At 69.3% G+C, this 109641-nt stretch carries 107 protein-coding genes, 2 tRNA genes and 2 pseudogenes (1 of these 111 only partly in view); 56 read left to right on the plus strand and 55 right to left on the minus strand.

Annotated features, from left to right (window positions below; translation table 11 throughout):
• Together BLP73_RS19430 and BLP73_RS12280 are read right to left on the minus strand one after the other, a co-directional pair.
• A pseudogene (locus BLP73_RS19430) lies at positions 1-1028 on the minus strand (hypothetical protein); the annotation flags it as partial.
• 228 nt (positions 1029-1256) lie between these two features.
• Positions 1257-1619, minus strand: coding sequence for a VanZ family protein (locus BLP73_RS12280; protein WP_090744857.1), 363 nt, complete (start codon positions 1617-1619; stop codon positions 1257-1259).
• A gap of 197 nt (positions 1620-1816) precedes the next feature.
• On the opposite strand from BLP73_RS12280, the gene BLP73_RS12285 reads away from it, so the two are divergent.
• Both BLP73_RS12285 and BLP73_RS12290 read left to right on the plus strand, forming a co-directional pair.
• Positions 1817-4492, plus strand: coding sequence for a coiled-coil domain-containing protein (locus BLP73_RS12285; protein ID WP_175453350.1), 2676 nt, complete (start codon positions 1817-1819; stop codon positions 4490-4492).
• A 26-nt stretch (positions 4493-4518) separates the two neighbouring features.
• Complete coding sequence (locus tag BLP73_RS12290) at positions 4519-5613, plus strand: TAXI family TRAP transporter solute-binding subunit (protein WP_175453351.1); 1095 nt, start codon at positions 4519-4521, stop codon at positions 5611-5613.
• On the opposite strand, the gene BLP73_RS12295 is transcribed toward BLP73_RS12290, so the two are convergent.
• Entirely contained in the window at positions 5614-7263 is a 1650-nt protein-coding gene (locus BLP73_RS12295) for an ATP-binding protein (RefSeq protein WP_090744869.1), read from the minus strand.
• A gap of 456 nt (positions 7264-7719) precedes the next feature.
• On the minus strand, positions 7720-8238 hold the full coding sequence (locus BLP73_RS12300) for a MarR family winged helix-turn-helix transcriptional regulator (RefSeq protein ID WP_090744872.1): 519 nt from the start codon (positions 8236-8238) through the stop codon (positions 7720-7722).
• A gap of 237 nt (positions 8239-8475) precedes the next feature.
• On the opposite strand from BLP73_RS12300, the gene ectA reads away from it, so the two are divergent.
• The 4 genes from ectA to BLP73_RS12320 are packed head-to-tail and all read left to right on the plus strand — an operon-like array spanning position 8476 to position 12181.
• Positions 8476-9027 carry a diaminobutyrate acetyltransferase gene (gene ectA, locus BLP73_RS12305; RefSeq protein WP_090744875.1) on the plus strand — a complete coding sequence of 184 codons (552 nt, stop codon included), beginning with the start codon at positions 8476-8478 and terminating at the stop codon, positions 9025-9027.
• A gap of 39 nt (positions 9028-9066) precedes the next feature.
• Positions 9067-10362, plus strand: a complete 1296-nt coding sequence (gene ectB / locus BLP73_RS12310; RefSeq protein WP_090744878.1) for a diaminobutyrate--2-oxoglutarate transaminase — start codon at positions 9067-9069, stop codon at positions 10360-10362.
• 5 nt (positions 10363-10367) lie between these two features.
• Complete coding sequence (locus BLP73_RS12315; RefSeq protein WP_090744881.1) at positions 10368-10760, plus strand: ectoine synthase; 393 nt, start codon at positions 10368-10370, stop codon at positions 10758-10760.
• Complete coding sequence (locus BLP73_RS12320; RefSeq protein WP_090744883.1) at positions 10757-12181, plus strand: aspartate kinase; 1425 nt, start codon at positions 10757-10759, stop codon at positions 12179-12181. Before BLP73_RS12315 ends, BLP73_RS12320 begins: the two co-directional genes overlap by 4 nt.
• Positions 12182-12236: 55 nt before the next feature.
• On the opposite strand, the gene BLP73_RS12325 is transcribed toward BLP73_RS12320, so the two are convergent.
• Genes BLP73_RS12325 through BLP73_RS12335 form a run of 3 tightly spaced genes read right to left on the minus strand, consistent with a single transcriptional unit; the run spans position 12237 to position 15285 of the window.
• Complete coding sequence (locus tag BLP73_RS12325; protein ID WP_090744886.1) at positions 12237-13262, minus strand: ABC transporter substrate-binding protein; 1026 nt, start codon at positions 13260-13262, stop codon at positions 12237-12239.
• Positions 13232-14623 (minus strand): sensor histidine kinase, encoded by a 1392-nt coding sequence (locus BLP73_RS12330; protein ID WP_090744889.1) that lies wholly within the window; start codon positions 14621-14623, stop codon positions 13232-13234. Before BLP73_RS12330 ends, BLP73_RS12325 begins: the two co-directional genes overlap by 31 nt.
• On the minus strand, positions 14620-15285 hold the full coding sequence (locus BLP73_RS12335; protein ID WP_090744892.1) for a response regulator transcription factor: 666 nt from the start codon (positions 15283-15285) through the stop codon (positions 14620-14622). Before BLP73_RS12335 ends, BLP73_RS12330 begins: the two co-directional genes overlap by 4 nt.
• A 142-nt stretch (positions 15286-15427) precedes the next feature.
• Between BLP73_RS12335 and BLP73_RS12340 the strand changes: the two genes are divergently transcribed.
• From BLP73_RS12340 to BLP73_RS12365, 7 genes and pseudogenes are all read left to right on the plus strand, one after another.
• Positions 15428-16351: a Bug family tripartite tricarboxylate transporter substrate binding protein gene (locus BLP73_RS12340; protein WP_245686656.1), complete on the plus strand. Its 924-nt coding sequence runs from the start codon at positions 15428-15430 to the stop codon at positions 16349-16351.
• On the plus strand, positions 16348-16791 hold the full coding sequence (locus tag BLP73_RS12345) for a tripartite tricarboxylate transporter TctB family protein (RefSeq protein ID WP_217630685.1): 444 nt from the start codon (positions 16348-16350) through the stop codon (positions 16789-16791). Before BLP73_RS12340 ends, BLP73_RS12345 begins: the two co-directional genes overlap by 4 nt.
• A 4-nt stretch (positions 16792-16795) precedes the next feature.
• Positions 16796-18328: a tripartite tricarboxylate transporter permease gene (locus BLP73_RS12350; RefSeq protein WP_090744898.1), complete on the plus strand. Its 1533-nt coding sequence runs from the start codon at positions 16796-16798 to the stop codon at positions 18326-18328.
• Position 18329: 1 nt separating this feature from the next.
• Entirely contained in the window at positions 18330-19691 is a 1362-nt protein-coding gene (locus BLP73_RS12355) for an acyclic terpene utilization AtuA family protein (protein WP_090744901.1), read from the plus strand.
• On the plus strand, positions 19688-19984 hold the full coding sequence (locus BLP73_RS12360) for a DUF4387 family protein (protein WP_090744904.1): 297 nt from the start codon (positions 19688-19690) through the stop codon (positions 19982-19984). Before BLP73_RS12355 ends, BLP73_RS12360 begins: the two co-directional genes overlap by 4 nt.
• Positions 19985-20038: 54 nt before the next feature.
• A pseudogene (locus BLP73_RS20000) lies at positions 20039-20152 on the plus strand (IS3 family transposase); the annotation flags it as partial.
• A 27-nt stretch (positions 20153-20179) separates the two neighbouring features.
• On the plus strand, positions 20180-20755 hold the full coding sequence (locus tag BLP73_RS12365) for a DedA family protein (RefSeq protein ID WP_090744907.1): 576 nt from the start codon (positions 20180-20182) through the stop codon (positions 20753-20755).
• Here BLP73_RS12365 and BLP73_RS12370 read toward each other — a convergent pair.
• Together BLP73_RS12370 and hmuQ are read right to left on the minus strand one after the other, a co-directional pair.
• Positions 20752-20970 (minus strand): DUF3072 domain-containing protein, encoded by a 219-nt coding sequence (locus BLP73_RS12370; RefSeq protein WP_090744910.1) that lies wholly within the window; start codon positions 20968-20970, stop codon positions 20752-20754. The two genes, BLP73_RS12365 and BLP73_RS12370, sit on opposite strands and share 4 nt — an antisense overlap.
• 60 nt (positions 20971-21030) lie before the next feature.
• A complete protein-coding gene (gene hmuQ, locus BLP73_RS12375) occupies positions 21031-21351 on the minus strand; it encodes a heme-degrading protein HmuQ (protein WP_090744913.1) in 321 nt (106 codons plus the stop codon).
• A gap of 101 nt (positions 21352-21452) precedes the next feature.
• On the opposite strand from hmuQ, the gene BLP73_RS12380 reads away from it, so the two are divergent.
• Entirely contained in the window at positions 21453-21731 is a 279-nt protein-coding gene (locus BLP73_RS12380) for an Rdx family protein (RefSeq protein ID WP_090744917.1), read from the plus strand.
• 242 nt (positions 21732-21973) lie between these two features.
• Here the strand turns inward: BLP73_RS12380 and BLP73_RS12385 are convergent.
• Positions 21974-22063: transfer RNA gene (locus tag BLP73_RS12385), tRNA-Ser, on the minus strand.
• Between the two features lie 41 nt (positions 22064-22104).
• Complete coding sequence (locus tag BLP73_RS12390) at positions 22105-22599, minus strand: hypothetical protein (protein WP_090744920.1); 495 nt, start codon at positions 22597-22599, stop codon at positions 22105-22107.
• A gap of 115 nt (positions 22600-22714) precedes the next feature.
• Here BLP73_RS12390 and BLP73_RS12395 point away from each other — a divergent pair, with 115 nt between their 5' ends.
• Entirely contained in the window at positions 22715-23125 is a 411-nt protein-coding gene (locus tag BLP73_RS12395; protein ID WP_090744923.1) for a SufE family protein, read from the plus strand.
• Here the strand turns inward: BLP73_RS12395 and mnmA are convergent.
• On the minus strand, positions 23097-24266 hold the full coding sequence (gene mnmA / locus BLP73_RS12400; RefSeq protein WP_090744926.1) for a tRNA 2-thiouridine(34) synthase MnmA: 1170 nt from the start codon (positions 24264-24266) through the stop codon (positions 23097-23099). The genes BLP73_RS12395 and mnmA overlap by 29 nt on opposite strands.
• A gap of 157 nt (positions 24267-24423) precedes the next feature.
• Between mnmA and sciP the strand changes: the two genes are divergently transcribed.
• Entirely contained in the window at positions 24424-24711 is a 288-nt protein-coding gene (sciP, locus tag BLP73_RS12405; RefSeq protein WP_090744929.1) for a CtrA inhibitor SciP, read from the plus strand.
• An 85-nt stretch (positions 24712-24796) separates the two neighbouring features.
• Positions 24797-25498 (plus strand): response regulator transcription factor CtrA, encoded by a 702-nt coding sequence (gene ctrA / locus BLP73_RS12410; RefSeq protein ID WP_090744932.1) that lies wholly within the window; start codon positions 24797-24799, stop codon positions 25496-25498.
• A 4-nt stretch (positions 25499-25502) separates the two neighbouring features.
• Here the strand turns inward: ctrA and pth are convergent, their stop codons facing one another.
• Positions 25503-26231, minus strand: a complete 729-nt coding sequence (gene pth / locus BLP73_RS12415; protein WP_090744936.1) for an aminoacyl-tRNA hydrolase — start codon at positions 26229-26231, stop codon at positions 25503-25505.
• A 201-nt stretch (positions 26232-26432) separates the two neighbouring features.
• On the opposite strand from pth, the gene BLP73_RS12420 reads away from it, so the two are divergent.
• The 5 genes from BLP73_RS12420 (at position 26433) to BLP73_RS12445 (ending at position 30135) form a co-directional block, all read left to right on the plus strand.
• The gene (locus BLP73_RS12420; RefSeq protein ID WP_090744939.1) at positions 26433-27065 is read left to right on the plus strand and encodes an ATP-dependent Clp protease proteolytic subunit; all 633 of its coding nucleotides are present in this window, start codon (positions 26433-26435) and stop codon (positions 27063-27065) included.
• A 165-nt stretch (positions 27066-27230) separates the two neighbouring features.
• Entirely contained in the window at positions 27231-28496 is a 1266-nt protein-coding gene (clpX, locus tag BLP73_RS12425; RefSeq protein WP_090744943.1) for an ATP-dependent Clp protease ATP-binding subunit ClpX, read from the plus strand.
• A gap of 414 nt (positions 28497-28910) precedes the next feature.
• Complete coding sequence (locus BLP73_RS12435; protein ID WP_090744949.1) at positions 28911-29285, plus strand: NADH:ubiquinone oxidoreductase subunit NDUFA12; 375 nt, start codon at positions 28911-28913, stop codon at positions 29283-29285.
• Positions 29285-29764, plus strand: coding sequence for an outer membrane lipid asymmetry maintenance protein MlaD (gene mlaD, locus BLP73_RS12440; protein ID WP_245686657.1), 480 nt, complete (start codon positions 29285-29287; stop codon positions 29762-29764). The genes BLP73_RS12435 and mlaD overlap by 1 nt, the downstream gene beginning before the upstream one ends.
• The gene (locus BLP73_RS12445) at positions 29761-30135 is read left to right on the plus strand and encodes a DUF2155 domain-containing protein (protein WP_245686658.1); all 375 of its coding nucleotides are present in this window, start codon (positions 29761-29763) and stop codon (positions 30133-30135) included. Before mlaD ends, BLP73_RS12445 begins: the two co-directional genes overlap by 4 nt.
• Here BLP73_RS12445 and aat read toward each other — a convergent pair.
• From aat to hisA, 6 genes are all read right to left on the minus strand, one after another.
• On the minus strand, positions 30102-30731 hold the full coding sequence (aat, locus tag BLP73_RS12450) for a leucyl/phenylalanyl-tRNA--protein transferase (protein ID WP_090744953.1): 630 nt from the start codon (positions 30729-30731) through the stop codon (positions 30102-30104). The genes BLP73_RS12445 and aat overlap by 34 nt on opposite strands.
• Before the next feature lie 4 nt (positions 30732-30735).
• The gene (gene accC, locus BLP73_RS12455; RefSeq protein ID WP_090744957.1) at positions 30736-32082 is read right to left on the minus strand and encodes an acetyl-CoA carboxylase biotin carboxylase subunit; all 1347 of its coding nucleotides are present in this window, start codon (positions 32080-32082) and stop codon (positions 30736-30738) included.
• Positions 32083-32087: 5 nt separating this feature from the next.
• On the minus strand, positions 32088-32603 hold the full coding sequence (accB, locus tag BLP73_RS12460) for an acetyl-CoA carboxylase biotin carboxyl carrier protein (protein WP_090744960.1): 516 nt from the start codon (positions 32601-32603) through the stop codon (positions 32088-32090).
• 104 nt (positions 32604-32707) lie between these two features.
• Entirely contained in the window at positions 32708-33025 is a 318-nt protein-coding gene (locus BLP73_RS12465; RefSeq protein WP_090744964.1) for a phosphoribosyl-ATP diphosphatase, read from the minus strand.
• Positions 33022-33783, minus strand: a complete 762-nt coding sequence (hisF, locus tag BLP73_RS12470; RefSeq protein ID WP_090744967.1) for an imidazole glycerol phosphate synthase subunit HisF — start codon at positions 33781-33783, stop codon at positions 33022-33024. Before hisF ends, BLP73_RS12465 begins: the two co-directional genes overlap by 4 nt.
• Positions 33784-33901: 118 nt before the next feature.
• A complete protein-coding gene (gene hisA / locus BLP73_RS12475) occupies positions 33902-34618 on the minus strand; it encodes a 1-(5-phosphoribosyl)-5-[(5-phosphoribosylamino)methylideneamino]imidazole-4-carboxamide isomerase (RefSeq protein WP_090744970.1) in 717 nt (238 codons plus the stop codon).
• A gap of 136 nt (positions 34619-34754) precedes the next feature.
• On the opposite strand from hisA, the gene BLP73_RS12480 reads away from it, so the two are divergent.
• Complete coding sequence (locus tag BLP73_RS12480) at positions 34755-35138, plus strand: DUF2147 domain-containing protein (protein WP_090744975.1); 384 nt, start codon at positions 34755-34757, stop codon at positions 35136-35138.
• A gap of 30 nt (positions 35139-35168) precedes the next feature.
• On the opposite strand, the gene BLP73_RS12485 is transcribed toward BLP73_RS12480, so the two are convergent.
• Positions 35169-35837, minus strand: coding sequence for an ABC transporter ATP-binding protein (locus BLP73_RS12485; protein WP_090744978.1), 669 nt, complete (start codon positions 35835-35837; stop codon positions 35169-35171).
• Complete coding sequence (locus BLP73_RS12490) at positions 35834-37177, minus strand: KpsE/RkpR family capsule polysaccharide export protein (protein ID WP_245686659.1); 1344 nt, start codon at positions 37175-37177, stop codon at positions 35834-35836. Before BLP73_RS12490 ends, BLP73_RS12485 begins: the two co-directional genes overlap by 4 nt.
• Before the next feature lie 117 nt (positions 37178-37294).
• On the opposite strand from BLP73_RS12490, the gene BLP73_RS12495 reads away from it, so the two are divergent.
• Positions 37295-38185 carry an ABC transporter permease gene (locus BLP73_RS12495; protein WP_245686660.1) on the plus strand — a complete coding sequence of 297 codons (891 nt, stop codon included), beginning with the start codon at positions 37295-37297 and terminating at the stop codon, positions 38183-38185.
• Here the strand turns inward: BLP73_RS12495 and choV are convergent.
• Genes choV through choX form a run of 3 tightly spaced genes read right to left on the minus strand, consistent with a single transcriptional unit; the run spans position 38182 to position 41016 of the window.
• The gene (gene choV / locus BLP73_RS12500; protein WP_090744981.1) at positions 38182-39201 is read right to left on the minus strand and encodes a choline ABC transporter ATP-binding protein; all 1020 of its coding nucleotides are present in this window, start codon (positions 39199-39201) and stop codon (positions 38182-38184) included. The two genes, BLP73_RS12495 and choV, sit on opposite strands and share 4 nt — an antisense overlap.
• The gene (gene choW / locus BLP73_RS12505; RefSeq protein WP_090744984.1) at positions 39198-40046 is read right to left on the minus strand and encodes a choline ABC transporter permease subunit; all 849 of its coding nucleotides are present in this window, start codon (positions 40044-40046) and stop codon (positions 39198-39200) included. The genes choV and choW overlap by 4 nt, the downstream gene beginning before the upstream one ends.
• Positions 40047-40077: 31 nt before the next feature.
• On the minus strand, positions 40078-41016 hold the full coding sequence (gene choX, locus BLP73_RS12510) for a choline ABC transporter substrate-binding protein (protein WP_090744986.1): 939 nt from the start codon (positions 41014-41016) through the stop codon (positions 40078-40080).
• Positions 41017-41119: 103 nt separating this feature from the next.
• Between choX and betI the strand changes: the two genes are divergently transcribed.
• The 3 genes from betI to betA are packed head-to-tail and all read left to right on the plus strand — an operon-like array spanning position 41120 to position 44779.
• On the plus strand, positions 41120-41686 hold the full coding sequence (gene betI, locus BLP73_RS12515) for a choline-binding transcriptional repressor BetI (protein ID WP_090745275.1): 567 nt from the start codon (positions 41120-41122) through the stop codon (positions 41684-41686).
• A gap of 2 nt (positions 41687-41688) precedes the next feature.
• Complete coding sequence (gene betB / locus BLP73_RS12520) at positions 41689-43128, plus strand: betaine-aldehyde dehydrogenase (protein ID WP_175453355.1); 1440 nt, start codon at positions 41689-41691, stop codon at positions 43126-43128.
• Positions 43115-44779, plus strand: a complete 1665-nt coding sequence (gene betA / locus BLP73_RS12525) for a choline dehydrogenase (protein WP_090744992.1) — start codon at positions 43115-43117, stop codon at positions 44777-44779. Before betB ends, betA begins: the two co-directional genes overlap by 14 nt.
• A 13-nt stretch (positions 44780-44792) precedes the next feature.
• Here the strand turns inward: betA and BLP73_RS12530 are convergent, their stop codons facing one another.
• From BLP73_RS12530 to BLP73_RS12550, 5 genes are all read right to left on the minus strand, one after another.
• Positions 44793-45428, minus strand: coding sequence for a TetR-like C-terminal domain-containing protein (locus tag BLP73_RS12530; protein WP_090744994.1), 636 nt, complete (start codon positions 45426-45428; stop codon positions 44793-44795).
• 145 nt (positions 45429-45573) lie between these two features.
• Positions 45574-47394, minus strand: a complete 1821-nt coding sequence (gene typA / locus BLP73_RS12535) for a translational GTPase TypA (RefSeq protein ID WP_090744997.1) — start codon at positions 47392-47394, stop codon at positions 45574-45576.
• A 126-nt stretch (positions 47395-47520) separates the two neighbouring features.
• A complete protein-coding gene (locus BLP73_RS12540; protein WP_245686661.1) occupies positions 47521-48630 on the minus strand; it encodes a hypothetical protein in 1110 nt (369 codons plus the stop codon).
• 193 nt (positions 48631-48823) lie between these two features.
• Positions 48824-49585: a hydroxypyruvate isomerase family protein gene (locus BLP73_RS12545; RefSeq protein WP_090745000.1), complete on the minus strand. Its 762-nt coding sequence runs from the start codon at positions 49583-49585 to the stop codon at positions 48824-48826.
• A gap of 3 nt (positions 49586-49588) precedes the next feature.
• Positions 49589-50137 carry a DUF1285 domain-containing protein gene (locus BLP73_RS12550; RefSeq protein ID WP_090745003.1) on the minus strand — a complete coding sequence of 183 codons (549 nt, stop codon included), beginning with the start codon at positions 50135-50137 and terminating at the stop codon, positions 49589-49591.
• 63 nt (positions 50138-50200) lie between these two features.
• Here BLP73_RS12550 and BLP73_RS12555 point away from each other — a divergent pair, with 63 nt between their 5' ends.
• From BLP73_RS12555 to lpxB, 8 genes are all read left to right on the plus strand, one after another.
• Positions 50201-51208 (plus strand): AAA family ATPase, encoded by a 1008-nt coding sequence (locus BLP73_RS12555; protein ID WP_090745006.1) that lies wholly within the window; start codon positions 50201-50203, stop codon positions 51206-51208.
• Positions 51205-52074: a DUF58 domain-containing protein gene (locus BLP73_RS12560; RefSeq protein WP_090745009.1), complete on the plus strand. Its 870-nt coding sequence runs from the start codon at positions 51205-51207 to the stop codon at positions 52072-52074. The genes BLP73_RS12555 and BLP73_RS12560 overlap by 4 nt, the downstream gene beginning before the upstream one ends.
• Entirely contained in the window at positions 52074-54827 is a 2754-nt protein-coding gene (locus BLP73_RS12565) for a DUF4159 domain-containing protein (protein ID WP_090745012.1), read from the plus strand. The genes BLP73_RS12560 and BLP73_RS12565 overlap by 1 nt, the downstream gene beginning before the upstream one ends.
• Positions 54824-56926, plus strand: coding sequence for a hypothetical protein (locus BLP73_RS12570; protein ID WP_090745015.1), 2103 nt, complete (start codon positions 54824-54826; stop codon positions 56924-56926). The genes BLP73_RS12565 and BLP73_RS12570 overlap by 4 nt, the downstream gene beginning before the upstream one ends.
• A gap of 73 nt (positions 56927-56999) precedes the next feature.
• Positions 57000-57479, plus strand: coding sequence for a 3-hydroxyacyl-ACP dehydratase FabZ (fabZ, locus tag BLP73_RS12575; protein WP_090745018.1), 480 nt, complete (start codon positions 57000-57002; stop codon positions 57477-57479).
• On the plus strand, positions 57472-58269 hold the full coding sequence (gene lpxA, locus BLP73_RS12580) for an acyl-ACP--UDP-N-acetylglucosamine O-acyltransferase (RefSeq protein ID WP_090745021.1): 798 nt from the start codon (positions 57472-57474) through the stop codon (positions 58267-58269). Before fabZ ends, lpxA begins: the two co-directional genes overlap by 8 nt.
• Entirely contained in the window at positions 58266-59072 is an 807-nt protein-coding gene (locus BLP73_RS12585) for an LpxI family protein (RefSeq protein WP_090745025.1), read from the plus strand. The genes lpxA and BLP73_RS12585 overlap by 4 nt, the downstream gene beginning before the upstream one ends.
• 73 nt (positions 59073-59145) lie before the next feature.
• Positions 59146-60306, plus strand: a complete 1161-nt coding sequence (gene lpxB, locus BLP73_RS12590) for a lipid-A-disaccharide synthase (RefSeq protein WP_090745280.1) — start codon at positions 59146-59148, stop codon at positions 60304-60306.
• On the opposite strand, the gene BLP73_RS12595 is transcribed toward lpxB, so the two are convergent.
• Together BLP73_RS12595 and BLP73_RS12600 are read right to left on the minus strand one after the other, a co-directional pair.
• Positions 60284-60631 carry a RidA family protein gene (locus BLP73_RS12595; RefSeq protein ID WP_090745028.1) on the minus strand — a complete coding sequence of 116 codons (348 nt, stop codon included), beginning with the start codon at positions 60629-60631 and terminating at the stop codon, positions 60284-60286. The genes lpxB and BLP73_RS12595 overlap by 23 nt on opposite strands.
• A gap of 2 nt (positions 60632-60633) precedes the next feature.
• Positions 60634-61389, minus strand: a complete 756-nt coding sequence (locus tag BLP73_RS12600; protein ID WP_090745031.1) for a sulfite exporter TauE/SafE family protein — start codon at positions 61387-61389, stop codon at positions 60634-60636.
• Between the two features lie 106 nt (positions 61390-61495).
• Here BLP73_RS12600 and BLP73_RS12605 point away from each other — a divergent pair, with 106 nt between their 5' ends.
• On the plus strand, positions 61496-61957 hold the full coding sequence (locus tag BLP73_RS12605; RefSeq protein WP_090745034.1) for an MmcB family DNA repair protein: 462 nt from the start codon (positions 61496-61498) through the stop codon (positions 61955-61957).
• Here the strand turns inward: BLP73_RS12605 and BLP73_RS12610 are convergent.
• Complete coding sequence (locus tag BLP73_RS12610; protein WP_090745038.1) at positions 61941-62159, minus strand: DUF6324 family protein; 219 nt, start codon at positions 62157-62159, stop codon at positions 61941-61943. The two genes, BLP73_RS12605 and BLP73_RS12610, sit on opposite strands and share 17 nt — an antisense overlap.
• Positions 62160-62260: 101 nt before the next feature.
• Here BLP73_RS12610 and BLP73_RS12615 point away from each other — a divergent pair.
• Positions 62261-62337 (plus strand) — tRNA-His (locus BLP73_RS12615).
• Positions 62338-62372: 35 nt separating this feature from the next.
• Here BLP73_RS12615 and BLP73_RS12620 read toward each other — a convergent pair.
• Together BLP73_RS12620 and BLP73_RS12625 are read right to left on the minus strand one after the other, a co-directional pair.
• The gene (locus BLP73_RS12620; RefSeq protein ID WP_090745041.1) at positions 62373-64436 is read right to left on the minus strand and encodes a hypothetical protein; all 2064 of its coding nucleotides are present in this window, start codon (positions 64434-64436) and stop codon (positions 62373-62375) included.
• Between the two features lie 67 nt (positions 64437-64503).
• Positions 64504-65916: a peroxidase family protein gene (locus BLP73_RS12625; protein ID WP_217630686.1), complete on the minus strand. Its 1413-nt coding sequence runs from the start codon at positions 65914-65916 to the stop codon at positions 64504-64506.
• 567 nt (positions 65917-66483) lie between these two features.
• Between BLP73_RS12625 and BLP73_RS12630 the strand changes: the two genes are divergently transcribed.
• Positions 66484-67866 (plus strand): GntP family permease, encoded by a 1383-nt coding sequence (locus tag BLP73_RS12630; RefSeq protein WP_090745047.1) that lies wholly within the window; start codon positions 66484-66486, stop codon positions 67864-67866.
• Here the strand turns inward: BLP73_RS12630 and BLP73_RS12635 are convergent.
• The 6 genes from BLP73_RS12635 to BLP73_RS12660 form a co-directional block, all read right to left on the minus strand.
• Entirely contained in the window at positions 67863-69716 is a 1854-nt protein-coding gene (locus BLP73_RS12635; protein ID WP_090745050.1) for an ABC transporter ATP-binding protein, read from the minus strand. The two genes, BLP73_RS12630 and BLP73_RS12635, sit on opposite strands and share 4 nt — an antisense overlap.
• A gap of 1 nt (position 69717) precedes the next feature.
• Positions 69718-70740 carry an oligopeptide/dipeptide ABC transporter ATP-binding protein gene (locus tag BLP73_RS12640; protein WP_090745053.1) on the minus strand — a complete coding sequence of 341 codons (1023 nt, stop codon included), beginning with the start codon at positions 70738-70740 and terminating at the stop codon, positions 69718-69720.
• A complete protein-coding gene (locus BLP73_RS12645; protein WP_090745056.1) occupies positions 70737-71846 on the minus strand; it encodes an oligopeptide/dipeptide ABC transporter ATP-binding protein in 1110 nt (369 codons plus the stop codon). Before BLP73_RS12645 ends, BLP73_RS12640 begins: the two co-directional genes overlap by 4 nt.
• Position 71847: 1 nt before the next feature.
• Entirely contained in the window at positions 71848-72774 is a 927-nt protein-coding gene (locus BLP73_RS12650; protein ID WP_175453352.1) for an ABC transporter permease subunit, read from the minus strand.
• A 3-nt stretch (positions 72775-72777) separates the two neighbouring features.
• Positions 72778-73701 carry an oligopeptide ABC transporter permease OppB gene (gene oppB / locus BLP73_RS12655; protein WP_090745059.1) on the minus strand — a complete coding sequence of 308 codons (924 nt, stop codon included), beginning with the start codon at positions 73699-73701 and terminating at the stop codon, positions 72778-72780.
• Positions 73702-73787: 86 nt separating this feature from the next.
• Positions 73788-75389 (minus strand): peptide ABC transporter substrate-binding protein, encoded by a 1602-nt coding sequence (locus tag BLP73_RS12660; protein WP_090745062.1) that lies wholly within the window; start codon positions 75387-75389, stop codon positions 73788-73790.
• Between the two features lie 131 nt (positions 75390-75520).
• Here BLP73_RS12660 and cobU point away from each other — a divergent pair, with 131 nt between their 5' ends.
• The 5 genes from cobU (at position 75521) to BLP73_RS12685 (ending at position 80283) form a co-directional block, all read left to right on the plus strand.
• Positions 75521-76051, plus strand: a complete 531-nt coding sequence (gene cobU / locus BLP73_RS12665) for a bifunctional adenosylcobinamide kinase/adenosylcobinamide-phosphate guanylyltransferase (RefSeq protein ID WP_090745065.1) — start codon at positions 75521-75523, stop codon at positions 76049-76051.
• Positions 76038-76991 carry a nicotinate-nucleotide--dimethylbenzimidazole phosphoribosyltransferase gene (gene cobT / locus BLP73_RS12670; RefSeq protein WP_090745068.1) on the plus strand — a complete coding sequence of 318 codons (954 nt, stop codon included), beginning with the start codon at positions 76038-76040 and terminating at the stop codon, positions 76989-76991. The genes cobU and cobT overlap by 14 nt, the downstream gene beginning before the upstream one ends.
• Positions 76984-77694, plus strand: a complete 711-nt coding sequence (locus BLP73_RS12675; RefSeq protein WP_090745071.1) for an adenosylcobinamide-GDP ribazoletransferase — start codon at positions 76984-76986, stop codon at positions 77692-77694. The genes cobT and BLP73_RS12675 overlap by 8 nt, the downstream gene beginning before the upstream one ends.
• 121 nt (positions 77695-77815) lie before the next feature.
• On the plus strand, positions 77816-78424 hold the full coding sequence (locus BLP73_RS12680) for a TRAP transporter small permease subunit (RefSeq protein WP_090745074.1): 609 nt from the start codon (positions 77816-77818) through the stop codon (positions 78422-78424).
• Positions 78421-80283 (plus strand): TRAP transporter large permease, encoded by a 1863-nt coding sequence (locus BLP73_RS12685; protein WP_090745077.1) that lies wholly within the window; start codon positions 78421-78423, stop codon positions 80281-80283. Before BLP73_RS12680 ends, BLP73_RS12685 begins: the two co-directional genes overlap by 4 nt.
• A gap of 101 nt (positions 80284-80384) precedes the next feature.
• On the opposite strand, the gene BLP73_RS12690 is transcribed toward BLP73_RS12685, so the two are convergent.
• Positions 80385-81500, minus strand: coding sequence for a TRAP transporter substrate-binding protein (locus BLP73_RS12690; RefSeq protein WP_090745286.1), 1116 nt, complete (start codon positions 81498-81500; stop codon positions 80385-80387).
• Between the two features lie 214 nt (positions 81501-81714).
• Between BLP73_RS12690 and BLP73_RS19060 the strand changes: the two genes are divergently transcribed.
• On the plus strand, positions 81715-83154 hold the full coding sequence (locus tag BLP73_RS19060) for an aminotransferase-like domain-containing protein (RefSeq protein ID WP_175453353.1): 1440 nt from the start codon (positions 81715-81717) through the stop codon (positions 83152-83154).
• A gap of 81 nt (positions 83155-83235) precedes the next feature.
• On the opposite strand, the gene eno is transcribed toward BLP73_RS19060, so the two are convergent.
• The 3 genes from eno to BLP73_RS12720 form a co-directional block, all read right to left on the minus strand.
• The gene (gene eno, locus BLP73_RS12710) at positions 83236-84510 is read right to left on the minus strand and encodes a phosphopyruvate hydratase (RefSeq protein ID WP_090745086.1); all 1275 of its coding nucleotides are present in this window, start codon (positions 84508-84510) and stop codon (positions 83236-83238) included.
• Between the two features lie 61 nt (positions 84511-84571).
• On the minus strand, positions 84572-85252 hold the full coding sequence (locus BLP73_RS12715) for an endonuclease/exonuclease/phosphatase family protein (protein ID WP_090745090.1): 681 nt from the start codon (positions 85250-85252) through the stop codon (positions 84572-84574).
• 67 nt (positions 85253-85319) lie between these two features.
• Positions 85320-86714, minus strand: a complete 1395-nt coding sequence (locus BLP73_RS12720) for a protein adenylyltransferase SelO (protein ID WP_090745093.1) — start codon at positions 86712-86714, stop codon at positions 85320-85322.
• Between the two features lie 119 nt (positions 86715-86833).
• On the opposite strand from BLP73_RS12720, the gene obgE reads away from it, so the two are divergent.
• The 3 genes from obgE to BLP73_RS12735 all read left to right on the plus strand — a co-directional run bounded on the left by obgE (position 86834) and on the right by BLP73_RS12735 (position 90035).
• Positions 86834-87865 carry a GTPase ObgE gene (obgE, locus tag BLP73_RS12725; RefSeq protein ID WP_090745096.1) on the plus strand — a complete coding sequence of 344 codons (1032 nt, stop codon included), beginning with the start codon at positions 86834-86836 and terminating at the stop codon, positions 87863-87865.
• The gene (gene proB / locus BLP73_RS12730) at positions 87853-88968 is read left to right on the plus strand and encodes a glutamate 5-kinase (protein ID WP_090745099.1); all 1116 of its coding nucleotides are present in this window, start codon (positions 87853-87855) and stop codon (positions 88966-88968) included. Before obgE ends, proB begins: the two co-directional genes overlap by 13 nt.
• 134 nt (positions 88969-89102) lie before the next feature.
• Positions 89103-90035, plus strand: a complete 933-nt coding sequence (locus BLP73_RS12735) for a glycosyltransferase family 2 protein (protein WP_090745102.1) — start codon at positions 89103-89105, stop codon at positions 90033-90035.
• 37 nt (positions 90036-90072) lie between these two features.
• On the opposite strand, the gene BLP73_RS12740 is transcribed toward BLP73_RS12735, so the two are convergent.
• Positions 90073-90963 (minus strand): 1-acyl-sn-glycerol-3-phosphate acyltransferase, encoded by an 891-nt coding sequence (locus BLP73_RS12740; protein ID WP_090745106.1) that lies wholly within the window; start codon positions 90961-90963, stop codon positions 90073-90075.
• 64 nt (positions 90964-91027) lie between these two features.
• Positions 91028-93610, minus strand: a complete 2583-nt coding sequence (pepN, locus tag BLP73_RS12745; RefSeq protein ID WP_090745109.1) for an aminopeptidase N — start codon at positions 93608-93610, stop codon at positions 91028-91030.
• 194 nt (positions 93611-93804) lie between these two features.
• Between pepN and BLP73_RS12750 the strand changes: the two genes are divergently transcribed.
• The 5 genes from BLP73_RS12750 to BLP73_RS12770 all read left to right on the plus strand — a co-directional run bounded on the left by BLP73_RS12750 (position 93805) and on the right by BLP73_RS12770 (position 99338).
• Entirely contained in the window at positions 93805-94296 is a 492-nt protein-coding gene (locus tag BLP73_RS12750; RefSeq protein ID WP_090745111.1) for a hypothetical protein, read from the plus strand.
• A gap of 160 nt (positions 94297-94456) precedes the next feature.
• Positions 94457-96031 (plus strand): Re/Si-specific NAD(P)(+) transhydrogenase subunit alpha, encoded by a 1575-nt coding sequence (locus tag BLP73_RS12755; RefSeq protein WP_090745115.1) that lies wholly within the window; start codon positions 94457-94459, stop codon positions 96029-96031.
• A 10-nt stretch (positions 96032-96041) separates the two neighbouring features.
• Positions 96042-97484: an NAD(P)(+) transhydrogenase (Re/Si-specific) subunit beta gene (locus BLP73_RS12760; RefSeq protein ID WP_090745118.1), complete on the plus strand. Its 1443-nt coding sequence runs from the start codon at positions 96042-96044 to the stop codon at positions 97482-97484.
• Between the two features lie 60 nt (positions 97485-97544).
• Positions 97545-98849: a DUF3422 family protein gene (locus tag BLP73_RS12765; RefSeq protein ID WP_090745121.1), complete on the plus strand. Its 1305-nt coding sequence runs from the start codon at positions 97545-97547 to the stop codon at positions 98847-98849.
• A gap of 144 nt (positions 98850-98993) precedes the next feature.
• Positions 98994-99338, plus strand: coding sequence for an arsenate reductase family protein (locus BLP73_RS12770; RefSeq protein ID WP_245686662.1), 345 nt, complete (start codon positions 98994-98996; stop codon positions 99336-99338).
• A 10-nt stretch (positions 99339-99348) separates the two neighbouring features.
• On the opposite strand, the gene BLP73_RS12775 is transcribed toward BLP73_RS12770, so the two are convergent.
• The 5 genes from BLP73_RS12775 to BLP73_RS12795 all read right to left on the minus strand — a co-directional run bounded on the left by BLP73_RS12775 (position 99349) and on the right by BLP73_RS12795 (position 103179).
• Positions 99349-99777, minus strand: a complete 429-nt coding sequence (locus BLP73_RS12775; RefSeq protein WP_090745124.1) for a protein tyrosine phosphatase family protein — start codon at positions 99775-99777, stop codon at positions 99349-99351.
• Positions 99778-99847: 70 nt separating this feature from the next.
• On the minus strand, positions 99848-100531 hold the full coding sequence (gene gph / locus BLP73_RS12780; protein WP_175453354.1) for a phosphoglycolate phosphatase: 684 nt from the start codon (positions 100529-100531) through the stop codon (positions 99848-99850).
• A 213-nt stretch (positions 100532-100744) separates the two neighbouring features.
• The gene (locus BLP73_RS12785) at positions 100745-101152 is read right to left on the minus strand and encodes a cytochrome c (RefSeq protein ID WP_245686663.1); all 408 of its coding nucleotides are present in this window, start codon (positions 101150-101152) and stop codon (positions 100745-100747) included.
• Between the two features lie 64 nt (positions 101153-101216).
• Entirely contained in the window at positions 101217-101885 is a 669-nt protein-coding gene (locus BLP73_RS12790) for an ABC transporter ATP-binding protein (RefSeq protein WP_090745129.1), read from the minus strand.
• Positions 101878-103179, minus strand: a complete 1302-nt coding sequence (locus tag BLP73_RS12795; RefSeq protein ID WP_090745132.1) for a lipoprotein-releasing ABC transporter permease subunit — start codon at positions 103177-103179, stop codon at positions 101878-101880. Before BLP73_RS12795 ends, BLP73_RS12790 begins: the two co-directional genes overlap by 8 nt.
• A gap of 136 nt (positions 103180-103315) precedes the next feature.
• Here BLP73_RS12795 and radA point away from each other — a divergent pair, with 136 nt between their 5' ends.
• From radA to purF, 3 genes are all read left to right on the plus strand, one after another.
• A complete protein-coding gene (gene radA / locus BLP73_RS12800; RefSeq protein WP_090745136.1) occupies positions 103316-104680 on the plus strand; it encodes a DNA repair protein RadA in 1365 nt (454 codons plus the stop codon).
• Positions 104681-104724: 44 nt separating this feature from the next.
• The gene (locus tag BLP73_RS12805) at positions 104725-105342 is read left to right on the plus strand and encodes a CvpA family protein (RefSeq protein WP_090745138.1); all 618 of its coding nucleotides are present in this window, start codon (positions 104725-104727) and stop codon (positions 105340-105342) included.
• A 134-nt stretch (positions 105343-105476) separates the two neighbouring features.
• On the plus strand, positions 105477-106967 hold the full coding sequence (gene purF, locus BLP73_RS12810) for an amidophosphoribosyltransferase (RefSeq protein WP_090745141.1): 1491 nt from the start codon (positions 105477-105479) through the stop codon (positions 106965-106967).
• An 82-nt stretch (positions 106968-107049) separates the two neighbouring features.
• On the opposite strand, the gene BLP73_RS12815 is transcribed toward purF, so the two are convergent.
• The 4 genes from BLP73_RS12815 to BLP73_RS12830 are packed head-to-tail and all read right to left on the minus strand — an operon-like array spanning position 107050 to position 109268.
• Positions 107050-107481 (minus strand): NUDIX domain-containing protein, encoded by a 432-nt coding sequence (locus tag BLP73_RS12815; RefSeq protein ID WP_090745144.1) that lies wholly within the window; start codon positions 107479-107481, stop codon positions 107050-107052.
• Positions 107478-108512 carry a 5-(carboxyamino)imidazole ribonucleotide synthase gene (locus BLP73_RS12820; protein WP_090745146.1) on the minus strand — a complete coding sequence of 345 codons (1035 nt, stop codon included), beginning with the start codon at positions 108510-108512 and terminating at the stop codon, positions 107478-107480. Before BLP73_RS12820 ends, BLP73_RS12815 begins: the two co-directional genes overlap by 4 nt.
• Positions 108505-108990 carry a 5-(carboxyamino)imidazole ribonucleotide mutase gene (gene purE, locus BLP73_RS12825; protein WP_090745149.1) on the minus strand — a complete coding sequence of 162 codons (486 nt, stop codon included), beginning with the start codon at positions 108988-108990 and terminating at the stop codon, positions 108505-108507. The genes BLP73_RS12820 and purE overlap by 8 nt, the downstream gene beginning before the upstream one ends.
• Before the next feature lie 59 nt (positions 108991-109049).
• Entirely contained in the window at positions 109050-109268 is a 219-nt protein-coding gene (locus BLP73_RS12830) for a YdcH family protein (RefSeq protein ID WP_090745152.1), read from the minus strand.
• A gap of 216 nt (positions 109269-109484) precedes the next feature.
• Here BLP73_RS12830 and BLP73_RS12835 point away from each other — a divergent pair, with 216 nt between their 5' ends.
• Positions 109485-109641 carry the start of an Hsp20 family protein gene (locus tag BLP73_RS12835; protein WP_090745155.1) on the plus strand. 254 nt of this gene lie beyond the right edge of the window, so the window shows 157 of its 411 coding nt (coding positions 1-157); its start codon is at positions 109485-109487; its stop codon lies beyond the right edge, outside the window.

Raw genomic sequence — 109641 nt, forward strand, 5'->3', positions numbered from 1 at the left:
GTGCTGCCGCCGCCGGTGCTGCCGCCGCCGGTGCTGCCACCACCCGTGCTGCCGCCGCCCGCGCTGCCGCCGCCGGTGCTGCCGCCGCCTGTGCTGCCGCCGCCCGTGCTGCCGCCGGCATTGCCGACTGTCCCGCCGTTGAAGCCGCCTCCGCCGCCTCCGCCGTTGCCCCCGCCGCCATTGCCTCCGCCGGAGTTCTCGCCGCGGTTGTCACTGGCGCTTCCGCTGCCGAAGATCGCGTTCATCACGCTGCGGGCCCGCGAGGGCTGCGGCCAGCGGTTGTCGCCGCCGCCGGTCGTGACTGGGGGAACCTGAACGGTCGTCTGCGGCGGAACCGTGACGGGCGCGGCCTGAGGGGCAGGGGCCGGAGCTGGGGTGGCCGCGGGAGCCGTGGCCGTCCGGACCTGCGGCGCCGCGCCTCGCCCGCCGAGCCACAGCTCCAGGTAGCCCTGGGGCGGCGGAGGCGTGAAGCTGACGAAGTCGCGCAGCCCGACATCGAGCAGGCTCGCCAGTTCCTGGGCGGCCGCCCGATCCCGGGCGTGGAAGTAGCGGACATGGGTCTCGCCGATCGTCAGCGGCGTCACGATCTCGCGCGGCTCCCAGCCCGCTGCGGACAGCTGCGCCATCGCCCGGTCCCGCCCCTCGGCCGGGACGCGCTCGGGGATGTGCAGAACGAGGCGCATGTCGGCCGGGGCATCCGTCGCCGGCCGCTCCGCCTCGACGGGTGCCGCTGCCGGCTGTGCCTCGGGCGCGGGTTGCGGCGGCGCGGCCGTCGCGACAGGTGCCGTCTCGGCCGGCGCCGCGTCCGTCGCCTCGGCCCTGTCCACCACGGCGGGCGCAGGCGCGGGATCGGCCGGCCGCTCCGGCTCGGGTTGAAGCCCGGCGAGCGGCGGCAGGTGGCGCCAGATCTCCTTCGCCGTCGGCAGGTTCGCGTCGGTCTGCGCGCCGGCCTGCGTCACCACCGCGATGCAGGCGACAAGGGGAAGCGCGCCCAGGCAGAGTTTCGTGGTTCTGCGGCGTTGCGTCATGACAAGAGCCTCTGCTGTTCTTTCGCGGCACCCGCTCTCGGCCGGCGACCTCATGATAAATGCGGCTACAACTTTAACTTTTGGACGCACAAAGTCACGTCAAGTTAACTTGACACAACCCAAGGATGATGATCCGGCGCCCAAAACAGCTGCAGGGTTATCTGCGAATCAAGCCGCCTTTCGAGGCGTCACTGCGTCCGCAAGCTCGGCCTTTAGGTCACCTCGGCGTCAGCGCAGGCGCCAGGCCACCGGCATGGATGCGGCCGCGGCCCGCCCGGCGACGACGCCGAGCGCGACGCCGATCAGGTCCGCCAGCCAGTCCGTCAGGCTGCATTCCCGGCCCACGAAGGGCTGCACGATCTCGATGATCCCGCCGAATGCGGCGAAGAATGGAACGGCCACGACAAGCCAGCGGGGCTGCAGCAGGGCGATGGGGAAGGCCAGCGCCGCGAAGGCGATCGCATGGTAGATCTTGTCGGACTGCTCGATCTCGCCGATCTGCGGTGACGAGATTGGCGTCAGCGTCAGGGCGGCGATCGCCAGCGCGACCAGCAGCGTCAGGCCGGCTGCCAGCTTCTCTTGTCTCGACATCGCGCCCTCCGTTCTGCCGCCTGCGCTCGCCGCGCCCACGGGCGCCGACGAATGAGCGCCCCGTCCTTACCGCAGCATGGCCGGATGTCCAACACCGTGCCGATCCGGGCGTGGGGCAGCACAGGGCGCGCATGCCTAGGCACCAATCCCGCCAGCTTGACATTGGTTCTTGCGCGTCCATAAGTCGCCTGTGGAGGATGTCCATAGTGCGCCTGTTGTTGTGTTATCCGTTCGTCACGCTGGCAACCGTCAGCTTCTTGGGCATGAACGCCCCTGCCGGGGCGCAGTCCGCACAGGATGTTCCCGCGGCGCAGGCCCAGGCCCAGACCCTTCGCCAGATCATCGCCGAGATGGAGATCGAGGCGGCCGAGCTTGAGCCGCAGGTCGAGGCGGCCCGCGCGGCGCTGAGCGATCTCACGGTGCAGATCGAGACGGCGACCGCCCAGCTCCAGCAGGAACAGGAGAGGCTCGCCAGCCTCAACTCGGAAGCCGGCCAGCTGAGCCAGGTGATCGTCGGCCTGCGGGAGCTGGAGCAAGAGCAGGTCGACCGCCTCGCGGAACTGGAGGCGGAACTGTCGCAGGCGAGTGCCGCGCGGGATGAGCAGCTTGCGGCGCAAGAGGACATGCAGGCGCAGCTCGAGGCGCTGCGGCGCGACGTGGCGGCGCTGCAGGATCAGCGCGCGGCCGCGCAGGCGGGACTGGCGCAGGACGGCCAGGCGCAGGACGGCCAGGCGCAGGACGGCCAAGCGCAGGCGGGCGAGGGTGCCGGGCAGCTCGAGGCGCAGGAGACGCGTGCCGCGGCCCTCTCGGCGCAGATCGAGACCTTGACGGCCGAGCTGGAGACACGTGGCGCGGAGGCCGGTGAGCTGACCCGACGCGTGGAGACACTGCGCGCCGAGGAAGAGGCGCAGCTGGAGCGTCTCGCCGCGCTGGAGGCGCAGATCGCGCAGGCGACGGACGGGCAGGCGCAGCAACAGGCAGCGCAGGCGCAGCTGGAAGCGCTGCGCGGCGAGGTGGCCGCGCTGGAGGAGCAGCGCGACGCCGTGCAGGCGGAACTGGCGCAGGCCGCGGCCCGCCAGGCCGAGCAGCTGTCTTCGCAGCAGGACGCGCAGGCGCAGCTGGAATCGCTGCGCGGCGAGGTAGCCGCGCTAGAGGAGCAGCGCGACGCGGTGCAGGCGGAGCTCGCGCAGGCCGCCGCCGGCCGGGACGAGCAGCAGTCCGCGCAGCAGGACGCGCAGGCGCAGCTGGAGTCGCTGCGCGGTGAACTGGCGTCGCTGGAGGAGCAGCGCGACGCGGTGCAGGCGGAGGTCGCGCAGGCCGCCGCCAGCCGGGACGAGCAGCAGTCCGCGCAGCAGGACGCGCAGGCCCGGCTCGAGGCGGTGCGGGGTGAGCTGGCAGAGCTGCAAGATCAACGCAATGCCGTGCAGGTGGAACTGGAGCAAGCCCGGGAAGGGGCCGGCGAGATCGAGGAGCAGGCGGCGCGTGCCGCGGCTCTCTCCGAGCAGGTCGAGGGCCTGACGGCGGAGCTGGAGGCACGCGGCGCGGAGGCCGGCGAGCTGACCCAACGCCTCGAAGACCTGCGCGCCGCGGAGCAGCAGCAGGTGGAGCGGCTCGCCGCGCTGGAGGCGCAGGTCGCCGAGGCGACCGAGGGGCAGGCGCAGCAGCAGGAGGCGCAGGCCCAGCTCGAGGCGCTGCGCGCCGAGGTGGCGGCGCTGGAGCAGCAGCGCGATGCCGGGCAGGCCGAGCTGGCGCAGGCTGGGGAAGGTGCCGGGCAGATAGCCGCACAAGAGGCGCGTGCCGCCGCCCTGGCCGAGCAGATTGAGGCGCTGACGGCGCAGCTGGACGCGCGCGGCGCGGAGTCGGACCAGCTGGCCCAACGCATCGAGAGCCTGCGCGCCGAGGAGCAGCAGCAGGCAGCGCGCCTGGCGGCGCTGGAGACGGAGATCGCCGAAGCGGCAAGCGGGCAGGCAGAGCAGCAGGAGGCGCAGGCGCAGCTCGAGGGGCTTCGCGCGGACGTGGCTGCGCTCGAGGCGCAGCGGGACGCTGTGCAGGCCGAACTGGCGCAGGCCCGAGAGGGGGCCGACGAGGTCGCGGCGCAGGAGGCGCGTGCCGCCGCCCTTGCCGAGCAGATCGCGGCGCAGACGGCGGATCTGGAGGCGCGTGGCGCGGAATCCGATCAGCTGACGCAACGCGTCGACGACCTGCGCAGTGCCGAGCAGGAACAGGTGCAGCGACTTGCCGCGCTGGAGGCGCAGATTGCCGCGGCGACGAACGGGCAGGCCCAGCAGCTGTCCGCGCAGCAGGAGGCGGAGGCGCAGCTCGAGGCGCTGCGGCGCGACGTGGCGGCGCTGGAGGAGCAGCGCGGCGCGGTGCAGGCTGAGCTGGAAGCGGCGCGGGAGGGGGCCGGACAACTCGAGACGCTGCGCAGCGAAGTGGCGGAGCTTTCGCGCCAGCGCGACGACATGCAGGCGCAGCTGACACGCTCCGAGGAGCTGTCGACCCAGATCGCCGCGCAGGAAGCGCGCACGTCCGTGTTGGCCGAGGAGATCCGGACGCTGACCGCCGAAGCGGCCGCCCGCGCGCAGCAGCGCGACGTCGCGGCTGCGGCACCGGCGCCGCAGCCCGCTCCGGCGCCAGTGCCGGAACCGGAACCCGCGGTACCGGCCGAGGCGCCGCGGCAGCAGCGCGACGAGGCGCAGGTCAGCGCCGTCCTGGCCACCACGCCCGGGCTTCCGCAGTCACCCGAAGCCCGCGACCGCCTGCGCAGCCTGCTGGTCGAGGGTCAATGCGCGACCGACGCGCTGCGCGAGGTCCAGGATCCGATCAACAGGCAGGCGCTGCTCGTCCTCCTGGCCGGGCTCGACGGGTGCTGAGCCCATCTGACGAAAAGGGGACGACGATGCGCGTGACCATGCTTCTGCAACGCCTTGCCCTCGGGCTCTGCGCGGCGTCCGCCCTCGGCTTTGCCGCCCATGCCCAGGACGCCGATCTCAGCATCATGACCGGCCCGCCGACCGGCACCTATCACCAGGTCGGCCAGGACCTGAACGGGCTGATGCAGCAATGCGGCCGGGATCTCGAGGTCGTTGAAAGTAAAGGCTCGCTCGAGAACCTGCTCGCCATCCGGCAGCGCCGGAACACGCAGTTCGGCATCGTGCAGAGCGACGTGCTGGAATACATGCAGACCTTCGCGGGCAACGACCGCGACGTGGCGCGCGCCATCGCGGGCGTGCGCGTGGCATTCCCGCTATATGACGAGGAGGTGCATGTCCTGGCTCGGCGGGACATCGCCGCGTTCGACGATCTCGGCGGCAAGCGGGTCGCGATCGGGACCGAGAACAGCGGCACCTACCTGACCGCCTCGCTGATGCTGTCGCTGGCCGGAATCGAACCGGCCGAGGTCAGGCCCATCTCGCCCGACGACGCCCTGCCGCTGCTCGAGGCGGGCGAGATCGACGCGTTCTTCCACGTCGCCGGAGCGCCGGCCGAGCTATATGCCGAGGGCGCGATCGACGGCGACGCGTTCCACCTGCTGCCGATCCGCAACCAGACGCTGCGGGCGGCCTATACGCCCGCGACGCTGGCTGGCGGGACCTACCCGTTTCAGCCCGAGCCCGTGGAGGTCGTCGCCGTGAAGGCCGTGCTGATGACCTACGAGTTCGACGCGCGCGGGAACCTCTACCAGCAGGGCGCCTGCCGCGGCGTGTCGGACCTGTCGTCCTTGATCCTGTCCAATCTCGGCACGCTGCGCAGCGAGGGTCATCCGAAGTGGCAGTCGGTCGATTTCACCGACGTCCCGCCAGGCTGGGAGATCGCGGCCTGCGTCAACCGCGGCATCGATCCGGGCTACCAATCGAGCTGCGCGGCCGCCACGCCCGAGGCCGGGCCTGCGCCCGAGGCTGCAGCGCAGCCGGAGGCCGAGGCCGAGGTCTTGTCCGGCAGCCCCGCCACCGACGCCTTCCGCCGCAGCATTTGCGCCAGGATCGGCTGCTGATCAGGGCGCGGCCCGGTTGATCCCGACCCAGTCCGACGCCGGGCCGGACGTTCCATTCTCGCGCAGCGTGACCACCCGCCAGCGCGCGACCGGCTGGTCGATCACGATCGCCGGAAGCGCCGTCTCTGCCTGCTGCGCGCGCTGGCCGCTGACGCTGAAGAACTCCACGCGGTAACGCGGGGCCGAGCCGGACCAATGCAACTCGGTTCGGTCCGAACCGATGACGATCTGTCGCTTCTGAGCCGGGGCCGCAAGCTCTTGCCCCTGATGCGCGGCGCCCAGTTCGCGCAGCCGCGCCGCGGCGCCGGCGATTTCGGGCGCCGCCTGGTACCAGGCCCGCGCCGCGAAGGGATCGGGCGCAACGCCAAGGCCCGTCTCGTAGAACTGGCCCAGGTAATAGGCCGCGCGGTCGCTGCCCCAGAGCGCCGCGCGGGTGTAGACCGGGATTGCCGCTTCCGGGTTCTCGGCACCGATGTCGAGCGCCTCGATCAGCAACTCGCGCGGATCAGGCGGACCGGCTTCGACGAGCGTTTCGACTTGGCCCGAGGGTCTCGCTTCAAGCGGCTGGTCCAACGCAGCCTCTGTCGAAGCGGGGGCCGCGGATTGGAAGCTGTCGCTCGAGATAATGGCATATGTGGTCAGCGCAGCCAGTCCGATGACCGACGCCGCAAGCAAGGCCGGCTTCGGCCAGACCTGCGCCGGAGGCTCCTCCTCGGGCGGCAGCGTACGGTCCTCGAGTGCGGGTCTCAGGCTCTCGCTTTTTCTGGCCGGTGTGGGTGTCGCCGTCGCGGCGGCAGGCGGCGGCACGTCGGCGGCGTCTTCCACTGGCAGGGCCGGCAGCGGATAGGGCAGGCGGCCTGCCTTCGCCAGCTCGGCAAGGCAGGCATGGACGAAACCCGCCTCGAGCCGCCCCGGATCGGCCGGGCCGGGCCGCGCAAGGCAGTGCTGCACCAGAAGGTCGATCTTGCCCGGATAGCCGCCGGAGGCCGCGTGGATCAGCCGCAGGCCCGCCGTGTCGAAGGGCTGCCGGCCAATGTGGCAGGCGCAGTTCGAGCTTCGAAAGCGGTGCGCGATGTATTGTCCCGTCTCCGCAGGCGTGTGGGGCTGCAGGCGCACCTGCCCGCCCAGCCTGCTCCGCAGCGTCTCGGACAGAAGCGCGTCGGCCAGCGGGACCGGAGCGTCGCGCCAGACGAGCAGGACATGCATCGTCTGCGGCGTCCCCGGCGCGTCCGTCAGCTCCTCCAGGAACTTCACCCCGTCCTGAAGGATCAGATGAGCGTTGTCGACGATCAGCAGGCACGGCTTCTGCGCCCTGCGACAGGCCGCCAGGAAGCGCGCGAACTCCTCTGCCGGCTCGCCCGAGTCGATCCCGAAGGCCTTCGGCACCTCGGCCACCAGCCTTGTGCCCGGCCGGCCCAGATCGACCCAGGCCAGCTCGGTGCTGCGCGGCGCCAGCGCCGCGACCTCGGAGGCGAGGACCGTCTTGCCGACCTGCGCCGGTCCCGACAGGATCAGCAGCGCGCGGTCGGACCGGCTCCACGCCCGGATCGTGGCGAGATTGTCGTGATTGACTTCCGTCAGGAACAGCCGATGCGGTGCCGGCGCCGTCGCGAATGTTGTGCACGGCAAGGTGTCAGCGGCCTCGTTCATTGCTCTCTCCACACGCGCCGAAGCACGGCGCGCTGCTTTAAGCGCCCTTCGTTCCGGCGGTCAAAGTAGACGCAACCGGCCAGAGGGTAAATCGGCCCGCCGCTCTTCGCCGCACAACGTTATCGCCAGGCAAGAGTTCGTGCATCGGCCCCTTATGGCGCGAACGATCACCAGCGCCACGCGCCCGGCATCTCGCGGACTGCCGCACGCGTCGCCTCGACGATGCGGCGATTGAGGCAGGCGCCAACCGTGCCCGCATTCTCGACCACCCCCAGCTCGTCGATCAGCTTGAGGTTCGCGATCCTTTCGGCCGCGCCGATGCGAGGGGCGCTGTATGTCCAGCCGTGGCCCCATCACGCCGTTCTCGCCCAATCCGCGCGCCAGCGCCTCCCACATCCGCTGGACGAGGATGCCGGCCGAGAGCGGCGCATCTCGGGTCGGTGTTGCCCGTAGGCCTCAGGTCTTCGGGCGGCCGATCTCGCCCAGGGTCAGCACGGGCGAGGCGTCGATGCCGGCGGCGTTCAGCATCGCGGCCACGCGCTCGAGCCCGGCGACCAGCATGGCCTGTTCCCAATCCTGAAGCGCCGTGAAGCCTTGGACGAAATGCTGCTGCAGCGCGTCCGGCGCTTCGGACAGCGCCTGCGCCCCGGCCTCGGTCAGCAGGACCAGAAGCTGCCGGCGGTCCGTGTCCGAGCGTTCGCGCTGCGTCAGCCCGCGCTTTTCCAGCTGATCGACCAGCGCGGTCACCGTCGCCTGGCTGACGCCCATCTGCCCGGCCAGGCGCGTCGGCGTCGCGCGCCGGCCCTCGTTGCCCGCCAGGATCTGCAGCACGCGCAGCTTGGCCGGCGTCAGGCCGGCGGCCTGGGCAAGCTCGCGCTCGTGCTGCTCGGTCGCGCGCAGGATGCGGCGGAGCGCGATCAGCGCGGCGTCGGTGCGGGCCACGGGAATGGCAGAGGGCAGGGGCTCTTCGCTCATCGAAGCATCATGGCATGAGCGGCCGGGCGGCTCAAGAAGCGGCGAGATGCTGCTGGCGACTGATCTGTCGATTTTCTTTGCTTGACTAAGCGGGAGTGCTGAATCCCAGCAAGAGTAGAGAAGAATATCTTATAGGAAAACAGTGATATAAAAGAAGATTCAGATGCACCTGCCATCGGGTTGCAACCTCCAAGCAGTCTTACTAGTTTGGTGGGCGAAGCAAAACAGGATCATGCCATGCCCCGCGACTTGCCGCTCGAGGCCACGAACGACCAGCGCGAAACCCGCCAGCTGCTGCTGCGCAAGCCGCGGCCGGATGACGGGCCGGCGATCTGGGAGTTGGTGCGCGCCTGCAAGCCGCTGGACGAGAACTCGCTCTACTGCAACCTTGTGCAGGCCGAGCATTTCGCCGATACCTGCGTCCTCGCCGAGCGCGGCGACGAGGTGGTCGGCTGGATTTCGGGCCACATGATCCCGAACGAGGACGCGCTCTTCGTCTGGCAGGTCGCGGTCGGGCCGAAGGCGCGCGGGCTCGGCCTTGGACGGCGGATGCTGCAGCACCTGCTGCGGCGCGAGGAATGCGCGGGCGCGGCGCGCCTGCACACCACCATCACCCGCGACAACGAGGCGTCCTGGGCGCTGTTCCGCAGCCTTGCGCGCCATCTCGGCGGGCATCTGCGCTCGCGGCCCCACTACACGCGCGACACCCATTTCGGCGGCCGGCACGCGACCGAGCACATGGTCACGATCCCGCTGCCCCGCGCTTATGCCCGCCCCAAGGCGGCCTGAGCGACACCCCATCACGCAGACACTGCGAAAGGAAACCGCATGCCGAAAGACATGACGATGACGACCGAGCCGACCGACATCTTCACCCGCCGCGAGAGCGAGGCGCGCAGCTATTGCCGGGGCATCCCGGCGCTGTTCACCTCGGCCTCGGGCTCGATCATGCGCGACGCCGAGGGGCGCGAGCATATCGACTTTCTCGCCGGCTGCTCGTCCCTGAACTACGGGCATAACGACCCGGACATGAAGGCCGCGCTGGTCCAGCACCTGATGGATGACGGGATCGCGCATGGCCTTGACCTGCACACGGATGCAAAGGCGCGGTTCCTCGAGGCCTTCGAGCGTCACATCCTGGCGCCGCGCGGCATGGATCACCGCGTGATGTTCACCGGCCCCACGGGCGCGAACGCGGTCGAGGCCGCGATGAAGATGGCGCGGAAGGCCACTGGCCGGACCAACATCATCGCCTTCACCAACGGCTTTCATGGCGTGACGCTCGGGGCGCTGGCGGCGACCGGGAACGGCTATCATCGCGGTGGCGCGGGGATGGACGTGCAGGGCGTCACGCGCCTGCCCTATGACGGCTATGCGACGGGTGTCGACAGCGCCGCTCTGCTGGAGCAGATGCTGGGCGACGCCTCGGGCGGGATCGACGCGCCGGCGGCGATCATGCTGGAGACGGTGCAGGGCGAGGGCGGGCTGAACGCGGCCTCGGCCGAGTTCGTGCAGCGCGTGGCGGCGATCGCCAAGGTTCACGGCGCGCTGCTGATCATCGACGACATCCAGGCGGGCTGCGGCCGCACCGGGCGCTTCTTCTCGTTCGAGGAGATGGGCGTGATGCCGGATCTCGTGCCGCTGGCCAAGTCGATCTCGGGCTTCGGATTGCCGATGGCGGCGGTGCTGGTGCGCCCGAAGCACGACGTCTTCGGCCCGGCCGAGCACAACGGCACCTTCCGCGGCAACACCCACGCCTTCGTCACCGCCCACGTCGCGGTCGAGAAGTTCTGGGCCGACGATGCGTTCCAGACCGAGCTGGCCGAGAAGGCCGCGCTGATCGAGCGGCGGCTCACGGAGCTGGCCGCGCTGGTGCCCGGCGCCTACCTCAAGGGCCGCGGCCTCATGCGCGGCGTCGATGTCGGCTCGGGCGGACTGGCCGGTGCGATCTGCGCCCGCGCCTTCGAGAACGGGCTGATCATCGAGACCTCGGGGAACGAGGATCATGTGGTCAAGGTTCTTGCGCCGCTGACGACGCCGGTCGCACTCTTCGAGCAGGGCTTCGACATCCTGCTGGATGCCGCCCGTGACGTTCTTGCCACCACCAAAATCGCTGCGGAGTAAGCATCATGATCGTTCGCGACTTCCATGACCTGAAGACCACCGACCGTTCCGTGTCCGACCAGAACTGGAACTCGGTCCGCATGCTGCTGGCCGATGACGGGATGGGCTTTTCCTTCCACATCACCACCATCGGCGGCGGGACCGAGCACACCTTCCACTACAAGCACCATTTCGAAAGCGTCTACTGCATCTCGGGCAAGGGCTCGATCGAGGATCTGGCGACGGGCGAGGTGCACCAGATCACGCCTGGCGTCATGTACGCGCTGGACAAGCACGACAAGCACACCGTTCGCTGCGAGGAGACGCTGGTGCTGGCCTGCTGCTTCAACCCGCCCGTGACCGGCACCGAGGTGCATCGCGAGGACGGCAGCTACGCCCCGGCCGAGGAGAGCGCATGACGAAGCCAAGCCACACCGTCGAGAAGATCGGCGGCACCACGATGTCCCGCATCCGCGAGCTGAAAGGCAGCCTGCTGATCCGCAATGGCGATCCCTATGGCCGTGTCTTCGTCGTCTCGGCCTTCGGCGGGATCACGGACCTGCTGCTGGAGCACAAGAAGACCGGCGAGCCCGGCGCCTATGCCGCCTTCGCGGCAGCGGCCGGGGACCATGAATGGCTGGCCGCGCTGGACCGGGCGGGCGCCGCGATGGCCGCCGCCCATGCCGCCGTGCTGGACCATCCGGGCGATCAGGAGCGCGCCGACGCCTTCCTGCGCGAGCGCATCCAGGGGACGAGGAGCTGCCTGATCGACCTGCATCGCCTCTGCTCCTACGGGCATTTCCGCCTGTCCGAGCACATGCTGCAAACGCGCGAGCTGCTCTCGGGCCTCGGAGAGTCGCACTCGGCCTTCGTGACGACCCTGATGCTGCAACGCGCCGGGATCGCCGCGCGCTACGTGGACCTGTCGGGCTGGCGCGACGAGAACGAGCTGACGCTGGATCAGCGCATCGGCGGCGCAATGGCGGGCGTCGATGCCAGTGCCGAGATGCCCATCGTCACCGGCTATGCCCAGTGCACCGAGGGCCTGATGCGCGAGTTCGACCGCGGCTATTCCGAGGTGACCTTCTCGCGCCTTGCCGCCCTCACCGGCGCCCGCGAGGCGATCATCCACAAGGAGTTCCACCTGTCGTCGGCCGATCCGAAGCTGGTCGGGGCGGGCGCTGTCCGCAAGCTGGGGCGCACGAATTACGACGTGGCCGACCAGCTGTCGAACCTGGGGATGGAGGCGATCCACCCAAAGGCCGCCAAGACGCTGCGCCAGTCGGGCGTGCCGCTGCGCGTGACCAACGCTTTCGAGCCGCAGGACCCCGGCACGCTGATCGACGACCAGCCGGCAGGCGGGCCTTCGGTCGAGATCGTGACCGGCCTCGACCTGCACGCGCTGGAGCTGTTCGAGCAGGACATGGTCGGCGTGAAGGGCTATGATGCCGCGATCATCGAGGTGCTGACACGGCACAACGTCCGCATCGTCTCGAAGGTGTCGAACGCCAACACGATCACCCATTACGTCGACACCAGCCTCAAGGCCCTGCGCCGGGTCGAGCGGGACCTGGCGGCGCGCTATCCTGCCGCCGTGGTGACATCGTGTGCGGTGTCGATGGTCGCAGCCGTCGGCCGCGACCTCGACGGGCTGGCCGTCCTCAGCCGCGGGTTGAACGCGCTGGCGGATGCCGGCCTCGCCGCCATCGGGGCAAGCCAGGGGCCGCGGCAGGTGGATGTCCAGTTCATCGTCGAGCGGGAGGCCATGGCAGCCACGATCAAGGCGCTTCACGCCGAACTCATCGAGGCTGACGCCGAGCCGGCGCGCGTCGCGGCCTGACCGGGACGCGGCGAGGGGCCGCTTGCGACCCCTCGTGCGTGCGGATGAGGCGCGGCTAGCGCTGGTTCAGCGCCGCCTGCCATTCGGCCAGCAGACCGGCCCGGCGCAGGCGGTCGCCATAGACGAGCAGGCCGGCATCGAGGCGGATCGGCCGCAGTTGCGGTGCCGGCGCAGGGCCGGTGCCGGGCACAAGCGCGACGCCGCTGGTTTCCGCGATCAGTCGCTGCGCCGGACCCGACAGCAGGAACAGCAGCAGCTCGCGCCCGCCCTCGGGGTCGGGCGCCCCTGCCGGCAAGAAGGCCGAGCGGACGATGGCGAAGGTGTAGTCCTCGGCCGCGATGCGCACGAGGTCCGGATCGTCCGGGCGAAAGCGCGCGGCGTAGCTTGCGACGACATTGTAGACCACGGCGAGATCGCCGCTGCGCAGGTCGTCGATCATGTCGGACGAGCAGCAGTAAAGTCGCGCGTCCAGCCGGCCCATCACCTCGGCCAGCCGCCAGAACCCGTCGGAGACCTGGTCGTCCTGCGCGGTGAGGAAATAGCCGACGCCCGAGACCTGCGGATCATAGGTGGCGATCCTGCCCTGGAAGCGGTCCGCGTTCTCGCGCAGCGTCGCGATCAGCTCGCGCCGGTTGACCGGCAGCGGCAGGTCGGCGAAGGCGCTGCGCGAGGCCAGCGTCACCACCGGCTCGAGCGCGATGCCCCAGAGCTGGTCCCGCCAGCGCGCCCACGCGGGCAGCCCGGGCGCCGCCAGCTCGACCGAGGCGGCGAAGCCGTCGTTGACCAGCTTCATCTGCATGTCCATCGCCGAGGAGATCACCAGGTCGAACTGCGCCCCTTCCTCGGCCACGGCGCGCTGGATCTCGCTCGAAGAGGCCTGCACGTAGCGGATCGCGCGGCCCGGGTGACGGGCCACGAAGGCGGTCAGAACCGGGGCGAAGGCGGCGGTGTCGGTGGTCGAGAGGACCTCGATCCGCGGCGCGCTCTCGTCCCCGAAGATGCTCTCGGATTCGATCTCGAAGCCCGCGGCGGGGGCCAGGTGCAGAAGCGTCAGGGCAGCGGCAATGACAGCGTGGCGCATGTTCCCCCCTCCGGGCGCGGCGTGAGCGAGAAGCGGCCGCGATGGGCGGCGGCGACCTCGGTGACAATCGTGAGGCCGAGGCCCGATCCGGCGACATCCTCGACATTGCTGCCGCGCCGGAAGCGCCCGGTCAGCGCGTCGCCCGCAATGCCGCGCCCGTCGTCGCATACCGCCAGGACCGCTTGGCGGTCCGCCTCGTGCAGCGCAAGATGGACGGTGCCCTCGGACCTGGCGTATTTCACCGCGTTGTCGAGGATGTTACGCAGCGCGATCTCCAGCATACGCTGATCGCCCCGCAGGTGGCACGGCCGGCCGAGGCCGGCCGAGGTCACCCGCAGATCCCGCAGATCGGCCAACGGCTCGACCGCGCGCAGGACCGAGGCGGCCAGCGCTGCAAGGTCCAGCATCTCGGCCTCGAACTGGTCGCTGCGATACATCACCATTGCATGGTCCAGGATCTGGCTGGCCGAGCGGCTGCTGTCGTCGATAGCGCGGACCATCCGGCGCAGCCGGGTGCGGGCGGCGGGATCGCTCGTCTCTGCAAGGGCCAGCTCGGCCTCGGTGCGGACCAGCGACAGGGGGGTGCGGATGCGGTGCGCCGCCTCGAAGATGAAGGTTTCGGCCAGATCCAGCGCGCCGCGCAGCCGCGCGATCAAGCCGTTCAGCGCCCGCAGCAGGGGCGTCAGCTCGCGCGGGGTGGGGTAGCGCACCGGCGACAGGTCGCGCGGGCCGCGCCGGGCCACCACCTCGGCCAGCCGCCGGACGGGCGACAGCACCGCCTCGGCCGCCAGCAGCGCGACGGGCAGGACCAGCGCCAGGAAGGCGAGCGCCACCCAGGCTGCGCCCATCGCCGTCTCGCGCGCGATGGCGGCCTGGCCCCGCCGGGTCTGCCCGAGCGTCACCATGACGGGAACCGCGCGCGCGTCCACCAGCATCGGCCGGGCCACCGCCGCCAAGCGAAGCTGTGCGCCCTGATGCGTGGCGGCCCAGAAGACCGGCGCAAGGTCCGTCGGCGGCGCGGGCGGGGGCGGCAGCCCCTCGTAGCCGGTCACCACGTCGGCGCCGACGCGCAGGCTGTAGAAGATCCGCTCGTCCCCCATCGCGCCCAGCATCGAGAAGGTGGCGTAGGGCAGGTCCAGCTCCAGCCCGTCGTCGACGCTGCGCACGCCCTCGGCGATCGCGGTGACGGCGGCGCCCAGCACCGCGTCCTGCGACGCCCGCGAGGCGCTTTCCGCCACCCACCGCACCGTCACGAAGAGGCCAGCGACCAGCAGCGCCGACAGGACCACGAACTGCCAGACGAGACGGCGGCGCAGGGACTTGATCTGCCCGGCTCCAACCAGCGCCCGCAGCGCCCTCATTCCGCGATCAGCCGGTAGCCGACGCCGCGCAGCGTCTCGATCCGGGCGCCCGAACCCTCTAGCTTGCGGCGGAGGCGGCCGACATAGACCTCGATCGCGTTGTCGCTGACCTCCTCGTCGAAGGAGAACAGGCGGTCGATCAGATGCGCCTTGGAATAGGTCTGGCCGGGACGGGACAGCAGGATCTCCAGCAGCCGCAGCTCGCGGGCGCGCAGCTCGCGCGTCTCCTCGCCGATGGTGACATTGGCGCCGAGCGCGTCGAAGGTGAAGCCGGCGAAGTGGCGCCGGCTGTCGGCGGCGCCCGCCCGGCGGCGCAGGACGGCGCGGCACCGGGCCTGCAACTCGGCAAAATCGAAGGGCTTGGTGATGTAATCGTCCGCGCCCAGATCCAGCGTGCTGACCCGGTCCCCGACCGAGGCGCTGGCCGTCATCATGATCACCGGCACCTCGCGCCGCGCCGCCCGCTCGGCCGCCAGGAAGTCGCGGCCGTCGCCGTCGGGCAGGGAAATGTCCAGCAGGATCAGGTCGTAGGGCGCGCTGTCCAGAAACAGCCGAGCATCGGCCAGGGTCGGCGCATGATCGACGCCATGCCCCTCGAGCGCCAGGCGCGAGGCCACGGCGCGGGCCAGCTCTTCGCCGTCCTCGACCAACAGGATTCTCATGTGCTGAACTATTCGGCGGTGCGTGACAGGTTCGTGTCAGCTTTTCACCAAATCCTTAACGCCGCAAGCCCGCCAGCTTTTCCGGCGGGCAGTCTGGGAGGACATCATGAAGATTTGGACCCGTGCAGCCGCAGCTGCGCTGATGATGACGGTTGCCGCGCCCGCCATGGCGCAAGAGTGCATCGCGCCGGCGAACCCCGGCGGTGGCTGGGACTTCACCTGCCGCCAGATCGGCCGGATCATGACCGATCTGGGACTGGTGCCGAACATGGTGCAGGTGACCAACCTCGCCGGCGCGGGCGGCGGCGTCGCGTACACGCAGGTCGTCAGCAAGCGCGGCAGCGACCCGGCCGTCTTCGTCGCGGCCTCGTCGGCCACCACCACGCGGCTGGCGCAGAACGCCTTCGCCGGGGCGACCGCGGACCAGGTCCGGTGGGTCGGCTCGATCGGCGGCGATCCCGGCGTGATCGTCGTGGCGCAGGACAGCCCGTTCCAGGACCTGAAAGACCTTGTCGAAGCCATCAAGGCCGATCCCGGCAGCGTCGCCTTTGCCGGCGGTTCGGCGGTGGGCGGGTTCGACCACCTCAAGGTCCTGATGATGCTGGACAAGGCCGGCTTCGAGGACATGCGCGCGGTGAAATATGTCGGCCTCGACGGTGGCGCGGATGCCATCACGCAGACCGTGGGCGGCTTCACGCAGGCGATGACTGGCGATCTGTCCGAGATCACCGGCTTCATCCGCTCGGGCGACGTGCGCCCCATCGCAGTCCTCTCCGAAAAGCGCGTGAGCGGGTTCGAGGACGTGCCGACCGCGAAAGAGCAGGGCGTGGACATCGTGGCGATGAACTGGCGCGGCATCTACGTCCCGAAGGACATCAGCGACGAGGACTACCAAGCCTGGGTCGAGAAGCTGCAGCAGGTCGGCGAATCCGAGCAGTGGCAGACCGTGATGGCCGAGAACGGCCTCGAGCCCTACATGATCCTCGGCGACGAGTTCCAGACCTTCGTCGACGCCAACATCGCCGAGATCCAAGAGGTCTCGCGCGAGATCGGGCTGCTGCAATGATCCGCGGCGACCGCGTCTTCGGCGCGTTCATGATCGTGGTGGCACTGGGGTATATCCTCAGTGCCAGCAGCATCCCGACCAGCTTCATGTCGGACCCTGTCGGGCCGCGCATCTTCCCCTACATGATCGCGGGCGTCGTGATCCTGTGTTCGCTGGTCATGGTGCTGAAGCCCGATCCGGACCAGGACTGGCCGGCGGGACCGATGGTGCTGCAGCTGGGTCTCGCGCTGGCGGTGCTGGTCGCCTATGCCTATGCAATCACGCCGCTCGGCTTCCTGATCCCGACGACCGTCGCGGCCGGCGTGCTGAGCTGGCAGATCGGCGGGCGGCCCCTGCGGTCGGCCATCACCGGGCTGGGGCTCGCCATCGGCCTCTTCGTTCTGTTCCGCGTCATCCTGGGCCTCGGCCTGCGCGGCCTGCCTGCTGGAATGGGATTCTGACATCATGGACATGATCTCCAACCTGGCGATGGGCTTCTCCATCGCCGTGACACCCTATACGCTGATCCTCGCGATCATCGGCTGCTTCGTCGGCACCATCATCGGCGCCCTGCCGGGCCTCGGCCCGTCGAACGGCGTCGCGCTGCTGATCCCGATCTCGTTCTCGATGGGGCTCGACGCCATCTCGGCGCTGGTGCTGCTGACCTCGGTCTATTACGGCGCCATGTATGGCGGGCGCATCAGCTCGATCCTGCTGAACATTCCGGGCGACGAGCCGGCGATGATGACCACGCTGGACGGCTATCCCATGGCCCGGCAGGGCAAGGCGGCCGAGGCGCTGGTCGTCTCGGGCGTCGCGTCCTTCGTCGGCGCGCTGATGGCCACGATCGGCCTGATGGTCTTCGCCCCCTACCTGGCGCGCGTCGCCTACAGCTTCGGGCCGGCCGAGTATTTCGCGCTGTACCTGCTGGCCTTCTGCACGCTTGGCGGGATGGGCTCGTCCAACCAGGCCAAAGCCGCGCTGGCCGCGGCCATCGGGCTGGGCATCGCGATGATCGGCCTCGACAAGACCACCGGCATCCCGCGCTTCACCTTCGGCGAGCTGCACCTGATGGACGGGGTCGACTTCCTCGTCGCCATCGTCGGCCTGTTCGCCGTGGCCGAGGTGTTCCACTTCATCGAGAGCCACGGCAAGGACAGCGCCATCGGCGTCAAGCTGGGCAAGATCCTGGTGCCGTGGCGGATGCTGCGCCAGACCTTTGGCGCCATGATGCGCGGCACGGGGATCGGCTTCGTGGCGGGCGTGCTGCCGGGCGCGGGCGCCTCGCTCGGCTCGTTCCTCGCCTACATGGCCGAGAAATCGGTCGCGAAGGGCGCGGACAAGGCCAGCTTCGGCAAGGGCAACCCGCGCGGCGTCGCCGCCCCCGAGGCGGGCAACAATGCCGCGGCAGGTGGCGCCCTGGTGCCGATGCTGACGCTCGGGGTTCCGGGATCGGGCACCACGGCCGTCCTGCTGGCGCTGCTGCTGACGCTGAACATCACCCCCGGCCCGCTGCTCTTCGCCGAGCGGCCCGAGATCGTCTGGTCGCTGATCGCCTCGCTTCTGATCGCGAACGTGGTCCTGCTGCTGATGAACGTGCCGATGATCAAGGTCTTCGTGAAGATCCTCTCGGTGCCGGCCTGGGTGCTGCTGCCGGGCGTCACGATGATCGCCTTCGTCGGGATCTACTCGCTCACCGGCTCCAGCTTCGACATGCTGATGATGGTGGCCTTCGGCGTTCTCGGCTACATCATGCGCAAGCTGGACATTCCGACGGTTCCGGTGATCCTTGGCATCCTGCTGGGCAACGCGATGGAGGACAACCTGCGCCGCGCCATGGTGCTGTCGAACGGCGACTGGACGTACCTGGTCAGCTCGCCGATCTCGATCGGGCTCTGGATCGCGGCCATCCTGGGCTTCGTAGCCCCGATCTTCCTGCGCCGCCTGCTGAAGAAGCCGCCGGTGCCGCAGACCGCGCCCGTGATGAACGAGGACTGACATGCCGACACGCGTTCTGGTGCCTTCGGGCGTTCTGGGGCTGGGCTTCGACCGCGAGGCCTTGGCCCGCGGCGTCGCCGCCCGCCCCGACATCATCTGCATCGACGGGGGGTCCACCGACAGTGGGCCCTTCAGCCTTGGCGCCGGGCAGTCCAAGTATTCCCGCGCCGCCACCAAGTCGGAATGGCGCGCCCTCATGCTGGCGCGGGCCGAGGCGGGCGTGCCGCTGGTCATCGGCACTGCCGGCACCTGCGGCACCGACAGCACCGTGGACTGGATGTACGACATCACCGCCGAGCTGGCGCGCGAGCTGGGGCAGGAGCTGCGCGTCGCGCGCCTCTATTCCAGCCAGCCCGCCGCCCGCGTGGCCGAGGCGGCCGCCGCGGATCGCGTGACGCCCCTTCCGCCATCGCCCGAGCTGCGGCTGGAGGACCTCACCAACATCGTCGCGCTGGCGGGGGCCGAGCAGATCCAGGCCGCACTGGAGACCGGCGCCGACATCGTCATCGCCGGCCGCACCACTGACACCGCGACCATCGCGGCGCTGCCCCTGTCCCGCGGCGACGCGGCGGGCGGCGCCTGGCACGGCGCCAAGATCGGCGAATGCGGAGCCCTGTGTTCCACGAACCCGACCTCGGGCGTGATCTTGGTGGACTTCGACCAGACCGGCTTCACCGTCGAGCCCCTTGCCACCGGCGCCCGCTGCACCCCGCACTCGGTCAGCGCCCACATGCTCTACGAGAACTCGGACCCGTTCCGGCTGTTCGAGCCGGGCGGCTATCTGGACGTCACCGGCGCGACCTACACGGCGCTGGATGACCGGCGCGTGCGGGTCGAGGGCTCGGTCTGGGTGCCCGGCCGCTACACCGTGAAGCTCGAAGGCGCGCGGATCGCCGGCTACCAGACCACGATACTCGCCATCCTCCGCGACGCGCATTATGCGGCGAACGCGCAGGCATGGGTGGACCGGCTGACGGGCTTCCTGCACCGCGAGATCGAGACGCGCATGGGCCTGGCACGCGCCGACTACATGCTGGAGTTCCGCCTGATCGGCGTCGACGCGGCGCTTGGTGCGCTCGAGAACCGCACGGGCAGCCCGGTCGAGGTCGGCGTCCTGGGCATCATCACCGCGCGGACGCAGGCCGAGGCGTCCGAGATCGGCAAGCTGATCAACCCCTTCGTCCTCCACTACCCGCTGACGGATGACGAAGACCTGCCGACCTTCGCCTTTCCCTACTCGCCCGCGACCACCGACCGCGGCGCGCTCTACGAGTTCGCGCTGAACCACGTCATGGTGCTGGACGATCCGATGTCGGCCTTCCGCATCGAGGTCAGCGAGATCCGCACGGAGGTGCCGGCATGACCATCGGCGATCTCGTCCTGAAGGTCCGCTCGAAGAACGCCGGCCCGTTCTGGGTGACCATCGACGTCTTCTGCGGCCGCCCCGAGGTGTTCGAACGGCTGACCCGGACCCTGCGGACCGAGGATGTCGCCCGGCTCTACCAGGTGGCGCCGGACCAGTTGAAGCGCTTCGACATCCCGGATCTCAGGGTCATCAAGTTCAGCCTGCCGCGCCCGGTCGTGCAGGGCTCGGCGGCCGACCGCGACATGCACGGCGCCCAGTACGCCGCCCTGCTGGAAGAGATGTCCTTGTGACAGGGACGCGCGTCCACGCGGCGCGCATTCTGGTCATCATGACCATCGCGCCGCCGATCATGGCGACGGGAGGGGCTTAAGGTGCCCTTAAGAAAATCCCAGAAGTACCGGCTCCTGTCGAATGACGGATCATGTATCTGTCTCCGGCCGGAGAGGGCGAACCGCGTCTAGTGCGAGACAGGCAGGAGAAGCGCCATGTCGCTAGAGAACCTTATCGCAGATTACGGCGGTGCCGGGCTGTTTGTCGGCTCTGCGGCCGAGGGCGAGGCGGTCGCAATGCTGGGAGGTGTCATGGCGCATCGCGGGCTGCTGGCGTTCCGCGATGCGGTGCTGGCCGTGGCGGCAGGCTCGTTCCTCGTGGACCTGGCCTGCTGCCTGATCGGTCGTGCCTTCCGGCAGAGCCCCCGCGTCCGCCGCCTGCAGGGCAGCGCCGCCGGACGGCGCGTGCTGGCCCGTTTCGACCGGCACCCGAACCTCTTCGTCTTCAGCTTCCGCTTCCTCTACGGAATGCGCGCCGCCAGTGCCCTGACCATCGGCACGACCGGCTTCCCGCTCGGAAGCTTCGTCCTGCTGAACGCGTCCGCGGCGCTGGTCTGGGCGCTCATGTTCGTGTCGATCGGGTTTGCCTCGGGGCAGGCCGTCGCGGCCGTGTTCGGCCCCCTGAGCATCCACCGGCATCTAGCGCTGGCGGGCGGTCTGATCATCGCGGCAACGCTCGCCGCCGCGGTCTTCTTGCACAAGGCCCGGCGGGACCGGGCGGCGCGGGCCTAGGACTGGCCCAGCTTCTCCTTCAGCGCGTCGATGCGGCGCGAGGCTTCGGCCTTGTCGATCTTTTCGTCGAAGGCCTCCGGATCGTCCGCCTGCTCGCTGAGGGTCTTGAGATAGGACGCCTGCGCGCCGGTCATCGGGTCGTCGCCGCTGACCCAGGCATCGGGGTCCTTCTGGGCATTGTCGGTCGGGTGGGTCTTGGGGTTCGTGTCGTCCATCTGGACCTCCTTCGGCTGCGGAGGAAAACCCGCAGCCAGCCCAGAAGTTCCTCTTCCGTTCTAGCCCTCGCGCCCCTTGCGCTGGATCGAGCTGAAGCCCTCGAAGCGCGGCGAGCCGGAATAGAGCTTCCGCGTCTCGCCTGCCCGCGCATGCGAGGCGCGGAACTGCTCGGAGGTGGTCCAGGCGCGGAAGGCGTCCTCGCTTTCCCAGACCGTGTGCGAGGCGTAGAGGCGGCTGCCGTCCTCCTCGGGACCTTTCAGCATGTGGAACTCAACGAAGCCTGGCATCTGGTGCAGGTGGCTTTCGCGGGCCAGCCACATCTCCTCGAACTCGGCGGCGTTCTCGACCGGCACGGTGAAGCGGTTCATCGCAAGAAACATGGGCGTCCTTTCGGGTCTGTTCGGCGCGAGCGTCCCCGATGCCCCTGCCGGGGTCAACCCGCCCGCTTGCGGCTGCGGCGGCGCGCCGCTAGCCTGCCCCGATGACCGACCGGCCCCGCATCACGATCCGCTACTGCACGGGATGCAACTGGCTGCTGCGCGCCGCCTGGATCGCGCAGGAGCTGCTGCAGACCTTCGGCGAGGACCTGGGCGAGGTGGCGCTCGTCCCCGGCAACGGCGGCATCTACGAGATCGCGGTGGACGGCCATGTGATCTGGGACCGCAAGACTGACGGCGGCTTCCCCGGCCCGCGCGACGTCAAGCAGCGCCTGCGCGACATCATCGCGCCCGAGCGCGATCTGGGCCATCTGGACCGCTAGGCCTCGTCCGGCGCGGCACCGGCATCCCCGCCCGAGGCGCTCGGCCAAGTCATGGGCACAATGTGGTAGGTCCGCGCGCAAGCTCAGCAGCGCGAGGTGCTGCACTCAAAGCCTCAGAAGAGTGATGGAGCCGAAGCCAATCCGTCCGAACCGATCTTTCACGACGCAGTTCTGAGACGCAAGGGGACATGATCGCGCGGGATCCGCACAAAACTGGGCTGATCACCAGCTTCTCTGATACGTGGCGGAGGCGGTGGGATTCGAACCCACGGTGGGCTTTCACCCACGTCGGTTTTCAAGACCGGTGCAATCAACCACTCTGCCACGCCTCCGACCCCTGCCGCTTAGCCTGCGGCAAAGGGCAGTGCAACCGTCAGCGGCTCAGCGTCAGCACGCGGTCGGCGCCGGTGATCTCGACGGCGCGCAGGCGGTTCAGCTGGATGGTGCTGAAGGGCAAGGCGACCGTGATCGTGTCGGTCGCGGGTGCGGCGGGCAGCGCGGCGGGATCGCCCTCGGCCGGGGGTACGGCGATGAAGCGCAGGCGCAGGATGCCGTCCGCGTCCGGGGCGAGGCGGCTGCCGGGCTGGAGCCGCGTGGTGACCAGCGCCGCGGAATGGTAGCCCTTGCGCGGGGCGAAGCCGCGCACCACCAGAAGCCGTCCCTCGTTCAGGGGCTGCCACTCGGCGCCCAGAAGCTGCGGGACCAGCGGCAGCTGCTCGCGCGCGACATAGCCGCCCTCGGGCTCGAGGCTCGCGGGCGCGGCCCGGCCGCCGCCCCAGTTGGCCGGGTTCAGCCGGCTGTCGGCCAGCCGCCCGCAGCCGCCCAAGGCGAGGGCCGCGATCAGCAGAGGCAGGGTCAGTGATTTCATGGCGGCATCCCTCGGCTTTTGCGGCCAAGTGTTAGGGCAAAGCGCTTGCGGCGAAAACCCTCTTTGACCTTCCCCGGCGCGCGGGCTACCCCTGCCGGACCGACAGGAGAACGCCATGGCCAGCCCCGCCTTCGAAGAGATCGCCGACACCTTCGAGTTCCTCGAGGACTGGGAGGACCGCTACCGCCACGTGATCGAACTGGGCCGCGCCATGCCGCCGCTGGACCCCGCGCTGCAGGTCCCCGCGACGAAGGTCGAGGGCTGCGCGAGCCAGGTCTGGATCATGCCGAGGATCGAGGCGCGCCGCTTCGACTTCCAAGGCGAAAGCGACGCGATGATCGTGCGCGGGCTCATCGCCATCCTGCACGCGCTCTACGCGGGCCTGCCGGTAGACGAGGTCGAGCGGGTGAACGCCCAGGCCGAGCTGGCGCGGCTTGGGCTGGACGAGCATCTGTCGGCGCAGCGCTCGAACGGGCTACGGGCGATGATCGGCCGGATCAGGCAGCTGGCCGCCGACGCAGGCTGATCCAACCGCCGCCCAGAACGCGGGTGCCGCCGGCCTCGTAGAAGACGCAGGCCTGGCCGGGGCTGACGCCCTCCTCGGGGTCCAGCAGCTCGACCTCCGCGCGGCGCCCGGACAGGGCGCGCAGGATCGCCGGCCGGGGCGGGCGGGTCGAGCGGATGCGGACCTCGCATTGGATCTCGCCTTCGAAGGAGCCGTCGCCGAGCCAGTTCACCTCCGTCAGGTTGACAGTCGTGGTCGCCAGTGCCGATTTCGGGCCGACAACGACGCGCCGCGTCTCGGGCTCGAGCCGCAGGACATAAAGCGGATCGCCGAGGCCGCCGATGCCGAGGCCGCGCCGCTGGCCAATCGTGTAATGGATCACCCCCCGGTGCGTGCCGAGGACACGTCCGCCCTCATCCACGATCTCGCCCGGATCGGCGGCGCCCGGCCGCAGCTTCTCGATGACCGAGGCATAGTCGCCGTTCGGCACGAAGCAGATGTCTTGGCTGTCCGGCTTGTCCGCCACGATCAACCCAAACGCTTCCGCCATCGCCCGCGTCTCGGCCTTGCTGGCAAGGTGGCCAAGCGGGAAGCGCAGGAAATCCAGCTGCTCCTGCGTCGTGGAGAACAGGAAATAGCTCTGATCGCGCGCCGGATCGGCCGCCATGTGCAGCTCGGCTTTCGCGCCCCTCCGGCGCTGGATGTAGTGGCCGGTCGCCATGCAATCGGCATCGAGATCGCGCGCGGTCTCCAGCAGGTCGCGGAACTTCACCCGCTCGTTGCAGCGAATGCAGGGGACGGGCGTCGCGCCCGCGAGATACGCGTCGGCGAACTCGTCGATGACCGACTCGCGGAACTTGTTCTCGTAATCGAGGACGTAATGGGGAAAGCCCATCCGCTCGGCGACACGGCGCGCGTCGTGGATGTCCTGCCCCGCGCAGCAGGCGCCCTTCTTGGCCAGCGCCGCGCCGTGATCGTAAAGCTGAAGCGTCACGCCGATGACGTCATAGCCCTCGGCCTTCAGCTGCGCGGCCACGACCGAACTGTCGACGCCGCCCGACATCGCCACGACCACGCGCGTCTCGGCCGGCGGCTTGGCAAAGCCGAGGCTGTTGACGGAGGCGTCGCCGAAAGGCGGGCGCGGCAGGCTCAGGGCGGTCATGAGGGTCTCCTGGCCCCGTGACGGGGGGCGGGCAAGCGGCGGAATGCGTCAAAATATAGACAACAAGGCCTCGATCACAACCCGCAAGCCGGTTTCGATTAACCGCAAGGCAATCGCGATCTGCGAATTTCTGCGTGAAGTCTGAGGGACAGGTGGAATGTTCGTGAAGAAAAGTCAGGGCCCCCGCGTTGTCGCATTGCCGGACGGCCGCATCCTGACGGTGGCGGATCTTCCCGCGCCGACGGCGCGATGGGTCGCCAGCCGGAAAGAGGTCGTGGTGCTTGCCGTCCAGCACGGGCTGATCGGGCGCGACGAAGCGATGCGCCGCTACGGCCTCTCCGAGGAGGAACTGGACAGCTGGATTGCCACCGCAAGCCGGCACGGCCGGCGGGGCCTCAAGGCGACCGCGGTCCAGAAATATCGCCAGCCGACCTCCAAGACATGATATTTGGAGGCGGGTAACGTCATATTAACTACTTCAGGCGAATGTGAGCCGGACGGACATTACGAATCGGGAGACAGTTCAGGTTATGCGCATTCTTTTGGTCGAGGATGACCCCAGCACCGCCCGCGCCATCGAGCTGATGCTGACAGCCGCCAGCTACAACGTCTTCCGGACGGACATGGGCGAGGAGGGGATCGACCTCGCCAAACTCTATGACTACGACCTGATCCTTCTGGATCTGGACCTTCCCGACATGCACGGGATGGAGGTGCTCGGTCATCTGCGGCTTGCCCGCATCGACACCCCGATCCTGATCCTGACCGGCTCGGACGACACCGAGAGCAAGCTGCGCGGCTTCGGCTTCGGTGCGGACGACTACATGACCAAGCCGTTCAACCGCGAGGAGCTGCAGGCCCGTATCCAGGCCATCATCCGCCGCTCCAAGGGCCACAGCCAGGCCCTGATCCAGACCGGAGAGATCGTCGTGAACCTCGACGCCCGCTCGGTCGAGGTCAGGGGCAAGCCGGTGAACCTGACCGGCAAGGAGTACCAGATCCTCGAGCTGCTCAGCCTGCGCAAGGGCACCACGCTGACGAAGGAGATGTTCCTCAACCATCTCTATGGCGGCATGGACGAGCCCGAGCTGAAGATCATCGACGTCTTCATCTGCAAGTTGCGCAAGAAGCTCTCCGAGGCGCTCGGCGGCGACAGCCATATCGAGACGGTCTGGGGCAGGGGCTACGTGCTGCGCGACCCGCAGCCGGGCCAGATGGCTGTCGGCGCCTGAGCCTTCAGCTGAAGCGCTTGCCGAGCGCCTTCAGGCGGTCGGCCCAGCTTGGCGCTTCCTCCTGGTCGCTCGAGTTCTCGACGGGCGGCGTGGCCGTTCCCTCTTCCATCCCGGCATCCCGCGCAGGCCTCGGCCGTGCAGCATCCTTGTCCCGCGTCCGCGGCGAGGGCGCAGCCTGACCTGACACGGCGTTCATGAAGCGCGGCCCGTCGCCGGCCAGCAGCGCCTCGGTGCCGCGGCTGATCCCGCGCAGAACATCCTCCAGCATCTCCGTCTCGGCTTTGGCGAAGTCTGAAAGCACATAGGCGGCGACCCGGTCCTTGTGCCCCGGATGGCCGATCCCGAGGCGCAGCCGGTGGTAGTCCGCCCCGACATGCTGATGAATGGAGCGCAGGCCGTTATGCCCCGCATGCCCGCCGCCCTGCTTCAACCGCAGCTTCCCGGGCGGAAGATCCAGTTCGTCATGCAGCACGACGACGTCCGCCGGCTCCAGCTTGAGATAGCGCATCGCCTCTCCGACGCTCTGGCCGGACAGGTTCATGAAGGTCTGCGGCTTCAGCAGCACGACCTTCTGCGCCCCGACCCGCCCCTCGGCCGTCAGTCCCTGGAAGCGCGACCGCCACGGCGCGATGCCGTGGTCCTCGGCGATGCGGTCCAGCGCCAGAAAGCCGATGTTGTGCCGGTTCATAGCGTAGCGCGCGCCCGGGTTTCCCAAGCCGACTAGTAGTTTCATCGCCTTCTCCTGCCTCGGCGAGACCAAGCGACGCCGGCGTTTCGACGCGACGCCGCAGGCCTTCCGCCGGGGCTTTCATGCCGCGGTCCCTTGCGGTGGACCTTGCCTGTTACTAAGACTCTGTCAACCTTTCGCGGCTAAGACAGGGGTTCGCGCCCGGACGAATCGCGGTGGCAGGGACAGAAACGGCAAGGACAGACGATGAGCGATCCGGCAGACTTCTACATGAACACCCTGGTCCCGATGGTGGTCGAGCAGACCTCGCGGGGCGAGCGCGCCTATGACATCTTCTCGCGGTTGCTGAAGGAGCGGATCATCTTTGTCTCCGGGCCTGTTCATGACGGCATGTCCACGCTGATCTGCGCCCAGCTCCTGTTCCTCGAGGCCGAGAATCCCTCGAAGGACATCAGCATGTATATCAACAGCCCGGGCGGCGTGGTGACCTCGGGCCTGTCGATCTACGACACGATGAAATACATCCGGCCCCGCATCTCGACGCTGGTCGTCGGGCAGGCCGCGTCGATGGGCTCGCTGCTGCTGGCGGCGGGCGAAAAGGGGCTGCGTCACTCGCTGCCGAACAGCCGCGTGATGGTGCACCAGCCCTCGGGCGGGTTCCAGGGCCAGGCGACCGACATCCTGATCCATGCCCGCGAGACCGAAAAGCTGAAGCGACGCCTCAACGAGATCTATGTCGAGCACACCGGCCGCACGCTCGCCGAGGTCGAGGAGGCGCTGGAGCGCGACCGCTTCATGTCGCCGGAGGAAGCCAAGGACTGGGGCCTGATCGACGAGGTGCTGATCCCGCGCGGCAAGGCCGACCCCGAGAAGAAATAGGGGTGAGTGGAATAGTGGGGATTGTGACGGGCGACGGGCGTCCTTAACATGACTCAACGAGGCCCGGCGCCGTCAGGCGGCGGGCCAGATCGAAGACGCGCCCGGCCGCTTCGGCTCCGGACGCCCGCAGGCAAGGGGTGCCTGCGGTTATGAGGAAAGTGGACGATGGCGAACCAGTCCGGCACTGACAGCAAGAACACGCTCTATTGCAGCTTCTGCGGCAAGAGCCAGCACGAGGTCCGCAAGCTCATCGCAGGGCCGACCGTGTTCATCTGCGACGAATGCGTCGAGTTGTGCATGGACATCATCCGCGAGGAGACGAAGTCGACGGGCCTGAAGTCGGGCAACGGCGTGCCGACCCCGCGCGAGATCTGCGGCGTTCTTGACGACTATGTGATCGGGCAGGAGCATGCCAAGCGCGTGCTGTCCGTGGCCGTGCACAACCACTACAAGCGGCTGAACCACGGCTCGAAGACCGACATCGAGCTGGCCAAGTCGAACATCCTGCTGATCGGCCCGACCGGCTGCGGCAAGACCCTGCTGGCGCAGACCTTGGCGCGCATCCTCGACGTGCCCTTTACCATGGCCGACGCGACGACGCTGACCGAGGCCGGCTATGTGGGCGAGGATGTCGAGAACATCATCCTGAAGCTGCTCCAAGCCAGCGAATATAACGTGGAGCGGGCGCAGCGCGGCATCGTCTATATCGACGAGGTCGACAAGATCACGCGCAAGTCCGACAACCCCTCGATCACGCGCGATGTCTCGGGCGAGGGCGTGCAGCAGGCGCTGCTGAAGATCATGGAGGGCACTGTTGCCAGCGTGCCGCCGCAGGGCGGGCGCAAGCACCCTCAGCAGGAGTTCCTGCAGGTCGACACGACGAACATCCTCTTCATCTGCGGCGGCGCCTTTGCCGGGCTGGACCGGATCATCGCGCAGCGCAACAAGGGCACGGCGATCGGCTTCGGCGCCTCGGTGAAGGAGAAGGACGATCGCGGCGTGGGCGAGCTCTTCAAGGAACTCGAGCCCGAGGATCTTCTGAAGTTCGGTCTGATCCCGGAATTCGTCGGTCGTCTGCCAGTCATTGCGACGCTGACCGATCTGGACGAGGACGCGCTGATCATCATCCTGACCAAGCCGAAGAACGCGCTGGTCAAGCAGTATCAGCGTCTCTTCGATCTGGAAGGCGTGCAGCTGACCTTCACCGAGGATGCGCTGACGGCCATCGCCAAGCGGGCCATCAAGCGCAAGACCGGCGCGCGTGGCCTCCGCTCGATCATGGAGGAGATCCTCCTCGACACGATGTTCGAGCTGCCGGGCCTCGACAGCGTGCAGGAGGTCGTCGTGAACGAGGATGCGGTGGACAATCCGGCCGTGAAGCCGCTGCTCATCCATGCAGAGGTGAAGAAGGGCAGCGCCTCGGCAAGCTGATGCAAGGAAGCGGGTGCGGATCTTCAAGGTCCGCGCCTTTTTCCGAGGTCGAAGGCGCGGCGGCTTGTCTGGCGCGGATGTCAACGGAACCAGTGCATCCGCCACATCCACTAGACATCGGCATTCGCGGTGTGCTCGATCTTCTTAAAGTTCCGCGGCGTCGCCACTTGCTCCAGTATGTTGCGTGGGCCTATCGAAGTCGGCTGCTGCTGCGTAGGCTCGTCTGTGCCACATTGCACGGCCATAACACGCCGGAGATCGCCGCGCGACACCAAGACCTCCGTGCGATGATCAGGCCGCTCAACCGCGCAGTCGCAGCGCATGTGCGGCACGCAAACTCGCCTGCTCTGGCTGGACGGCACATCCATTCTGCGGCATATCCTCAAGCCGGGACGATCTGAAAGGTGGCTGTCGATGTCTTTCCTGCTGCGCTTCCTGACCTGGTGGAACGGTCAGACGCTGAACACCCAGTTCTGGACCTGGCGCAACGGCATCAAGGTCGGCGAGGACGCGGACGGAAACACCTTCTATCGCAACGCCGACGGATCGCGTCGGTGGGTGATCTATCGCGGTGTCTCGGATGCCAGCCGCATCAGCCCCGAATGGCATGGCTGGCTGCACCACACTTGGGCCGAGCCGCCGACCGAGACGCCGATGCAGCGCAAGCCTTGGGAGCAGCCGCACAGGCCCAATCTCACCGGCACGCCTGAAGCCTATGTGCCGGAAGGCTCGCTCTACCGGACGCAGCCGCCGGTGCGGCAGGATTACGACGCCTGGCGGCCTGAATAGTGGCGGGCGCGGCAAGTCAGTCCGCCGAGTCGCGCGCCGAGCTGCTGGCGGGCGCGGTGGTCCTGGCCGTCGCCCTAGGGTTCCTGACTTGGGCCGCCTCGGGACGGGTGATGCCGGGCGGAGGCTACGAGGTCACGGCCTCCTTCCCCGATGTCGACGGGGTGAGCGTCGGCACCGAGATTCGCCTGGCGGGCGTTCCTGTCGGCCGCGTCGCGGCGGTCTCGCTGAACCCTGACACCTACATGGCCGATGCCGTGCTGCGGCTGCCGCAGGGCGTCCTTCTGCCCGCCGACAGCGCGGCGATCATCCAGTCCGACGGCTTGCTGGGCGGCGCCTATATCCAGATCCAGCCGGGCGGCAGTCCCGACAACCTCGCTCCCGGCGACGAGATCGAGGAGGTCCAGGGCGCGGTCAGCCTGCTTCAGCTGATGATGCGCTTCGTCGACTCGCAGGGCGACGCCGGCGGACGCACGCCGTGAAGCCGGTCGCGGCCGCGCTGTGCGCCGTTCTGGCCGCGACGCCGCTGATGGCGCAGGACGCAGCCGAGGGCATTGTCACGTCGCGGGCACAGGGCGTCCTGCTGCGCGGGCTCGACAAGGTGTCCGGCCGCACCACGGACATCCCCTTGGCCGTGGGCGAGGCCGCGCGCTATGGCCGGCTCGAGATCCGGCTCGGGGAATGCCGCTATCCCGCCGCCGATCCCAGCTCTGACGCCTTCGCGCAGCTGACGATCAGTGACCTGCGCCAGAACGCACGGCTCTTCAGCGGCTGGATGATCGCCAGCTCGCCCGCGCTCTCGGCGCTGGACGATGCGCGCTACGATGTCTGGGTCATCTCCTGCCAGAGCTGACGCGCGTCCGGCAGGGGCGCCGCCAGGATGTCGGCCGGGGCGCCGAGGGCGGCGCGCAGGCGGCGCTGATACTGGGCGCGGGGGATCTGGGTCCCGCCCATCCGAGCCAGATGCGGCGTCAGGAACTGCGTGTCGAACAGCGTGAAGCCGCAGCGGCGCAGGTGCGACGAGCACCAGAGCAGCGCCAGCTTCGAGGCGTCGCGCCGGAGCGAGACCATCGACTCGCCGAAGAATGCCCCGCCGATAACGACCGCGAATATGCCGCCTGCCATCCGTCCGTCGTGGCGGATCTCGATGGCATGGGCGAAGCCACTGCGGTGCAGCTGGCTGTAGAGCTGCGCGAGCGGGCGGTTGATCCAGGTCGTCTCGCGCGCCGCGCAAGCCGACACCACGCCGTCGAAATCCCCGTCGAGATGCGCGCTCCATCCGCCCCGGCGCAGCTCGCGCAGGAGCGAGCGCGAGGCATGGATGCCGCCGATGGGCAGCACGCCCCGCATCGGCGGGTCGTACCAGTACAGGCGATGGTCGTCCGCACTGTCCGCCATCGGGAAGATGCCCCGCGCATAGCCGTTCAGCAGTTGCGCGGCGCTCAGCATGCGCTCAGCCGTAATGCCGTTCCAGCCAGCGCTCCAGCCAGTGGATCGAGTAGTTGCCCGTCTGGATGTCCGGCTCCTCCAGCAGCGCGCGGAACAGCGGCACGGTGGTGTCGACGCCGTCCACGATCAACTCGCCCAAGGCGCGCGACAGGCGTGCCAGCGCCTCGTTGCGGTCGCGGCCATGCACGATCAGCTTGCCGATCAGGCTGTCGTAATAGGGCGGGATCGAATAGCCCTGATAGAGCGCGCTGTCCATCCGGACACCCAGCCCACCGGGCGCGTGGTACTGCGTGATCTTGCCGGGGCAGGGCGAGAAGCCCGGCACCTTCTCGGCGTTGATCCGCACCTCGATCGCGTGGCCGTTGATCGTCAGGTCGTCCTGCTGGAACTCCATCGGCCGGCCGGCGGCGACAAGGATCTGCTGGCGGACGAGGTCCACGCCGAAGATCGCCTCGGTCACCGGGTGTTCCACCTGCAGGCGGGTGTTCATCTCGATGAAGTAGAACTCGCCGTCCTCGTAAAGGAACTCAATCGTGCCGGCGCCGGCATAGCCGATGCGGGCGACAGCGTCGGCGCAGATCCGGCCGATCCGCTCACGCTCTTCAGGGCTGATCGCGGGCCCGGGGGCCTCCTCGAGCACCTTCTGGTGGCGGCGTTGCAGCGAGCAGTCGCGCTCGCCCAGATGGACCGCACGGCCCTGGCCGTCGCCGAAGACCTGAATTTCGATATGCCGGGGGCGCTGGAGGTATTTCTCGATATAGACGTCCGGGTTGCCGAAGGCGGCCTTGGCCTCGGCGCGGGCGGTCCTGAAGGCGACCTCGAGGCCGGTCTCGTCCTGCGCCACCTTCATGCCGCGCCCGCCGCCGCCGGCGGTGGCCTTGATGATGACCGGGTAGCCGATCTCGGCCGCGACGCGCTTGGCCTCGTCCACGTCGCTGACGCCGCCCTCGCTGCCGGGCACGCAAGGCACGCCGAGCGCCTTCATCGTGTCCTTGGCGGTGATCTTGTCGCCCATGATGCGGATGTGCTCGGCGCGCGGGCCGATGAAGGTGATGTCGTGATCCTCGAGCATCTGCACGAACTGGGCGTTCTCTGACAGAAAGCCGTAGCCCGGATGGATCGCCTGCGCGCCGGTGATCTCGCAGGCCGAGATGAGGGCGGGCATCGACAGGTAGCTCTGCGCCGAGGAGGGCGGACCGATGCAGACCGATTCGTCGGCCATGCGGACATGCATGGCGTCGGCATCGGCGGTGGAATGGACCGCGACCGAGGCGATGCCCATCTCGCGGCAGGCACGGATCACGCGCAGCGCGATCTCGCCCCGGTTGGCGATGAGGATCTTGTCGAACATGGGGCTCACTCGACCACCATCAGGGGCGTGCCGAACTCGACCGGGGTGCCGTCGTCGATCATGATGCGCTTGACGGTACCGGCGCGGGGCGAGGGGATGTGGTTCATCGTCTTCATCGCCTCGACGATCATCAGCGTGTCGCCCTCGGCGACGGTCTGGCCGATCTGCACGAAGGGCGTCGCCCCCGGCTCGGCCGAAAGATAGGCGGTGCCGACCATGGGCGAGGTCACGGCGCCGGGCAGGCGGGCCGGGTCCTCGCTGGCGGCGGGCGCGGCGAGGGCAGGGGCCGAGGGTGCGGCGGGCTGCGCAGAGGCGGCGGGGGCGTGCGGCGCCGCGGCGGGGGCGGCATAGACGACCTGCTTGCCCTGCTTGGTCAGGCTGACGGTCAGGCGGTCATGTTCGCCGTATTCGCGCTTGACCGAGATCTCGTTCAGATCGCTCGCCTTCAGCAGGTCCGCCAGGGACTGGATGAAGGCGACGTCGCCCTCGTGATGCTGGCCTTTCGTAGTCTCGTTGCTCATCGGGTCCTCTGCCATGTTCTGGTTCTGCCCGCGCGGGCGATCTGGTTGCTGGGCTTATAGCGCCAGTTGCGCGTCAAGGGAATGGGCCCGGCGCGGCCGCGGCCTCAAGGGCTGGGGCGCGCGGCCTTCTCTTCAAGGCCGGACCGACCCTCCCGCCGCGTCAGTTCGGCCTCGACATCGGCCAGGCTGACGCCGCGGGCCGCGAGCATCACGAGGAGGTGGAAGATCACGTCGGCAGCCTCGGAGGCGAGGCGGTCGTGGTCGCCCCTGACCGCCTCGATGATCGCCTCGACGGCCTCCTCGCCGAATTTCTCGGCGCATTTCTCGGGACCCTTCGCCAGCAGCTTCGCGGTCCAGCTGCTGTTCGGATCGGCGCCCCTGCGGGCCTCGATGGTGGCGGCGAGGCGCTGGATCGGGGTCATGTCAGCCTCATCGGGATGCCGGCGGCGGCCATGTGGGCCTTGGCCTCGGCGATGGTGTGGGTGCCGAAATGGAAGATGGAGGCGGCCAGGACGGCGCTGGCGCGGCCCTCGGTGACGCCCTCCACCAGGTGATCGAGCGTGCCGACCCCGCCAGAGGCGATGACGGGAACGTTGACCGCGTCCGCGATGGCGCGGGTGAGAGGCAGGTTGAAGCCCGCCCGCGTGCCGTCCCGGTCCATCGAGGTCAGGAGGATCTCGCCGGCGCCCTTCGCCTCGACGGTCCGGGCGAACTCGACGGCGTCGATGCCTGTGGGCTTGCGGCCGCCATGGGTGAAGATCTCCCACCGGCCGTCCGCGACGGTCTTGGCGTCGATGGCCACGACGATGCACTGGCTGCCGAAGCGGTCGGCGGCGGCGGCGACGACATCGGGATCGGCCACGGCCGCCGAGTTGAAGCTGACCTTGTCGGCGCCTGCCAGCAGCAGGGCGCGCACGTCCTTGTGGGACCGCACGCCCCCGCCGACGGTCAGCGGCACGAAGCACTGCTCGGCGGTGCGGGTCACCAGGTCGAACATGGTGCCGCGGTTCTCGTGGGTGGCGTGGATGTCCAGAAAGCAGATCTCGTCCGCGCCGGCGGCGTCATAGGCGCGCGCGGCCTCGACGGGATCGCCGGCGTCGATCAGGTCGACGAAGTTGACGCCCTTGACGACGCGGCCGTCGGCGACGTCGAGGCAGGGGATGATGCGGGTCTTGAGCATCGCGCGGCCTTTGCTGGGTACGGGCTGATTCTAACGTGGCGCGGGCGGAGGGACCAGAGGGGGCGCTGCCCCCGCCGCGTTCCGCGGCCCCCCGGGATATTTGGGCACAGAAGATGGATCAGGCGAGGGCGGCCAGCGCCGCCCTGAGGTCAATCGCGCCGTCATAGAGGGCGCGGCCCGAGATGGCGCCGGCGATGACCTGCGTGGCGGCCAGCGCCTTCAGGTCTTCGAGCGAGGAGACGCCGCCCGAAGCGATGACGGGGATGGCGACGGCGCGGGCGAGCGCCTCGGTCGCGGCGATGTTCGGGCCCTGCATGGCGCCGTCGCGGTCGATGTCGGTGTAGATGAGGGCGGCGACGCCGGCATCTTCGAACTGGCGGGCGAGGTCGGTGGCCATGACCTCGGTCTCTGTGGCCCAGCCCCGGGTCGCGACGCGGCCGGCGCGGGCGTCAATGCCGACGGCGATCTTGCCGGGAAAGGCGCGCGCGGCCTCAAGGACGAGTTCCGGGTCCTCGACCGCGATGGTGCCGAGGATCACGCGGGCGAGGCCCTTCCCGAGCCAGGTCTCGATCGTCTTCATGTCGCGGATGCCGCCGCCGAGCTGGGCGGGGATGTCGGTGGCGGCAAGGATCGCCTCGACCGCGTCGGCATTGACCGGGTGGCCGGCGAAGGCGCCGTTGAGATCGACGAGGTGCAGCCATTTCGCGCCGGCATCCTGGAAGGCGCGGGCCTGCGCGGCCGGGTCGCTGCCGAAGACGGTCGCGGCCTCCATGTCGCCGCGCAGCAGCCGCACGCATTGGCCGTCCTTGAGGTCGATGGCGGGGTAGAGGATCATGGCGCGGCTCCCATCGTGACGTTGCGCCTCCTTTGGCACGGGCGGGCCGGGTGCGGCAAGGGCCGGACCTCACGTCACGCTTGCCAGGCGCGCGGCCGGGGCGCCAATCTTCCTCATCCTGAGGAGGAGGAAGTTCATGAAACGTTTCATTCTGGCGGCCGGCTTCGCGCTTGTTGCGGGGGCGGCGGCGGCCGACCCAATCGAGGGCGTCTGGCAGACCCAGCCCGACGAGGGCAGCTTCGCCCATGTCACCATCGCGCCCTGCGGCGGCGCCTTCTGCGGCACGATCACGCGGACCTTCAAGGACCGGGCCGAGTACCAGTCGCCCAATCTCGCCCGGCAGATCGTGATCGACATGGCGCCGCAGGGCGGCGGGGCCTATTCCGGCCGCGTCTGGCGCCCCGCGAACGACCGGGTCTATGCCGGCAAGGCCAGCGTCCAGGGCGGGCAGATGAGCCTGTCGGGCTGCGTCGCCGGCGGGCTCATCTGCAAGAGCCAGACCTGGGTGAAGGTCCAGTAGCGCGCGGCCACGTCCAGCGGCGGGGCGGTCTCAGCCCGTGCGCGCCCCCCGCATGTTGTTCATGTGGACGTCGATCGCCTCTTCCACGTCGTCATACCAGGTCAGCTTGCCGTTCTCGAGCACCGCGCCGCAGCTGCAGATGCGGCGCAGCAGCGTCATCGAGTGGCTGACCACGACCGCGCCCGAACGCGAGAGCCGCTCGTCGAAGACCCGGTTCGACTTGGCCTTGAATGAGGCATCCCCGACCGCCGAGACCTCGTCTACAAGATAGGTGTCGAAGGGCACCGCCATCGAGACGCCGAAGGCGAGGCGCGAGCGCATGCCCGAGGAATAGGTCCGAAGCGGCAGGTAGAAATGCTCGCCCAGCTCGGCGAAGTGCTTGACGAAGGTGATCATCTCGTCCGTGTCGATGCCGTAGACGCGGGCGACGAAGCGGCAGTTCTGCTCGCCCGTCAGCTCGTTGTTGAAGCTGCCCTTGAAGCCCACCGGCCAGCTGATCGTGCCGGTCGAGAGGATCCGGCCCGAGGTCGGCAGCATCGCGCCCGAGATCATCTTCAGAAGCGAGGACTTGCCCGCGCCGTTGCGCCCCAGCAGCGCCACCGAGGTGCCGGAGGGGAACGTCATGGTGATGTTGTCCGCCACGATCTTGTGGCGGCCGCTGAGGCTGAAGGTTTTGCAGAGGTTCTCGAGCCGGATCATCGCCGATCGCGCAGGCTGTAGAAGATCATCGTGCCGATCAGCCAGATGGCCAGCATGAAGCCGAAGATCATCAGCAGCAGCGTGCCGCGGACCGGGAACTCGGCGTCCTGCGCCAGGGTCGGACGGATATAGGGCGCGATGTAGCGCGACTTGCGCATCGCCTCGGCGCGCGCGGCCTCGTAGCCGGCCAGCGCGGCGGTGTAGCTGCGCTCGGCGAACTCGCGGTCGACGGCCAGCACCTCGAACTGGCCCACGACATCCGAGAGCGCAAGCTCGCTGTCGGAGGTGAAGTTGCGCCGCTCGGCCTCCATCTGTTCGCGGATGACCTGGATCCTCAGCTCGGTCTGGGAGATCCGGGGGTCGGTGGGCTGGGCATTGGCGCGCAGGAGGCCGAGCGAGACGAGCTGCTCGGCCAGCTGCGACTGGAGGGAGGAGACGACGCCCTGCTGGACCTGCACGTCGGCCACGGGATCGACCAGCTGGTGCCGGTTGCGGAACTCGGCCATCTGCTGGCGCGCCTCGGTCAGGCGGTCCTGCGCGCGCTGAAGCTCCTCACGCGCATAGCGCAGCGTGTCCTCGCGGGCGACGTCGTTCAGCTCGTTGATCAGGATGCCGCTCTCGTCCAGGATCGCGCGGGCGATGTCCTGCGCGTCCACCGGGTCGAAGGCCAGAACGCGTAGGTCGATCATGCCCGTGTCGTACTGGATCGTGACCTTACGGTCCCATTCCGCGGCAAGGTCCTCGAGCGCGGCGCCGCCGCGGAAGCGGAAGACGGGATCGTTCGGCGCCTTCGACCAGATCTCGCGCAGGTCGAGCCGGGCGTTCACGCGCTCGACGAGGTCGCGGCTGTGGATGAACTTGTAGAGGATGTCGGTGTCGGTCGTGGTGTTGCCCGCCGCGCCGACCAGCGAGCCGAGCCCGCCCATCAGCTCGGAGGCGCCGGGCGCGGATTCGCTGCGGACCGAGAAGCCGACGAACGAAGCGTATTGATCCGCCGCACGGTTGTAGAGATACCAGCCGCTCGCGATGACCGGAGCCACCACCAGCAGCAGGAAGCTGAGGATCAGCCCGTAATGGCGCCGCTTCATTCGCGCCCGTGCCGCCACCGGACGGACCGGGCCGTGACTCAGCTCCTCCTCGGTCGGTTGCTTCTTCCGCGGCTTGGCCGACTTCGCCTCGGTCTTCTCGGCAGGCGCAGAGACGGGTGCAGCGGCCGGCGCAGAAACGGGTGCCTCCGGCTTCAGGCCGACGGTCTCGGACGCCTCGGACACCGGCATCGGCTTCAGATCGTCGGCGGTCAGAAGCGCCGCAGGAGTGGGTTTGCCGATAGGGGCCGACATGTGCGGGTACCGCGTGACTTGTTGATCTCTCGAAAGCCGTCATACATAAGCCGCATCAACAGTTCCAGCGCTGATGGCCGTGCCCCCCGGCCCGGCCGAAGAGCGAAGGTTCAGGCCATGACCGTCATCTCGACCCGCAGCAGCCAAGTCCCGGATGCCGGGAGCGAGGCGATGCCGCCGCTGCCGCAGCGCCGGGCCGGCAGCGAGGCTGCCTCGGGCGAGTTGCGCGAGGTCCGCCAGCACCGCAGGTGGTCGACCCTCAGAACGATCGGCGCGCTGGTGCTGCGCGAGGTCTCGACCAGCCATGGCAAGTCGGCGGGCGGCTACATGTGGTCGATCGCCGAGCCGGTCGGAGGGATCATCCTCCTGACGCTGATCTTCTCGGTCGGCTTCCGGACCCCGCCGCTCGGCACGAACTTCGCGATCTTCTACGCGACCGGTGTCATTCCCTTCATGGGCTATTTGGAACTGTCGAACAAGGTCGCCGGCTCGATCCGCTACTCGCAGGCGCTGCTGGGCTACCCGGCGGTGACCTTCATGGACGCGCTCATCGCGCGCATCCTCTTCAACGCGGCGACGCATATGCTGGTGGCGGCGCTGATCTTCGCCTTCATCGTGACCTTCATGGACACGCGCACCCATCCCGAGGTTTTCGGGATCGCCCTGGCCATGGCGATGATGATCCTTGTCGCGACGGGGGTCGGGACGATGAACTGCTTCCTCTTCTCGGCCTTCCCTTGGTGGCAGTCGGTCTGGAGCATCCTGATGCGGCCGCTGTTCCTCGTGTCCTGCATCTTCTTCATCTTCGACAACGTGCCGCTGCCCTATCGCGACTGGCTGTGGTGGAATCCGCTCGTCCATGTCGTCGGGCAGATGCGGTCGTCCTTCTATCCCAGCTACCGCGCCGACTATGTCAGCCATGTCTATGTCTTCGGGCTGAGCCTGGCGCTGATCACCCTGGGCCTTGCCCTGCTGATCCGCTACCACCGCGACCTTCAGAACAGCTAGCGCGCCAGCCGCGCCAACACGGCGCTGCGGGTGACGCGGCCCCCGCCCTCCACCGGCAGGGCGTCCAGCTGGGACAGGCGCTCCATCACCTCGCGCACGGGCAGATCGCGCGGCAGGGGCGGTCCCTCGGCCTCGCCCGGCTCGGCCACGTCGGCGGCCGTCAGCACGCCAAGCGGGTTCATGTGGGCGACGAAGTCGGCGACATAGGCGTTCGCGGGCCGGGCGATGATCTCGCGCGCGGTGCCGATCTGGACGATGCGCCCGCCCTCCATCAGCGCGATGCGGTTGCCCAGCTTGAACGCCTCGTCAAGGTCATGGCTGACGAAGATGATCGTGCGGCGCGTCTTGGCCTGCAGCTCGAGCAGCTCGTCCTGAAGCCGGGCGCGGATCAGCGGGTCGAGCGCGCTGAACGGCTCGTCCATCAGCAGGATCGGCGCCTCGGTCGCGAAGGCGCGGGCAAGGCCGACGCGCTGCTGCATGCCGCCCGACAGCTCGCCCACCTTCCGGTCGGCCCATTCGTCAAGCCCGACGGTCGCAAGATGCTGGTCCACCCGGCGCCGCCGCTCGGCCGCCGAAAGGCCCGCCAGCTCCAGCCCGAGGCCGACATTCTCGCGCACGCTGCGCCACGGCAGCAGGCCGAACTGCTGGAAGACCATCGCGACGGTCTTCAGCCGGATCTCGCGCAGCGCCCGGCCGCGCGCGCCGGTGACGCTGATCATCCGCTCGCCCTGGCGCACGCGCACCTCGCCCCGGCAGACCAGGTTCAGCGCGTTCACCGCCCGCAGAAGCGTGGACTTCCCCGAGCCCGAGAGGCCCATCAGCACGAGGATCTCGCCCTCGGCGACGCTGAGCGCGCAATCATGCACGCCCAGCACCTGCCCGGTCTCGGACTTGATCGGGCCGCGCTCCAGCCCCTCGTCCATCAGCGGCAGGGCGCGTTCGGGATGGTCGCCGAAGACGATGCAGACCTGGTCGAACTCGACGGCGGCCCGGTCTTGGGGCGAAGCGGCGGTCATTTGCGGCCCTCCATGCGCAGCATCCGGTCCAGAAGGATGGCGACGACGACGATGACGAAGCCCGATTCGAAGCCGAGCGAGGTGTTCACGCTGTTCAGCGCCCGCACCACCGGCACGCCAAGGCCCGAGGCGCCGACCAGCGCGGCGATCACGACCATCGACAGCGACAGCATGATCGTCTGGTTGAGGCCCGCCATGATCTGGGGCAGGGCGCTCGGCAGCTCGACCTTCCACAGAAGCTGGCGCGGGGTGGCGCCGAAGGCCGTCGCGGCCTCGACCAGCGCCGGCGGGGTCGAGGCAATCCCCAGCTGCGTCAGCCGGATCGGGGCGGGCAGCACGAAGATCACCGTCGCCAGAAGCCCCGGCACCATGCCGATGCCGAAGAAGACGATGGCCGGGATCAGGTAGACGAAGGTCGGCAGGGTCTGCATGAGGTCGAGGACCGGACGCATCCAGGCGTAGAGGCGCGGCCGGTGCGCCGCCGCGATGCCGATGGGCACGCCGATCGCCATGCAGACGATGCAGGCCGCCAGCACCAGCGTCAGCGATTGCAGCATCTCGGTCCAGTAGCCCTGGTTCAGGATGAACAGAAGACCGGCCGCGACCAGAAGGCAGGTCGTCAGCCTGCGCTGCAGCGCGTAGGTCAGGGCCACGGCCAGCAGGATGAAAACCAGCGGGTGCGGCGCCTGCAGCGCCCCGAGAATGCCCCCGATGAGCCAGTTCATCGCGGTCGAGATCGCGTCGAAGGCCCCCGCCGCATTGGCGTTCAGCCAGTCGAAGACCGTCTTCGCGGTGCGTCCGACCGGGATCTTGTTGTCGGTGATCCAGCTCGTCAGGCTTTCCATGCGCGTGTCCCTGTCCCTGTTCGCCCGCGGATCAGCTGGTCAGCGACTCGCGCAGCGCGGTTTCCGCGTCATTGCCATCAACCGTCGTCACGCCCTCGAGCCAGGGCATCGCCGCCTCGGGATTGGCCGACAGCCAGGCCCGCGCCGCCGCCATCGGATCCTGCCCGTCATTGAGGATCATGCCCATGACCTCGTTCTCCATCGGCAGCGTGAATTCGAGGTTCTGCAGGAACTGCCCGGCATTCGGGCAATCGTCGACGAAGCCGGCGCGGGTGTTGGTGCGGACTTCGGCGCCGCCAAGGTCGGGGCCGAAGATCTCGTCGCCGCCCTCGAGATAGGTCATCTCGATCTCGGCGTTCATCGGATGCGGCTCCCAGCCCAAAAAGACGATGGGGCGGCCCGAATTGCTCAGGCGCGTGGCCTGGGCCAGCATGCCCTGCTCGCTCGATTCGACGATTTCGAAGGTGCCGAGGCCGAACTGGTCCATCGCCACCATCTCGAGCAGCAGGCGGTTGCCGTCATTGCCCGGCTCGATGCCGTAGATCCGGCCTTCCAACGCGTCCTTGTGCTGCGCGATCGAGGCGAAGTCGGTGATGCCCAGCTCGGCGCCGGCCCGGTTCGTCGCCAGCGTGTATTTCGCGCCGGTCAGGTTGGTGCGCACCGTGTCCACCGTGCCCGCGTCGCGATAGGGGGCGATGTCGGCCTCCATCGTCGGCATCCAGTTGCCGAGGAAGATGTCCACGTCATCCGTCGACAGCGCCGTGTAGGTGACCGGCACCGACAGGATGCGCGTCTCGGTCTCGTAGCCAAGCGCCTGAAGCACGGTCGTCGCAAGGGCGGTCGTCGCGGTGATGTCCGACCAGCCCACGTCCGAGAAGACAAGGCTGCGGCAGTGATCGCCTTCCTGGGCAAGGGCGGGCTGGGTGGCGGCCAGGCCGAGGGCCAGGGCGGAGGCGATGCGGATCGTCATCAGTTCAGGTCTCCCGGTTCTTGATTGGTCAGTCAATTAAGTCTACATGGAAGCCACAACGCAACCACTTTTCTGGGCAACCAGCTTTCTCGACGGGATGCAGATGCCGAAGCTTGGCGCGAAGCCTATCCGAAAAGCGGCGCTGATCAACGCGGCGATCCTCGAGGTGGGCCGGGCGGGTTCGCTGGACGTGACCGTGGCGCAGATCGCCCGCCGGGCCGGGATGTCGCCCGCGCTCGCGCATCACTATTTCGGCTCGAAGGAGCAGATCTTCCTGGCCGCGATGGCCTATATCCTGCGCGTCTACGGCCAGACCGTGGCGCAGGGGCTGCCGGGGCAGGGGCCGCGCGGGCGCCTGGACGCGATCATCGCCGCCAGCTTCGCCCCGATCAACTTCCAGCGCGAGACGGTCAGCGCCTGGCTGAACTTCTACGCCTTGGCGCTGACCAGCCCGCAGGCCGCACGGCTGCTGCGCGTCTACCACCTGCGCCTGCGCTCGAACCTCGTGGTGGCGCTGCGGGGGCTGGTGCCCGACCCGCTGCAGGTGGCCGGCACGCTCGGCGCGCTGATCGACGGCGTCTATCTGCGGGCGGTGCTGACGCCCGGTCCCATCGACGCATCCGCCGCGCTGCGGGTGGTCCAGACCTATCTTGACGAGGCCCTGACATGACGATCTCCGCCCAGCCCGCCGCCAGCCTGTTCATCGACGGCCGCCCGGTCGAAGGTCAAGGCGCCGCGCTGCCCGTGCGCTACCCCTTCACCGGCGAAGTCATCGCGACGCTGCACGAGGCCAGCACCGGGCAGGTGGCCGACGCCTGCCGCGCCGCCAAGGCCGCGCAGCCGGCCTGGGCCGCGCTGTCTCCCGCCGAGCGCGGCCGCGTCCTGTCGCGCGCCGCCCGAATCATCGAGGCGCGCGCCGAGGAGCTGGCGCGGCTGGAGACGCTCGACACCGGCAAGCCCATCCAGGAGACGCTGGTAGCCGACTGGCCCTCGGGCGCGGCGGCGCTGGACTTCTTCGCGGGGCTGGCGCCGACCGTCACCGGGCAGATGATCCCGCTCGGGCAGGACTGGGCATATACCCGGCGCGAGCCGCTCGGCGTCTGCGCGGGCATCGGGGCGTGGAACTATCCCAGCCAGATCGCCTGCTGGAAGGCCGCCCCCGCGCTGGTCATGGGCAACACGATGGTCTTCAAGCCCTCCGAGGAAACCCCGCTCGGCGCGTTGAAACTGGCCGAGATCTTCATCGAGGCCGGGATGCCGCCGGGCGTCTTCAACGTGGTGCAGGGGCGCGGCGAGGTCGGCGCGGCGCTGGTGACCTATCCGAACGTCGCCAAGGTCTCGCTGACCGGCTCGGTGCCGACGGGACGGCGCGTCTATGCCGCCGCCGCCGAGGGGATGCGCCATGTCACGATGGAGCTGGGCGGCAAGTCGCCGCTGATCGTCTTTGAGGATGCCGATCTGGATCAGGCGGTTAGCGCGGCTATCCTCGCCAATTTCTACAGCTCTGGGCAGATCTGCTCGAACGGCACGCGGGTCTTCCTGCACGAGGACATCAAGGAGGAGTTCCTCTCGCGCCTCGCGTCGCGGGTGAAGGCCGTGCGCATGGGCGACCCGCTCGACCCCACGACGAACCACGGGCCCATCATCACGCCCGCGCAGGCCGGCAAGATCCGCGACGCCATCGCGGCGGGCCTTGCGGCGGGGGCGCGGCTCGTCTGCGGCGGGCCCGGCGAGGGGGCGTTCATCCCGCCCACGGTGCTGGCCGATGCCAGCGACGACATGAGCATCGCCACCGACGAGATCTTCGGCCCGGTGATGACGGCGCTGAGTTTCGCGGACGAGGACGAGGTCATCGCCCGCGCGAACGCGACCCCCTTCGGCCTTGCTGCGGGGGTCTTCACCAGCGACCTGACGCGCGCGCATCGCGTGATCGCGCGGCTCGAGGCCGGCACCTGCTGGATCAACGCCTACAACCTCACCCCGGTCGAGATGCCCTTCGGGGGCGTGAAGATGTCGGGCCTCGGGCGCGAGAACTCGGCCGCCGCCATCGAGCATTATTCGCAGTTGAAATCTGTCTATGTCGGAATGGGAGGCGTCGATGCGCCCTATTGATCTGCCTCAGGCCACTGCCCCGGCCGACTACGTCGTCATCGGCGCCGGCAGCGCCGGCTGCGCGCTGGCCTATCGCCTCACCGAGGCCGGGCGCAGCGTCACCCTGATCGAGTTCGGCGGCAGCGACGTCGGCCCGTTCATCCAGATGCCCGGCGCGCTGAGCTACCCGATGAACATGCCGCGTTATGACTGGGGCTTCGCCAGCCAGCCCGAGCCGAACCTGAACGGCCGCAGGCTGGCCACGCCGCGGGGCAAGGTGATCGGCGGCTCGTCCTCGATCAACGGCATGGTCTTCGTGCGCGGCAACCCCGAAGATTTCGAGCATTGGGCCGCAAGCGGTGCAACGGGATGGGATTTCGCATCGGTCCTGCCCTATTTCAAGCGCATGGAGACATGGCACGGCGAGCCGGCGTCGGACCTGCGCGGGTCGGACGGGCCGCTGCACGTGACGCGCGGCAAGCGCAAGAACCCGCTCTTCAACACCTTCATCGAGGCAGGCCGCCAGGCCGGCTGGCCCTACACGCCCGACTACAACGGCGCGAGCCAAGAGGGTTTCGGCCCGATGGAGGCGACGATCTGGAAAGGCCGGCGCTGGTCGGCCGCGAATGCCTATCTCCGCCCGGCGCTGAAGACGGGGCGGCTGACGCTGGTGCGCGCGCTGGCCCGGCGCGTCCTCTTCGACGGCCGCCGCGCCATCGGGGTGGAGCTGGAACGAAAGGGTCGGGTCGAGGTGGCGCTTGCCGGGCGCGAGGTCGTCGTCGCGGCCAGCTCGATCAACACGCCGAAGATCTTGATGCAGTCCGGGATCGGGCCGGCCGCGCATCTGGCGGAGCATGGCATCTCCGTCCTCGTCGACCGTCCGGGCGTCGGCGAGAACCTGCAGGACCATCTCGAGATCTACATGCAGTACAAGTCGCTGAAGCCGGTGACGCTCTACAGCTATTACAACCTTCTGGGCAAGAGCCGGGTCGGGGTCGAGTGGCTGCTGCAGAAGACCGGGCTCGGCGCCTCGAACCAGTTCGAAAGCTGCGGCTTCATCCGCTCGTCCGACGCGGTCCGCTATCCCGACATCCAGTATCACTTCCTGCCGCTGGCGGTGCGCTATGACGGCAAGTCGGCGGCGAAGGGTCACGGCTTCCAGGCCCATGTCGGGCCGATGCGGTCAAAATCGCGCGGCACGGTGCGGCTGGCCAGCCCGGACCCGTCCGCCGCGCCCGAGATCCGCTTCAACTACATGTCGCACGCGGATGACTGGGCCGAGTTCCGCGCCTGCGTGCGCCACACGCGCCGCATCTTCGACCAGCCCGCCTTCGCCGAATATCGCGGCGAGGAGATCCAGCCCGGCGCCGGCGTGCAGACCGATGCCCAGATCGACGCCTTCATCCGCGAGCATGCCGAATCGGCCTATCACCCCTGCGGCAGCGCGCGGATGGGGGCGGCGGACGACCCGATGGCGGTGGTGGACCCCGAGCTGCGAGTCATCGGCGCCGAGGGGCTGCGGGTCGCCGACAGCTCGATCTTCCCGCGCATCACGAACGGCAACCTCAACGCGCCATCGATCATGACGGGCGAGAAGGCGGCCGATCACATCCTGGGACGCGTTGCGGCTCCCGAGATCGAGCGCCCGTCGCAGGATCACGCGGCCGAATAGCGGGCGCGGCGGCTCAGCTTGGCGGCGTGGTGCTGCGGGCCATGCGGCGGATGAAATCCGATAGCGCATGGCGCGCGGCTTCCAGCGGATCGGCGCCCGGATACCACTCCTCCATGCGCCTGTCGACGATGAGCCGCGCCAGCCCGAAGGCGAAGCTCCGCGCGGTGATGGCCAGCGCCTGGATGTCCTCGCGCGGATGCAGCTGCCCGTCGTCGCGGGCGCGCATCAGCATCCGCGTCATCAGCTCGTGCAGAGCGTCGACATAACGCCGCAACTGCGGCTGCGTCAGGATGTCGATCACCCGCCGCTCGGACAGAAGGCGGAACTGGCGCGGATGCTCGTGCGCCCATTTGAGATAGGCCTCGCCCAGGGAATGGAATTGCGCGAAGGGGTCCTGCGGATCGACCTGCACGACCGAGCGGGTGCAGATGTCCATGAGGTGCAGCAGCGCGTTCTCGGCTGCCGCGCAGTAGAGCGCCTCCTCATTCGGGAAGAGCCGGCCCAGATCGCATATCGGGATGTTCAGCTCCGTCGCCACCTCGACGAGAGCCGGCACCTGGGCCTGACGCGCGTCCAGAAGGTCGAGACCGGCGAGGAGCGCCCGCTCGTGAAGGCCCAGGGACGGCTCGGAAGTGAGGTTCTTGGCCATCGTTCAGCTCATGCTCCGCGCAACTTGGACCACGTCACGGCAATACCTTAGGGCAGGATGCCGCTCTGCGGTCAAGTTGCAAGCATTTAACTGCACAATTTGAACGGATGGCGTCTGCCCGCGCGCGGCGCGGGCAGACGCAGGCTCAGCCCTCGGCCCGCGCTTGCCGCTTGCGCTCGTGCGGGTCGAGATAGCGCTTCCGCAGCCGGATGTTCTTGGGCGTCACCTCGACCAGCTCGTCGTCGTTGATATAGGCGATGGCCTCTTCCAGCGACATGCGGACCGGGGGCGTCAGGCGCACCGCCTCGTCCGTGCCCGAGGCGCGGACGTTGGTCAGCTTCTTGCCCTTGAGCGGGTTCACTTCCAGGTCGTTGTCGCGGCTGTGCTCTCCGATGATCATCCCGGTATAAAGCTGCTCCTGCGCGCCGATGAACATCTTGCCGCGCTCTTCCAGGTTCCACAGCGCGTAGGCGACCGAGACGCCGTTCTCCATGCTGATCAGAACGCCTTGGCGGCGGCCCTGGATCGCGCCCTTGTAGGGGGCCCAACCGTGGAAGATGCGGTTCAGAACGCCATTGCCGCGCGTGTCGGTCATGAACTCGCCCTGATAGCCGATCAGGCCGCGGGCCGGGACATGGGCGATGATGCGGGTCTTGCCGACGCCGGCGGGCCGCATGTCGACCAGGTCGCCCTTGCGCTCGCCGGTCAGCTTCTCGATCACGACGCCGGTATATTCGTCATCGACGTCGATGATGACCTCCTCGATCGGCTCCATGCGCTGGCCATCTTCCTCGCGGAAGATGACGCGCGGGCGCGAGATCGACAGCTCAAAGCCCTCGCGGCGCATGTTCTCGATCAGAACGCCCATCTGCAATTCGCCGCGACCCGAGACGACAAAGGCCTCGCCGCCCGGCGTGTCCTCGACCTTGATGGCGACGTTGACCTCGGCTTCGCGCATCAGGCGCTCGCGGATGACGCGGCTTTGGACCTTCTTGCCGTCGGTGCCGGCGAGCGGGCTGTCGTTGATGCCGAAGGTCACGCTGATGGTCGGCGGATCGATCGGCTGCGAGGGCAGGGCGGTGTCCACCTCCATCGCGCAGAGCGTGTCGGCGACCGTCGCCTTGGACATGCCCGCGATGGTCACGATGTCGCCGGCCTCTGCCATGTCGATCGGGGTCTGGGTCAGGCCGCGGAAGGCCATGATCTTGCTGATGCGGAACTGCTCGAGCCGCTCGCCGTCGCGCGACAGCGCCTTCAGCGTGTCGCCGGCCTTGGCCGAGCCGGCCTCGACGCGGCCCGTCAAGAGGCGGCCGAGGAAGGCGTCGGCGCCGAGCGTGGTCGCCAGCATCTGGAACGGCTCGGCCGCTCGGGCGATCTGCTTGGGGGCCTTCACGTGCTGAACGATCAGGTCGAACAACGCCGACATGTCCTTGCGCGGCCCGTCCAGCGTCGCGTCGGCCCACCCGCCGATGCCCGAGGCATAGACATGGGGAAAGTCCAGCTGCTCGTCATTGGCGCCGAGATTGGCGAAGAGATCGAAGACGTCGTTCAGCACGTCGTCCGGCTCGGCCGCGGGCTTGTCGACCTTGTTCAGCACCACGATGGGGCGCAGGCCAAGCGCCAGCGCCTTCGAGGTCACGAACTTCGTCTGCGGCATCGGACCCTCGGCCGCGTCGACCAGCAGGCAGACGCCATCGACCATCGACAGGATCCGCTCGACTTCGCCGCCGAAATCGGCGTGGCCCGGCGTGTCCACGATGTTGATGCGCGTGCCCTTCCACTCGACTGAGGTGGCCTTGGCGAGGATGGTGATGCCGCGCTCGCGCTCGATGTCGTTGCTGTCCATCGCCCGTTCGGCGACGGCCTGGTTCTCGCGGAAGGAGCCCGACTGGCGCAGCAGCTGGTCGACCAGCGTCGTCTTGCCGTGGTCAACGTGGGCGATGATGGCGATGTTGCGGATATCCATGAGGCCTTCCTAGCGGTTCGGGGTCCGCCTAGCGGATAAGGCCCATGATTGAAAGCCCGCAAATGGCGAAGGCCGCCGTCGCGGGGACGGCGGCCTTGCTTTGTAACGCTCAGGCGACGCTGCGGGTCAGACCCGACGGCGGCGCAGCGCGCCCCAGACCTTGCCCGCATCGCGGTCCTGGCCGCCCTTGATCGCGCCCATCCAGGCGGCGACACCGGCCACGAGGGCCGAGACGGCGAGGAACAGTGCCGTCCAGACAGCCGCACGGCGCGCGGTCTCGGTTGCCTCGATGGCGGCATCCTGCGCTTCCTGCAGCCGCGCCTCGGCCTCGGCCTGAAGCTCGGCAGCGCGTGCCTCGGCCTGCGCCAGGGCCTCCTCGGCCTGGGCCTGCGCCTCGTCGATCCGGGCCTGCGCCTCGCTGCGCAGGGTCTGGACCGCATCGACCGCCTCCTGCACGCGCGCGTCGATCTGCGCGGGCGTCAGCGTCGTGCGTGCGGCCAAGGCGGCGCGCAGGTAGTCCAGGTCGTCCTCGGGGATCTCGCCGGTGCGCAGAAGCGTGCCCATCATGCTGACGAACTGGCTGCGGATCGCCTCGTCCGAGAATTGCTCGGGCGCGGCCGCGTCGCTGCGGAAGAAGCGGTCCGCCACGTAGTCGACCGGATCGCCGCCAAGCTCCGACAGGCCGGAAGCCGCGCCGCCCGCCAGTTGCCCGACGCCGCTGATCGCGCCGCCCGCAACCTGGCCGACGCCGCCGGCAACGCCGCCCGCCAGCTGGCCCGCGCCCTGAAGGGCGCCGCCCACGGCCGCGCCGCCGGCCTCGACCGCCGTCGCCGCCGCATTGCCCGCGGCGCGCACGCCGCTGCTGACGGCCCCGGCCGCCAGAAGGCCGGTCAGGATCACGCCGATGGACCAAACGGTCAGGCCGTGGATGCCGTCTCGCGCCTCGGTCTCGTCCTCGGCGCCCCCGTGACGCACGCGCATCCGCCCGGCGATGTAGCCGCCAAGCGCATAGACCGCGACCATCGACAGGAAGGCGAAGAGGCCGACGAGGATCAGGGCGAAGCGCCCCAGTCCCTCGCCGGGCTCGGCCGAGACCGAGCCGAGGCCCAGGGCCGCCGTGAAGCCGGTGAACACGAAGGACGCGCCGGCCGCGATCGCGGCCCCGGCAAGAATGGCCGCCCAGTCAACGTTTGCGCGGCGGCCTTGGTCGGCGCGCGCGGCAACGGGGTCTTGCATGATGGATTTTCCTTAACGGAGACCGAGGAACGAGAGGATGAACAGGACGACCACGATGAGGCCGACGATATAGATGATGGAGTTCATGAGTTGCCCTTTCCGGTTCGACCCGGCGCCCCAATGGGGCGCCTTCAGCGGGTGCTTGCTCGGGCCAACTGCCTGAACCGCAAGACGGTTCCGCGCCGCCGAAGAATCAGGCGGTGGCCCGCCTGATCCAGTCGAGCCCGTGGAAGGTCTGCCGGGCGGGCGTGTATTCGGCGCTGATCCAGCCGCGATAGCCCTGCTCGTCCAGCAGCCGAAAGAAGGCGGGGTAGTCGATGCTGCCGCCATCGGGCTCATGCCGGCCCGGATGCCCCGCAATTTGGATGTGGCGCACCAGGGACGCCACGCGCATCCAGGAGGCGCGCATGTCGCCCGAGATGATCTGCGCGTGATAGGCGTCGAATTGCAGCCCCAGGTTCGGCGCGCCGACCTCGGCGATGATCTGCTGGGCGGTGGCGAAGTCATGGAGGAAGTAGCCGGGGTTCTCGACGACATTGCGCGGCTCGATCGTCAGGCTCGTGTGGGGCGCGCGTTCGGCCGCCCAGCTGAGATTCTCGGCAAAGACCTGCCGCGCGGCCTCGCCCTCGGCCCGGCCCGCGACCACATGGATGTGGCGCACGCGCAGCGCCTCGGCCACGCGCAGGCTGCGCTCGAAGTCGCGGCGGAAGCGGTCCTGCACGCCCGGCACGGCGGCGAAGCCCCGCGGCCCGCCGGTCCAGTTCGGCGGCGGCGTGTTGATCAGCACGATCTCGACCCCGGCCGAGACGGCGGCGCGGTAGAGGTCGCGCGCGGGCAGATCGTAGGGATAGAGGATCTCGACCCCGGTGAAGCCCGCATCGGCGGCGGCCGCGAAGCGCGACAGCATCGGCAGTTCGGTGAAGAGCATGGTCAGGTTGGCGGCGAAGCGCGGCACGGCTCAGGGCTCCAGCGCGAAGAAACGCGCCTGCGAGACAAGGCCGATGCGGCCATCCGCGCCTTCCTGCGCCTCGGCGGCGAGGCGGTAGAAGGTCTTGCGGTCGATCAGCGCCTCGAGCCCGCCGCGGACATGGACATAGGGTCGCGGCGCCTCGGCGCTGCCGCGCAGGATGATGGGGTTGTCCGGCCCGGCCGCGACCGTCTCGCCCGTGTTGGTCGTGAAGGTGACGCGGTCCGGCGCGATCTCGGCGTCCACCGCCAGGAACGGCGCGTCCTCGACAGTGATGCCGACTTTCTCGACCGGGGTCACGAGAAAGAACCGCTCGCCCTCGCGCTTCAGGATCGAGGCGAAGAGCTGCACCATCGCCGGCCGGCCGATGGGCGAGCCCTCGTGCCACCAGCTGCCGTCGGCGCGGATCACGATGTCCAGCTCGCCGCAATAGGGCGGATTCCACAGATGGACCGGTGCCGGCCCGCCCTTGCGGCCCGCTGCCCGCGCCGCGGCGGCGATGCCTTGCGCACTCACGCTATTGTCACCGTTCTCGGCCATTGTGTCTGGTTGCCCTTCCCGGAACTGCTATGCTCCGCTCTAAAGCAGCGGAAAGGCATTGTCATGGGCGACGACGAGAATCTGGTGCCTCAGGTGACCGCGCTGGCCGAGACGCTGGCCGAGGCGCGCCGCGCCGTCGAGCAGCGTTTCGTCGGCCAGCACGCGGTGGTCGAGCAGGTGCTGGCGGCCATCCTGGCGGGCGGGCACGCGCTGCTGGTCGGCCAGCCCGGCCTCGGCAAGACGATGCTGGTGGACACGCTGTCCACGGTCCTCGGCCTCGGCAGCCAGCGCATCCAGTTCACGCCCGACCTGATGCCCGCCGACATCCTCGGTTCGGAAGTTCTGGACGCGTTGCCCGACGGCACCCGCGCCTTCCGCTTCATCGAGGGGCCGGTCTTCACCCAGCTTCTGATGGCGGACGAGATCAACCGCGCCAGCCCCCGCACCCAGTCCGCCCTGCTGCAGGCCATGCAGGAGCGCGAGGTGACCATCTCGGGCCAGCACCGCCCGCTCGGCCGGCCCTTCCATGTCCTCGCGACGCAGAACCCGATCGAGCAGGAGGGGACCTACCCGCTGCCCGAGGCGCAGTTGGACCGCTTCCTTCTGCAGATCGACGTGGACTATCCCGACCGCGCGACCGAGCGCGAGATCCTGCTGGCGACCACCGGCCTCGAGGAGGGCGCCGCCCATGCCGCCTTCACCCCGGACGGGCTGATCGCGGCGCAGCGCCTCATCCGCCAGATGCCCGTGGGCGAGGCGGTGGTTGACGCGATCCTGGACCTTGTCCGCGCCGCCCGGCCGGGCGAGACCGACGGCGCGCCCTGGCTTGCGGATGCGCTGCTCTGGGGGCCGGGGCCGCGCGCGGCGCAGGCGCTGATGCTGGTGACGCGGGCGCGCGCCGTCCTGAACGGCCGCTTCGCGCCCACGCTGGACGATGTCGAGGCGATGGCGGCACCCGTCCTGCGCCACCGCTTGGCCCTGACTTTCGCCGCCCGCGCGCGCGGCGAGACGGTGGACGCCGTCATCGCGCGGCTTCTGGACGACCGGCAGGCAGGCCGCCGCGCCGCATGAGCCTGACGCCCGCCCAGCTGCGCGCCCGTGCCGAAAGCGCCAGCGGCGCGCTGCCCGCGCTGCTTCTGGCCGCCGAGCGGCTGGCACAGCAGGTGGCGCCGGGCGCGCATGGCCTGCGCCGGGCAGGTCCGGGCGAGGATTTCTGGCAATATCGCCCCGCCTCCAGCGGCGACAGCGCGCGGAGCATCGACTGGCGCCGCTCGGCCCGGTCGGACGCGCAGTTCGTGCGCGACCGCGAGGCGCAGACGGCGCAGACCGCCGCCATCTGGGTCTCGGGCGGTCGGGGCATGGACTTCACCGGCGCCGAGGGGCGCGAGACCAAGCTGGATCGCGCGCGGCTTCTGGCGGTCGCGCTGGCGATGCTGCTTCTGCGCGGCGGCGAGAAGGTCGGCCTGCTTGGCGAGCCTGCCCGCACCGGCCGCCTCCAGGCCGAGCGCCTGGCCGAGAGCCTGCTCGCGGCGGCGCCCATGGCGCAGGATGACGCCGCCCCGCCGGCCGCCGCGCTGCGGCCACAATCGCGCGTGGTGCTGATCTCGGACTTCCTGGCGCTGCCGGACTGGCTGCCGGCCTTCCTGGCGCGGGCGGCGGGCAGCGGGGTCACCGGCGTCATCATCCAGCTGCTCGACCCCGACGAGGAGAGCTTCCCCTACGAGGGCGCCGCCGTCTTCCGCTCGGCCGGAGGCGGGCTTCGCCACGAAAGCCGCGACGCGGGCGGGCTGCGCGCCGCCTATCTGGACCGCCTGGCCGAACGCCGCGCCTTCCTGGCGGCCGAGGCCATGCGGGCCGGCTGGCAGTTCGGCCATGCCAGCACGGCCGAGCCGCCGTCCGACCGGCTCGGCTGGCTCTGGCGGGTGTTGGGGGGCTGATGCTGGTCCTCGGGCCCCTTGGTTTTGCCGCGCCCTGGCTGCTGACCGCGCTCATCGCGCTGCCGGTGCTGTGGGTCATCCTGCGTGCCATGCCGCCCGCGCCGAAGCGCATCACCTTTCCAGGCGTCGCGCTGCTTCTTGGCCTCAAGGACCGGGCGCCCGAGGCGCGGCGCACGCCGTGGTGGCTGCTGCTGATCCGGCTGGCGGCGGTGGCGGCGCTGATCCTCGCCTTCGCCGGCCCTGTCTGGCGCCCCGTGGCCGGCGCCCCCGCCACCGGCCCGCTGCTCATTGTGATGGACGCGGGCTGGGCCGCGGCGCCAGGCTGGGCAGGCCGCCAGGCGCGGGCCGAGCGCGCGCTGACCGAGGCCGCCGCCGCTGGCCGGCCCGCCGCGCTGCTGCTGGCGGACGGGCAGGACGGGCAGGGCGCACTGGCCTTCCAGCCCGCCGACACGCTGCTGGCCCGGCTGCGCGCGGCGCAGCCCGTGGCCTGGCCCTCGCAACTGCCCCCGGCGCCCGGGGCGCTGCTGGAGGGACGCCCTGAAGGCAGGCTCCAGACGCTGTGGCTGACCGACGGGCTGGATCACCCGGCGCGCGCCGACTGGCTTGCCGCGCTGGCGGCCGAGGGCGAGGTGACGGTCGTGCCGCCGTCGCAGCCGCTGCGCAGCATCGAACTGCAGCCCGGCGAGCCGCCCGCGCTGGTCCTTCACGGCGCGGCCGACCCCGCGCCGGCGGTGCTGGCGATCGGCCCGGACCCGCAGAGGATCGAGCGCGAGCTGGCGCGGCTGGTGCCGGGCGATCCCGTCACCGAAGCAGGCGCCACCCGCCGCGCCGTCCCGCTGGACCTGCCGCCCGAGCAGAGAAACCGCATCACCCGCTTCCAGATCGAGGGCGACAGCCATGCCGGCGCCGTGGTGCTGGCCGACGACCGCGTGCGCCGCCGCAAGGTCGCGCTGGTGGCCGAGGCCGCGGGCCAGGCCGAGGGGCAGGAGCTGCTGTCCCCGGCCCATTACGTCCGCCAGGCGCTGGAGCTTTCGGCCGACCTGATCGAGGGCGGCCTCGGTGACGTTCTGGACGCCGCGCCCGATGTCGTGGTGCTGGTCGACCAGGTGCAGCTGGCCGAGATCGGGGAACTGGCCGAATGGGTGGACGCGGGCGGGCTGCTGATCCGCTTCGCCGGGCCGCGCATGATCGCCTCGGACCGGCTGATGGACGAGCCGCTGCTGCCCGTCGCGCTGCGCCAGGGCGGGCGCGACATCGGCGGCGCGCTCAGCTGGGGCGACCCGCGCGGCCTTGCCCCCTTCGCGCGCGACGGCGTCTTCGCGGGCCTCGAGCCGCCCGGCGATGTCGCGGTCCGCGCGCAGCTGATGGCGCAGCCCGCGCCCGATCTGGCCGAGAAGACCATTGCCGCGCTCAGCGACCAGACGCCGCTGGTGACGCGGGACAGGCTGGGGCAGGGGCAGGTCGTGCTGTTCCATGTCAGCGCCAATGCCGAATGGTCGAACCTGCCCCTGTCGGGCCTCTTCGTGCAGATGCTCGAGCGGCTGGTCGCCACCGCCCGCATGGCGCCCGCGGCCGAGGCCGAACCCGAGCGCAGCCAGCCCTTCTGGACGCCCGAGCTGGTGCTGGACGGCTTCGGCCGCATCGCGCCGGCCGAGGGGCTTGCCCCCGCAGCGGCCGAGGCGATGGCCGAGGGGCCGGGACCCGGCCGCCCCGCCGGCCTCTATGTCGCGGGCGAGCGGCAGCAGGCGCTGAATGCGGGCGGCGCCTTGCTGCCGGCCACCTGGCCCGGCGCACGGATCGAGGATGCCGAGGCCGGGCGCGGGCGCAACCTGGCCGGCCTCCTGCTGGCGGCGGCGGCGCTGCTTCTGGCGCTGGACGCGCTCGGCTCGGCGCTGGTCGCGCGGGGCGGGCGCCTCATCGCGGCGGCGCTGGCGGGGCTGTGGCTGGCGGCCGCGCCGCCGCCCGCCGCCGCGCAGGACCTTGACGGCGAACTCGTGCGCGCCGCGGGCGAGGTGGCGCTGGCCTATGTCGTCACCGGCGAGGCCGAGATCGACCGTGCCTCCGAGCAGGGTCTCTGGGGCCTGTCCCTGTCCCTGCGCCAGCGCACCTCGGTCGAGCCGGGGCGTCCGGTCGGCATCGCGCTGGACGAGGATGACCTGTCGATGCTGACCTTCCTCTACTGGCCGATCACCGACACGCAGGCCCCGCCCTCGCCGCAGGCCTATCTGCGGCTGAACGCCTTCCTGCGCTCGGGCGGGATGATCCTCTTCGACACGCGCGACGGCGATGTGACCGGCGTCGGCGGCCCGGACATGTCCGGCCCCCTGCGCCGGCTGGCCGCGCCGCTGGACATCCCGCCGCTGGCGCCGGTCCCCGAGGACCACGTGCTGACGCGCACCTTCTACCTTCTGGGCGATTTCCCCGGCCGCTGGCAGGGCAACCCGGTTTGGGTCGAGGCCCCGCCGGTCGGCGCCGAGGCGGCCAGCGGCGTGCCCTTCCGCCAGCTGAACGACGGCGTGACGCCGGTGGTGATCGGCGGCAATTCCTGGGCCGAGGCCTGGGCGGTGGACGATCAGGGCTATCCCGCCTATCCCATCGGCCGGGGCTGGGAGGGCGAGCGCCAGCGCGAGATGGCCTATCGCTTCGGGATCAACCTGGTGATGTATGTGCTGACCGGCAACTACAAGTCGGACCAGGTCCATGTGCCGGCCCTGCTGGATCGCCTGCGGACCGAGGAGATCCTGTCCCGATGACCGCGCTGCGCTTCGATCCGGCCCTGCCGTGGTGGGCTATCGCCTCCCTTGCCGCGCTCGCGCTGCTGGTCGCGGCCTTCGCGCTGTGGCGCGGCTTGCGCGGATGGGCGTGGCGCGGCCTTGCGGGCCTCGCGGCGGCGCTGGCGCTGGCCGGTCCGGCGCTGGAGACGGGCACGCGGCTCGGCCTGTCCAACATCGTCGTCATGCTCGAGGATCGCTCGGCCAGCCAGGACCTGCCCGGCCGCGCCGCGCAGATGCAGGGGGCCGAGGCGCTGGCGGCCCGCATCGCCGCCCTGCCACGGACCGAGCTGCGCCGCGTCACGGTGGGCGACGACCCGGACGGCACGCTGCTTGCCGCCGAACTGGCCCGCGCCGTCGCGGCCGAGCCGGAAGAGCGGCTGGCCGGCGTGATCGCGCTGACGGACGGGCAGATCCATGACCCCGCCATGCTGCCGCCGGACCTTCCCGCGCCGCTGCACGTCCTGCTGACCGGCCAGCCCGAGGACTGGGACCGGCGACTCGTGATCGAGGAGGCCCCCGCTTTCGGCCTCATCGGCCAGGAGGTCGAGATCCGCCTGCGCGTCGAGGATCAGGGCGACGTGCCTGCCGATGCGGGCACGACGGCAAGCCTGCGCATCTCGGTCGATGGCGAGGAGCCGCTGGTGACCGCCGTGCCCGTGGGCGTGTCGATGGCGCTGCCCGTGACGCCCGGCCATGCCGGACAGAACGTCGTGCAGATCGAGATGGAGGCGCCCCAGACTGCCGCCCCCGAGCTGACCGACCGCAACAACGCCGCCGCCATCAGCATCAACGGCGTGCGCGACCGGTTGCGCGTGCTTCTGGTCTCGGGCGAGCCGCATGCCGGCGAGCGGACCTGGCGGAACCTGCTGAAATCCGACGCGGCCGTCGATCTCATCCACTTCACCATCCTGCGCCCGCCCGACAAGCACGACGGCGTGCCGGTCAGCGAGCTGTCGCTGATCGCCTTTCCCACGCGCGAGCTGTTCCTGGAGCGTATCGAGGATTTCGACCTCATCATCTTCGACCGCTACCGCGTCCGGGGCATCCTGCCGCCCGAATACTACCTCAACATCGCGCGCTACGTCGAAAACGGCGGCGCGGTGCTGGTGGCGGCAGGGCCCGAGCTGGCGGGCGTGGAAAGCCTCAGCCGCTCGCCGCTGGCTCCGATCCTGCCGGCCCGCCCGACCGGCCGGGTGGTCGAGGAGGCCTTCGTGCCGCGCCTGTCGGACGAGGGGCGGCGGCATCCGGTGACCACGGGCCTGCCCGGCGCCGGCACCGCCGAGGCCGATCCGGACTGGGGCCGCTGGCTGCGCATGGCCGAGACCATCCCCGAGCCCGGCGCGCAGGTGGCCATGACCGGCGCCGAGGGCAGCCCCCTTCTGATCCTGAACCGCGTGGGCGAGGGGCGGGTGGCGCTGCTGACATCGGACCAGGTCTGGCTCTGGGGCCGCGGCTTCGAGGGTGGCGGGCCGCAGCTGGAACTGCTGCGCCGCATCGCCCACTGGTCGATGAAGGAGCCCGAGCTGGAGGAGGAGGCGCTGCTGGCCGATGTCCGCGGCGGCATGCAGCTGTCGGTGACGCGCCGCACGATGCAGCCGAGCGCGGGGCCGCTGACCGTCACCCGCCCCGACGGCGAGACCGAGGAGATCGCCCTGACCGAGGAGGCGCCCGGCCGCTTCACCGGCAGCTGGACGGCGCCCGAGCCCGGCCTCTACCGGCTGGCCGACGGCGAGATCAGCCGTGTCGTCGCCCTCGGCCCTGCCGCCCCGCGCGAGTTCGAGGAGACCGTCGCCAGCGCCGCGCCGCTCGAGCCGCTCGTCGATGCCTCGGGCGGCAGCGTCTCGCGCCTGTCGGACGGTCTGCCCGAGCCGCGGCTGGTGGCACAGGGCCGCAGCACGCAGGGACGGGGCGCCCTCGGCAGCTGGATCGGCCTGACCGACCGCGACGCCGCCAGCGTCACCGGGCTGGAGCGCCGTCCGGTGCTGCCGGGCTGGGCCTGGCTCGCGATCATCTCGGGCCTCATCCTGGCGGGCTGGCTGGCCGAGGGCCGGCGCGGCGGCGGTCGCTCGCCTGCCTGACGCGGCGGCAGCCCTGATGCTTGCCAAGGTCCGGCCCCGTTGGTAACCCCGGTCAAAACGCCAAGGAACGCAGATGGCTGACGCAGCGCGCAACCCCGCCCCCTATACCCAGGCTGACCTCTCGCTCATCAAGCGGATCATCCCCCATCGCTACCCGTTCCTGTTCATCGACAAGGTCCGCGACATCGTCCCCTTCGAGCGCGCCGTGGGCGTGAAGCTGGTCACCTGCAACGAGCCGCATTTCCAGGGCCACTTCCCGTCGCAGCCGATCATGCCCGGCGTCACCATCGTCGAGGCGATGGCGCAGACGGCGGGCGTGGTGGTCGGCATCAGCCTCGATCTGGTGGACAAGCCGCTCCTGACCTATTTCATGGCGATCGACGGCTGCAAGTTCCGCCGCATGGTCGTGCCCGGCGACGTGCTGGAGCTGAACGTGACCGTCAAGCGTTCGGGCGGCAAGATCTGGAAGTTCCGCGGCGAGGCGACGGTGGAGGGCCAGCCCGCCGCCGAGGCCGAGTTCACCGCGATGATGGATCTGGGCACGCATGGCTGAGGCCCGCATCCACCCCTCGGCCGTGATCGAGCCCGGCGCGCAGATCGGCGCCGGGGTCGAGATCGGCCCGTTCTGTGTCGTCGGCCCGAAGGTGCGGCTGCATGACGGGGTGGTGCTGAAGTCCCATGTCGTGGTCAGCGGCGACACCGAGGTGGGCGAGGGGACGGCGATCTTCCCCTTCGCCTCAATCGGCGAGGTGCCGCAGGACCTCAAGTTCCAGGGCGAGGACGTGCAGCTGCGCATCGGCGCCCGCAACCGAATCCGCGAATATGTCACGATGAACCCCGGCACCGCCGGCGGCGGCAGCCTGACCTCGGTGGGCGATGATGGACTGTTCATGGCCTCCAGCCATGTCGGCCACGACTGCCGCATCGGCGACCGGGTGATCCTCGCGAACAGCGTCGCCATCGCCGGCCATTGCGTGCTGGAGGACGACGTGATCGTCGGCGGCCTCTCGGGCGTGCATCAATGGGTCCGCATCGGGCGCGGCGCGATGATCGGCGCAGTGACGATGGTCACGGCCGACGTGATCCCCTACGGCCTCGTGCAGGGCCCCCGCGGGCATCTCGACGGTCTGAACGTCGTCGGCCTCAAGCGCCGGGGCGCGAGCCGGGCGGACATCGCGGCGCTGCGCGAGCTGCTGGGCGCGCTCGGGCAGGGCTCGTTCCGCGACACCGCCCGCGCCCGTGCCGAGGGCGGTGCCACGGGGATGGAGCGGGACGTGCTCGACTTCATCCTCGGCCCTTCGGACCGCAGCTTCCTCGCCCCTCATCCGGCGCCCCAGAAGTGAGCCGCATCGCCGTGATCGCGGGGCAGGGCCGCCTCGCCCCCGCCGTCGTCGCTGCGCTCGAGGACCCGCAGGTCCACGCGCTGGAGGGCTTCGCGCCCGACATCCCCGCCACGCCCTTCCGGCTCGAGCGGCTGGTGCCGTTCCTCGACCACCTTCTCGACAGCGGGGTCACTCGCGTGGTCTTTGCCGGCGCCGTCCGCCGCCCGCGGCTCGACCCCGAGGCCTTCGACCCGCGGACCGCGCAGCTGGTCCCGCGCATCCTCGCCGCGATGCAGTCGGGCGACGACACGGCGCTGCGCACCGTCCTCGACATCTTCGAGGAAAGCGGCCTGAGCGTCTGTTCCGTCAGCGAAATCCTGCCTGACCTCGTACCGGGCGAGGGCATCCTCACCGGCACCACGTCCGAGGCGGATCGCCGCGACGCCGCCCGCGCCGCCGCGATCCTGCGCGCCACCGGCCCGCTGGACCTCGGCCAGGGCACGGTCGTGGCGCAGGGCCTCTGCCTCGCACTCGAGACGCTGCCCGGCACCGCCGCGATGCTGGATTTTGCTGCCCGCCACGCCAACCTGCGCCCGAACCCCGAGGGCGCTCGCGGCGTCTTCTACAAGGCGCCGAAGCCCGGTCAGGACCGCCGCATCGACCTGCCGACCCTCGGCCCCGACAGCGTGACCCAGGCCGCGGCCGCCGGCCTTGCCGGCATCGCGTGGGAGGCGGGCGGCGTTATCCTGCTGGACCGCGACGAGGCCGTGGCACGCGCCGACGCGGCCGGTCTCTTCCTCTGGTCGATGCCGCCCGACGCCTGAGGGGCGCCAAAAGGCTGGCATCTTCTCTATTGTCCAAATACCCATGTTGCAACGCAGCAACCTGGCGGGACCGATGAAGTTCTTTCTGATCGCGGGCGAGGCCTCTGGCGACCAGCTGGGCGCCGCGCTGATGGCCGGGCTGAAGACGCTTCATCCCGAAGCGACGTTCACCGGCGTCGGCGGCCCGGCGATGGCGGCCGAGGGACTTGCCAGCCTCTTTCCGATGGACGAGCTGAGCGTGATGGGCCTGATGGAGGTCCTGCCGAAATACCGCCAGCTCAAGCGCCGCATCCGCGAGACGGCCGCCGCCGTCGCCGCCGCGGCGCCGGACGCGCTGATCGGCATCGACAGCCCCGATTTCTGCCTGCGCGTGGCGCGCCTCGCGCGGCAGGCGAACCCCGACCTGCGGGTCATCCACTATGTCGCGCCCTCGGTCTGGGCGTGGCGCCCCGGCCGCGCGGCGAAGATGGCCGAGGTGGTGGACCATGTCCTCGCGCTGCTGCCCTTCGAGCCGCCTTACATGCGTGCCGCCGGCATGACCTGCGATTTCGTCGGCCATCCTGTCGCCGGAATAGAGGTTGCAGGCCCCGACGAGGCGCAGCTGTTCCGCCACGCCCACGGGATTGACGTCCATGCACCGGTGGTCCTCTGCCTGCCCGGCTCGCGGCGGGGCGAGGTCGCGCGCCTTGCCACCCGCTTCGACGAGGCGCTGATCCGCCTGCGCGACCGCGTCCCCGAGATCCGCGTGGTCCTGCCCACCGTTCCCGGCGTGTCGGACATGGTGCGCGAGATGACGCGGCGCTGGCCCACCGCGCCCATCGTGATCGATGATGCGGACGAAAAGCGCGCCGCCTTCGCCGCGGCCGATCTGGCCCTGGCGGCCTCGGGAACGGTCAGCCTGGAACTGGCGGCGAACCGGATTCCGATGGTGATCGGCTACGACATGGCGCCGCTGAGCCGGCTGATCATCGGGCTGATGCTGAAGACCGACACGGTAACGCTGGTGAACCTTGTCAGCGACACGCGCGCCGTGCCCGAATTCCTCGGCCGCGCCTGCCAGCCCGGCCCGCTCGCGCAGGCGCTACAGGAGGCGCTGGAGGACGCAGCCAGCCGCCAGGCGCAGCTCGACGCGATGGAGCTGACGATGGAGCGGCTTGGCCGGGGAGGTGAGGCGCCGGGCCTTCGCGCGGCGCGCTCGGTGCTGGACGCGCTTAAAGCGCGGCCGTCACGATGATCTCGACCTTGTAGTCCGGGGTCGCCAGCTTCGCTTCGCCGGTGGCGCGGGCGGGGGTATGGCCCTGCGGCACCCAGCCATCCCAGACCGCGTTCATCTCGGCGAAGTCGGCCATGTCGGCCATCCAGATCTGGGCCGAGACGATGCGAGTCTTGTCCGCGCCGGCCTCGGCCAGCAGCGCGTCGATCTGGCTCAGGATCACGCGGGTCTGCTCGGTCACCGAGGCGCCGGGCTCGCCCACTTGCCCGGCCAGGAAGACGAAGCCGTTGGCGATGACGGCCTGGCTCATGCGGGGGCCGGTCTGGATGCGGGTGATGTCGGTCATGGTCATGCTCCTTGGATGAGACGGACGAAGAAGATCGCGGTCATGCCAAAGCCGACGCCCGAGATGAGCATCCGCAGGGCATGGCGCGGGATGGCGCGGGCGGCGGGCGCGCCGGCATAGCCGCCGGCGATGGTGCCAAGCGCCATGACGGCGCCGGGACCCCATGCGATGCTGCCGCCGATGGCGAAGACGACGAAGGCGATGACGGCCAGCGCGAAGCTGAGCCAGCTTTTCAGCCCGTTCATCTGATGCAGGTCGTTGATGCCCCACATCGCGAACAGTGCCAGCATGATGATCCCCAGTCCGCCGTTGAAATAGCCGCCATAGACCGCCATCGGCAGCAGCGTGCCGAGGCCGAAGGGCGTCGCGATGTGGCGCCAGCGGGCGGCGGCCTGGCGGACGCGCTCGGCGAAGGTGAAGATCAGCGTGGCGGCCAGCAGCAGGAACGGGACCAGCATCGCGAAGGCCTCGTTCGAGCTGACGAGCAGCAGGCCCGAGCCGACGGCGCCGCCGATCATGGTCCAGACGGTCAGCTTGACCATCGGCGCGCCCTCCATCGCCCGGATGTCGCGGCGAAAGCCGTAGGCGGCGGCGAGATAGCCGGGCAGGGCGGCGACGGTCGCGGTCGCGTTGGCGGCGACGGGCGGGATGCCGGTGAAGACGAGGGCCGGGAAGGTGATGAAGGTGCCGCCGCCGGCGACGGCGTTGAGCATTCCCCCGAAGAAGCCCGCGACGAAGAGCAGCATTGTCTCGAACATCAGGGCCTTCCGGGGATTCGCGAGTTCGGGGGACGCTATACGCGGCTTGCAGCCCCTGCAAGCGGCGGCTCTTGCCCGTGTTGCGGCTTTGTTCTAACGTTGCCGGATGGACGACACGGCCCCCATCCTGCCCCCGATGCCCGGCCAGCGCCTCGCGCGCGGGGTGGGTCGCCTGCTGCGCAGCATGGACCACGCGGTGCTGCTGGAATTCGTGCCGTCGCGCGGCCTGCGCGTCGACGTGATGAGCCTCGGCCCCAAGGGCGAGATCTGGATCGTCGAGTGCAAGAGCAGCCGGGCCGACTTCACGTCCGACCGCAAGTGGCAGGGCTACCTCGACTGGTGCGACCGCTACTTTTGGGCGGTGGACGGCGAGTTTCCCTGCGAATTGCTGCCCGAGGAGACCGGCCTGATCCTGGCCGACCCCTACGGCGCCGAGATTTCGCGCATGGCGCCCGAGGCGCGGCTGGCGGCTGCGCGGCGGAGCCGGCTGATGCGCGACTTCGCCCGCTGCGCAGCCCTTCGGCTTCAGGGCATCGCCGACCCCGACGCCGTCAGCGCCTTTTCTTAGGCTGGCCGCCCCCACTTCCGCCCATGCCGCGGGCCGCCTCGGCGGCGGCCATCAGCTCTTCGGCGATCTCGATGGCCTCTTCGGGGTCGAAATCCATCGGCAGATCGACGGTGTCGCCCTGGATGTAGATGCGGACCATGCCCTGGTCCGTCGGCCCGATCTGCAGGTTCGCGGTGATGTCGCTTTCGCTGTTGATGCCCATGGCTTGTCCTTTCGCGGCTGAAACTTTCTCTAGCGCGCGCGCATTTTGCCGGCAAGGAGGGCTTGCAACGTCGCCGGCCCGGGTCTAAAGAACCGCCCTGTGCCGCCTTAGCTCAGTTGGTTAGAGCGCTAGATTGTGGATCTAGAGGTCGCCCGTTCGAGCCGGGCAGGCGGTACCACCCATCATCCCGTCATTGCGGCAAGGTCGTCCAGATCAACGAGACTGCGCGATGTCGTAGGTCACGCCGCCGAGCGCCCACGCGTGAAGATGGCGAAGTCCCGGCAACTGGCCCGTCACGCGCGGGCTGTAGCGGCGCAGACAGAAGGTCGCACGACCCTTGTGCTCCGCGCCCTGCCAGATCTCGAACAAGGGATGTTCCGGCTTCCTCTGCAGCGCTTGCTGCACGTCAGCGGCACTCAGGCCCGTCTGTGCGGCCAGCCCATCGACCGTCCGCAGGTCAGGGCCGGGTGCCATCAGCGCAGCAAGCGCCGCTCGGCGCACTTCGGCTTCGGCCCCCGCGCGGCTGCCGCTTTGCGCGGCGCTGGACAGTTCGCGGACCTGGTCACGTGCGATGAGCTCGGAGATAATCGTGCGTTCAAGCCATCGGGTGAACTTCGCACGGCCGACGCCGGTCCAGAATGCTCGGAATACCGACTGCCAGAGCCGACCGCGCCAGACCTCGCGCATCGCGCGAGCCGAGACCTTGGCCACGCGGTGGCGGGTGGCTTCGAGGAGGTCCTGAATCCGCTCGATATTGAGACGAGGCCATTCCGGCTGAGGGATGTCCGCCGCCAGACGGTCTGGCAGGCGCAGGATCGGGCTTTCCATGTCGCCGTTCACCTCGCGGCCGCCCGGCAGCTTGCCGAAGTCCCGGTGCACTTGGGCAAGGTTGAAGTGCTTCTTCAGGAAGCTCTGGGCGTTGTGCCGACCAAGCGCGAAGTCGTGCGCGCGCAGGCTTTCGTCGAGGAAGCCGCCAAAGCCGCCCAGAAACCCGCTCGCCAGAGCCTTCGCGCCATGCTTCCCGTCGCGCGAGGGTGAGATCAGGAAGCGCGAGCGCCCGGTATCGTCGATCGCGGCCACAAGCTCCTCGGGCTTGAAGCGCGCCTGGTTCAGCAGCGTCGCCTTGAGTGCGGCTAGCACCCGCACCATCGCGAGGTCCGCGTCCTCGACGGTCTGAGAGATCGCGCCGTCAGGACCTTCGGGAAAGGGGTCGATCATGATGACGGCGCGATCGGCCTTTTCCGGCTCGCGGGGGTTCTGAAGAAGTTTCCAGGGGTGCTCCGGATCGGAGGCGCGCAGACAGTAGCGGACGATCTCGAACGGCTCATTGTTGCACATCCCTCCGTCGACGCCCACGAAGCCGAAGCTGGCGCTGCAGGAGTGGCGGAGGGGCAGGGGTCGGGCTTCTGGCGAGATCTCCAGCGGCCAAGCGCCGCCGCAGGACATGGCACCCGCCGCCGGATCGAGAACTCCAAGATGGCTTCCCGTGGCGCCGACAGGCTTGGCCGCGAGACCGAAGGGAAAGGCGCCGGTCGCGATGCTCATGCGACGCAGCGAATCCCAACCCGTGCCCTCGCCATGGAAATCGATCCTTGCGGGGGCGTGCGGGGTTGCTGCCTGCGGCAGCTCCAGAGGAACGCCGGCATCGCGCCAGATGTCCAGCCAGGGCGAGCCAATGTCGGCAGTGCCGAGACCCGTCAGCCTGTAATGTCCGACAAAGGCGTGGTTCGCCATCAGGTGGCCCACAGCGGGCCGCCGTGAGTCGAACGGGATGCAGTAGGCGACGCCCGAGACATTGGTGCAGGTCACGAACAGGTCGAGGTCACGGGCAAGGAACGGGTAGGTGCTGCCCGTCCACTCGACACCCGTCAGCACGCGACCCGCGGCCGCCTCGATCGCCTCGCCATTCAGGACCGAGAGGAGGTGCGGGCCGGACAGGTCGCTGTCGGAGACGAGGCCCGGACGCGCGTCATCACCGAGAAAATCAAGCTCCTCGACCCAGAGACGGTGGAGGATCGGAAGCGACGGCTCGCCGGGATGAAAGGGGCGGACGCCGTTGATCAGTGCCGGAACGGCGAGCGCGGTGCAGACCCCGCCCGCCGATGTGCCGCTCATCGCCTTCAGCACCACGCGGAGGTCGTTCTCCTGGGGGTCGCGCTCGTCCTGCGCGGCGAGCGCGGCGAAGAGGAAGTCCAGCACGCCTGCCGTATAGGCGCCCGCCGACACCGCACCCGCCATCGTCAGACCAATCGTGAAGGTGTTGCCCGCCTGTGGCATGTCTCCTCAATCCGGCTTTCACGACAGGAACGCGTGGCTGTCCAGCCACGCGTTCCGTGTGGCCGTGCTACTCCGCGGCCACGTCGACCGGAGCACCGTTGATGGGCAGGGTGGAGAGATCTTCTTGCCCAAGCTCCTTGTCCGAAGTCTTGCCCAAAGTGTAGTTGACGAGGTCGGACATCGTGAAGCGCCCTTCCTCCTTGCCGAGATGCGGCACCCAGGAAGGGTCCTGCACGAGGTAGGACGCCTTGTCGGCCATCATGATGGCGGCGAAGACGCGAGAGACGATCGCCGCGCCGACCCCTGCAAGCATCCGGCCCTGCGTGAGCATCTCGGCTTCGCAGAGGATGTAGTACCATAGCGGCGCACGGCCCTTGCCGCCATCGACGCCCGCCCAGAGCTGCGCCTCGGTCAGCTGCGGAATACCAAGATGCGCCGCCACGGTCTGGCCCGAGGGCAGCCGCGCATCCAGACCGCGCTGCAGGTTGCGGGAGGCCAGCGAGCGAACCTTCGTCACTGCGGCAACGCCTGCCGGGTCTTCTCCTTCTTCTGGCGACACCACGCTGAAGGGCAGCATCAGCAACCGGGAGGAGATGCGGCGGTCGATCTGCTTGCTCGCCAGCGCGTCCGGTCCGAAGAACGCGGCCCACTCCACCCGCAGGTTCGCGGCCACTGGCTTGCCGCCGCGCAGGTCGCCCACGAAAGGCACGGCCAGGTCGTCGTCGAGACCCGGGCGAAGCGGGAAGATTGATGCGACGCGGGGCGGCTGTTCGCCCGAGGCGCTCAACACATAGGCCGGGCGCACCTGGCTGTGACCGAACCGGTAGGCGGCGACGCTGAACTCGACCGGCATGAAGGGCTCGCCCGGGAAGCGGAACGGCATGTCGGTCAGGGTCTTGCCCATCGTCTCGGCGCCCACCGTGCGGGCGAGGAACTCGTTCAGCACGATCCACTGATAGTGCCACCGCACGATCCGCTGCGCCTCTTCGAAGCGCGCGATGCTGTCCGGGCCGTCTCCTGTCTCCGTCGCGTAGACCTTGTTGTGGAACTTCAGCATCAGCAGGTGAAGCTGCGAGATGATGACGTTCTCGTCGTTGCGCGGATCGCCGATCAGCGCGCGCCCTTGTGCGTTCCGGGGAAGATCCTCGTCGTCCGTCCCGAGCAGGAACTGGAAGGGCTTGTCGCGGTCATAGAGATAGGGCTGCTGCGCCGGTCCGAGGCCGTAGAGGCTGTCCAGTTCCAAGACAGGCGTGCGAAAGTTGCGTGTCGCGCCCGGGTCGATCTGCTGTTCCAAGAGGGACGTCGGATCGAAGGTCAGGTCATGATCGATGAACTGGCCGAGGAAGGTGTAGCCCGCCCGGATGCGGTCGTTGTCCTGGCTGGGGTCAAAGACGTCCCCACCATCCATCGCCCCGCCCGGCTTGCCAAGCTCGAGCGGACCGGGATCGAACTCGCGCAGCGAACGAAGATAGGGCAGCATTCGTCCGAAGCGCCCGGTTTCGCTGAAACGTCCCCGTGGGACAAAAGCACCACGATCAAGGAATCCGTGCATCGTTACACTCCTTCACAGATGGTTACAAAATACGGCACGTGCCTCAGGGCCACGTGCGACCACGCCAAACAGATGCTGATCGTCAGGTCCGACCTGCCTCGAAGTCAGGGTCGAGCTTTCCCCTTGGTCGCTTGACGCGACACTGAAGCTGGATCAACGCGCAGTGCTTGCCGTCGACTCAGGTCCTTGGTGCTGCACGGCAACATAGTTAACACACCAGCCGACACATCCTCAGAGGAGAGTTGCCTCTACGCCATGAGGCGAAGACTAGACCTATGGCTGTAGCCGAAGGTGGAATGCATCCGAGCATTGAGCCCGCGCTGCTGTAACTTCCCGCGCGGAACCACGTCGAGCGCCGCCTCAGCGCGTGCGGCGCGGGTGCTGCTGCCGGCTGCGGATGTCGCAAACGACCCCTGCCCAAGATTCTGCGCCGCAGCATCTTGAACCCGTCCGTGCCGCCTGACAGGCTGCTCTTGCCGAACGCGGGAGGTTTTCATGGGTCCGATCGGTATCTTCCTGTCGCTGATCCTGCTGATGTACCTGGCCTATCGGGGCATCACGGTGCTGATCCTCGCGCCGCTCCTGTCGCTGATGGCGGTGGCGCTGTCGGGCGGGCTGCCGATCCTGGCGACCTACACGCAGGTCTTCATGGCCTCGCTCGGCGGCTACGTCATCACCTACTTCCCGCTGTTCCTGCTAGGCGCGATCTTCGGCAAGATCATGGCCGACAGCGGCGCGGCGCGGTCCATCGCCGAATGGATCGTGGACAGGCTCGGCACGGGCCGCGCGATCCTGGCGGTGGTGCTGTCCTGCGGCGTGCTGACCTATGGGGGCGTGTCGCTGTTCGTGGTGGCCTTCGCAGTCTATCCGATCGGCAACGCCCTCTTCCGCCGGGCGGACATTCCCAAGCGCCTTCTGCCGGCGGCCATCGCGCTCGGCTCGTTCACCTTCACGATGACCGCCTTTCCCGGCACGCCCGCGATCCAGAACGCGATCCCGATGCCCTTCTTCGGCACCAACGTCTTCGCGGCGCCGTTCTTCGGGCTGCTGGCGGGGGTGATGATGCTGGCCGGCGGCACGGTCTGGCTGCAGCGCCGGGCGGGCATCGCCGCCGCGCGGTCCGAGGGCTACGGCGATCATCCCGCCACCTCGGCCGATGCCAGCCTGCCCGAGGACACGGACCTGCCGCCCTTCGCGCTGGCGATCCTGCCCGTGGTCAGCGTCATCGTCATCAACGCCGCGCTGACCTGGCTGGTCTTTCCGAACATGAGCGCGGCCTATCTCGCCGCCCCGGAATATGGAGAGACGGACCTAGCCGCCGTCGCGGGGATCTGGGCGATCATCGTCTCGCTGGTGGTGGCGATCTGCCTTGCCATCGCCTTGAACCTGCGCCGCTTCGGGAACCTGCGCGAAAGCGTCAACGCCGGCACGATGGGCTCGCTGCTGCCGATCTTCAACACGGCCTCCGAAGTGGGGTACGGCGCGGTCATCGCCTCGCTGCCTGCCTTCTCGGTGATCCGCGACGCGGTGCTGGGCCTCTTTCCGGACAATCCGGTCGCCTCGCTGGCGGTGGCGGTGAACGTGCTGGCGGGGATCACCGGCAGCGCCTCGGGGGGCATGTCCATCGCGCTGGAGACGCTTGGCGCGCAGTTCGCGCAGATGGGGCAGGCGCAGGGGATCAGCATGGAGCTGATGCACCGGGTGACAGCCCTCGCCTCGGGGGGGTTCGACGCGCTGCCGCATAACGGGGCGGTCATCACGCTGCTGGCGATCACGGGGCTGACCCACAAGAAGAGCTATGCCGACATCTTCGTCGTTGCGGTGGCGATCCCGGTCGTCGCGCTGGTCACGGTGATCGTGCTGGGCAGCGTGTTCTAGCGGTAGCCCTGCGCCTGCAGCTCGAACAGCTCGCGGTAGCGGCCGGGGCGGGCGATCAGATCGGCGTGGCTGCCTTGGTCCTGCACGCGCCCGCCCTCCAGCACGATGATCCGGTCGGCCATCCGCACCGAGGAGAAACGGTGCGAGATCAGCAGCGCGATGCGGCCCGCCGTCAGGTCGCGGAAGCGCTGGAAGACCTCGTATTCGGCGCGGGCGTCGAGGGCTGCCGTCGGCTCGTCCAGCACCAGAAGCTGGGCGTCGCGCATATAGGCGCGGGCGATGGCCAGCTTCTGCCACTCGCCGCCCGACAGATCGAGGCCGCGGGCAAATCGCTTGCCGACCATCTGGTCGTAACCCTGCGGCAGCTTGGCTATCACCTCGTCGGCCAGCGCCCGCTCGGCGGATGAGACGATGCGGGGGCGGTCGTCCCGCGCCTCGATCCGGCCGATGGCGATGTTCTCGGCGGCGGTGACGGCGTAGCGCACGAAGTCCTGGAAGATCACCCCAACCGTGGCGCGCAGCTGGTCGAGGTCATACTCGCGCAGGTCGCGGCCATCCAGCGTGATCCGCCCCTCGTCGGGATCATAGAGCCGGGCCAGCAGCTTGACGATGGTGGTCTTGCCCGCGCCGTTCTCGCCCACCAGCGCGACCGTCTCGCCGGCGGCGAGTTCCAGCGTCATGCGGCGCACGGCCCAAGCCTCACGGCCGGGATAGCGGAAGCCCACATCATCGAAGCGGAAGCCGTGCCGGATGGGCTGCGGGATCGGCAGCGGGTTCGGCGGCGAGGCGATGGCGGGGATCGCGGTGAAGAACTCGAAGAGATCGTCGAGATACATAGCCTCGCCCGCCATCGACGAGAAGCTCGACAGCAGCCCCTCCAGAAGCCCCCTCAGCCGCAGGAAGCTGCCCGACAGGAAGGTGAGGTCGCCGATGCTGAGGGTGCCCGTCAGCGTGCGCGCGATGATCCACAGGAAGGCGCCGTAATAGGCCAGCGTGCCAAGCGCAGTCAGCACCGCCATGACCGAGAGCTGCCGGCGCTGGATCGCGCGATTCTCAACGTAGAAGCGCCGCGCCAGCGTCAGGTAGCGGTCGCGCAGCCACGGGCTGAGGCCGAAGATCTTGACCTCCTTCGCCGTTTCCGAGGTTGCAGCGATCATCCGCAGGTAGTCGCGTTCCCGACGGTCAGGCGCGCGGCGGTGGTTCAGGGCATAGGTCTGCGCGTTGAAATGCATCTCGCCGAAAAGCGAGGGGATCAGCGCCAGCGCCAGCAGCACCACCAGCCACGGGTTGTAGAGCGTCAGCCCAACCGCGAAGCTGGCGACGGTCACCACGTCCTGCACCTGCTGCATGATCTGGCCCAGCAGCGGGATGCGCCCCATCGTGTTGCGCCGCGCGCGGTCCAGCCGGTCCTGGAAGCTGGCATCCTCGAAGCTGGCGAGGTCGAGGCCCGCCGCGTGGTCCATCAGCCGGATCGAGATGTCGATGACCAGCTTTTCCTGCAGCATCGCATCGACATAGCTGACCAGCCGCCCGGTCAGGTCCTGCGCGACGGCAAGCCCCAGCTCCAGCGCGACCAGCAGCACAAGCGTCTCGGCGAGCCCGCTGTTCCACCAGCCCTCCAGCGTCTGCGGCGCGTCCGGCAGCGCGGACAGCGCCACGACTTGGTCGATGATCAGCTTGCCGACCCACAGCATCGCGACCGGCATCAGCGCCCGGATCAGGCGCAGGACCAGCATCGCCAGCGTCAGGCCGGGGCTGGCCCGCCAGACCATCCTGAGGAACGGCGGGATGTTCTTCAGCGCCGCCCACCGGGCCGAGAAGTCGGGGGTGGGCGGCGCGCCGGGGGCCATGTCAGGCGGCTTCGGTCCGGCGGGCGCGGGCGATCTCGGCCTCGGTCAGGGGGCCGGGGAAGTGGCAGGCGACCCCGTGATCCCCGCCCAGCAGCGCGGGCACCTCGGCGGCGCAGCGTGCCTCGGCCCGCGGGCAACGGGTGCGGAAGACGCAGCCCGAGGGCGGGTTCATCGGCGAGGGCAGGTCGCCCTTCAGCGGCACGATGGTCTTGCCGGCCTCGATCGTCGGGTCCGGCACCGGCACCGCCGACAGCAGCGCCTGCGTGTAGGGGTGCTGCGGGTTGCCGTAGAGGTCCGAGGAGGACGCGATCTCCATCACCTTGCCCAGATACAGGACCATGACGCGGTCGCTGATATGTTTCACCACCGACAGGTCATGCGCAATGAAGATCAGCGACAGGCCGAGGTCCTTCTGCAACCGGATCAGCAGGTTGATGACCTGCGCCTGGATCGAGACATCGAGGGCCGAGACCGGCTCGTCGCAGATGATCAGCCGCGGCTCGACGATCAGCGCGCGGGCGATTCCGATGCGCTGGCACTGCCCGCCCGAGAATTCGTGCGGATAGCGGTTGATCTGGTTAGGCAGCAGGCCGACCTTCTCCATCATCGCCTTGACGCGATCCTTGACCTCGGCGCGGGATAGGTTCGGGCGGTGCGTGGTCAGCGGCTCGGCGATGATCTGGCCGACGGTCATGCGCGGATTGAGGCTGGCCAGCGGGTCCTGGAAGACCATCTGGATGTCGCTGCGATAGGCCATCATCTTGGCGGGGCTGAGGGCCAGCAGGTCCTTGCCGTCGATCCATTCGGCCTTTCCCGTCGCCGGGACGAGGCCGATCAGGGCGCGGGCCAGAGTGGACTTGCCGCAGCCGGATTCGCCCACGACGCCGAGCGTCTCGCCCGGCCGCAGCGTGAAATCGACGCCGTTCACCGCGCGCAGCTGGTCGGGCTTGGCCCAAGGCATGGCGCCGGGGCGGCGAATGGGGAAGCTGACGCGGAGGTCGGTGACGTTCAGAAGCGTGCTCATTCTGCCTCCTTTCCGGGGGCGGAGGGGGTGCCGGCGACGCCCGCGCCGGCGACAGCGGCGCGGGGGATCGCCTCGGCCTCGGGGATGTCGCCGGCGGCGATGGGGTCCACCTCAGGCAACTCGGCGGTGATGCGGCGGGCGAGGACGTCGGCCAGCGGCGCGTGGCAGGCGCGGGCGCGGCCGGGGGCGAAGTCCTCGAGCGGCGGATCGATCTCGGCGCAGACGGGGCGGCGATAGGGGCAGCGCGGCTCGAAGGCGCAGCCGGCGGGGGGGCGGGACATGTTCGGGGGCTGGCCGGGGATGGCGCGCAGCTCCTCGTCCTCCTGATCGACGCGGGGGATCGCGTCCAGAAGCCCCTGCGTGTAGGGCAGCGCGGGCTCGGCGAAGATCGGGCCGACCCGCCCCGTCTCGCGGATGCGGCCGCCATACATGACCGCCACCCGCTCGCAAGAGCCGGCGACGACGCCCAGATCGTGGGTGATCAGGATCATGGCCATGCCGAAGTCGCGGCGCAGGTCGGACAGAAGCTGCATGATCTGCGCCTGCACGGTCACATCGAGCGCCGTCGTCGGCTCGTCCGCGATCAGCAGCTTCGGCCGGCACAGAAGCGCCATCGCGATCATCACCCGCTGGCGCATCCCGCCCGAGAACTCGTGCGGATAAAGCCGGATGCGGCCCTTGGCGTCGGGGATGCGGACCGCGTCCAGCATCCGGACGGATTCCGCCACCGCCTCGCGCTTGCTCATCCCCTTGTGGAGGGTCAGCACCTCGGCCATCTGGTCGGCTACCCGCATGTAGGGGTTCAGCGAGGTCATCGGGTCCTGGAAGATCATCGCCATCTTCTCGGCCCGGATGCGGTTGATGAGTTTGGGCTTGGCGTTCAGGATCTCGTCCCCGTCGAAGCGCACGCTGCCCGAAGCCGCGCCGTTTCGCGCCAGAAGCCCCATGATGGCGAAGCTGAGCTGAGACTTGCCCGAGCCGGATTCGCCCACGATGCCGAGCGTCTCGCCCTGTTCGACGGAGAGCGAGACGTCGCTGACCGCGCGCACCTCGCCGTCATTGGTGCGGAAGCGCACCGAAAGGTTGGTGATGTCGAGAAGGGCCATGTCAGCGCTCCTTCGGGTCGAGGGCGTCCCGCAGGCCGTCGCCCACGAAGAAGAACCCAAAGAGGGTGATGACGAAGAAGAACAGCGGGAAGGCCAGCTGCCAGAGCGTGCCGTAGTTCATCGTGCCGGCCCCTTCCGAGATCAGCGCCCCCCAAGAGGTCAGCGGCTCCTGCACGCCAAGGCCGAGGAAGCTGATGAAGCTTTCCGTCAGGATCATCAGCGGCACCAGAAGCGTGGCATAGACCGCGACGACGCCGAGGAGGTTCGGCACGATGTGGCGGATGATGATGCGGAAGCTCGAGACGCCTGTAGCGCGGGCGGCCTCGATGAACTCGCGGTTCTTGAGGGAGAGGGTCTGGCCGCGCACGATCCGGCTCATGTCCAGCCAGGAAATGAGGCCGATGCCGAGGAACAGCATCGACATCGACCGGCCGAACATCACCAAGAGCAGGATCAGCACGAACATGTAGGGGATCGACATCAGGATATCGACCGCGCGCATCATGATCTGGTCGGTGCGCCCGCCGACATAGCCCGCCGTCGCGCCATAGAGCGTGCCGACGATCACCGCGATGGCGGCGCCGACGATGCCGACCATCAGGCTGATCTGCGTGCCCTGCACGACGCGGGCAAACAGGTCGCGGCCAAGGTTGTCGGTGCCGAAGTAGTGCCCATTGGCCAGCGACGGCGCGCCCAGCTCGGCCACGCGGCCCATGACCGAGAAGTCCAGCTCTTCGCCCGACCATGCGGCGAACTGCCCGCCGAGGGCGGCGAACAGCGTGACCAGCACGAGGATGGTCAGCCCGAACATCGCGGCCTTGTTGCGGAAGAAACGCTTGCGGGCGTCGGCCCAGGGGCTGCGGCCCTTCACCTCGTCCTGGACGAGGCGCGCCGAGAGGGACTGCATCTTGGTTTGATCGATCACCATGACCTAGTACCTGATCTTGGGGTCGATCCATGCGTAGAGCACGTCGACGAGAAGGTTGAAGAGGATGGTGAGCGTGCCGATCAGGATCGTCACGCCCATCATCACGGCATAATCGCGGTTCAGCGCGCTATCCACGAAGGCCTTCCCGATCCCGCCGGTCGAGAAATAGATGTCGATCACGACCGAGCCGGTGATCATCGACACGAAGACCGGGCCCAGATAGCTGATCACCGGCAGCATCGCGGGCTTCAGCGCATGGCGGATGATGACGCGGCTCTCGGGCATGCCCTTGGCGCGGGCGGTGCGGATGTGGTTGCTGCCCAGCACCTCCAGCATCGAGGACCGCGTGATCCGCGCGATCGAGGCCATGTAGCTGGTCGAGAGCGCGATGACCGGCATGATCCAGAAGCTGGGGTCGTTGAAGCTCCACCCGCCGCCGGGCAGGACGCGGTACCAGAGCGTGAAGACCAGCACCAGCAGCGGCGCCATGACGAAGTTCGGCAGCACCTGCGCTCCGATCGAGATGCCGACGGCGAGATAGTCGAGCCAGGTGTTGTGCCAGATTGCCGCCGCGACGCCCAAGGCGACGCCGACGACCACGGCGGCGACGAAGGCCAGCCCGCCATAGGTCAGCGTCACCGGAAAGCCGGCGGCGATCAGCTGGTTCACCGTGCGGTCGGGATAGACGAAGCTGGGGCCGAAGTCGAAATGGACGACGATGCTGACAAGGTAGTTCCAGATCTGCAGCCAGAGCGGGTCGTTCAGACCGTATTGCGCCTCGAGGTTGGCAAGGACGGCCGGGGGCAGCGCGCGCTCGCCCGTGAACGGGCCGCCGGGCGCCAGGCTCATCAGGACGAAGGAGAAGACGATCAGCAGCAGCAGCGTGGGGACTGCCACCGCCAGCCGCCTCAGAATGAATGCGAACATCGCGGGAGGGCCTTTCCTGCGGAAACGAAAGCGATGGGCCGGAGCGGAAGACAACCCGCCCCGGCCCATCCTGTCATGCGGCTGCCTTACTCGGCGACGCGGTAGAGGTCCTTGGCATACCAGGTGTTGCGCAGGTTCTCGGTCGGCAGGCCCTTGATCGACTCGTTGATCATGTCGACCTTGGCGTAGTGATAGACCCAGACCGCGGGAACTTCGGCGTCCAGGATCTCCTCGGCGCGGCGGTAGAGCGGCTCGGTGTCCTCGGCCGTGGCGGCCTCGGCCAGGATCTGGTCATACTCGGCGTTCGACCACTTGCCGCTGTTGTAGCCGTCCGTGCGGAACCAGTCGAGGAAGGTCGAGGCCTCGTTGTAGTCCGCGCACCAGGCGTAGCGGGCCATCTCGAAGTCCTGGTTCTGAAGGCGGTCGGTGTGGACGGCCCATTCGACGTTGTTCAGCTCGATCTCGATGCCGAGCGGGCGCCAGAACTGCTGCGCGGCGATGGCCAGCAGGCGGTGGTTCTCGTCGGTGTTGTACTGCAGCTGCAGGCGCACCGGGTTGTCCGGGCCATAGCCCGCCTCGGCCAGCAGCTCGCGGGCGCGCTCAACGCGCTCGTCCTGCGTCATGTCCTGCATTCCGCCCTCGGGCGCGGCGAAGCCGTTGATGGCCCAGTGCGTCCAGGTATAGGCCGGGCGCTGGCCGCCCTGCAGGATCTGGTCCACGATCACGTCGCGGTTCAGCGACAGCGCCATCGCCTCGCGCACGCGCTGGTCCTTGAGAACCTCGGGGCCCTTCTCGGACAGGTTGAAGACATAGGCGTAGGAGCAGCCGTAGGGGACCGAGGTCGCCTGGTCCGGGAACTCGGCTTCCAGACGCGGGAACTGGCCGGCCGGGATCTGCACGCGGTCAAGCTCGCCCGCCTGGTAGCGGGTCAGCGCGACGTTGTTGTCGTTCACCGTGACGCCGCGGACGGTCTCCATCACGACATTCTCGGCGTCCCAGTATTCCGGGTTCTTCTGCATCACGATCTCGACGCCCAGATTGTGGCTGGCAAGCGTGTAGGCGCCGTTGCCGACGATGTTCTGCGGCTGGATCCAGGCATCGCCCAGCTCCTCGACCAGCGCGCGCGGCACCGGGTAGGTCGTCGCGAGCGACAGGGTGTTGATGAAGTAGGGGGTCGGCTCGGAGAGGGTGACTTCCAGCGTCTTGTCGTCCACCGCGCGCACGCCCAGCTCGCTCGGCTCCATCTCGCCGGCGATGACCTGCGTGGCGTTGGCGACGTTCATCAGCTCGATGTACCACGCGTATTCCGAGGCGAAGGCGGGCGTGACGACGCGCTGCCAGCCGTAGACGAAATCCTCGGCCGTCACGGGCTCGCCATTCGACCAGTTCGCGTCGCGCAGGTTGAAGGTGTAGGTCAGCCCGTCCTCGGAGACCTCGTAGCTTTCCGCAACGCCGGGGATCATCTCGCCCTCGGCATTCTCGTTCATCAGCCCCTCGAAGAGCTGGCGCAGCACGTCCGAGCCCTCGACATCGGTGTTCTTGCCCGGATCGAGCGACTTGATCGCGTCCAGCAGCCAGTAGGTATAGGTCTGGGTCTCGGCCAGGGTCTCGCCTTCGGCGGGCTGGACCGCATAGGCTGGCATCGCCAGCGCGGCGACGAGGGCGGTGGTGGCGAACAGCTTGGTCATCTTCAACTCCTCCAAGTTGTTTGTCGGTGTCTTCTGCACCGGAATGGACTGCACATTATGCAGCCCGCGCGCGTGGGCAAGTCCGGTTTCCCGCTTCACAGGCACGGCGGCTTGTGGAAAGGATGCGCGCGATGATGACCCGGCCCCATATTACCCTCGTCACCGGCGGCGCCCGGTCCGGCAAGTCGGCCCTGGCCGAACGGCTGGTGCGGCGCTTCGGCCTGCCGCTGATCTACATCGCCACCGCCGAGGCGCGGGACGGCGAGATGGCCAGCAGGATCGCACAACATCAAGCCTCTAGGGGCAAGGGCTGGACGACGATCGAGGCGCCGCGCGATCTGCCGGCGGTGCTGGAGGGCTGTGACGGGCAGGGCGCGCGGCTGGTCGACTGCTTGACGCTGTGGCTCTCGAACGGCGCGAATGCAGCGGATTTCGACCGACTGGTTGTGACGTTGCGTCAGCAACGCTGTCCTGTTGTGCTCGTCACCAACGAGCTGGGGCAGGGGATCGTCCCGGCCGACCCGATGACGCGGCGCTTCCGGGACGATCACGGCCGGTTGAACCAGCGCGTCGCCGAAGTCTCGGACGAGGTCTGGACCGCGATCAGCGGCCAGCCGCTGCGCCTGAAGCCGTGGAGGCACGATCCCGATGCGCCGCTTTGACACCGTCGCCGCCGAGGCCGCGCGCGCCCGCCAGGACCAGCTGACCAAGCCGCAGGGCGCCCTCGGCCGGCTCGAGGAGCTGGCGATCTTCATGGCCGGCTGGCAGGGCACGGACCGCCCGCGGATCGAGCGGGCGCAGGCGCTGGTCTTCGCCGGCAATCATGGCGTCGTCGCCCGCGGCATCACGCCCTTCCCGGCCGAGGTGACGGCGGCGATGGTCGCCAATTTCCGCGCCGGCGGCGCCGCGATCAACCAGCTCTGCCGCAGCGCAGGTGCGGCGCTCTCGGTTGTCCCGCTGGAGCTGGACCGGCCGACCGCCGATTTCACGCAAGGGCCCGCCATGAGTGCCGCCGAGGTGTCCGCCGCGATGGCGGCGGGCGCCGCGGCCGTCGATCCTGCGGCGGACGTGCTGCTTCTGGGCGAGATGGGGATCGGCAACTCGGCCGTCTCGGCGGCGCTGGCGGCCAGCACCTTCGGCGGCACGGCCGAGGACTGGACCGGCCCCGGCACCGGAGCCTCGGGCGAGATCATGGCGCGCAAGATCGCCGCGGTCTCGGCGGGCCTGGCCCTGCACGCGCCCGAGGATGCGCGCGGCACGCTGGCGGCCTTCGGCGGGCGCGAGCAGGCGGCCCTCTGCGGCGCGATCCTCCGGGCGCGCGAGCTGGGCCTGCCGGTGATCCTCGACGGCTTCATCTGCACCGCCGCCGCCGCCGTCCTGACGCGCGACGACCCGGAGGCGCTGGCCCATTGCCTCATCGGGCACGAAAGCCGCGAGCCCGGCCACCGCCGCCTGATCGCGGCGCTCGGGATGCGGGCGGTGCTGTCGCTCGACATGCGCCTTGGCGAGGGTTCGGGCGCGGCGGTTGCGCTGATGGTCCTTCGCGCCGCCTTGGAGTGCCACAACGGCATGGCGACCTTCGCCGAGGCCGGCATTGGCTAGGCTGCAGCAGCTGGCACTGGCCGCGGTCTTCCTGACGCGCCTGCCGCTTGGCCGCGTGCTGCCGCCGCGCGTGATGCCGCTGGCCGAGGCGGCCTGGGCCTTCCCGCTGATCGGGGCGCTGATCGGCGCCATCGCGGCGCTTCCGCTCTGGGCGCTCGGGCCGGGCCTTCTGCCCGCCGCACTGGCGCTGGCGCTGGCGGTCTGGCTGACCGGCGCGCTGCACGAGGACGCGCTGGCCGATTTCGCCGATGCGGGCGGAGGCCGGGATGTCGCGGACCGGCTGCGGATCATGCGCGAGCCGACGGTGGGCAGCTTCGGGATCATGGCGCTGCTTTGCGCCTTCGCGCTGCGTGTGTCGGCGCTGGCGGTGCTGGGGCCGTGGCATCTGGTCGCGGCAGCGGCGACTGGTCGCGCCGCGGCGGCCGGGCTGATGCTGATGCCGCCGGCGCGGGCGGACGGGTTGGGGCAGGGCGCGGGGCGTCCCGCGCCGCTTGCCGTCGGCATGGCCGCCGCCATCGCCGTTCTCATCCTGCTGCTCGCGCCCGGCCGGGCGCTGCTGCCGCTGCTCGGCGCGCTGGCGGCGGCCGCCGCGGTCGCGCTGCGTGCGCGGCGTCTCGTCGGGGGGCAGACGGGGGACGTGCTGGGCGCCGCCTCGCTCTGCGCCGAGACCGCGGTGCTGGTCACCTTCGCGCTGCTGACCTAGCGTCAAGGGCCGCGAAAAACTTGACCCATGCCCGCGGCGGCCTTAACGCAGGGCCTTGCGCGAAGAGGCCGGAGTCAACCGGCCGGGGCGGGACGCCCGCGCCTATGGGGAGGACATCAGCATGAACGGGCTCTTGGCCCTGTCGCGCGGGATCGACCGCGTTACAACCGTGATCGGGCGCTCGGTGGCGTGGCTCATCCTGCTGGCGATCTTCGTCAGCGCGATCAACGCCGTCGTTCGCAAGGTCTTTTCCATGTCCTCGAACGCCTGGCTCGAGCTGCAGTGGTATCTCTACGGCGGCGCCTTCATGCTGGCGGCCGCCTGGACCCTGCTCGAGAACGAGCACATCCGCATCGACATCATCTACGGCCGCTGGTCGCGCCGCGCGCAGCACTGGATCGACGTGCTCGGCACGGTGCTGTTCCTGCTGCCCTTCACCGCCATCATGATCTGGCTGGTCCACCCCTCGCTGATGCGCTCGTGGCGCGCGGGCGAGATCTCGATGAACGCGGGCGGGCTGATCATCTGGCCGGCCAAGGCCGTGCTGCTGGCGGGCTTCATCCTGCTCTTCGTGCAGGGCATCTCGGAGCTGATCAAGAAGATCGCCGTGATGCGCGGCCTGATCGAGGACCCCCATGCCAATACCGAAGGCTCGCTGAAGGAAGCCGAGCTGATGACCGCCGGGATGCATGACGAGCGGATCGACCAGAACCCGGAGAGCCGCCCGTGATCGACCTGATTGCCCACAACCTTGCGCCCATCATGTTCTTCTCGATGGTCGCCTTCCTGCTCTTCGGCTATCCCATCGCCTTCGCCCTGGCCGCGAACGGGCTGCTGTTCTTCTTCTTCGGCGTCTTCCTGACGCCGCTCTCGGACCAGGTGAACCTCGGCTGGAACCTGCTGCAGGCGCTGTCCGACCGGGTCTTCGGCGTGATGCGGAACGACACGCTGCTGGCGATTCCCTTCTTCACCTTCATGGGCATCGTGCTGGAACGCTCGCGCATGGCCGAGGACCTTCTGGACACGATCGGCCAGCTCTTCGGCACGATCCGCGGGGGCCTTGCCTATGCCGTGGTGCTGGTCGGCGCGCTGCTGGCGGCGACGACGGGCGTCGTGGCGGCCTCGGTCATCTCGATGGGGCTGATCTCGCTGCCGATCATGATGCGCTACGGCTATGACAAGCGGCTGGCGGCGGGGGTCATCACGGCCTCGGGGACGCTGGCGCAGATCATCCCGCCCTCGCTCGTGCTGATCGTGCTGGCCGACCAGCTGGGCCGGTCCGTGGGCGACATGTACAAGGCCGCGATGGTGCCCGCGCTGGCGCTGACCGGGGTCTACATCGTCTACGTGCTGATCATCTCGATCTTCCGCCCGAAGGCCATGCCGGCCCTGCCGCCCGAGGCGCGCCCGCTCGGCTCGCCCGGCTGGTCGCTGCTGGGGGCGCTGGTCGTGGCTGTGGCCATCTACTGGCTGTCCGAGCGCTGGCTGGCCGGCCATGTCGGCGGCGATTCCGGCATCTGGGCCGCGGCGCTGACGGTCGTCGTCATGCTGGTCCTCGCGACGCTGGACCGGGGGCTCGGCACGAACCTTCTCTCGCCGATGACGCGGCAGGTGATCATCGTGATGATCCCGCCGCTGGCGCTGGTCTTCCTGGTGCTGGGCACGATCTTCCTCGGGATCGCCACCCCGACCGAGGGCGGGGCGATGGGCGCCGTTGGCGCGCTGATCCTGGCGGGCATGAAGCGGCGGCTGAACATGGGCGTGCTGAACCAGGCGCTGCTGGCGACGGTGAAGCTGTCCTCGTTCGTCATGTTCATCCTGATCGGCGCCACGGTCTTCTCGCTGACCTACTATTCGATCAACGGCCATATCTGGGTGCGCGACCTACTGGTGGCGCTGCCGGGCGGGGAATACGGCTTCCTGATCGCCGTCTGCGCGATCATCTTCTTCCTGGCCTTCTTCCTCGACTTCTTCGAGCTGGCCTTCGTCATCGTGCCGCTGCTGATCCCGGCCGCCAACGCGCTTGGCATCGACCTGGTGTGGTTCGGGGTGATCCTGGCGGTGACGATGCAGACCTCGTTCCTGACCCCGCCGGTGGGCTTCGCGCTCTTCTACCTGCGCTCGGTCGCGCCGAAGAAGTCCTATCTCGACAAGGTCACGGGACGGCGGATGGAGGCGGTCAGCACCGTCGACATCTATCGCGGCGCGGTGCCCTTCGTGGGGCTACAGATCCTGATGATCGCCGCGGTGATCGCCTTTCCGCAGATGGTCATGCACTATCGCGGCCCGGTCGTGGACACGTCGAACATCCGCATCGAGATCCCGATGGGCGGCGGCGGCATGGGCGGCGGGCTCGGTGGCGGCCTGGGCGGCGGCCTGGGCGGTGGTCTCGGAGGCGGCCTCGGCGGTGGACTTGGGGGCGGGCTTGGTGCCCCCTCGGGCCAGCAGCCGGCACCCGCCCCGGCGCCGACCGCGCCCGCTGACGCACCGGCACCTGCACCCGAGGCTGGCGTGGCCCCGCAACCGGCGCCTTCGGGCGGCATGGGCCTCGGCTTCGGCGGCCCGCCGCCGGGTCTGGGCGGCAACTGACAGGCAAGGGGTCGCGCAAGCGGCCCCTTTCTTCTTCCAGGCACGGCACGAAAAAGCCGCCGCGGCAAGACCGCGGCGGCTTCGTTCATTCGGCGGCCGGATCAGGCCTTGGTCAGCCCGCCATTGCGCTGCTGGATCATCATGAACGTGTCGAAGGTGTATTCGGCCGTCTGCTGATAGAGGAACCAGTCGTCGCGGAAGGCGAGCATCGCCTCGTATTGCGTCTTGAAGTCCTCGTTCTCGTTCGACAGCTCGGCATAGACCTCCTGCGCCGCGGTGAAGGCGGCGGTCAGGATCTCCTCGCTGAACGAGCGCAGCTGCGCGCCTTGGCCGACCAGCGACTTCAGCGCGGTCGGGTTCAGGTGGTCGTATTTGGCCAGCATGTTCTGGTCCACGGCCTGCGCGGCGGTGCGGAACAGCGACTTGTAGTTCTCGGGCAGGCTGTCCCACTGGCCCTTGTTCACGAAGAAGCTGACCGTCGGGCCGCCTTCCCAGAAGCCGGGGTAGTAGTAGTAGGGCGCGACCTTGTGGAAGCCCAGCTTCTCGTCGTCATAGGGGCCGACCCATTCCGCCGCGTCGATCGTCCCGCGCTCGAGCGAGGGGTAGATGTCGCCGCCGGCGATCTGCTGCGGCACGACGCCAAGACGCTCGACCACGCGGCCGGCGAGGCCCGAGATGCGCAGCTTCAGGCCCTGCAGGTCCTGCAGGCTGTTGATCTCGTTGCGGTACCAGCCGCCCATCTGGACGCCGGTGTTGCCGCCCGGATAGCTGACCAGGTCGTATTTCTCGAGGAACGTGTTGTAGTTCTCGACCCCGCCGCCATGGTAGTTGTAGGCCGCCTTGGCCCGCGCCGAGAAGGTGAAGGGCAGGTCGGCGCCGCAGGCGAAGGCCGGGTCCTTGCCCCAGTTGTAATAGCCGACCGAGTGGCTGCACTCGACCGTGCCGTCGGTCGTCGCGTTGATCGCGTCAAGGCCGGGAACGATCTCGCCGGCCGAGAAGACCTGGATGTTGAACCGGCCGTCGGTCGCCTCGTTCAGGCGCGTCGACAGCTCCTCGGCGCCGCCATAGATCGTGTCGAGCGACTTGGGGAACGACGAGGCCAGGCGCCAGCTGATCTGGGGCGCTTCCTGCGCGATGGCCGGGGCGGCCAGGACCGTGCCGGCAGCAGCAGCCGCGCCGCCGACCGAGGCGCGGGTCAGAAAGGACCGGCGGTCCAGGGACGTCTTCTTCATGGATACTCCTCCTCCGGGGGCAGTTGGACCTGCCCGCTGGAAGGGGAGTTTAGCCGGGGCGCTCATCCTGTCCACTGGCATCCTCGCGAGGTCCGCGCATTTTGCGCCTTCCCTTGCGTCACCTTCCGTTCATGACGTGCAAGTCCCTGATTGTAGGTCATGTGACAGGCGCATAATCTTCCGGGCGACGGGGCAGGTGATGCGGGCGATGGCAGCGGCAGGGGACGATCCGGAGACATGGCGGCCGGACCTTTCGGCGCATGAGGGGCCGAAATTCCGGGCGCTGGCGGGGGCGCTGCGCGAGGCGGCGCGCTCGGGCGTGCTGGCGCCGGGCACGCGCCTGCCGCCGATGCGCGATCTGGCCTGGCGGCTCGGCGTGACCACGGGAACGGTGGCGCGGGCCTACCAGGCCGCCGCCGCCGAAGGCGTGATCGAAAGCCATGTCGGCCGCGGCAGCTTCATCGCCCCGCCGCGCCCGCGCCAGCCGGCGCTGCAACCGCTGCTCTACGAGGCGGCCGACGGCGCGGGCGCGCCCGGCATTGCCGATCTGCGCGTGCCGCGCCTGCCCGATTGCGGACAGGCCGCGGTCATCGGCCGGCACATGGCGGCGCTGGCCGGGGCGCTGGAGGCGGACATCCTCGACTACACCCCCCTCAGCCGCGACCTGCGCTGCCGCAGCGCGGTGCTCGGCTGGATGGGCAGGCGCGACTTCGGCCCCTTGGCCGAGCCCGACCTCGTGCTGACCCATGGCGGCCAGCACGCGATCACGCTGGTGATGTCCCTGACGCTCGGCGCGCAGCCGGCGCCGGTGATGGTCGAGGCGCTGACCTATCCCGGCATGCGCCACGCCGCCCAGCTGATGCGGACCGAGGCCGTGCCGGTGGCGCTGGACGGGCAGGGGATGCGGCCGGACGATCTGGACCGGGTGGCCCGCGCCAGCGGCGCGCGGCTGGTCTGCTTGACCCCCTCGGCCCAGAACCCGACGCTGGCCGCCATGGATGCCGCCCGCCGCGCCGAGATCGTCGCGGTCGCCCGGCGCCACGACCTGCAGATCCTCGAGGACGAATGCTATGCGCCGCCCCCCGACGCCGCCGCCCCGCCCAGCCTGCGGGCGCTGGCGCCCGAGCGGGTCTGGCATGTGGCCAGCCTGTCGAAGATCATCGCCGCCGGCCTGCGCTTCGGCATGCTGCTCTCCCCCGAGGGGATGGGCAAGGCCGGCCGCATCGCCGCCCAGCACAGCCTCATGGGCCTGTCGCAGCCGGTCACGGGGCTGGTGACGCGGCTTCTCGACAGCGGTGACGCGGCCGCCATCGCCGCAGACGTTCAGACAAAGGTCGAGGCGCGCCTGACCCTCGCCCGCGCCGCCCTCGCGCCGCTGGAGCCGGCCTGGCAGACGGGCGTGCCCATCCTGTGGCTGCCGCTCCCCGCGCCTTGGCCGGCCCGCGACTTCGCCGCCCGCGCCGCGCTGTCAGGCGTGGTGGTGCGACCCGCGTCTGAGTTTCTCGCCGCGCCGGGTGAGCCCGCGCCCGAGGCCGTGCGCATCGCCCTCGACTGCCGGATGCCCGAGGCGCAGCTCGAGGCATCCCTCAGGCTGCTGGCGCAACTGGCCCTCGGCCCACCGCCAAAAGCCTCCGGCTGACCCATCTTCTGTGCAAAAACATCCCGCGGGGGGTCCGGGGGGCGCGAAGCCCCCCGGCCGGCGCGGGACGCAGACCGGCGCTTACCGCAGGATGCTGCGCCCGGCATATTCCGCCGTCGCGCCCAGCATTTCCTCGATCCGGATCAGCTGGTTGTACTTCGCCAGCCGGTCCGAGCGCGCCAGCGAGCCGGTCTTGATCTGGCCGCAATTCGTCGCCACGGCGAGATCGGCGATGGTCGCGTCCTCGGTCTCGCCCGAGCGGTGCGACATCACCGAGGTGAAGCCGGCGCGGTCAGCCATCCGCACCGCGTCCAGCGTCTCCGACAGGGTGCCGATCTGGTTCACCTTGACCAGCAGGCTGTTGCCGCAGCCCTGCGCGATCCCCTGCGCCAGGCGCGCGGGGTTGGTCACGAACAGGTCGTCGCCCACCAGCTGCACCCGGCTGCCGAGCTTGTCGGTCAGCAGCTTCCAGCCGTCCCAGTCATCCTCGGCGCAGCCATCCTCGATCGACAGGATCGGGTAGGCGTCACAGAGCGCGGCCAGGTAGTCCACGTTCTCGGCCGGCGACAGCGACTTGCCCTCGCCCACCATCTCGTAGCTGCCGCCCTTGAAGTACTCGGTCGAGGCGCAGTCGAGCGCCAGCATGATGTCCTCGCCCGGGCGATAGCCGGCCTTCTCGATGGCCTTCAGGATGAAGTCCAGCGCGTCGCGGGTGCTGGAGAGGTTCGGCGCGAAGCCGCCCTCGTCGCCGATCCCGGTCGAAAGGCCCGCCGCCGACAGCTCCTTCTTCAGCGTGTGGAAGATCTCGGACCCCATGCGGACGGCTTCGCGGATGTTCTCCGCCGCGACCGGCATGATCATGAATTCCTGGATGTCGATCGGGTTGTCGGCATGCTCGCCGCCATTGATGATGTTCATCATCGGCACCGGCAGGATGCGCGCGGCCGTGCCGCCGACATAGCGGTAGAGCGGCTGGCTGGTCGCCTCGGCCGCGGCCTTGGCCACCGCCAGCGACACGCCGAGGATCGCGTTCGCGCCAAGCCGGCCCTTGTTGGGCGTGCCGTCCAGCTCGATCATCATGGCGTCGATGGCGCGCTGCTCGGTCGCGTCCTCGCCGATCAGCGCCTCGGCCAGCTCGCCGTTGACGGCGGCCACCGCTTCCAGAACGCCCTTGCCCATGTAGCGGGACTTGTCGCCGTCGCGTTTCTCGACCGCCTCATGCGCGCCGGTCGAGGCGCCCGAGGGCACGGCGGCGCGGCCCATCGTGCCGTCTTCCAGCGTCACGTCGACCTCGACGGTGGGATTGCCGCGGCTGTCGAGGATCTCGCGGGCGAAGATGTCGATGATGGCAGTCATGAAGGCGCCTCCGGTTATGTGTCGGCGCCTTCTTAGCGGGGGCAGGACAGACCCGCAACGATCACGGCAGCTTGATGCGCGCCCAGATCGGCAGGTGGTCCGAGGCGTCCCGCGCCCCCGCGCCCGTGAAGACCCCGCAGTCCAGAAGGTCGAGATTGGTGGACATCGCCATTCGGTCCAGCCGCAGCTGCGGCAGCGGCGCCGGATAGGACGGCCCCGGCGCGATGACGCGGAAACCCGCCAGCGACTCCAGCCCGCGGTCGTCGCGCCACTCGTTGAAGTCGCCCAGCATGACGATGTGATCCTCGGCGATGCGCGAGGCCTGCGCAGTGATCCGCGCCAGCTGCGCCCGCCGCGACGAGCGCGCCAACCCCAGATGAACCCCGATGATCGTCAGGCCCGGCAGGCGCAGCGCCACGGCCCCCCGCGGCTCCAGCCCCGGCAGGGGCAGGCGGCGCAGGCTTGCCTGCTCGGCCAAGTGCGGGCGCATGAGGATGGTCTGGCCGTGCCAGCCGAGGCTGCTCTCCGTCGTCCCGTTCATCCTGGCGGGCACCAGCCCCGTCTCGGCCTGGATCAGCTTCCTCGGCAGCGCCTCGGGCCGGACGCCGTAACGGAAATCGACCTCCTGCAGGGCGATCACGTCGGGGTCCAGCGCCCGGATCACGGCGAGGTTCCGCTCGGGCGCGTGAGGGCCGGTGAGACCCCGGCACTTGTGCAGGTTGTAGCTGGCGAGTTTCAGCATCGTCCTTCGGTCGGCCGTTGTCGGATCGGTTCTAGAGCCATGTTGTTAACAACAACCTGACAGCGGATCAGGTCCCGCAGAAGGTCTGGTGCACGATTTCCTGAACCAGCGGCGCGTTGGACAACTCGTCCCACGCTGCCCGCGCCTCGAACGGATGCACGAGCGCCTCGTTGAGCCGCCTGAAGGGCGCCAGATCGCCCGTGACCGCGGCCTGGATGGCCTGCTCAATGCGGTGGTTGCGCGGGATGCGCCGGGGGTTCGTCCGCGCCATCAGGCCCATGTCGGGGCTCAGGGCGTGCCAGTCCGCGGCCCAGGCATCGAAGGCGGCGCGGTCGGTGAATTCGTCCCGGGCCGTCCCCTCCGTCAGCCCCCGGAAGGTGCGGGTGAAATCGGCCCGCTGCTCGGCCATCATGGTCAGAAGCCGCTCGATCAGCGGCCGGTTGGGCGCGCCCTCGATCCCCAGCTTCTCGCCGAAGCGCCTGAGCCAGGCCGCCTGGTAGAGCGGCGCGAAGCGGTGGACCGCCTCGGTCGCGGCCTCGACGGCGGCTTCCTCCTCGCCCATCAGCGGGATGAGGCAGGTGGCGAACTGCGCAAGGTTCCACACGGCGATCTGCGGCTGGTTCGCCCAGGCATAGCGCCCCTGCCTGTCGATCGAGGAGAACACCGTTGCCGGGTGATAGGCGTCCATGAACGCGCAGGGGCCGTAATCGATGGTCTCGCCCGAGATCGCCATGTTGTCCGTGTTCATCACCCCGTGGATGAAGCCAAGCGCCATCCAGGCAGCAATCGTCTCGGCCTGGCGCGCCACCACCTGCTCCAGCAGCGCCAGCGGTCCGTCGGCATCCGGGTAGTGCCGCGCGATGACATGATCCGTCAGCGCCTGCAGCGCCGCCTTGTCATCGCGCACGGCAAAGTACTGGAAGGTGCCGACGCGGATATGGCTGGCGGCGATGCGGGTCAGCACCGCGCCCGGCAGGCCGCTTTCGCGGTAGACCGTCTCGCCCGTCGCGACGGCTGCCAAGGCGCGCGTCGTCGGCACGCCCATCGCCGCCATGAACTCGCTGACGAGATACTCCCGCAGCACCGGCCCGACCCAGGCCCGCCCGTCGCCCCGGCGCGAGAAGGGTGTCTGGCCCGCTCCCTTCAGCTGGATGTCGAAGCGCCCGCCCGGCGCGCGCACCTCGCCCAGCAGCACCGCGCGCCCGTCGCCCAGCTGCGGGACGAAGCCGCCGAACTGGTGGCCGGCATAGGCCTGCGCGATGGGCTCGGCCCCCTCGGGCAGCGCGTTGCCGGCCAGCACCGCCACGCCCTCGTCCGAACCCAGCCAGCCAGCGTCCAGCCCCAGCTCGGCCGCCAGTTCCGCGTTCAGCGCCAGAAGCTCGGGCGCGGGCGCAGGGGTCGGGGCCACGCGGGCGAAGAACCCCTGCGGCAGGCGGGCGTAGCTGTTGTCGAACTGGAACATCGCGGGTCTCCTTTGCCTTCTAGATAGGCGCCGCGCCCGCCATTGCCACCCCGCCCGGCCGTCCAGGGCCTTGCACGGACAGGCGCAAGGGCGTATCGGCTGGCCGAAAGGAGCCTGCCATGAAGTTTCTCGACCTCGCCAAAGTCTATATCCGCTCGGGCGGCGGCGGCGCGGGCTCCGTGTCCTTCCGACGCGAGAAGTTCATCGAGTATGGCGGCCCCGACGGCGGCGACGGCGGGCGCGGGGGCGATGTCTGGGCCGAAGCGGTCGAGGGGCTGAACACCCTGATCGACTTCCGCTACCAGCAGCATTTCTTCGCCAAGTCCGGCCAGCACGGCATGGGCAGCCAGATGACCGGCAAGTCGGGCGACGACATCACCCTGCGCGTCCCCGTCGGTACCGAGATCCTGGACGAGGACGAGGAGACCGTGATCGCCGACCTGACCGAGGTCGGCCAGCGCGTCCTTCTGGCCAAGGGCGGCAACGGGGGCTGGGGCAACCTGCATTTCAAGTCCTCGACCAACCGCTCGCCGCGGAACGCCAACCCGGGGCAGGAGGGGATCGAGCGCACCATCTGGCTGCGCCTGAAGCTGATCGCCGATGCCGGCCTCGTGGGCCTGCCGAACGCGGGCAAGTCAACCTTCCTGGCCGCCGTCTCGAACGCCCGGCCCAAGATCGCGGACTATCCCTTCACCACGCTGCACCCGAACCTCGGGGTCGTGGGCGTGGACGGGCGCGAGTTCGTCATGGCCGACATCCCGGGCCTGATCGAGGGCGCCAGCGACGGCAGGGGCCTTGGCGACCAGTTCCTCGGCCATGTCGAGCGCAGCAACGTGCTGCTGCACCTCGTCGACGGCACCTCCGAGACGCTGGCCGAGGATGCGCGCACCATCCTGACCGAGCTGGAGGCCTATTCCCCCGTGCTCATGGCCAAGCCCCGCGTTACCGCGCTGAACAAGATCGACGCCCTCGGCGACGAGGAACTGGCCGAACGCCGCGCGGCGCTCGAGGCCGAGCTGGGCCATCCGGTCCTGCTGATGTCGGGCGTCGCGAAGACCGGCGTGACCGAGGTGCTGCGCGCCCTTTGGACCCAGATCGAACCCTCGCGCGCGCCGAAGCCCGAAAGCCCCGAAGGGACATGGCAGCCGTGAGCGCGCCGCGGCTGGACGCGGCCCGCCGGCTGGTCGTCAAGATCGGCTCGGCTCTGCTGGTCGGGCCCGAGGGGCTGAAGACCGACTGGCTGCGCGGCCTTTGCGACGACGTGGCCGCATGGCGGGCGCGCGGGGCGGATGTGGTGCTGGTCTCCTCCGGCTCCATCGCCCTCGGCCGGCGGGTGCTGAACCTGCCCGCGGGCGCCCTGCCGCTGGAACAGGCCCAGGCCGCCGCCGCCGTCGGCCAGATCCGCCTCGCCCGCGCCTACGAGGAGGCGCTGGCCCCCCATGGCGTCACCACCGCGCAGGTCCTCCTGACGCTGGAGGACAGCGCCGACCGCCGCCGCTATCTCAACAGCCGCGCGACGATGCAGACGCTGCTGTCCCTCGGCACCGTGCCCATCGTGAACGAGAACGACACGGTGGCGACGGATGAGATCCGCTTCGGCGACAACGACCGCCTTGCCGCCCAGATCGCGGTCACCTGCGGCGCCGACCAGCTCTTGCTGCTCTCGGACGTGGACGGGCTCTACACGGCGAACCCCAAGACCGACCCCACCGCCCGCCACCTGCCGGTCATCGAGGCGATCACGCCCGAGATCGAGGCAATGGGCGGCGATCCCGTCTCGGGCCTCTCCAAGGGCGGGATGAAGACCAAGCTCATGGCCGCCCGCACCGCCATCGCCGGCGGCTGCGCCATGGCCATCGCGGAAGGCTCGGTGCTGCGCCCCCTGACGGCCGTGGCCACCGGCGCCCGCGCCAGCTGGTTCCTGCCCGAGACCGACCCCCAGCAGGCGCGCAAACGCTGGATCGCCGCCATGAAGCCGCGCGGCATCCTCTCCATCGACGCCGGCGCCGCCGCCGCCCTCGCCTCGGGCAAGTCGCTCCTTCCCGCCGGCGTCACCGCGGTCGCGGGCGAGTTCGGCCGCGGCGAGCCCGTCGCCATCGCCGGCCCCGCAGGCGAAACCCTCGGCTGCGGCCTTTCGCGCTACACCGCCGACGAGGCGCGCCGCATCAAGGGCCAGCGCAGCGGCCAGATCGAGGCGATCCTCGGCTATCCCGGCCGCGCCGCCCTGATCCACCGAGACGATATGGCGCTCTGATCTACCGCGCCCCTCGTCTGCCTCGTTCACGTGCAATGAGTGCATGCCGTTCATCACGGCATCAGTGTGAAGTTGGTGGCGCGGGACCGATCTGCTAATTTTGGACATGCGACGACTCGGCCTTGGGACGTCCTATGCCGCTTGTTCTTGTTCGAGTTCCAACGTTCCGACGGCCCCACCTGCTGACGCGCGCGATCGCGTGTCTTCAGGCGCAGACCCATGAGGATTGGGTCTGCGAGGTTCGCGACGACTGCCCCGAGCAAAGCGCGCGCCTTGTGGTCGACGAATTGGCCGACCCGCGCATTCGATACATCCACAACAAGCCGCAGAAGTTTCTGATCAGGAACCTTGATGACTGCTTCAGATGCGACAACCCCTATGGGGCGGACTTCTTCTTTCTTCTGGAAGATGACAACCAGGTTCGTCCGCAGTTCATGCAGCGCGGGATCGAGATCCTCGCGCAGATGGGCCTGTCGATCTGTCAGCTGGATCAACTGGTCGATTATGTGGATCAGGGAAGGCTGAGCGAGAAGGGCCTGCTTGCTCACCGGCTTGAGAACCGCGTCTACCAGCCTGTGGAATTCCGCCTTTCCCTCTTCGGTGGTATCGGGATCTCGAACGGCGCGGTATTCTGGTCAAAGAACATCAAGCGCGAGCTGTCGTTCGGCGTCGACACCATCCCCGCACTGGATGAATTCATCAGGACGTGCATGGTGTCCGAGCCGATCTACATCTCGCACGAACCGCTCGCCATCTGGAGATGGGACGAGCAAGGAACGACCAGGAACAATGGGCTGAAAGCAGGTCGTCTCAAGCGGGAACTAGACCTTCATGCGTCGCTTCGTCATCTCCGCCGCGATCTCTGGAGGCGCACCCCCGAGTGTCTGCGGCGCGAGTTTCTCGCTGGAGGCGTGGTGAAAACGCCCATGAGGGATCGGTTCAACGCAATAAGGAAAGCCGGTCTGCCAATCAAGCCGCTCCCACCGCTGCGGTGGAAAGAAGCCGCGAAGTACATGGCAGGAACCTGCCTTGGCCGCGTGCATCCGTCAGTCACCGATCTGGTGTAGCCTGATCAGGGAAGTCTGCCCGCTCGGCACCATTGATTCAGCCGTCCGCAGGCCGCTTGGCGGCCAGCTTCGCCCGCACCATGGCGCCGACTCCGTGCGGACGAGGGACCCGCACCTGATCGGCCGGCGCCGGCAGCGACAGGACCCGCTCGCGCAGCATGCCGATCGCTTCCTCGCTGCTGCGGGGAAGTTCGGACGCCGGGACGGGCGCGCCGATGGTGATGCGATAGGGCTGGTCGCGCTTGTTCAGGACCTCGTTGAACAGCGTCACGTCGCGCAGCGTCGGGTGGATGCGGTCGAAGAGGTAGAAGAGCGCCGAGTTCCGCGCCCGGATGCGCAGCGGGATCACCGGCAGGTCGAACTTGCGCGCGATCATCGCCGCGCTGGCCATCCAGGGCCGCTCGTGCAGCCGCAGCCAGCGCCGCTTGGCCAGCCGGCCGGAGGGGAAGATCAGCCCGATCTTGCCCGCTTCCAGCGCCATGCGGGTATAGTCCATCGTCGCCTTGGTCTTCGTGTGGCTGCGCTTCTCGTGGCGCCACTCGACCGGGGCGATCACCTCGATCATCTGGGGCAGCACGCGCACCATGTCGTGGTTGGCATAGATGAAGAGATCCGGGCGCCGCTGCGAGATGGCCGCATGCAGGAAGATGCCGTCCGCGATGCCGGTCGGGTGGTTCGCGACGATCAGCGCCGGGCCGCTGGCCGGGATGTTCTCCAGCCCCTCGACCTGCAGGTCGCGGACGATCAGGTCGGTCATGTGGCGGAAGATCTGCTCGGGCGGCATGTCGCAGAACCCGGCGCCCAGCTCGATCGTCTGCGGGTAGCGCAGAAGGCGCATCATCGCGTGCCAGGCCAGCCGGTGATGCGGGCGGGGGGAATAGAGCCAGGGCGCCCGTTCGGCGATCAGCGGGTCCAGCCGCGCCTGCATATCTGCCTTGCGATCCGCAGCATCCGACACGTCAGCCCTCCCCGGCGCGGCGACCGTGCAACGATCAGGATCCCGCCGCGATCATGCGCGAGACCATCTCGCTGCTGTTCCGACTCAAACTTTCGAGAGCGGCGATCCGTTCCAGCGCCTGCCGCGCCCGTGCCCGCCGATCGGCGTCATATCGCACCCAGGTCTCGAAGGCCGAGGACATGCGCGCCGCGATCTGCGGATTGACCGGGTCCATCCGCATCAGCCAGTCGGCGGTGAAGTCGTAGCCCGATCCGTCCGCGGCGTGAAAGGCCGGGTGATTGGCGGCCAGCGCCCCCATCAGGGCGCGGAAGCGGTTGGGGTTCTTCCAGTCGAAATCCGGCCGCGCCGCAAGCTCGCGCGCGATCGCGACGGCCGTTTCCGGCGGCGCGGCCATGACCTGCACGCTGAACCACTTGTCCATCACTAGCCGGTTTGACCCGAACTCGTCCCGCATCGCCGCCAGCGCACGCTCGGCCCGGCCAAGGCGCACCAGTGCCGCCAGCGCGCCCATCCGCTCGGTCATGTTGCCGGCCGTGCCGAAGAGGATCTCGGCCCGCTCGCCGCCGTCGATCCGCGACAGCAGATGCAGGGCAGCCAGCCGCAGGGCGCGGTCGGCGCTGGCCGTCGCACCGGGGCTGTAGGGGCCCTCGCTGCGCAGCCGCGTGTAGATTTCCGCCAGGACCGGCTCATGCGCCTCGGCCAAATCGCGCGCGAGGGCCTCGCGGGCGGCGTGGATGGCAGCCGGGTCCGGGACCGTCCTATCCGCGTGAAGATGCGTCGCGACCTCTTCCTCGGACGGCAGCTGCAGGCAGAGCGCGCGGAAGGCCGCGTCAATGCCCTCGTCCGCCAGCAGGCGGCCGATCGCCGCGACATAGGCGCCGCCCGCGCCCGCCTCGCCCGAGGCGCCCGCCGCAAGGGCGGACAGAGCCAGGTCGCGCCCCGCGTCCCACCGCGCGAAGGCGTCGGTGTCATGGGCCAGAAGGAAGGCGCGTGCGCTGTCGTCCAGCTGGCGGCGCAGCATCACCGGGGCCGAGAAGCCGCGCAGCATCGACACGACCGGCCGCGCGCCCAAGGCCTCGAAGCGGAAGCTCTGGCGCGGCTCGGTCAGCTCGAGCACCGTCGTCGGCAGCACCTCGTCGCCGTTCGGCCCGATGAGCCCCATCGCCAGCGGGATGACGCGGGCCGGCTTGTCGGGCTGGCCCGGCGTCGGCGGCGTCTCCTGCCGCAGGTGAAGCGCCAGCGTGCCGTCCTGCCACTCTTCGGTCATGGTCACGACGGGGGTGCCGGCGTCGGTATACCAGCGCTTGAATTGCCCGAGGTCGCGGCCGGTCGCGTCCTCGAAGACCTTCAGCCAGTCCTCGATCGTGGCCGCGTCGCCGTCATGGCGGGCGAAGTAGAGATCCAGCGCCCGGGCGTAGCCCTCGTCCCCGACGAGGCGCTTCAGCATCCCGATCACCTCGGCGCCCTTCTCGTAGACGGTCGCCGTGTAGAAGTTGTTGATCTCCTCGAAGCGGTCCGGGCGCGGCGGGTGGGCCAGCGGGCCCTGGTCCTCGCGGAACTGCCGGGCGCGCAGGACCTGCACGTCCTCGATCCGCTTGACGGCCGCCGAGCGCATGTCCGAGGTAAACTGCTGGTCGCGGAAGACCGTCAGCCCCTCCTTCAGGCACAGCTGGAACCAGTCGCGGCAGGTGATGCGGTTGCCGGTCCAGTTGTGGAAGTACTCATGCGCGATGACGGCCTCGATCCGCTCGTAATCGGCGTCAGTCGCCGTTTCGGGCGAGGCGAGGACCAGCTTCGAGTTGAAGATGTTCAGCCCCTTGTTCTCCATCGCGCCCATGTTGAAATCGTCCACGGTGACGATGTTGAAGACCTCGAGGTCGTATTCGCGGCCATAGACCTCCTCGTCCCACCGCATCGACTTGATGAGCGAGACCAGCGCGAAATCGGCCCGGTCCTCGTCGCCCGGCCGCACCCAGACATTCAGCGCCACCTCGCGGCCCGAGCGCGTCGTGAAGCTGCCGCGCACCGCCACCAGTTCGCCCGCGACCAGCGCGAAGAGGTAGCAGGGCTTCGGCCAGGGGTCGTGCCACTCGGCCCAGCCCGCGCCCGAGGCGACGGGATTGCCGTTCGACAGCAGCACCGGCAGGTCCGACCGCAAGGTGACGCGGAAGGTCGTCATCACGTCCGGCCGGTCGGGGTAGAAGGTGATGTGGCGGAAGCCCTCGGCCTCGCACTGGGTGCAGAAGATGCCGTTCGAGAGGTAGAGCCCCTCGAAGGCGGTGTTCGCCTCCGGGTCGATCTCGACCTCGGTCGCCAGGGTGAAGGCGGTGCGGGGCAGGGCGGCCGCGCCGATGGTCAGCACTTCGCCCTCGCGCCGGACGAAGGCCGGATCGGGCGCCGCGCCGTCGATGGTCAGGCTGCCGAGGCGCAGACCGGCGCCGCCGTCCAGCATTAGGTCGGCGGCATTCCGCGCATCTTTGGGTTGCATGTCGATTTCGGCGCGGACGCGCGTGCCGGTCGGCGCGAGCGTGATGTCCAGCCGCGTCTCGGACAGCGTGAACGGGTATGGGCGGTAATCGGCCAGATACTGCACGGGCCGCTTGTCCTGCTGTGTCATCCTGTTCCTGCCTTGCAACCTGCCGCCGAAAAAAGCGCGAGGCTTCAGGAACCTCGGCTTCTACAATGTGTTAATCGGCGGATGAGGGCTCCGCAAGCCGTGCGGACCACTGATGAAGTTGACACCGGCGGGCCTCTCCCCGAGACCTGCGCCACCCGAATCCGGTGTTGAAACTCTGACAAGGAGGCCAGCCTATGACCTACGATCCGAACGACCCGAACCGCGTGAAGCCGACCCATACCGAGCACAAAGAGACCTATGTCGAGCCGGTGGAGAAGAAGTCCTCGGCGCTGCCGCTGATCATCGGCGTGCTGCTGGCTCTGGCCTTGGCGTACTTCGTCCTGACGCGCTTCATGGGCAACGACGCGACGGTCGTCGAAGGCGACACCACCACGGTGACGACCACCGAGGACACCGCGGCCGACACTTCGCCCGACGCCGTGGTCGTGACCGATCCGGAGCCTGCCGACACCACCGCGCCGGCAACGGACACGACGCCTCCGGCGGCGAACACCACGACGGCCCCGGCCGCCGACACCACCACCGCCCCCGCGACCGGCACTACCGCTCCGGCGGCGGACACGACCGCACCGGCCACGACCACGCCGGACGCCACGGCTCCGGCGACAGGGACCGATGCGCCCGCGACCGGCACCGACACCACGGCGCCCGCACCGGCCAACTGATCTTCGATCCTCACGAGGTGGAAGGGGCCCGGATCTTTCCGGGCCCCTTCTTCATGTCCCGCACCCGCCCGCTCACGACCAATCGCGGGGTTGTGAAACTTTCTTGCGCGATGCTATGCAAGCGGCGACAGGAACATCAACGGGCGGGGGCAATGAGGCCATGAAGATTGGCGCATTGAGGGAAAGCTACGAGGGGGAGGCACGGGTCGCCGTCACGCCTTCGTCGGCAACGCATTTGCAGAAGCTGGGCCACGAGGTCGTCATCGAGCAGGGCGCCGGCGCGCGAGCAGGCTTCTCGGACGAGGAATATCGCCGCTCCGGCGTGACGGTGGTTCCCACGGCGGCCGAGTTGATCGGGCAGGCGGATGTCGTCGCCAAGGTGCGCCAGCCGACCGAGGCCGAGCTGCGCCAGATGCGCGCCGGCCAGACGGTGATCTCGTTCTTCTATCCGGCCCAGAACGCCGAGCTGCTGGCCCTCGCCAAGGAGCAGGGCGTCACCGCCATCGCGATGGACATGGTCCCTCGGATCAGCCGGGCTCAGAAGATGGACGCGCTCAGCTCGATGGCGAACATCGCCGGCTACCGCGCGGTGATCGAGGCGGCGAACAATTTCGGGCGCTTCTTCACCGGGCAGGTGACGGCCGCGGGCAAGGTGCCGCCGGCCAAGGTCCTGGTGGTGGGCGCGGGCGTGGCGGGCCTTGCGGCCATCGGCGCCTCGGTCAGCCTTGGCGCGCAGGTCCATGCCTTCGACGTCCGCCCCGAGGTGGCCGAGCAGATCGAGTCGATGGGCGCCGAGTTCGTCTTCCTCGAGTTCGACCAGCCGGTGCAGGACGGTGCGGCGACGGGCGGCTACGCGGCCCCCTCCAGCCCCGAGTTCCGCGAGAAGCAGCTGGCGAAGTTCCGCGAGCTGGCGCCGCAGATGGACATCGTCATCACGACGGCGCTGATCCCGGGGCGCGACGCGCCGGTTCTGTGGACGCGCGACATGGTCGAGGCGATGAAGCCCGGCAGCGTCATCGTCGACCTCGCCGCCGAGAAGGGGGGCAACTGCGAGTTGACGGTCCCGGACGAGCGGATCGTGACCGAGAACGGCGTGACCATCATCGGCTACACCGATTTCCCGAGCCGCATGGCCGCGCAGGCCTCCGAGCTTTACGGCAACAACATCCGCCATTTCCTGTTCGACCTGACGCCGAAGAAGGACGGGGTCATCGCCCATAACATGGAGGATGACGTGATCCGCGGCGCGACCGTCGCCCATGACCACGACATCACCTGGCCGCCGCCCCCGCCGAAGGTCGCGGCCATCGCGGCGCAGAAGCCCAAGGAGAAGAAGCGCGAGCTGACCGTGGAGGAACGCCGCGCGGCCGAGGCCGTGGCGTTCCAGGGCGAGACGCGCCGCCAGGTGGCGCTGCTGGCCGGGGGCGGGGCGCTGCTGCTGCTGATCGGGCTTGTCGCGCCCGTCAGCTTCATGTCGCATTTCATCGTCTTCGTGCTGGCCTGCTTCGTCGGCTTCCGCGTGATCTGGAACGTCGCCCATTCGCTGCACACGCCGCTGATGGCGATCACCAACGCGATCAGCTCGATCATCATCCTCGGTGCGCTGATCCAGGTCGGGTCCGGCTCGGCCTGGGTGACGATCCTCGGGGCGTTGGCCGTGCTGATGGCCAGCGTCAACATCTTCGGCGGCTTCCTGGTCACGCGCCGGATGCTGGCCATGTTCCAGAAGTCGTAAGGGGGCCAAGATGGCATATGGTTTCACGACTGCGGCCTACGTGGTCGCTGCGGTCCTCTTCATCCTGTCGCTCGGCGGGCTGTCCGGCCAGGAAAGCGCCAAACGCGCGATCTGGTACGGCATCGCCGGCATGGCGCTGGCCGTCGTCGCGACCCTCTTCGGTCCGGCCTCGGGCAACTGGTTCCTCTCGGTCATCATGATTGCCATCGGCGGCACGGCCGGCTGGCTGATCGCCAAGCGCGTCCAGATGACCGAGATGCCGCAGCTGGTCGCCGCCATGCACTCGCTGGTGGGCCTTGCCGCGGTCTTCGTCGGCTTCAACGCCCAGATCGAGCTGGCCCGCGTCCTGCGCGCCCGCGCCGAGGGGCTGGCGATCGACTTCACCGGCTTCGCGGGCGTGCTGATGCACAAGACGCAGGCCGAGATCAACGTCCTGAAGATCGAGGTTTTCCTCGGCGTCTTCATTGGCGCCGTGACCTTCACCGGCTCGGTCGTCGCCTTCGGCAAGCTCTCGGGGCGCGTCGACGGCAAGCCGAAGAAGCTGCCGCTCGGGCACGCGCTTAACGCGGGCGCGCTGGCCGCCGCGTTCCTGTTCGGGGCGCTCTACCTGGCCGGCTTCGGGCCGGGCATCCTGTGGCTGATGCTGATCGCGGGGCTGGCCTTCTTCATCGGCTGGCACCTCATCATGGGGATCGGCGGGGCGGACATGCCCGTGGTCGTCTCGATGCTGAACAGCTATTCGGGCTGGGCGGCCGCGGCCATCGGCTTCACGCTCGGCAACGACCTGCTGATCGTGACCGGCGCCCTGGTCGGCTCGTCGGGCGCGATCCTCAGCTACATCATGTGCAAGGCCATGAACCGGCACTTCGTCAGCGTGATCCTGGGCGGCTTCGGCGGCGAGGCCGGCCCCGCGGCGCTGATCGAGGGCGAGCAGATCGCCATCGACGCCGATGGCGTGGCGGCGGCGCTGAACGACGCCGACAGCGTGGTGATCGTGCCCGGCTACGGCATGGCGGTGGCGCAGGCGCAGGCCGCGGTCAGCGAGCTGACGCGCAAGCTGCGCGCGGCGGGCAAGGAGGTGCGCTTCGCCATCCATCCCGTCGCCGGCCGCCTGCCGGGCCACATGAACGTGCTTCTGGCCGAGGCGAAGGTGCCCTATGACATCGTCCTCGAGATGGACGAGATCAACGACGACTTCCCCTCGACCGACGTGGTCATCGTCATCGGCTCGAACGACATCGTGAACCCCGCCGCGCAGGACGATCCGAACAGCCCGATCGCCGGCATGCCGGTGCTCGAGGTCTGGCGCGCCAAGCAGGTCTTCGTATCGAAGCGCGGGCAGGGGACGGGCTATTCGGGCATCGAGAACCCGCTGTTCTTTAAGGAGAACACGCGCATGTTCTATGGCGACGCGAAGGACAGCATCAACAAGCTGATCCCGATGCTGGACTGAGGCCGGGCAGGGGCCTGCAACGGCCCCGCCCTCAAACGACGCTTGCCGCAGGAAGGGCGCATGAACCCAGGTGCCGACCACCCGATGCGCTATGACTTGGTCAACGAGCTGCACGCCCGGCCCTCGCCGCGGCTGGCCGCTCCGGCCACGACCGTGTTCCTGGCCTTCAAGGAGCCGGGCGACGCCGCCAATCGCGACCGCAGCCTCGATCACGCGCATCTGGCCGAGATCGTGGCGCGGCATGGCGGCCCGCGTCCGGACCCCTCGGACAGCCATTACCAGGGCAGGCTGGGCCGGCACGACCTGAAATGGGAAAGCCATACCGAGTTCGTCACCTACATGGCGATGACGCCGGGCCTGCCGATCCGGCCCTTCGATCCCTCGGCGGCGGCCATCTTTTCCGACAGCTGGCAGGATGCCGCGCCGGGACGGCGCATCGCGGCCGTTATGGTGCAGGTGGACGTGCTGCCGGACGATCCGGCCGAGATCCCGTCCCGCATCGGGCCATGGTTCGCCGCCGACAGCCTCGCGATGGTCTGGGTGCTGGAGGAGAGCGCCGTCATCGCCAGCGACTTCCGCATCGACCCGGACGGCTGGATGCGCTTTGCCGTCTTCGTCCGGCCGGGTGTCGGCGAAAGCCGCATCGGCCGGCTGGTCCACCGCCTCGTCGAGTTGGAGACCTACCGCGCCGTCTCGATGCTGGGCCTCGGGCGGGCGCGATCCCTGTCGGCGCGGCTGAACGAGTTGCAGGCGCGGCTGACGGCGCTGGTGGACAGCATGGCCGACGATGCGCGCCCGGCCGAGGAGGTGCTGCACGACCTTCTGCCCATCGCGACCGAACTGGAGGCGCAGGCGGCTCAGCACAGCTTCCGCTTCGGCGCCACCCACGCCTATCAGGCGATCGTCAGCGACCGCATCGACATGCTGCGCGAGACGCGTTTCATGCAGGCGCAGATGCTGACCGAGTTCATGCGTCGCCGCTACCTGCCCGCGATGCGCACGACCTCGTCCGCCGAGGCCCGGCTGGCCGAGATGATGGCCCGCGCGACCCGCACCGGAGAGCTGCTGCGCACCCGCGTCGAGGTCGAGCGGCGGGCGCAGAACCAGAAGGTGCTGGAGCGGATGGACCGCCGCGCCGACCTGCAGCTGCGCCTGCAGCACACGGTCGAGGGTCTGTCGGTCGTCGCGATCAGCTACTACGCGGTCGGTCTGCTGTCCTATGCGCTGGCTCCGGCGGCCGCGGCGGCGGGCATCGACAAGACCTTTGTCGTGGCCGCCCTGACGCCTCTGACGATCCTGGCCGTCTGGTGGTCGATGCGGCAGGTGCGCCGGCGCCTGCACCACAATCCGGCCGAACACCCGTGACTGCCGGTGCCGCCACCGCCCGGACCTTTCTGACGGCCTCTCTGACGGAGCCTTGCATGCGTCTTTGCCTTTCGCTTCTCGCCCTCGGCCTGCTGGCCGGCTGCAACGTGCCTTTCGTTCCCTTGATCTGAGTTTGAGGAAACCATGTCCAAGACCCTGAAGATGTACGGCCTTTCCCATTGCTCGACCTGCCAGAAGGCGCAGGCGGCACTGGCCGAGCATGGCTGGAGCGTCGAGTTCCGCGATGTCCAGGCCGACCCGCTCTCGACGGAAGAGCGCGCCAAGCTGGCCGAGACCTTCGGCGAGAAGGTCATCAACCGCGCGAGCCTGACCTGGCGCGGCATGTCCGACGAAGAGCGCGCCGCCGATCCGGTGACGATGATGGGCGAGAAACCGGCCGTGATGAAGCGTCCCGCCATGATCGCGGGCGACACGGCGCTGCTGGGCTGGACGGCGAATGTGAAGCGGGCGCTCGGCGTTCCGGCCTGACGCCTCCGGCTCAGGCCTTGCGGCTGGCGAGCGAGGCGATCAGCGGCTGCACGCCGCTGAGATCGAAGCCTGCCTGCGCCGCCTTCGACAGGATCTCGTCCTCGGGCAGCTTGCCGGCCTGGTTCAGCGCCCAGAGCACGGTGCAGCGGTTGCCGCTGCGGCAATAGGCGATCACCGGCCCCTGGTCGCTGGTCGCCGCCGCGAAGTCCGAGATGAGCTGCGGCGTGATCTGGCCCGGATGGAAGGGCAGGTAGTGATAGCGCATGCCCGCAGCCGCGGCGGCCTGTTCCATGGCCAGATGGTCGATGGCCGGCTCGACCTCGTCATCGGGGCGGTTGTTGACCAGCACCTTGAAGCCCGCATCGGCCAGGGCCTGCACGTCCGAAGGCTGTATCTGCGCCGAGACGGCGAGGGTGGGGCTCAGCTGACGCAGGTCCATGGCAGGGCCTTTCCTTGGTTGGCACCCGGCGATTGAGACGGTTCCGGGGCCGATGTCAAGCCATGCGGCCTCAGCCCGCGGGAACGCGCGGGCGCATCTCGAGGACCAGCCGCACGAGCTGCGAGAAGTCGCTGAAGCTGGCCTCGTGCGCCATCTGCTCGACCGGGGTGTGGCGATAGCCCCCGGTGAACAGCAGGAAGGGCACCGAAGCCGCGGCCGCGCAGCCGGCGTCGAATTCGCTGTCGCCGACGAACAGCCCGGCCGCGGCGGCGTCTTCGGCACCAAGCGCGGCGAAGGTGGCATGAAGCGGCGCCGGATGCGGCTTCTTCTGCGGCAGCGAGTCGCCGCCGATCACCGCGCCGAAGAAGCCCGTCAGACCGAAATGCGCCAGCACGTTCCGCGTGGCCGCAAGCGGCTTGTTGGTGCAGATGCCCATGGGATGGCCCAGGTCGGCCAGCGCCGCCAGCGCCTCGGCCGCGCCGGGATAGAGCCGCGTCAGCGCGGTCGCGTCGTGATAGCGCGCCATGAAGGCGGCGATCAGCACCGGCCGGTCGGCCGGGTCCAGTCCGCGGGCGGCGATGATGCGCGACCACAGCAGCTCGACGCCGCCGCCGACGAAGCTGCGCACGCGGTCCAGCGGCAGCGGCGTGACCGCGTTCTCGCGCAGCACCGTGTTGACGCAGGCATGGATGTCGGGCGCGCTGTCGATGAGCGTGCCGTCAAGGTCGAAGACGATCGGGCAAGGCACGCTCATGACAGGACGACCGGCGCAGCGTCGGCGCGATCAAGATCTTTCGCGGGCATCGTGTTCTCCTTGCTCATCGCGGGTGATGTTTTTCGGTCGTGGGCTGTTCTGCAAGCATCAAGGCGCACGGCCACCAATGCTCATGTGACATAATTCGGCTTATTCTTGATCTGCATCATCTGCGCCGTGTCGGTTCTGTGCGTGGCGGAAGCGCCCGAATTCTCAGCGCTGGATGCTCTGCACGTAGTCCGCCAGCGCGACCAGGCGCGCGGATGTCGGGACCAGCTGGCCCGAGCCGTCGTCGAACATGACCTGCGGCCCGTCCAGCAGTTCGGAGAACTGCGGCATCGGGCTGTCGCTGCGGCCCATCGTGTAGCCCGCGATGTGGCCCATCACCTGCGTCTTCGGGAAGACGCCGCCATTGCGGCGCGAGACCAGCGTCACGTCGGCCGGCGCCGTCTCCAGCCCCTCGGCCAGCGGACCGCCGCCCCGGCCGTCGGGTCCGTGGCAGACGGCGCAATAGGCTGCGAAATCCGCGCGCGCACCGACTGCGGGCGTCGGCGGCGCGCAAGCCGCCACGATCGCCGCCAGCCCAAGTCCCGTTCCGACCGCCGTCACCATCGCCCGCATCGTTGTCCCCTGCCCTTTGTGGCCGTTTTCACAAGCATGACGCAAAGCCGTGGCGGCGGCAAGTTCAGCCGGCGGCGCCGAGCCGGATCACCCGGTCCATGCGGCCCGCAAGCTGATGATTATGCGTGGCAATCAGCGCCGACAGCCCGGTGTCCCGCACCAGCGACATCAGCATGTCGAAGACCCTGTCCGAGGTCGCGGGATCGAGGTTCCCGGTCGGCTCGTCCGCCAGCAGAAGCGCCGGCTGGTTGGCCAGCGCGCGGCAGAAGGCCACCCGCTGCTGCTCGCCGCCCGAAAGCTGCGCGGGCCGATGATGGGCGCGGTGCGACAGGCCCACGCGGTCCAGAAGCTCGGCCGCCCGCGCCCCTGCCGCACGCGGCGCGACGCCCTCGGCCAGCTGCGGCAGCACGATGTTCTCGGCGGCGCTGAACTCGGGCAGCAGGTGGTGGAACTGGTAGACGAAGCCCAGCTCGCGCCGGCGCGCCTCGGTCCGGGCGCGGTCCGGCAGGCCGGTCATGTCGCGCCCGTTCACCAGCACCCGGCCGCCATCCGGCGTGTCGAGGAGCCCCGCGATATGCAGAAGCGTCGACTTGCCCGCCCCCGACGGCGCGACCAGCGCCACAACCTCGCCCCGCGCGACGGTCAGGTCCAGCCCGTCCAGCACCGCGACGGGCGCCGGGCCGCCCTTGCCGTAGGTTTTCGAGATCGCCTCCAGCCGCAGCACGTCACTCATAGCGCAGCGCCTCCACCGGGTTCATGCGCGCGGCGCGGCGCGCGGGGAAGATCGTGACGATGAACGAAAGGGCCAGCGACAGGCCCACCGCGCGCAGGATGTCATAGGCCCGCAGCTCGGCCGGCAGGCGGTAGATGCCGCGCACCTCGGGCTGCCAGGCCCCGCCCCCGGTCAGCGCGTTCAGCGCCGCCATGATGTTCTCCACGTTCAGCGCCAGAAGGACGCCTAGGAACACGCCGGCCAGCGTACCGATGATCCCGGTGAAGGCCCCGCAAAGGAAGAAGACCCGCAGCACCGAGCCCTCGGTCAGGCCCATGGTGCGCAGGATGCCGATGTCGCGGCCCTTGTTCTTGACCAGCATGATCAGGCCCGAGGTGATGTTCATCGACGCGATCAGCACCAGCACCGACAGGATCACGAACATCACGTCATCCTCCATGTCGAGCGCGGCGAGGAACGAGCCCGAGGCGTCCCGCCAGTTCCAGACCTGCGCCCCCTCGCCCGCCACGGCCAGCAGCGGGAAGCTCCATTCGTCCACCCGCTCGGGGTCGGTGACGAAGACCTCGATCTCGTCCACGACCCCCTCGCGGTTGAAATAGGACTGCGCCTCGGCCAGCGGCATGTAGATGCGGGTGCGGTCGATGTCGTAGCGCCCGGCGCTGAAGACATAGGTGACCTCGTAGGCATTGACCCGCGGCGTCACGCCAAAGGCGGTGCGCGCCCCTTCCGGCGCGATCAGCCGGATGCGGTCGCCGACGCCCACGCCCAGCTCGCGCGCGATGCCGGCGCCGATGGCGATGCCCTCGTCGAAGCGGTCAAGCTCGCCATAGGAGGTCGCAGGGTCCACGATCCGCGGCATCGCCTCCAGATCGGCGCGGCTGATCCCGAAGACCTCGGCCACGTTCGAGGCGTCGTTGGCGCTGGCCATCACCTGCCCCTTCACGACTGCCGCCGTGCGGGTGACGCCCGGCACCTCGGCCAGCCGCGCCGCGATCTCCTCGTAGTCAGAGAACCGCCCGGGCACCACATAGACGTCGTCTGTGAACTCGTTCTCGATCCGCTGCGGGGCCATGTAGACCGTCGTGTGGGCGTTCGCCCCGAGGATCGTGTCCACGAACTCGGCGCGGAAGCCCGCGCGCACGGCCAGCGTCGCGATCAGCGCCATCACCCCGAGGGCGATGCCGATGAGGCTGATCCAGGTCATCACGCTGACGCCCCCCTCGGCACGGCGCGCGCGCAGGTAGCGCCAGGCGATCAGGAACTCGAACCGCGAGAAGGGTCTGGGTGTGGCCATCGTTCAAGCCTCTGGAAAGTCAGGCCGGACCCTTAACCCGCGCCGCCCGAAGTGCAAGCCGACAAGCGCGTGAGGTCTTCTTCGTTGGCCAAATACCCATCTTGCCGCCCGCGCCGCCTGGTGCCACAGATACGCGATGCCCAAACCCACCACAGCCTTCACCTGCACCGCCTGCGGCGCCGCCCACAAGAAATGGGCGGGCCGCTGCGACGCCTGCGGCGCCTGGAACACGATCATCGAGGAGGCGCCGCTGAGCCAGGGCCCCGGCCGCGGGCTCGGCGCGCACAAGGGCCGGGCCGTGCCGCTCTCGGGCCTCTCCACCTCCGAGCCGCCGCCGCCCCGCGCGCGCTCGGGCATGGAGGAGCTGGACCGGGTGCTGGGCGGCGGCCTCGTGCCCGGATCGGCGCTGCTGGTCGGGGGCGATCCCGGCATCGGCAAGTCGACGCTGCTTCTTCAGGCGGCGGCCGCCCTGTCGCGGCGCGACCTGAACGCGATCTATTTCAGCGGCGAGGAAGCCAGCGCGCAGGTCCGCATGCGCGCGCAGCGCCTCGGCCTCGGCGACGCGCCGATGCGCCTCGGGGCCGAGACGAACCTGCGCGACATCCTGACGACGCTGGACGCCGAGCGGCCGGATGTCGCGGTGATCGACTCGATCCAGACGCTCTGGTCCGACACGGTCGAGGCCGCGCCCGGCAGCGTGGCGCAGGTGCGCGCCGCCGCCCACGAGCTTGTGACCTTCGCCAAGCGGCGCGGCGTCGCCGTGATCCTGGTCGGCCATGTCACCAAGGACGGCCAGATCGCCGGGCCCCGCGTGGTCGAGCACATGGTCGACACGGTGCTCTATTTCGAGGGCGAGCGCGGCCACCAGTTCCGCATCCTGCGCAGCGTCAAGAACCGCTTCGGCCCCTCGGGCGAGATCGGCGTCTTCGAGATGACCGGCGCGGGGCTTGCCGAGGTCAGCAACCCCTCGGCGCTGTTTCTGAGCGAACGCGGCCAGCCCTTCGCGGGCAGCGCCGTCTTCGCGGGGATCGAGGGCACGCGGCCTGTCCTGACCGAAGTGCAGGCGCTGGTCGCCCCCTCGACGCTGGCCTCTCCCCGCCGCACCGTCGTCGGGCTCGACAGCGGCCGCGTCTCCACCATCCTCGCCGTGCTGGAAGCGCGCTGCGGCATCCCCTTCGCCGGGCTCGACGTGTTCCTGAACGTCGCCGGCGGGATGCGCGTTGCCGAGCCCGCGGCCGACCTCGCCATCGCCGGGGCGCTTCTTTCGGCGCGCGAGGACAACGCCCTGCCCCCCGAGGCGGTGCTTTTCGGCGAGATCAGCCTGTCGGGCGCGCTGCGTCCGGTGGCGCAGGCCGAAAACCGGTTGAAAGAGGCGCAGAAACTTGGTTTCACACAGGTGATCCTGCCCGAGGCGACGAAGCTGGAGGGGGTCGGAGGCATGGCGCTGCGGCGCATCACCGACCTGACCGGCTTCGTGGGCGAGGTCTTCGGCGCCGGCTGACAAGGCCGGACGAGCAACGACAACCGGCGCGAGGGGCTGGCACCATGGACGGATTCACGATCATCGACGCGGTGGTGGCCGCCGTCATCATCCTTTCCGCGATCCTCGCCTGGTCGCGCGGCTTCGTGCGCGAATCGCTGGCGATCCTGGGCTGGGTGGCCGCGGCCGTGCTGGCCTTCATCTTCGCGCCCACCGTGCGCCCGATGATCGCGCAGCTGCCCGGCCTCGACCGCTTCCTTGGCGACAGCTGCGAGCTGGGCACCATCGCGGGCTTCGCCGTCGTCTTCGCGCTGGCGCTGGTGATCTTCTCGATCATCACTCCCCTCTTCTCCTCGGTCGTGCAGCGCTCGGCGCTTGGCGGCGTGGACCAGGGGATCGGCTTTCTCTTCGGCGTGGCGCGCGGCATCCTGCTCGTCGCCATCGCCTTCATCGTCTATGACCGGGTGATGACAAGCCAGCAGGTCGCGATGGTCGAGCAGTCGCGCTCGGCCCAGGTTTTCGAGCGGATGCGCGGCCAGATGGACCAGAGCATCCCCGACGACGCGCCGGGCTGGATCGTCAACCGCTACGAGCAGATGGTCCGCGGCTGCGCCGCCACCGGCGCCCCCGTCTCGCCCACCAGCACTCCGGCTGCGGCGCCGGACGCGCCCGCCGCCAACTGAACCACCCCGCGCGGGGCCTGCCGTCATGACAGTCGCATGACGAAAAAGGGTCCCGCCGCGTCGCGGGAGGGCGTGACTTTGGGGGTCGCGGGCACTACATAGCGCTCGACAGCCCAAGCCATCAGGACGCGCCGATGCAACCTTTCCTGGCCCATCCGTTCGATTCGGACCGTCTGCACGAGGAATGCGGCATCTTCGGCGCCATCGGCGTCGCCGACGCGTCGAACTTCGTGGCTCTCGGGCTCCATGCGCTGCAGCACCGCGGGCAAGAGGCTGGCGGCATCGTCGCTCATGACCCCGAGCACGGCTTCAACAGCGCCCACCGCTTCGGCTATGTCCGCGACAACTTCACCAAGCCCGAGGTGATGGCCACCCTGCCCGGCCCGCTGGCCATCGGCCATGTCCGCTACTCGACCGCCGGCACGAAGGCGAACACCGCGATCCGCGACGTGCAGCCCTTCTTCGGCGAGTTCCACATGGGCGGCTGCGCCATCGCCCATAACGGCAACATCACCAACGCCGCCGCCCTGCGCCGCGAGCTGATCGAGCGCGGCTCGATCTTCCAGTCCTCCTCGGACAGCGAGTGCATCATCCATCTGATGGCGCGCTCAATCCAGCGCAACATTCCCGAGCGGATGAAGGACGCCCTGCGCCGCATCGAGGGCGCCTTCAGCGTCATCGCGATGACCCGCACCAAGCTGATCGGGGTACGCGACCCCTTGGGCGTGCGCCCGCTGGTCCTCGGCAAGGTCGGCGAGGAAGGGTTCGTCCTCGCCTCCGAGACCTGCGCGCTGGACATCATCGGCGCCGAGTTCCTGCGCGAGATCGAGGCGGGCGAGATGGTCGTCATCTCGAAGGGCCAGATCGAAAGCTCGCGCCCCTTCGGCCCGTCCACCGGCCGGTTCTGCATCTTCGAGCATGTCTATTTTTCGCGCCCCGATTCGATCATCGGCGGCCGCTCGGTCTACGAGACGCGCCGCCAGATCGGCGTGGAGCTGGCCCGCGAGGCCCCGGTCGAGGCCGACCTCGTCTGCCCCGTTCCTGATAGCGGCACGCCCGCGGCGATCGGCTTCGCGCAGGAGTCGGGCATCCCCTACGGGATGGGGATCATCCGCAACCAGTACATGGGCCGCACCTTCATCGAGCCCTCCGAGCAGATCCGCAACATGGGCGTCCGGCTGAAGCTGAACGTCAACCGCGCGCTGATCGCGGGCAAGCGCGTGGTGCTGGTCGATGACAGCGTGGTGCGCGGCACCACCAGCCGCAAGATCAAGGACATGATCCTGGACGCCGGCGCCGCCGAGGTGCATTTCCGCATCGCCTCGCCGCCCACGGCCTGGCCCTGCTTCTACGGCGTGGACACCCCCGACCGCGACAAGCTGCTGGCCGCCAACATGACGCCCGAGGAGATGCGCGATTGGATCGGCGTTGACAGCCTGTCCTTCGTCTCGCTGGACGGCCTCTACCGCGCGGTCGGCGAAGCCGGGGGCCGCAACGCCGCCTGCCCGCAATATTGCGACGCCTGCTTCTCGGGCGACTACCCGGTCGCGCCCTTCGATCAGCTCGAGCGCGGGTTCCGGATGAAGGCCGGCTCGGAAACCGCGGGAAAGATGGCGGCGGAGTGACTGCGTCCCGCGGTGGCCGGGGGCGCTTCGCTCCCCGCACCCCCCGAGGATATTTCCGCACAGAAGATGACGGCGGCCGGGCTCAGGGGAAGATGGTCTCGAGCGCGTCATAAGTCGCGCTTGCGCCGTCCCAGATCGCGGCGGCAAGGCCGTCCGGCTTGTGGCGCAGGGCGTGGAGTTCCGCTTGCGTGACCCATCGGGCACGATTCACCACGCCCTCCGGGTCGGCCAGGGTGAGGTCACCGCCGGTGAGATTGGCGCGGAAGTGGATCTCGACCTGGTGGAAGCGGCGGGCGGGGTCGTGGAACTCGTTGACGAGGAACGGGACGCCGACCTCGATGGTGAGGCCGGTTTCCTCGGCCACCTCGCGGGCGAGGTTCTCGGGAAGCGCGCGATGGGCGTTCACGCCGCCGCCGGGCAGGCACCAGAGGTCGGACTGCTGGCCGGGATAGGCGTTGACCACCAGGACGCGGCCCTCGTGGAGGATGGCGGCGCGAACGGCGAGGCGGATCATCCGGTGATCCGGTTCGCGTGTCCCATCTTGCGGCCCGGACGCGGCGCGCCCTTGCCATAAAGATGCAGCTGGACGCGCGGCTCGGCCAGAAGCGCGGGGACGCGGTCCAGGTCGTCGCCGATCAGGTTCTCCATCACGACATCCGCGTGGCGCTTGCCGTCGCCGAGCGGCAGGCCCGCGACCGCCCGGATGTGCTGCTCGAACTGGTCGACGGCGCAGCCGGCCTGGGTCCAGTGGCCGGAATTGTGCACGCGCGGGGCGATCTCGTTGACGATAAGGCCCTGCGGGGTCACGAAAAGCTCCACCCCCATGACGCCGACATAATCGAGCGCGTTCGCGATGCGGGCGGCGATGAGGACGGCGTCGGTCGTCATCCGGCCGGGCAGGCCGCAGGGGACCGTCGTCGTCCGCAGGATGCCGCCCTCGTGGACGTTGAGGCCCGGATCGAAGGCCGCCACCGCCCCGTCCGCGCCGCGGGCGATGATCACGCTGATCTCGGCGGTGAACTCGACGAAGCCCTCGAGCACCGACGGCGCGCCGGTCCAATCCGCGGGGCCATCGCCGATGCGGACCTGGCCCTTGCCGTCATAGCCCATGCGGCGGGTCTTCAGGATCGCAGGGCGGCCGATGCGGGCGATGGCAGCCTCCAGCGCCGCCTCGTCGGGGACGTCGGCGAAGGGGGCGGTGGCGAGGCCAATCTCGTTCAGGAAGGTCTTCTCCGTCAGCCGGTCCTGCGAGACGGCCAGGGCGCGACGGCCGGGGCGGATGGGGCGGATCGACTCCAGCAGGTCGAGGGCCGTGGTCGGGACGTTCTCGAACTCGTAGGTGATGACGTCGACGCTTTCGGCGAAGGCGCGCAGGGCGTCTTCGTCCTCGTAAGGCGCCTGCGTCACGCGCCAGGCGACATCGCCGGCCGGGGCAGCGCCCGGCTCAAAAATGTGGCAGCGGATGCCGAGCCGGGAGGCCGCGACCGAGAGCATGCGGCCGAGCTGGCCGCCGCCGAGGATGCCGATGGTGCGGACCTCACTCATCGCGCGGCTCCTCGGGGATCGAGGCCGAGAGCGCCGCGCGCCAGGCGTCAAGCCGCCCGGCCAGAGCCGGATCGCTCAGCCCCAGGATGCCGGCCGCCATCAGCCCGGCATTGGCCGCGCCCGCCGCGCCGATGGCCATGGTGGCGACCGGGTAGCCCTTGGGCATCTGCACGATGGAATAGAGCGAGTCGACGCCCGACAGCGCCCGCGTCTGCACCGGCACGCCGATCACCGGCACCCGCGTCTTCGACGCCATCATCCCCGGAAGATGGGCCGCGCCCCCTGCCCCGGCGATGATCACCTTCAGCCCGCGCCCGGCGGCGGACTTGCCATACTCCCAGAGCCGGTCGGGGGTGCGATGGGCGCTGACGATCTTCGACTCGTAACGGATGCCCAGCTCGTCCAGGATGACCGCCGCCTCGCGCATGGTCGGCCAGTCGGACTGGCTGCCCATGATGATTCCCACCGCTACGTCCATCGCGCGCCCCCGTGCCGTTCGCTCGCGCTTCGCATAGCGCGCGGCGCGGAGGCCCGCAATCAGGCGATGATGTCGGGCAGAAGCTCGTCCTCGATCCGGGCGATCTGGTCCTTCAGCATCAGCTTCTGCTTCTTCAGTCGCTGGAGCGCGAGCGTGGACGTCAGTTGCTGCGCCTGGAGCGCCGCGATCGCCTCGTCGAGATCGCGATGCTCGCAGCGCAGTCCCTCCAGCTTCGCGCGGAGGATGTCCTCGTGGTTCATGTTGTGCTGCATGTTCATCGGAGAGCCCTGTTGGGATGCCGTCTCGCGTCATTATAGCGCACCGAATGCCGCCTGTTAATCCTGAGGATGCAACAACTTCGGCAGAAGAAGCTGAAGGCCGGGCGCGACGCCGGGGCAGGCTTGCAAAGCCGCCCGGCCCCGACCATATCCAAGGTCAGCCGGTTGCCGATCGCGGGGCCGGCGCGACAGTCGCTTCAACGGGAACGGGCTGACATGACGAAGATTTCCTTGGGATCGCATCCCTACCTGCTGGGCTTCGACCAGCTGGAACGCCTTGCTGAACGCGCCGCCAAGGGCGCCGAGGGCTTTCCGCCCTACAACATCGAACATATCGCCCCGGACGGGTTTCGCATCACGCTGGCCGTCGCCG

Source organism: Paracoccus tibetensis (assembly GCF_900102505.1).
GTDB classification, from domain to species: domain Bacteria; phylum Pseudomonadota; class Alphaproteobacteria; order Rhodobacterales; family Rhodobacteraceae; genus Paracoccus; species Paracoccus tibetensis.

Coding starts and splice junctions, on each gene's coding strand:
- BLP73_RS12325 (WP_090744886.1), bottom strand. CDS start 13,262: ATGCGCCACGCTGTCATTGCCGCTGCCCTGACGCTTCTGCACCTGGCC.
- eno (WP_090745086.1), bottom strand. CDS start 84,510: ATGACTGCCATCATCGACATCTTCGCCCGCGAGATCCTCGACAGCCGC.
- BLP73_RS12630 (WP_090745047.1), top strand. CDS start 66,484: ATGGGTCCGATCGGTATCTTCCTGTCGCTGATCCTGCTGATGTACCTG.
- BLP73_RS12345 (WP_217630685.1), top strand. CDS start 16,348: ATGATCCGCGGCGACCGCGTCTTCGGCGCGTTCATGATCGTGGTGGCA.
- BLP73_RS12595 (WP_090745028.1), bottom strand. CDS start 60,631: ATGACCGACATCACCCGCATCCAGACCGGCCCCCGCATGAGCCAGGCC.
- pepN (WP_090745109.1), bottom strand. CDS start 93,610: ATGACACAGCAGGACAAGCGGCCCGTGCAGTATCTGGCCGATTACCGC.
- BLP73_RS12740 (WP_090745106.1), bottom strand. CDS start 90,963: ATGCAGGCGCGGCTGGACCCGCTGATCGCCGAACGGGCGCCCTGGCTC.
- accB (WP_090744960.1), bottom strand. CDS start 32,603: ATGAGCAACGAGACTACGAAAGGCCAGCATCACGAGGGCGACGTCGCC.
- purE (WP_090745149.1), bottom strand. CDS start 108,990: ATGGACGTAGCGGTGGGAATCATCATGGGCAGCCAGTCCGACTGGCCG.
- BLP73_RS12285 (WP_175453350.1), top strand. CDS start 1,817: ATGTCCATAGTGCGCCTGTTGTTGTGTTATCCGTTCGTCACGCTGGCA.
- obgE (WP_090745096.1), top strand. CDS start 86,834: ATGAAGTTTCTCGACCTCGCCAAAGTCTATATCCGCTCGGGCGGCGGC.
- betA (WP_090744992.1), top strand. CDS start 43,115: ATGCGCCCTATTGATCTGCCTCAGGCCACTGCCCCGGCCGACTACGTC.
- betI (WP_090745275.1), top strand. CDS start 41,120: ATGCCGAAGCTTGGCGCGAAGCCTATCCGAAAAGCGGCGCTGATCAAC.
- BLP73_RS12625 (WP_217630686.1), bottom strand. CDS start 65,916: ATGCTGCCCTATCTTCGTTCGCTGCGCGAGTTCGATCCCGGTCCGCTC.
- choX (WP_090744986.1), bottom strand. CDS start 41,016: ATGACGATCCGCATCGCCTCCGCCCTGGCCCTCGGCCTGGCCGCCACC.
- BLP73_RS12610 (WP_090745038.1), bottom strand. CDS start 62,159: ATGGGCATCAACAGCGAAAGCGACATCACCGCGAACCTGCAGATCGGG.
- BLP73_RS12560 (WP_090745009.1), top strand. CDS start 51,205: ATGAGCCTGACGCCCGCCCAGCTGCGCGCCCGTGCCGAAAGCGCCAGC.
- BLP73_RS12365 (WP_090744907.1), top strand. CDS start 20,180: ATGTCGCTAGAGAACCTTATCGCAGATTACGGCGGTGCCGGGCTGTTT.
- BLP73_RS12805 (WP_090745138.1), top strand. CDS start 104,725: ATGGACGGATTCACGATCATCGACGCGGTGGTGGCCGCCGTCATCATC.
- BLP73_RS12290 (WP_175453351.1), top strand. CDS start 4,519: ATGCGCGTGACCATGCTTCTGCAACGCCTTGCCCTCGGGCTCTGCGCG.
- BLP73_RS12795 (WP_090745132.1), bottom strand. CDS start 103,179: ATGGCCACACCCAGACCCTTCTCGCGGTTCGAGTTCCTGATCGCCTGG.
- ectA (WP_090744875.1), top strand. CDS start 8,476: ATGCCCCGCGACTTGCCGCTCGAGGCCACGAACGACCAGCGCGAAACC.
- choW (WP_090744984.1), bottom strand. CDS start 40,046: ATGGAAAGCCTGACGAGCTGGATCACCGACAACAAGATCCCGGTCGGA.
- BLP73_RS12720 (WP_090745093.1), bottom strand. CDS start 86,714: ATGTTCCAGTTCGACAACAGCTACGCCCGCCTGCCGCAGGGGTTCTTC.
- BLP73_RS12320 (WP_090744883.1), top strand. CDS start 10,757: ATGACGAAGCCAAGCCACACCGTCGAGAAGATCGGCGGCACCACGATG.
- BLP73_RS12750 (WP_090745111.1), top strand. CDS start 93,805: ATGACCTACGATCCGAACGACCCGAACCGCGTGAAGCCGACCCATACC.
- sciP (WP_090744929.1), top strand. CDS start 24,424: ATGTTCGTGAAGAAAAGTCAGGGCCCCCGCGTTGTCGCATTGCCGGAC.
- BLP73_RS12540 (WP_245686661.1), bottom strand. CDS start 48,630: ATGCAAGACCCCGTTGCCGCGCGCGCCGACCAAGGCCGCCGCGCAAAC.
- aat (WP_090744953.1), bottom strand. CDS start 30,731: ATGCTGAGCGCCGCGCAACTGCTGAACGGCTATGCGCGGGGCATCTTC.
- BLP73_RS12395 (WP_090744923.1), top strand. CDS start 22,715: ATGGCCAGCCCCGCCTTCGAAGAGATCGCCGACACCTTCGAGTTCCTC.
- BLP73_RS12530 (WP_090744994.1), bottom strand. CDS start 45,428: ATGGCCAAGAACCTCACTTCCGAGCCGTCCCTGGGCCTTCACGAGCGG.
- ectB (WP_090744878.1), top strand. CDS start 9,067: ATGCCGAAAGACATGACGATGACGACCGAGCCGACCGACATCTTCACC.
- BLP73_RS12635 (WP_090745050.1), bottom strand. CDS start 69,716: ATGGCCCCCGGCGCGCCGCCCACCCCCGACTTCTCGGCCCGGTGGGCG.
- BLP73_RS12550 (WP_090745003.1), bottom strand. CDS start 50,137: ATGGCCGAGAACGGTGACAATAGCGTGAGTGCGCAAGGCATCGCCGCC.
- BLP73_RS12715 (WP_090745090.1), bottom strand. CDS start 85,252: ATGCTGAAACTCGCCAGCTACAACCTGCACAAGTGCCGGGGTCTCACC.
- BLP73_RS12315 (WP_090744881.1), top strand. CDS start 10,368: ATGATCGTTCGCGACTTCCATGACCTGAAGACCACCGACCGTTCCGTG.
- BLP73_RS12355 (WP_090744901.1), top strand. CDS start 18,330: ATGCCGACACGCGTTCTGGTGCCTTCGGGCGTTCTGGGGCTGGGCTTC.
- BLP73_RS12485 (WP_090744978.1), bottom strand. CDS start 35,837: ATGATCCGGCTCGAGAACCTCTGCAAAACCTTCAGCCTCAGCGGCCGC.
- oppB (WP_090745059.1), bottom strand. CDS start 73,701: ATGTTCGCATTCATTCTGAGGCGGCTGGCGGTGGCAGTCCCCACGCTG.
- BLP73_RS12785 (WP_245686663.1), bottom strand. CDS start 101,152: ATGCGGGCGATGGTGACGGCGGTCGGAACGGGACTTGGGCTGGCGGCG.
- lpxB (WP_090745280.1), top strand. CDS start 59,146: ATGAAGTTCTTTCTGATCGCGGGCGAGGCCTCTGGCGACCAGCTGGGC.
- BLP73_RS12650 (WP_175453352.1), bottom strand. CDS start 72,774: ATGGTGATCGATCAAACCAAGATGCAGTCCCTCTCGGCGCGCCTCGTC.
- BLP73_RS12765 (WP_090745121.1), top strand. CDS start 97,545: ATGAACCCAGGTGCCGACCACCCGATGCGCTATGACTTGGTCAACGAG.
- BLP73_RS12295 (WP_090744869.1), bottom strand. CDS start 7,263: ATGAACGAGGCCGCTGACACCTTGCCGTGCACAACATTCGCGACGGCG.
- fabZ (WP_090745018.1), top strand. CDS start 57,000: ATGGCTGACGCAGCGCGCAACCCCGCCCCCTATACCCAGGCTGACCTC.
- BLP73_RS12465 (WP_090744964.1), bottom strand. CDS start 33,025: ATGACCCCGATCCAGCGCCTCGCCGCCACCATCGAGGCCCGCAGGGGC.
- BLP73_RS12605 (WP_090745034.1), top strand. CDS start 61,496: ATGGACGACACGGCCCCCATCCTGCCCCCGATGCCCGGCCAGCGCCTC.
- radA (WP_090745136.1), top strand. CDS start 103,316: ATGCCCAAACCCACCACAGCCTTCACCTGCACCGCCTGCGGCGCCGCC.
- BLP73_RS12820 (WP_090745146.1), bottom strand. CDS start 108,512: ATGAGTGAGGTCCGCACCATCGGCATCCTCGGCGGCGGCCAGCTCGGC.
- BLP73_RS12755 (WP_090745115.1), top strand. CDS start 94,457: ATGAAGATTGGCGCATTGAGGGAAAGCTACGAGGGGGAGGCACGGGTC.
- choV (WP_090744981.1), bottom strand. CDS start 39,201: ATGACCGCCGCTTCGCCCCAAGACCGGGCCGCCGTCGAGTTCGACCAG.
- BLP73_RS12380 (WP_090744917.1), top strand. CDS start 21,453: ATGACCGACCGGCCCCGCATCACGATCCGCTACTGCACGGGATGCAAC.
- BLP73_RS12495 (WP_245686660.1), top strand. CDS start 37,295: ATGACCGTCATCTCGACCCGCAGCAGCCAAGTCCCGGATGCCGGGAGC.
- lpxA (WP_090745021.1), top strand. CDS start 57,472: ATGGCTGAGGCCCGCATCCACCCCTCGGCCGTGATCGAGCCCGGCGCG.
- BLP73_RS12770 (WP_245686662.1), top strand. CDS start 98,994: ATGTCCAAGACCCTGAAGATGTACGGCCTTTCCCATTGCTCGACCTGC.
- BLP73_RS12645 (WP_090745056.1), bottom strand. CDS start 71,846: ATGGCCCTTCTCGACATCACCAACCTTTCGGTGCGCTTCCGCACCAAT.
- BLP73_RS12790 (WP_090745129.1), bottom strand. CDS start 101,885: ATGAGTGACGTGCTGCGGCTGGAGGCGATCTCGAAAACCTACGGCAAG.
- BLP73_RS12620 (WP_090745041.1), bottom strand. CDS start 64,436: ATGCCACAGGCGGGCAACACCTTCACGATTGGTCTGACGATGGCGGGT.
- clpX (WP_090744943.1), top strand. CDS start 27,231: ATGGCGAACCAGTCCGGCACTGACAGCAAGAACACGCTCTATTGCAGC.
- BLP73_RS12300 (WP_090744872.1), bottom strand. CDS start 8,238: ATGAGCGAAGAGCCCCTGCCCTCTGCCATTCCCGTGGCCCGCACCGAC.
- hmuQ (WP_090744913.1), bottom strand. CDS start 21,351: ATGTTTCTTGCGATGAACCGCTTCACCGTGCCGGTCGAGAACGCCGCC.
- BLP73_RS12435 (WP_090744949.1), top strand. CDS start 28,911: ATGTCTTTCCTGCTGCGCTTCCTGACCTGGTGGAACGGTCAGACGCTG.
- purF (WP_090745141.1), top strand. CDS start 105,477: ATGCAACCTTTCCTGGCCCATCCGTTCGATTCGGACCGTCTGCACGAG.
- BLP73_RS12420 (WP_090744939.1), top strand. CDS start 26,433: ATGAGCGATCCGGCAGACTTCTACATGAACACCCTGGTCCCGATGGTG.
- BLP73_RS12370 (WP_090744910.1), bottom strand. CDS start 20,970: ATGGACGACACGAACCCCAAGACCCACCCGACCGACAATGCCCAGAAG.
- accC (WP_090744957.1), bottom strand. CDS start 32,082: ATGTTCGACAAGATCCTCATCGCCAACCGGGGCGAGATCGCGCTGCGC.
- hisF (WP_090744967.1), bottom strand. CDS start 33,783: ATGCTCAAGACCCGCATCATCCCCTGCCTCGACGTCGCCGACGGCCGC.
- BLP73_RS12570 (WP_090745015.1), top strand. CDS start 54,824: ATGACCGCGCTGCGCTTCGATCCGGCCCTGCCGTGGTGGGCTATCGCC.
- BLP73_RS12565 (WP_090745012.1), top strand. CDS start 52,074: ATGCTGGTCCTCGGGCCCCTTGGTTTTGCCGCGCCCTGGCTGCTGACC.
- BLP73_RS12330 (WP_090744889.1), bottom strand. CDS start 14,623: ATGAGGGCGCTGCGGGCGCTGGTTGGAGCCGGGCAGATCAAGTCCCTG.
- BLP73_RS12640 (WP_090745053.1), bottom strand. CDS start 70,740: ATGAGCACGCTTCTGAACGTCACCGACCTCCGCGTCAGCTTCCCCATT.
- BLP73_RS12555 (WP_090745006.1), top strand. CDS start 50,201: ATGGGCGACGACGAGAATCTGGTGCCTCAGGTGACCGCGCTGGCCGAG.
- ctrA (WP_090744932.1), top strand. CDS start 24,797: ATGCGCATTCTTTTGGTCGAGGATGACCCCAGCACCGCCCGCGCCATC.
- BLP73_RS12830 (WP_090745152.1), bottom strand. CDS start 109,268: ATGAACATGCAGCACAACATGAACCACGAGGACATCCTCCGCGCGAAG.
- BLP73_RS12360 (WP_090744904.1), top strand. CDS start 19,688: ATGACCATCGGCGATCTCGTCCTGAAGGTCCGCTCGAAGAACGCCGGC.
- hisA (WP_090744970.1), bottom strand. CDS start 34,618: ATGATCCTCTACCCCGCCATCGACCTCAAGGACGGCCAATGCGTGCGG.
- BLP73_RS12480 (WP_090744975.1), top strand. CDS start 34,755: ATGAAACGTTTCATTCTGGCGGCCGGCTTCGCGCTTGTTGCGGGGGCG.
- pth (WP_090744936.1), bottom strand. CDS start 26,231: ATGAAACTACTAGTCGGCTTGGGAAACCCGGGCGCGCGCTACGCTATG.
- BLP73_RS12815 (WP_090745144.1), bottom strand. CDS start 107,481: ATGATCCGCCTCGCCGTTCGCGCCGCCATCCTCCACGAGGGCCGCGTC.
- BLP73_RS12390 (WP_090744920.1), bottom strand. CDS start 22,599: ATGAAATCACTGACCCTGCCTCTGCTGATCGCGGCCCTCGCCTTGGGC.
- gph (WP_175453354.1), bottom strand. CDS start 100,531: ATGAGCGTGCCTTGCCCGATCGTCTTCGACCTTGACGGCACGCTCATC.
- BLP73_RS12775 (WP_090745124.1), bottom strand. CDS start 99,777: ATGGACCTGCGTCAGCTGAGCCCCACCCTCGCCGTCTCGGCGCAGATA.
- BLP73_RS12335 (WP_090744892.1), bottom strand. CDS start 15,285: ATGAGAATCCTGTTGGTCGAGGACGGCGAAGAGCTGGCCCGCGCCGTG.
- typA (WP_090744997.1), bottom strand. CDS start 47,394: ATGGATATCCGCAACATCGCCATCATCGCCCACGTTGACCACGGCAAG.
- BLP73_RS12490 (WP_245686659.1), bottom strand. CDS start 37,177: ATGTCGGCCCCTATCGGCAAACCCACTCCTGCGGCGCTTCTGACCGCC.
- BLP73_RS12280 (WP_090744857.1), bottom strand. CDS start 1,619: ATGTCGAGACAAGAGAAGCTGGCAGCCGGCCTGACGCTGCTGGTCGCG.
- proB (WP_090745099.1), top strand. CDS start 87,853: ATGGCAGCCGTGAGCGCGCCGCGGCTGGACGCGGCCCGCCGGCTGGTC.
- BLP73_RS12600 (WP_090745031.1), bottom strand. CDS start 61,389: ATGTTCGAGACAATGCTGCTCTTCGTCGCGGGCTTCTTCGGGGGAATG.
- mnmA (WP_090744926.1), bottom strand. CDS start 24,266: ATGACCGCCCTGAGCCTGCCGCGCCCGCCTTTCGGCGACGCCTCCGTC.
- BLP73_RS19060 (WP_175453353.1), top strand. CDS start 81,715: ATGCGGGCGATGGCAGCGGCAGGGGACGATCCGGAGACATGGCGGCCG.
- cobT (WP_090745068.1), top strand. CDS start 76,038: ATGCGCCGCTTTGACACCGTCGCCGCCGAGGCCGCGCGCGCCCGCCAG.
- cobU (WP_090745065.1), top strand. CDS start 75,521: ATGATGACCCGGCCCCATATTACCCTCGTCACCGGCGGCGCCCGGTCC.
- BLP73_RS12760 (WP_090745118.1), top strand. CDS start 96,042: ATGGCATATGGTTTCACGACTGCGGCCTACGTGGTCGCTGCGGTCCTC.
- BLP73_RS12660 (WP_090745062.1), bottom strand. CDS start 75,389: ATGACCAAGCTGTTCGCCACCACCGCCCTCGTCGCCGCGCTGGCGATG.
- BLP73_RS12735 (WP_090745102.1), top strand. CDS start 89,103: ATGCCGCTTGTTCTTGTTCGAGTTCCAACGTTCCGACGGCCCCACCTG.
- BLP73_RS12340 (WP_245686656.1), top strand. CDS start 15,428: ATGATGACGGTTGCCGCGCCCGCCATGGCGCAAGAGTGCATCGCGCCG.
- BLP73_RS12350 (WP_090744898.1), top strand. CDS start 16,796: ATGGACATGATCTCCAACCTGGCGATGGGCTTCTCCATCGCCGTGACA.
- BLP73_RS12680 (WP_090745074.1), top strand. CDS start 77,816: ATGAACGGGCTCTTGGCCCTGTCGCGCGGGATCGACCGCGTTACAACC.